At 61.8% G+C, this 89823-nt stretch carries 79 protein-coding genes and 2 tRNA genes; 32 read left to right on the top strand and 49 right to left on the bottom strand.

Translation table 11 applies throughout. The features are described from left to right. On the top strand, nucleotides 1–1347 hold a 1347-nt coding region (gene lpdA, locus ACOJSJ_RS10710), incomplete at its 5' end, for a dihydrolipoyl dehydrogenase (RefSeq protein WP_420144962.1). Beyond that, a complete protein-coding gene (locus ACOJSJ_RS10705; RefSeq protein ID WP_420144961.1) occupies nucleotides 1325–1960 on the top strand; it encodes a phosphatase PAP2 family protein in 636 nt (211 codons plus the stop codon). The genes lpdA and ACOJSJ_RS10705, both read left to right, overlap by 23 nt. Here ACOJSJ_RS10705 and ACOJSJ_RS10700 read toward each other — a convergent pair. From ACOJSJ_RS10700 to ACOJSJ_RS10650, 11 genes are all read right to left on the bottom strand, one after another. After that, nucleotides 1940–3382 (bottom strand): DUF2142 domain-containing protein, encoded by a 1443-nt coding sequence (locus ACOJSJ_RS10700; protein ID WP_420144960.1) that lies wholly within the window; start codon nucleotides 3380–3382, stop codon nucleotides 1940–1942. The genes ACOJSJ_RS10705 and ACOJSJ_RS10700 overlap by 21 nt on opposite strands. A 262-nt stretch (nucleotides 3383–3644) precedes the next feature. After that, entirely contained in the window at nucleotides 3645–4586 is a 942-nt protein-coding gene (locus ACOJSJ_RS10695; protein ID WP_420144959.1) for a hemolysin family protein, read from the bottom strand. A 52-nt stretch (nucleotides 4587–4638) separates the two neighbouring features. After that, nucleotides 4639–5148, bottom strand: coding sequence for an rRNA maturation RNase YbeY (gene ybeY / locus ACOJSJ_RS10690; RefSeq protein WP_420144958.1), 510 nt, complete (start codon nucleotides 5146–5148; stop codon nucleotides 4639–4641). A 90-nt stretch (nucleotides 5149–5238) separates the two neighbouring features. Then, a complete protein-coding gene (locus ACOJSJ_RS10685) occupies nucleotides 5239–6243 on the bottom strand; it encodes a PhoH family protein (protein WP_420144957.1) in 1005 nt (334 codons plus the stop codon). 101 nt (nucleotides 6244–6344) lie between these two features. Continuing rightward, nucleotides 6345–7694 (bottom strand): tRNA (N6-isopentenyl adenosine(37)-C2)-methylthiotransferase MiaB, encoded by a 1350-nt coding sequence (gene miaB / locus ACOJSJ_RS10680; protein WP_420144956.1) that lies wholly within the window; start codon nucleotides 7692–7694, stop codon nucleotides 6345–6347. A gap of 8 nt (nucleotides 7695–7702) precedes the next feature. Continuing rightward, entirely contained in the window at nucleotides 7703–8461 is a 759-nt protein-coding gene (locus ACOJSJ_RS10675; protein WP_420144955.1) for a lysophospholipid acyltransferase family protein, read from the bottom strand. A gap of 4 nt (nucleotides 8462–8465) precedes the next feature. Continuing rightward, nucleotides 8466–8888, bottom strand: a complete 423-nt coding sequence (locus tag ACOJSJ_RS10670; RefSeq protein ID WP_420144954.1) for a Fur family transcriptional regulator — start codon at nucleotides 8886–8888, stop codon at nucleotides 8466–8468. A gap of 125 nt (nucleotides 8889–9013) precedes the next feature. Beyond that, the gene (locus ACOJSJ_RS10665) at nucleotides 9014–9439 is read right to left on the bottom strand and encodes a MucR family transcriptional regulator (protein WP_420144953.1); all 426 of its coding nucleotides are present in this window, start codon (nucleotides 9437–9439) and stop codon (nucleotides 9014–9016) included. A 113-nt stretch (nucleotides 9440–9552) separates the two neighbouring features. Continuing rightward, nucleotides 9553–10020, bottom strand: coding sequence for a ribosomal protein S18-alanine N-acetyltransferase (gene rimI / locus ACOJSJ_RS10660; RefSeq protein ID WP_420144971.1), 468 nt, complete (start codon nucleotides 10018–10020; stop codon nucleotides 9553–9555). Nucleotides 10021–10028: 8 nt separating this feature from the next. Further along, entirely contained in the window at nucleotides 10029–10655 is a 627-nt protein-coding gene (gene tsaB / locus ACOJSJ_RS10655) for a tRNA (adenosine(37)-N6)-threonylcarbamoyltransferase complex dimerization subunit type 1 TsaB (RefSeq protein WP_420144952.1), read from the bottom strand. A gap of 97 nt (nucleotides 10656–10752) precedes the next feature. After that, nucleotides 10753–11328 carry a NifU family protein gene (locus tag ACOJSJ_RS10650; protein WP_420144951.1) on the bottom strand — a complete coding sequence of 192 codons (576 nt, stop codon included), beginning with the start codon at nucleotides 11326–11328 and terminating at the stop codon, nucleotides 10753–10755. 98 nt (nucleotides 11329–11426) lie between these two features. Between ACOJSJ_RS10650 and ACOJSJ_RS10645 the strand changes: the two genes are divergently transcribed. Together ACOJSJ_RS10645 and ACOJSJ_RS10640 are read left to right on the top strand one after the other, a co-directional pair. Continuing rightward, nucleotides 11427–11897 carry a pyridoxamine 5'-phosphate oxidase family protein gene (locus ACOJSJ_RS10645; RefSeq protein ID WP_420144970.1) on the top strand — a complete coding sequence of 157 codons (471 nt, stop codon included), beginning with the start codon at nucleotides 11427–11429 and terminating at the stop codon, nucleotides 11895–11897. Between the two features lie 287 nt (nucleotides 11898–12184). Then, nucleotides 12185–13567 carry a DEAD/DEAH box helicase gene (locus ACOJSJ_RS10640; protein ID WP_420144969.1) on the top strand — a complete coding sequence of 461 codons (1383 nt, stop codon included), beginning with the start codon at nucleotides 12185–12187 and terminating at the stop codon, nucleotides 13565–13567. Nucleotides 13568–13636: 69 nt separating this feature from the next. Here the strand turns inward: ACOJSJ_RS10640 and ACOJSJ_RS10635 are convergent, their stop codons facing one another. Beyond that, nucleotides 13637–13765 carry a hypothetical protein gene (locus ACOJSJ_RS10635; RefSeq protein ID WP_420144950.1) on the bottom strand — a complete coding sequence of 43 codons (129 nt, stop codon included), beginning with the start codon at nucleotides 13763–13765 and terminating at the stop codon, nucleotides 13637–13639. A gap of 30 nt (nucleotides 13766–13795) precedes the next feature. Between ACOJSJ_RS10635 and ACOJSJ_RS10630 the strand changes: the two genes are divergently transcribed. Beyond that, a complete protein-coding gene (locus tag ACOJSJ_RS10630; protein ID WP_420144949.1) occupies nucleotides 13796–16699 on the top strand; it encodes a M16 family metallopeptidase in 2904 nt (967 codons plus the stop codon). Nucleotides 16700–16735: 36 nt separating this feature from the next. Here ACOJSJ_RS10630 and ACOJSJ_RS10625 read toward each other — a convergent pair whose 3' ends face one another. Both ACOJSJ_RS10625 and ACOJSJ_RS10620 read right to left on the bottom strand, forming a co-directional pair. Next, nucleotides 16736–16885 (bottom strand): hypothetical protein, encoded by a 150-nt coding sequence (locus ACOJSJ_RS10625; protein WP_420144948.1) that lies wholly within the window; start codon nucleotides 16883–16885, stop codon nucleotides 16736–16738. A gap of 309 nt (nucleotides 16886–17194) precedes the next feature. After that, nucleotides 17195–17782: a TetR/AcrR family transcriptional regulator gene (locus ACOJSJ_RS10620; RefSeq protein ID WP_420144947.1), complete on the bottom strand. Its 588-nt coding sequence runs from the start codon at nucleotides 17780–17782 to the stop codon at nucleotides 17195–17197. Between the two features lie 121 nt (nucleotides 17783–17903). Here ACOJSJ_RS10620 and ACOJSJ_RS10615 point away from each other — a divergent pair, with 121 nt between their 5' ends. The 4 genes from ACOJSJ_RS10615 to ACOJSJ_RS10600 all read left to right on the top strand — a co-directional run bounded on the left by ACOJSJ_RS10615 (nucleotide 17904) and on the right by ACOJSJ_RS10600 (nucleotide 24293). Next, nucleotides 17904–19124 carry an efflux RND transporter periplasmic adaptor subunit gene (locus tag ACOJSJ_RS10615; RefSeq protein WP_420144946.1) on the top strand — a complete coding sequence of 407 codons (1221 nt, stop codon included), beginning with the start codon at nucleotides 17904–17906 and terminating at the stop codon, nucleotides 19122–19124. Between the two features lie 3 nt (nucleotides 19125–19127). Beyond that, nucleotides 19128–22304, top strand: a complete 3177-nt coding sequence (locus ACOJSJ_RS10610) for an efflux RND transporter permease subunit (protein WP_420144945.1) — start codon at nucleotides 19128–19130, stop codon at nucleotides 22302–22304. 2 nt (nucleotides 22305–22306) lie between these two features. Next, on the top strand, nucleotides 22307–23722 hold the full coding sequence (locus ACOJSJ_RS10605) for an efflux transporter outer membrane subunit (RefSeq protein WP_420144944.1): 1416 nt from the start codon (nucleotides 22307–22309) through the stop codon (nucleotides 23720–23722). A gap of 76 nt (nucleotides 23723–23798) precedes the next feature. Then, on the top strand, nucleotides 23799–24293 hold the full coding sequence (locus tag ACOJSJ_RS10600; protein WP_420144943.1) for a methylated-DNA--[protein]-cysteine S-methyltransferase: 495 nt from the start codon (nucleotides 23799–23801) through the stop codon (nucleotides 24291–24293). Nucleotides 24294–24368: 75 nt separating this feature from the next. Here ACOJSJ_RS10600 and ACOJSJ_RS10595 read toward each other — a convergent pair whose 3' ends face one another. The 6 genes from ACOJSJ_RS10595 to ACOJSJ_RS10570 all read right to left on the bottom strand — a co-directional run bounded on the left by ACOJSJ_RS10595 (nucleotide 24369) and on the right by ACOJSJ_RS10570 (nucleotide 34421). Continuing rightward, on the bottom strand, nucleotides 24369–25343 hold the full coding sequence (locus ACOJSJ_RS10595; RefSeq protein ID WP_420144942.1) for a 2OG-Fe(II) oxygenase: 975 nt from the start codon (nucleotides 25341–25343) through the stop codon (nucleotides 24369–24371). Between the two features lie 68 nt (nucleotides 25344–25411). Then, the gene (locus tag ACOJSJ_RS10590) at nucleotides 25412–28501 is read right to left on the bottom strand and encodes a TonB-dependent receptor domain-containing protein (RefSeq protein WP_420144968.1); all 3090 of its coding nucleotides are present in this window, start codon (nucleotides 28499–28501) and stop codon (nucleotides 25412–25414) included. A gap of 707 nt (nucleotides 28502–29208) precedes the next feature. Next, nucleotides 29209–31581, bottom strand: coding sequence for a TonB-dependent receptor (locus ACOJSJ_RS10585; RefSeq protein WP_420144941.1), 2373 nt, complete (start codon nucleotides 31579–31581; stop codon nucleotides 29209–29211). A 24-nt stretch (nucleotides 31582–31605) separates the two neighbouring features. Beyond that, nucleotides 31606–32592 carry a FecR family protein gene (locus ACOJSJ_RS10580; protein ID WP_420144940.1) on the bottom strand — a complete coding sequence of 329 codons (987 nt, stop codon included), beginning with the start codon at nucleotides 32590–32592 and terminating at the stop codon, nucleotides 31606–31608. Nucleotides 32593–32631: 39 nt separating this feature from the next. Beyond that, on the bottom strand, nucleotides 32632–33165 hold the full coding sequence (locus ACOJSJ_RS10575; protein ID WP_420144939.1) for an RNA polymerase sigma factor: 534 nt from the start codon (nucleotides 33163–33165) through the stop codon (nucleotides 32632–32634). 104 nt (nucleotides 33166–33269) lie between these two features. After that, nucleotides 33270–34421, bottom strand: a complete 1152-nt coding sequence (locus ACOJSJ_RS10570) for a TIGR03032 family protein (RefSeq protein ID WP_420144938.1) — start codon at nucleotides 34419–34421, stop codon at nucleotides 33270–33272. A 224-nt stretch (nucleotides 34422–34645) separates the two neighbouring features. Between ACOJSJ_RS10570 and ACOJSJ_RS10565 the strand changes: the two genes are divergently transcribed. Next, nucleotides 34646–39085 (top strand): beta strand repeat-containing protein, encoded by a 4440-nt coding sequence (locus tag ACOJSJ_RS10565; protein ID WP_420144937.1) that lies wholly within the window; start codon nucleotides 34646–34648, stop codon nucleotides 39083–39085. Between the two features lie 450 nt (nucleotides 39086–39535). Here the strand turns inward: ACOJSJ_RS10565 and ACOJSJ_RS10560 are convergent. From ACOJSJ_RS10560 to dapB, 4 genes are all read right to left on the bottom strand, one after another. After that, nucleotides 39536–39612, bottom strand: a tRNA-Arg gene (locus ACOJSJ_RS10560). Between the two features lie 73 nt (nucleotides 39613–39685). Further along, complete coding sequence (locus tag ACOJSJ_RS10555; protein ID WP_420144967.1) at nucleotides 39686–40036, bottom strand: hypothetical protein; 351 nt, start codon at nucleotides 40034–40036, stop codon at nucleotides 39686–39688. A gap of 152 nt (nucleotides 40037–40188) precedes the next feature. Next, the gene (nth, locus tag ACOJSJ_RS10550; protein WP_420144936.1) at nucleotides 40189–40851 is read right to left on the bottom strand and encodes an endonuclease III; all 663 of its coding nucleotides are present in this window, start codon (nucleotides 40849–40851) and stop codon (nucleotides 40189–40191) included. Nucleotides 40852–40856: 5 nt separating this feature from the next. After that, nucleotides 40857–41621, bottom strand: coding sequence for a 4-hydroxy-tetrahydrodipicolinate reductase (gene dapB / locus ACOJSJ_RS10545; protein ID WP_420144935.1), 765 nt, complete (start codon nucleotides 41619–41621; stop codon nucleotides 40857–40859). A gap of 89 nt (nucleotides 41622–41710) precedes the next feature. Here dapB and ACOJSJ_RS10540 point away from each other — a divergent pair, with 89 nt between their 5' ends. From ACOJSJ_RS10540 to ACOJSJ_RS10515, 6 genes are all read left to right on the top strand, one after another. Beyond that, entirely contained in the window at nucleotides 41711–42412 is a 702-nt protein-coding gene (locus ACOJSJ_RS10540; RefSeq protein ID WP_420144934.1) for an NAD-dependent deacylase, read from the top strand. Between the two features lie 75 nt (nucleotides 42413–42487). Further along, nucleotides 42488–43240: a class I SAM-dependent methyltransferase gene (locus ACOJSJ_RS10535; protein ID WP_420144933.1), complete on the top strand. Its 753-nt coding sequence runs from the start codon at nucleotides 42488–42490 to the stop codon at nucleotides 43238–43240. Continuing rightward, entirely contained in the window at nucleotides 43237–44547 is a 1311-nt protein-coding gene (locus ACOJSJ_RS10530; protein ID WP_420144932.1) for a hypothetical protein, read from the top strand. The genes ACOJSJ_RS10535 and ACOJSJ_RS10530 overlap by 4 nt, the downstream gene beginning before the upstream one ends. Beyond that, entirely contained in the window at nucleotides 44544–45689 is a 1146-nt protein-coding gene (locus ACOJSJ_RS10525) for a glycosyltransferase family 4 protein (protein WP_420144931.1), read from the top strand. The genes ACOJSJ_RS10530 and ACOJSJ_RS10525 overlap by 4 nt, the downstream gene beginning before the upstream one ends. After that, nucleotides 45686–46432 carry an FkbM family methyltransferase gene (locus ACOJSJ_RS10520; protein ID WP_420144930.1) on the top strand — a complete coding sequence of 249 codons (747 nt, stop codon included), beginning with the start codon at nucleotides 45686–45688 and terminating at the stop codon, nucleotides 46430–46432. The genes ACOJSJ_RS10525 and ACOJSJ_RS10520 overlap by 4 nt, the downstream gene beginning before the upstream one ends. A 2-nt stretch (nucleotides 46433–46434) precedes the next feature. Beyond that, a complete protein-coding gene (locus ACOJSJ_RS10515) occupies nucleotides 46435–48177 on the top strand; it encodes an MFS transporter (protein WP_420144929.1) in 1743 nt (580 codons plus the stop codon). A gap of 236 nt (nucleotides 48178–48413) precedes the next feature. On the opposite strand, the gene ACOJSJ_RS10510 is transcribed toward ACOJSJ_RS10515, so the two are convergent. The 3 genes from ACOJSJ_RS10510 to ACOJSJ_RS10500 all read right to left on the bottom strand — a co-directional run bounded on the left by ACOJSJ_RS10510 (nucleotide 48414) and on the right by ACOJSJ_RS10500 (nucleotide 50358). Continuing rightward, the gene (locus tag ACOJSJ_RS10510) at nucleotides 48414–49439 is read right to left on the bottom strand and encodes a FecR family protein (protein ID WP_420144966.1); all 1026 of its coding nucleotides are present in this window, start codon (nucleotides 49437–49439) and stop codon (nucleotides 48414–48416) included. Then, on the bottom strand, nucleotides 49357–49962 hold the full coding sequence (locus ACOJSJ_RS10505; protein WP_420144928.1) for a sigma-70 family RNA polymerase sigma factor: 606 nt from the start codon (nucleotides 49960–49962) through the stop codon (nucleotides 49357–49359). The genes ACOJSJ_RS10510 and ACOJSJ_RS10505 overlap by 83 nt, the downstream gene beginning before the upstream one ends. A gap of 198 nt (nucleotides 49963–50160) precedes the next feature. Then, nucleotides 50161–50358 carry a hypothetical protein gene (locus ACOJSJ_RS10500; protein WP_420144927.1) on the bottom strand — a complete coding sequence of 66 codons (198 nt, stop codon included), beginning with the start codon at nucleotides 50356–50358 and terminating at the stop codon, nucleotides 50161–50163. 125 nt (nucleotides 50359–50483) lie between these two features. On the opposite strand from ACOJSJ_RS10500, the gene ACOJSJ_RS10495 reads away from it, so the two are divergent. The 4 genes from ACOJSJ_RS10495 (at nucleotide 50484) to clpP (ending at nucleotide 54096) form a co-directional block, all read left to right on the top strand. Then, nucleotides 50484–50568, top strand: a tRNA-Leu gene (locus ACOJSJ_RS10495). 58 nt (nucleotides 50569–50626) lie between these two features. Then, the gene (gene tig / locus ACOJSJ_RS10490; protein WP_420144926.1) at nucleotides 50627–52231 is read left to right on the top strand and encodes a trigger factor; all 1605 of its coding nucleotides are present in this window, start codon (nucleotides 50627–50629) and stop codon (nucleotides 52229–52231) included. A gap of 171 nt (nucleotides 52232–52402) precedes the next feature. Then, nucleotides 52403–53380 (top strand): glycosyltransferase family 2 protein, encoded by a 978-nt coding sequence (locus ACOJSJ_RS10485; protein WP_420144965.1) that lies wholly within the window; start codon nucleotides 52403–52405, stop codon nucleotides 53378–53380. A gap of 80 nt (nucleotides 53381–53460) precedes the next feature. Next, nucleotides 53461–54096, top strand: coding sequence for an ATP-dependent Clp endopeptidase proteolytic subunit ClpP (gene clpP / locus ACOJSJ_RS10480; RefSeq protein WP_420144925.1), 636 nt, complete (start codon nucleotides 53461–53463; stop codon nucleotides 54094–54096). Nucleotides 54097–54182: 86 nt separating this feature from the next. Here clpP and ACOJSJ_RS10475 read toward each other — a convergent pair whose 3' ends face one another. Beyond that, a complete protein-coding gene (locus ACOJSJ_RS10475; RefSeq protein ID WP_420144924.1) occupies nucleotides 54183–55361 on the bottom strand; it encodes an acyltransferase family protein in 1179 nt (392 codons plus the stop codon). Nucleotides 55362–55619: 258 nt separating this feature from the next. Here ACOJSJ_RS10475 and clpX point away from each other — a divergent pair, with 258 nt between their 5' ends. Both clpX and ACOJSJ_RS10465 read left to right on the top strand, forming a co-directional pair. Beyond that, the gene (gene clpX / locus ACOJSJ_RS10470) at nucleotides 55620–56888 is read left to right on the top strand and encodes an ATP-dependent Clp protease ATP-binding subunit ClpX (protein ID WP_420144923.1); all 1269 of its coding nucleotides are present in this window, start codon (nucleotides 55620–55622) and stop codon (nucleotides 56886–56888) included. A 370-nt stretch (nucleotides 56889–57258) separates the two neighbouring features. After that, a complete protein-coding gene (locus tag ACOJSJ_RS10465) occupies nucleotides 57259–59823 on the top strand; it encodes a TonB-dependent receptor (RefSeq protein WP_420144922.1) in 2565 nt (854 codons plus the stop codon). Nucleotides 59824–60092: 269 nt separating this feature from the next. On the opposite strand, the gene mtgA is transcribed toward ACOJSJ_RS10465, so the two are convergent. Together mtgA and ACOJSJ_RS10455 are read right to left on the bottom strand one after the other, a co-directional pair. Next, the gene (gene mtgA, locus ACOJSJ_RS10460; protein WP_420144921.1) at nucleotides 60093–60791 is read right to left on the bottom strand and encodes a monofunctional biosynthetic peptidoglycan transglycosylase; all 699 of its coding nucleotides are present in this window, start codon (nucleotides 60789–60791) and stop codon (nucleotides 60093–60095) included. A gap of 32 nt (nucleotides 60792–60823) precedes the next feature. Beyond that, entirely contained in the window at nucleotides 60824–62116 is a 1293-nt protein-coding gene (locus tag ACOJSJ_RS10455; RefSeq protein ID WP_420144920.1) for an MFS transporter, read from the bottom strand. Nucleotides 62117–62205: 89 nt separating this feature from the next. Between ACOJSJ_RS10455 and ACOJSJ_RS10450 the strand changes: the two genes are divergently transcribed. Both ACOJSJ_RS10450 and ACOJSJ_RS10445 read left to right on the top strand, forming a co-directional pair. Then, nucleotides 62206–62769: a TetR/AcrR family transcriptional regulator gene (locus ACOJSJ_RS10450; RefSeq protein ID WP_420144919.1), complete on the top strand. Its 564-nt coding sequence runs from the start codon at nucleotides 62206–62208 to the stop codon at nucleotides 62767–62769. After that, nucleotides 62766–63254 (top strand): GNAT family N-acetyltransferase, encoded by a 489-nt coding sequence (locus tag ACOJSJ_RS10445; RefSeq protein ID WP_420144918.1) that lies wholly within the window; start codon nucleotides 62766–62768, stop codon nucleotides 63252–63254. The genes ACOJSJ_RS10450 and ACOJSJ_RS10445 overlap by 4 nt, the downstream gene beginning before the upstream one ends. Nucleotides 63255–63307: 53 nt before the next feature. On the opposite strand, the gene rpoH is transcribed toward ACOJSJ_RS10445, so the two are convergent. Beyond that, the gene (gene rpoH / locus ACOJSJ_RS10440) at nucleotides 63308–64213 is read right to left on the bottom strand and encodes an RNA polymerase sigma factor RpoH (RefSeq protein ID WP_420144917.1); all 906 of its coding nucleotides are present in this window, start codon (nucleotides 64211–64213) and stop codon (nucleotides 63308–63310) included. Between the two features lie 75 nt (nucleotides 64214–64288). Then, nucleotides 64289–65242 carry an RluA family pseudouridine synthase gene (locus tag ACOJSJ_RS10435; protein ID WP_420144916.1) on the bottom strand — a complete coding sequence of 318 codons (954 nt, stop codon included), beginning with the start codon at nucleotides 65240–65242 and terminating at the stop codon, nucleotides 64289–64291. A 17-nt stretch (nucleotides 65243–65259) separates the two neighbouring features. Between ACOJSJ_RS10435 and ACOJSJ_RS10430 the strand changes: the two genes are divergently transcribed. Beyond that, nucleotides 65260–65661 carry a Mov34/MPN/PAD-1 family protein gene (locus ACOJSJ_RS10430; RefSeq protein WP_420144915.1) on the top strand — a complete coding sequence of 134 codons (402 nt, stop codon included), beginning with the start codon at nucleotides 65260–65262 and terminating at the stop codon, nucleotides 65659–65661. Between the two features lie 97 nt (nucleotides 65662–65758). Further along, a complete protein-coding gene (locus tag ACOJSJ_RS10425) occupies nucleotides 65759–66412 on the top strand; it encodes a histidine phosphotransferase family protein (RefSeq protein ID WP_420144914.1) in 654 nt (217 codons plus the stop codon). Here ACOJSJ_RS10425 and ACOJSJ_RS10420 read toward each other — a convergent pair. The 5 genes from ACOJSJ_RS10420 to map form a co-directional block, all read right to left on the bottom strand. Then, entirely contained in the window at nucleotides 66393–66836 is a 444-nt protein-coding gene (locus tag ACOJSJ_RS10420) for a DUF4269 domain-containing protein (RefSeq protein WP_420144913.1), read from the bottom strand. The genes ACOJSJ_RS10425 and ACOJSJ_RS10420 overlap by 20 nt on opposite strands. A 74-nt stretch (nucleotides 66837–66910) precedes the next feature. Further along, on the bottom strand, nucleotides 66911–67960 hold the full coding sequence (locus ACOJSJ_RS10415; RefSeq protein WP_420144912.1) for an NAD(P)H-dependent flavin oxidoreductase: 1050 nt from the start codon (nucleotides 67958–67960) through the stop codon (nucleotides 66911–66913). Nucleotides 67961–68050: 90 nt separating this feature from the next. Then, nucleotides 68051–69463, bottom strand: coding sequence for a type I glutamate--ammonia ligase (gene glnA / locus ACOJSJ_RS10410; protein ID WP_420144911.1), 1413 nt, complete (start codon nucleotides 69461–69463; stop codon nucleotides 68051–68053). An 89-nt stretch (nucleotides 69464–69552) separates the two neighbouring features. Continuing rightward, nucleotides 69553–69891 (bottom strand): P-II family nitrogen regulator, encoded by a 339-nt coding sequence (locus ACOJSJ_RS10405; RefSeq protein WP_420144910.1) that lies wholly within the window; start codon nucleotides 69889–69891, stop codon nucleotides 69553–69555. 250 nt (nucleotides 69892–70141) lie between these two features. Then, complete coding sequence (gene map, locus ACOJSJ_RS10400) at nucleotides 70142–70972, bottom strand: type I methionyl aminopeptidase (protein WP_420144909.1); 831 nt, start codon at nucleotides 70970–70972, stop codon at nucleotides 70142–70144. Between the two features lie 80 nt (nucleotides 70973–71052). On the opposite strand from map, the gene ACOJSJ_RS10395 reads away from it, so the two are divergent. After that, on the top strand, nucleotides 71053–71814 hold the full coding sequence (locus ACOJSJ_RS10395) for a competence/damage-inducible protein A (protein WP_420144908.1): 762 nt from the start codon (nucleotides 71053–71055) through the stop codon (nucleotides 71812–71814). A 6-nt stretch (nucleotides 71815–71820) separates the two neighbouring features. Here the strand turns inward: ACOJSJ_RS10395 and ACOJSJ_RS10390 are convergent, their stop codons facing one another. After that, a complete protein-coding gene (locus tag ACOJSJ_RS10390; RefSeq protein WP_420144907.1) occupies nucleotides 71821–72204 on the bottom strand; it encodes a c-type cytochrome in 384 nt (127 codons plus the stop codon). Between the two features lie 213 nt (nucleotides 72205–72417). On the opposite strand from ACOJSJ_RS10390, the gene ACOJSJ_RS10385 reads away from it, so the two are divergent. Next, a complete protein-coding gene (locus ACOJSJ_RS10385; protein WP_420144906.1) occupies nucleotides 72418–73170 on the top strand; it encodes a sulfite exporter TauE/SafE family protein in 753 nt (250 codons plus the stop codon). Between the two features lie 45 nt (nucleotides 73171–73215). Here the strand turns inward: ACOJSJ_RS10385 and purC are convergent, their stop codons facing one another. The 6 genes from purC to otsB all read right to left on the bottom strand — a co-directional run bounded on the left by purC (nucleotide 73216) and on the right by otsB (nucleotide 79676). Next, complete coding sequence (gene purC / locus ACOJSJ_RS10380; protein ID WP_420144905.1) at nucleotides 73216–73998, bottom strand: phosphoribosylaminoimidazolesuccinocarboxamide synthase; 783 nt, start codon at nucleotides 73996–73998, stop codon at nucleotides 73216–73218. 128 nt (nucleotides 73999–74126) lie between these two features. Continuing rightward, entirely contained in the window at nucleotides 74127–75401 is a 1275-nt protein-coding gene (locus ACOJSJ_RS10375; RefSeq protein WP_420144904.1) for an aminotransferase class V-fold PLP-dependent enzyme, read from the bottom strand. 74 nt (nucleotides 75402–75475) lie between these two features. After that, nucleotides 75476–75643: a hypothetical protein gene (locus tag ACOJSJ_RS10370; RefSeq protein ID WP_420144903.1), complete on the bottom strand. Its 168-nt coding sequence runs from the start codon at nucleotides 75641–75643 to the stop codon at nucleotides 75476–75478. Further along, nucleotides 75640–77046, bottom strand: a complete 1407-nt coding sequence (locus tag ACOJSJ_RS10365; RefSeq protein ID WP_420144902.1) for an alpha,alpha-trehalose-phosphate synthase (UDP-forming) — start codon at nucleotides 77044–77046, stop codon at nucleotides 75640–75642. Before ACOJSJ_RS10365 ends, ACOJSJ_RS10370 begins: the two co-directional genes overlap by 4 nt. Beyond that, nucleotides 77043–78821 (bottom strand): glycoside hydrolase family 15 protein, encoded by a 1779-nt coding sequence (locus ACOJSJ_RS10360; protein WP_420144964.1) that lies wholly within the window; start codon nucleotides 78819–78821, stop codon nucleotides 77043–77045. Before ACOJSJ_RS10360 ends, ACOJSJ_RS10365 begins: the two co-directional genes overlap by 4 nt. Nucleotides 78822–78917: 96 nt before the next feature. Then, nucleotides 78918–79676 (bottom strand): trehalose-phosphatase, encoded by a 759-nt coding sequence (gene otsB / locus ACOJSJ_RS10355; RefSeq protein ID WP_420144963.1) that lies wholly within the window; start codon nucleotides 79674–79676, stop codon nucleotides 78918–78920. A 365-nt stretch (nucleotides 79677–80041) separates the two neighbouring features. Here otsB and ACOJSJ_RS10350 point away from each other — a divergent pair, with 365 nt between their 5' ends. From ACOJSJ_RS10350 to ACOJSJ_RS10340, 3 genes are all read left to right on the top strand, one after another. Further along, nucleotides 80042–80962: a LysR substrate-binding domain-containing protein gene (locus ACOJSJ_RS10350; RefSeq protein WP_420144901.1), complete on the top strand. Its 921-nt coding sequence runs from the start codon at nucleotides 80042–80044 to the stop codon at nucleotides 80960–80962. A gap of 74 nt (nucleotides 80963–81036) precedes the next feature. Next, on the top strand, nucleotides 81037–83325 hold the full coding sequence (gene parC, locus ACOJSJ_RS10345; RefSeq protein WP_420144900.1) for a DNA topoisomerase IV subunit A: 2289 nt from the start codon (nucleotides 81037–81039) through the stop codon (nucleotides 83323–83325). Between the two features lie 179 nt (nucleotides 83326–83504). Beyond that, the gene (locus ACOJSJ_RS10340) at nucleotides 83505–85259 is read left to right on the top strand and encodes a putative bifunctional diguanylate cyclase/phosphodiesterase (RefSeq protein WP_420144899.1); all 1755 of its coding nucleotides are present in this window, start codon (nucleotides 83505–83507) and stop codon (nucleotides 85257–85259) included. Here the strand turns inward: ACOJSJ_RS10340 and ACOJSJ_RS10335 are convergent. From ACOJSJ_RS10335 to ACOJSJ_RS10320, 4 genes are read right to left on the bottom strand one after another with little or no spacing between them, the layout of a single operon-like run. Continuing rightward, nucleotides 85223–86434 carry a CCA tRNA nucleotidyltransferase gene (locus tag ACOJSJ_RS10335; protein WP_420144898.1) on the bottom strand — a complete coding sequence of 404 codons (1212 nt, stop codon included), beginning with the start codon at nucleotides 86432–86434 and terminating at the stop codon, nucleotides 85223–85225. The genes ACOJSJ_RS10340 and ACOJSJ_RS10335 overlap by 37 nt on opposite strands. After that, entirely contained in the window at nucleotides 86415–87023 is a 609-nt protein-coding gene (locus ACOJSJ_RS10330; RefSeq protein WP_420144897.1) for a CoA pyrophosphatase, read from the bottom strand. The genes ACOJSJ_RS10335 and ACOJSJ_RS10330 overlap by 20 nt, the downstream gene beginning before the upstream one ends. Continuing rightward, the gene (locus ACOJSJ_RS10325) at nucleotides 87020–87586 is read right to left on the bottom strand and encodes a DUF1285 domain-containing protein (protein WP_420144896.1); all 567 of its coding nucleotides are present in this window, start codon (nucleotides 87584–87586) and stop codon (nucleotides 87020–87022) included. Before ACOJSJ_RS10325 ends, ACOJSJ_RS10330 begins: the two co-directional genes overlap by 4 nt. A 42-nt stretch (nucleotides 87587–87628) precedes the next feature. Next, nucleotides 87629–88165, bottom strand: coding sequence for a GNAT family N-acetyltransferase (locus tag ACOJSJ_RS10320; RefSeq protein WP_420144895.1), 537 nt, complete (start codon nucleotides 88163–88165; stop codon nucleotides 87629–87631). A gap of 121 nt (nucleotides 88166–88286) precedes the next feature. Between ACOJSJ_RS10320 and ACOJSJ_RS10315 the strand changes: the two genes are divergently transcribed. After that, nucleotides 88287–88670, top strand: coding sequence for a dihydroneopterin aldolase (locus ACOJSJ_RS10315; RefSeq protein ID WP_420144894.1), 384 nt, complete (start codon nucleotides 88287–88289; stop codon nucleotides 88668–88670). Between the two features lie 71 nt (nucleotides 88671–88741). Here the strand turns inward: ACOJSJ_RS10315 and ACOJSJ_RS10310 are convergent, their stop codons facing one another. Continuing rightward, nucleotides 88742–89689, bottom strand: coding sequence for an isopenicillin N synthase family dioxygenase (locus ACOJSJ_RS10310; protein WP_420144893.1), 948 nt, complete (start codon nucleotides 89687–89689; stop codon nucleotides 88742–88744). Nucleotides 89690–89823: the final 134 nt, after the last annotated feature.

The raw sequence follows: 89823 nt of genomic DNA, 5'->3' as shown, positions 1-89823 counted from the left end.
TATGTTGCCGCGATCCGCGCCGCGCAGCTGGGTCTGAAGACCGCAATCGTCGAGCGTGAAAATCTGGGCGGCATCTGCCTCAACTGGGGCTGTATCCCGACCAAGGCGCTGCTGCGTTCGGCGGAAATCTTCCACTATATGAGCCACGCCGGCGACTATGGTCTGGCCGCTGAGAAGATCAGCGCCGACATCGCCGCCGTGGTGAAGCGTTCGCGCGGCGTCGCCAAGCAGCTCAATCAGGGGGTCACGCACCTGATGAAGAAGAACAAGATCACCGTCCATATGGGCGATGGCAAGCTGGTCGCGAAAGGCAAGCTGACCGTCACGAAGGACGGCAAGACTGAAGAGCTGACGGCCAAGAACATCATCGTCGCCACCGGCGCACGCGCCCGCGACCTGCCTTTCGCGAAGGCGGACGGCAAGCGGGTATGGACCTATCGCCACGCCATGACCCCGCCGGAAATGCCGAGCAAGCTGCTGGTCATCGGCTCCGGTGCGATCGGCATCGAATTTGCCAGCTTCTATAATGACATGGGCGCGGACGTGACCGTGGTCGAAATGATGGACCGCATTGTCCCGGTCGAGGACAAGGATGTGTCGGCCTTCCTCGAAAAGGCGCTCAAGAAGCAGGGCATGACCATCATGACCGGCGCTGGCGTCGACAAGCTGGAAGTCGGCGCGAACGGCGTGAAGGCCGCGATCAAGGACAAGGACGGCAAGGTCGCGCAGAACGAATATAGCCATGTCATCGTCGCGATCGGCATCGTCCCCAACACCGAAAATATCGGCCTTGAGGAACTGGGCATCAAGACGGAGCGTGGCCACATCGTCACCGACCCGATGTGCAAGACCAGCGTCGATGGCATCTGGGCGATCGGCGACGTGACCGCGCCGCCATGGCTGGCGCACAAGGCAAGCCACGAAGGCGTGATCGCTGCCGAAGCAATTGCGGGCAAGCATCCTCATGCGATGGACCCGCGCAACATTCCGGGCTGCACCTATTGCCACCCGCAGATCGCGAGCGTAGGCCTGACCGAAGCCAAGGCGAAGGAAGCCGGTTACGAGGTGAAGGTCGGCATGTTCCCCTTCATCGGCAACGGCAAAGCGATCGCGCTGGGCGAGGCGGAAGGCTTCACCAAGACGGTGTTCGACGCCAAGACCGGCGAACTGCTGGGCGCGCACATGGTCGGCGCGGAAGTCACGGAAATGATCCAGGGCTATACCATCGGCAAGACGCTGGAAACGACCGAAGCGGAACTGATGCACACCGTCTTCCCGCATCCGACCATTTCGGAATCGATGCATGAAAGCGTGCTCGCCGCCTATGGCCGTGCGCTCCATATCTGATCGGCGCAAAGCTTTGACAAAAGGCGCGGGGGCTTTGGTCCTCGCGCTTTTTTGCATATTGGTGATCGCCCTGATGCAACGGGCGGGGTGGCTGGACGGGCTGAACATCGGCCTGATGCGCCGGGCGGGCGAAGCACGCGATACCGTCATCGGTCAGCATCTGACCCCGGTCATGCGGATCGCATCGGCTCTTGGTGGTACTGCGGGCCGGCTCATCCTGCTGGCCATGTCGCTCGCCGCGCTGCTCCGGGCCGGGCGGCGGCATTGCGCCGCGTGGCTGGCGGCCATGATGGCGGGCGGCACGCTGCTCAACCTTGCGCTCAAGCAGATATTCGCCGCGCCGCGTCCGGACCTGCTGCCGCATCTAGACATCGTCCACACCTACAGCTTCCCCAGCGGCCATGCGGCGGGCAACATGATGTTCTTTGGCGCGCTGGCGATGCTGGTTGCCCGGCGCAGCGCATATCTGGCGGCTGCGGCGATGATCGCGCTGATCGGCGTCAGCCGCGTCTGGCTCGGCGTGCACTGGCCCAGCGACGTCACGGCCGGTTTTGTTGAGGGGCTGGGCTGGCTCGCCTTCTGCCGTATCTGGCTACCAGCGGGGCGAAGGTAGTAGTAGCGCCCGCCCGATGCTGCCATGCGGGGGCATCCCGTCGCTGGTAATGAAACCATGGACCCAGAAACTGTCATAGACGGTCGCAGCGGCGATGAACCCCAGCAGGATCGCGGCGCAGGCGAATATCCGCCGCGTCCCGCGCATCCCACCCGCCGGGGACAGCGCGATCAGCACCACAGGCACCAGCGGCAGGAAATAACGCCCCTGCGTCCCCTGAATATAGTTGGCGCCCAACGGCGTCCCGGTCAGATACATCGCCGTTTCGATCAAAAGCGCCACGCCCGCTGCAATGGCCAGCCACCAGAGCCGCTGCGCCATGCCAAAGCGCGCGCCATTGCCGCTCGCCACGCCAGCCGCCAGCATCAGCATCGCCAGCGGATAGGCGATCAGCGGCAGCAATATCGCGTTCCATCCGAAACGCCCGACAATCTGTAAGGCATAGACCGGCGCGCGTTCGGTCACGCTGCTCACCAATATGCGCAAATAGCGGACCGGGTCGTGCAGGATGACGGCCAGTTGCTCGCTCAGCGGTGCGGTCATGACCGACAGGCCGGTATCGCGCGCGCGAATGGAATAGAGCGCCTGACTGCCGCCCGACAGATGCATCCACCCGACAAAGGCGATGGCGCCCAATGCCGTCGCACCCATGATCCAGCCGGGGCGCAGGTCGCGCCGATATTGCTGCCAGCGCAAACCAGCAGCCATCAGCGGCAGATAGACGCCCTTGCACAGCGCCAGCAGCGGCGCGACCATCAGCAGGGCAGCCGATCGCGCCGGGGTGGCCGTCATGAACCCGGTCCTCAGCGCCAACGCCAGACCCAGAAAGCCCAGACCGTTGATGACGGCATCGGGAGAAAGCGACCCTGTCTGATAGGCGAAGGTCGGCAGCAACGCGGTCGCCATCATCGCATGACGGCCAAAGGGCAACAGCCGCAGCGCCGCGATCAGCAGCGCCAGCCCCGTCAGCGCATTGACCAGTCGCCCGACATAGAGACTGTCGATCCATGGCAGTTCGATCATCCGCCCGATGCGAAGCCCCACCGCGCCTGGCGCATACAGGCTGGGCGCGTAGCTGGCGACGTTGGGAAACAGGCCGAAACCCGTTCCAGGGCGGGTGCCATCGGCGGCGGCGCTGGCGGCAATCCCTTCGTGTTCGAACCGACGCAGCGTCGGCGGTATGTCGGTCGGGAAGTCGACCGCATGGATGTGGAGCGCCGCGCGCGGCAATGTCGCCCCGATGGCGTCGCCCTCCTGTTGTGCCAGCACATTGCCCTGCGCCAGCGCCAGCGCCTTCATATAATGCTGATTTTCATCCGGCGCTTGAAAGGGCGGGGTGATGATCGCGAAGAACAACGTGGCGGCGCACACGACTGCCAGCAACAGATTCTCGATCGGAGTCCATGGCGCGGAAAGCTCCATGTCCGCACTATTGCCGCTCTGAAATTTGCTACGCTCGTTTCGCATTGCCCGCCAGATCTGAAGCTCTCATGCAAGAGCATGCTTTATTCCGACGTCGCGTCCGTCCATCGACATGACAATCGGATCATCTTGTCCGTTTGATACCATGTAGATAACGGCCTGACGCGACTGCCCGACCATGATCGTCTGATCGCCGGGCCGCAGTATAGATATGCAGCCTTAATATTTCGCCTGTGTATCTCGAAATTGCCGGAAGGAAGAATTATTCTTCCGTCTCTTCCTGCCGGGCTGGCGGATGCAGGCGCAGGCGCGTGACGCGGCGGCCGTCGCTGGCGACGATTTCCAGCTTCCACCCGCTCTGTTCATGTTCCAATATTTCGCCCGGTTCCGGTACTCGGCCAGCCAGAACGAAGGCGAGGCCGCCCAGTGTGTCGACATCTTCTTCGACGTCGCCCAGCTTTTCGTCGATTTCCTCGGCGACGTCGTCCAATTCGGCGCGGGCATCGGCTTCCCACAGGCCGCCGTCGAGCGGCACCAGCATGGCTTCGGGCGCATCGTCATGCTCGTCCTCGACCTCGCCGACAATTTCCTCGACCAGATCTTCGAATGTCAGCAGTCCTTCGGTGCCCGAATATTCGTCCAGCACGATGGCAAGATGCGTGCGCTTCGCCCGCATTTCGGCGAGCAGGTCCAGCGCCCCCATGCTTTCGGGCACGTATAGCGGCTGACGGATCAGCGGCTCCAACGTCTCCGGCACGGGCGCCTTGCCCGCCAATATGGCGAAGGCGTCGCGAATGTGGATCATTCCCACGATCGTATCGAGATTTTCGCGATAGACCGGAATGCGGCTATGCCCCGCTTCGGCGAACAGTTCGGCCAGATCGGCGAAGCTCGCTTTTTCTTCTATCGCGATGATGTCGGCGCGGGGGACCGCAACGTCATCGACCGTATGTTCGGAAAAATGGAGGAGGTTGCGGACCATCTGGCGCTCGATCGCGGACAGGTCGCCCTTGGCGGGTGGTCCGCCATTCTGGTCCTGTTCGTCCTCATCATATTCGTCGAGCGCTTCTTCCAGTTCCTTGCGGAGACTGGTTTCCTCATTCTCGCCGAACAGAAGCGACTTGATGCCGCTCCATAAGCCGCCTTCGCTGCTACTGTCCGCTTCTTTCGAAGTGGTGCCGTCCTTCGGACTGCCGTCAGCCATGATCCTGTTCAATCCCCTTTTCGGTGCATGGCGACGATGCGCCACGCAAAATTCAAACGCCCTCTCGATCCCCATAGGGATCGGCGAGGCCCATGCTCAGCAGCGCTGCAATCTCCAGCGCTTCCATCGCTTCGGCCTCATTGTCGTCCATATGGTCATATCCAAGCAAATGAAAAGTCCCATGGACGATCAGATGCGTGGCATGATCCGCGACCGATATGCCTTTTTCGGCGGCTTCCGCAGCACAAACTCCTTCGGCCAGCACGATGTCGCCCAACAATACCTCGCCATCGTCGGTATTGGCGGTGACTTCCAGCAGGTCGTCCTGCACCATCGGGAATGACAGGACGTTGGTCGGTTTGTCCTTGTCGCGATAGCTGCGGTTGAGGACATGGACTTCCTCATCCGACGTCAGCTTGACCGCCACTTCGTACAGCGTCTGGTCGCCGATAAAGGAGGCGTATGGGCTGTGCGCGATGGCGGCGGTCACGGCGCGCTGGGACAGAAATTCCCAGTCGGTGCCGGGCCACCCTTCGTCATGCAGGACGGCAACTTCAATCATTCATCTCTCTTTCCGTTCGGTTCGCACCTGTCGATAAGCGGTGCCGGGCAACGCGTCTCGACAGGTTCGATGATGAGCGGGGCGTAAATGTCACGCATCCGGCCCTTCATAGGCCTGGACGATCCGGCCGACCACCGGATGGCGCACCACGTCGCCGATGCCGAACGGCACCATGGCGATGCCTTCGACGCCGTCCAGCCGCGCGACCGCATCGGCCAGCCCCGAAATGCCCGGTTGCGGCAAATCGACCTGTTTGGGGTCACCGCAGATGACCATGCGACTGCCTTCGCCGAAACGGGTCAGGAACATCTTCATCTGGGCGATGGTGGTGTTCTGCGCTTCGTCCAGCACGATGAAGGCGTTGGCGAGCGTGCGCCCGCGCATGAAGGCCAGGGGGGCGATTTCGATTTCGCCGCTCGCTATCCGCCGTTCCACCTGCTCCGCGGGCAGCGTGTCGTGCAGCGCGTCGTAGATCGGCCGCAGATAGGGGTCGACCTTTTCCTTCATGTCGCCGGGCAGGAAGCCCAGCTTTTCGCCCGCTTCCACAGCTGGACGCGACAGGATCAGCCGATCGACGCTGCCGGTGATCAACTGGCTGACCGCCTGCGCCACCGCCAGATAGGTTTTGCCGGTCCCTGCCGGACCCAGCGCAAAGATGATGTCGTTGCGGTTGAGCGCCTCCATATAGGCGACCTGTGTCGCGCTGCGCGGGACGATCGTCTTCTTGCGCGTGCGGATCATCACCTTGGGTGGTTCGGCCACATCGTGACGGATGATGCCGTCCAGCGTGGGTTCGGACGACATGGCGATCACCGCCTCCACCGCGCCCGCATCGATTTCCTGCCCTGCGACGATGCGATTGTAGAGGCCGGTCATCACGTCGCGGGCGCGGGCGGCGGCTTCGGCCTCGCCCTCGATCTGCAACTTGTTGCCGCGCGCGGCGATATAGACGCCCAGTCGATTTTCGATGGCGACCAGATTCTGGTCATATTGGCCGAACAGCGTCGTCAACAGGTGCGGCCGGTCGAACGTCACTTCCAGACGCGCCCGTTCGGCAACATCGGACCGATGGTTCTGATTGGTTTTCTTCGACATTCAGCAGCCTCCCTTGCTCGTCAATTTCTCCGTTCGACCGCTTCGCAGCCGGTGTTGGTGGAGATGGTTTCCCGTAATGACGGGATTGACGAGGCTTTGGTTCAAGCGGCCTTCCTCCTGCTGATTTCGCCGGCCAGGCTGTTCGGGCCGGCGCTGATAATATCGACTTCGACCATGTCGCCGATGTTGAGGTCCGGCGCGGTCACCACCACCGATTGCAGCCAGGGCGACTTGCCGATCAGCTGGCCCGGATAGCGGCCCTTGCGTTCCAGAAGAATGTCGGTGGTGCGGCCCACGGTCGCAATATTGAAATCGGCCTGATGCCGGTTAATCGCCGCCTGCAACCGCGCCAGCCGTTCGTCCATCACCGCCATCGGGATCTGGTGATCCATGTCGGCGGCGGGGGTGCCGGGGCGGGGGCTATATTTGAAGCTATAGCATTGGGCGTAGCGCACCTGTTCCACGATCTTCAGCGTATCTTCGAACTCGGCGTCGGTTTCGCCGGGGAAGCCGACGATGAAGTCGCCTGACAGCGCGATGTCCGGCCGCGCTTCGCGCACCCGTTCGATGATGCGCAGATAGCTGTCGACGCTATGGCTGCGGTTCATGGCCTTGAGAATCCGGTCATTGCCCGATTGCACCGGCAGATGCAGGAAAGGCATCAACTTGTGTTCGTCGCCATGTGCGGCAATCAGGCCGTCGCTCATGTCGTTAGGATGGCTGGTGGTGTAGCGGATGCGTTTCAGGTCCGCGATCTTCGCCAGTTCGCGGGCCAGACCGTCCATGCCCTGCATGCGGCCCTTGCCATCCTCGCCGGTCCAGGCGTTCACATTCTGGCCCAACAGCGTGATTTCGCGCACGCCGCCATCGACCAGCGCCTTGGCTTCGTCGACGATCGCGCTCCAGCTGCGGCTAATTTCCGCGCCGCGGGTATAGGGCACCACGCAATAGGTGCAGAATTTGTCGCACCCTTCCATGATGGTCAGGAAGGCGGTGGGGCGCGCCTGTTTGGTGCGGGCGGGCAGGGCGCCGAATTTCGACGCCAGCGGCATGTCGGTATCCACGGCATCTTCGCCACGCCCTGCCTTGTCGATCAGGTCGGGCAGGCGGTGATAGGCTTGCGGTCCCACCACGATATCGACATTACGCGCGCGGCGCTGGATTTCGCTGCCCTCCGCCTGCGCGACGCAGCCCGCCACCGCGATCATCGGGCGGCTGCCATCTTCGCGCACCATGCGGCCAATGTCGGAATAGACCTTGTCCACCGCCTTTTCGCGAATGTGGCAGGTGTTGAGGATCACCAGATCGGCGTCGGCGCCTTCCGCTGCGGGGGTCATGCCGCGCGTGCCCAGCATCTCGGCCATGCGCTCGCCGTCATAGACGTTCATCTGGCAGCCGAAGGATTTGACGTGGAAAGTCGCTGGAGTCTTGTTGGCGTCGATACGATTCATCGTTCCCGCTATACAGGCGGCAACGCCGAAGCGGAAGGGTTCTGATGCGCGCCGATGCTTTGCGCGATCCGGTCACGGGCCAGCGCGGCGATCACCTTGCGATCGGCGCAACTGGCGGGATCGAAAGGCTCCAGAAATCGCAGGGTTACATATAGTGGCCCTTTGCGACCCATCACCCTTCTGGCGTTGGCGCCTGCGCCCTCGTCGCCATACCAGGCGATGTTGCCGGTCGCGCTGCCATAATCGATATGCACCGGCTGGATCATGACCGAGCGGGGTGGCGGCAACAGCACGGCCAGCAATGACGGCTTGAACGGCAAAAGGCCGCTGCCGTCGCTGGTGGTGCCTTCGGGAAACAGGGCGACGGGCTGATGCCCCATCAATGCGGCGCGCAGCGCATCGATCTGCCCGGACAGGGCGCCACGCCGTTCGCGCGAGACGAACAGCGTATTATTCTGCGCCGCCAGCCGGCCGATGACCGGCCATCCCGCGACGCCATCATGCGAAACGAAGGCGGCACCGGTCGCGCCGCCCAGCGCCAATATGTCGATCCAGCTGACATGATTGGCCAGCAGGAACATGTCGCCGTCGTGCGGGCGACCGTCGATCCTGACTCGCGCGCCGACCGATCGTGCCGCCAGTGCCAGAAACAGGCGTGGCCATGGCGATCGGCGGCGCACGATGCGCCACAATAGATGGGGGATCAGGCAAAGGACCAGGCTTGCGACCAGCGCCGCGATGCGCCGCGCCCGCCGCAGGCCGTCCAAATTATCAGTCCTTGCGGTCGAGGGCGACGCCGTAAAGTTCCATGCGGTGATCGACCAGACGGAAGCCGAGCTTCTCAGCGATCTGCTTCTGCAGCAATTCCAGCTCCGGATCGACAAATTCGATCACATTGCCAGTTTCGACGTCGATCAGATGGTCGTGATGCGATTCCGGTGCCGCTTCATAACGGGCGCGACCATCGCCAAAATCGTGCCGGTCCAGGATGCCGGCTTCTTCGAACAGGCGCACGGTGCGGTACACGGTGGCAATGGAAATGCCCGGATCGATCGCGGCGGAACGGCGATGCAGTTCCTCGACATCGGGATGGTCGGTGGCTTCGCTCAACACCTGTGCGATCACGCGGCGCTGTTCGGTGATCCGCAGCCCTTTTTCGTGACACAGGGCTTCAACATCGATTTTGCGGTTCATGCAGGCTCACTTCAATAATTCGGGCAAATGGTCGGGCGGGAACCTAGCGACTTTTGCCGATACAGGAAAGGGGCGCATCGGCGATGCGCCCCTTATCGATCCGCTTTTGACGAGGCGTATCGCCTTTACTTGGCGCGCGGCGTCCGGCGGCGCTTGGTGCCCAGACCGATTTTCTTCGCAAGGCTGCGGCGCTGTTCGGCATAATTGGGGGCGACCATCGGATAATCGGCGGGCAGGCCCCACTTTGCGCGATAATCTTCCGGCGTCATCTGATAATGGGTCATCAGGTGGCGCTTGAGCATCTTGAGCTTCTTACCGTCTTCCAGACAGATGATGTAATCCGGCTTGATCGACGAACGAACCGAAACGGCAGGCTCAAGCTTGACTTCAGGCGCCGGGGCTGGCTGGCTCAGACCTGCAAGAGCAGCATGAACATTGTGGATCAGCGCAGATACGTCGGACACGGCGACGCTGTTATTCGAAACATGCGCGGCGACGATGTCGGAAGTCAAAGTAATGAGCAGTTCGCTCTGGGCCGATTCGGTTTCCATTTTATCATTTCCTACAAGGCTGTAATGATGTGCGACCCGCCCAAGGATAGGATTTTCAGGAGCGGTACATGGTCGCTAGACCTTGCAGTTGCATTTCGCAATATAAAATTACATCAGGCGAGCATATCGATACGGAAACTCAGCGCATCGTGAAGTTGACCATCATTACCGCGATAGTAACCGGGGCGGCGATGTACATATTCGAAGCCACTCTTCTCGTATAGCTTGACAGCCTTGTTTGTAGAACGAACTTCAAGGTTCATCGAAGTAATGCCACGGCGACGCGCTGTCGTCAGGCTATGACGCAACAGGGTTTCGCCAATGCCGCGTCCGCGCCACAGCGGATCGACGGCGAGCAACAGCAATTCGCATTCATCCAGCACCGAACGTACCAGCGCAAAGCCCAGCGGCGCGGCATCCAGCTGGGCGACCGTCAGCCATGTGCCCGGCATCAGCATGACCCCTGCGAGCTGCGACATGGTCCATGCTTCGCCGAACACTGGGTCGAACGCGCGAACCATCACCTCCATCGCGTCGGCCAGCGCGTTGCGCTCGCCATCTTCGTAAAGGTCGATCTGCATGTTCGGGGTCACGACGCAGCCCGCTCCGCCATGGTTTTGGCATCCGCACCGCGCCCATAAATCGGGCTGGGCGGCAGCGGCGCGACCGTCGCGATCAGCCCATAGTCGGCTGCATCGGGATACAGGCTGACCGCTTGCCCCATGCCGCGCGCGGTGATCAGCGCTTCGGCGCCGGTGCCGTACAGGGTTGCTATGTCGAGCAGTCCCGCCAGTTCCGCAATCGGCGTAGAAGCAATCCCATTGGTCGCAGTCAGGCCATCGGCCGTAAAACACTGCCAGAATAATTCGCCATGGCCGCCGGTAATCGTCACCGCGATGGCGCCGTCGCCATGATTTTTCGCCGCCATGGCCGCGATCAGGGACGGCGCGCTATAGCCATGGATGGGAATATTCCACGCCAGCGCCAAGGCGCGCGCCGCCGCTATGCCGATACGCACGCCGGTGAAGCTGCCCGGCCCGACATCGACTGCAATTGCATCTGCCCGTCCGCCGTCGGGCAGGGCGGCGATAGCGGGCAGCAGGGCCTCGGCATGGCCGCGCCCTACGACTTGATGAAAACGGCCGATCACCTGGCCATCTTCCAATAACGCAACGGACAATGCCTGTGTCGCGGTGTCGATCACCAAAAGACGCAAACGATACTCCCCTCAGGCGTCAGCGCGGCGGCATGGATGCCGTGCGGATTCGCCTAGCGGTTAATCGATACGCCCGCATTTGCCAAATGCCAGCGGGTCAGACCGCGCGGACTTCGGTCACTTCGGGCACATAATGTTTCAGCAATTGCTCGATGCCGTTCTTCAGCGTGGCGCTGGAGGAGGGGCATCCCGAACAGGCGCCCTGCATCTGCAAATAAACGGTGCCTTTGTCGAAACCGCGATAGACGATGTCGCCACCATCATTGGCGACGGCCGGGCGAACGCGGGTTTCGATGAGGTCGCGAATCTGCTCGATGATTTCCGCGTCTTCGGGATCATCGCCAAAGGCGGCGTCGTCTGCCGGAACGCTGATGCCGGTGGCGCTTCCGGGTGCGAACAGCGGCATGTTTGCCGAAAAATGTTCCAGCAGCGTGGCCAGCACGTCGGGCTTCACATCGGACCATTCGGAACCCGGCGCGATCGTCACCGACACGAAATTGCCGCCGAAGAACACGCCGGTCACATCGCCCAGCCCGAACAGGGCGTCGGCCAGCGGCGAAGCCTCGGCTTCTTCCGGCGTGGCGAAATCGCGGGTGCCAGCGCCCATGACTTCACGGCCGGGCAGGAATTTGATGGTCGCCGGATTAGGCGTCAGTTCGGTTTCGATCAGCATGACCCCCATGTGGCGATGGACGCGATCAAGATCAAGCGCTTCGGGAACTTCGGTCGATACCAGTCATTGATCAGTAAAATCCCAATGGAGTGAGGATGATGACCAACGCAGCCGACATCAAAGATCGTTTCTGGGCCGAATTGTCCAGCAGCCCGTTCCTGATGGTGGGGCTAAACGGCCGTCCTGAACATAGCGTCCCCATGACGGCACAGCTTGATCCTGCGGCGAACCATTGTTTCTGGTTTTACACGTCGCGTGACAATCGCCTTGCGTCAGGCGGTCCTGCCATGGCGCAATTTGCGGCCAAGGATCACAATCTTTTTGCCTGTGTCGAAGGTGTTCTGACGCCGGAAACCGACGCGGCGGTCATCGACCGCTACTGGTCGAAGGAAGTGGAGGCCTGGTATCCCGGCGGTCGAAACGATCCCAGCCTGCTGATGCTTCGCTTCGATCTGGGCACGGCTGAAATCTGGCGATCCGACATGTCGCTGAAGGGCGTGTTCAAAATGCTGTTCGGCGGCGATGTCTGCGATGAAATGAAGGGGAAACATGCCGAAGTGGCGCTCTAATCCCTTTCCATCATGAAAGTCCTGCGGCCGCGACTTCCTGTTGCGGCCGCTTGCTTTTTACCTGCATTTGTTCCATATGCGCCGCAGCGCAGCAGACGGCCTTCATGGCTCATCAGCGATTGGCAGCGTGATCGTCCTCACCTCCGAAGGGTGACAGGACCGGCCAATGACAGTCTGCGCTAAGCTTTGAGGCTTCCCTTTTCACGCGGGTCGTTTCGTAACCCGCCTTAGCGCCCTTGCTGCGTTCGCAGCGAAGTCGGCGCATGGCCGACTATGTGAGCAATTCCATGGAATTTACCGACCTCGGACTGTCCGAGCCTATTATCAAGGCCCTGTCCGCCAAGAAATACGCCACTCCCACGCCGATCCAGCAAAAGGCGATCCCTGTCCTGCTGGAGGGCAAGGATCTTTGCGGTATCGCCCAGACCGGCACGGGCAAGACGGCTGCCTTCGCGCTGCCCAGCCTCGATTATTTCGCCCGCAATCCCAAACCGACCCCGATCAAGGGGTGCCGCATGCTGGTCCTGTCGCCGACCCGCGAACTGGCGGCGCAGATCGCACAGAGCTTCCGCGATTATGGCCGCTTCCTGCGCCTGTCGGTCGAAACCGTGTTCGGCGGCGTGCCGATCGGCAAGCAGATCCGCGCCCTGTCCGCAGGTGTCGATATCGTCGTCGCAACGCCGGGCCGTCTGCTCGACCTGATCGATCAGCGCGCCTTCACCATCAAGGACACCGAAATCTTCGTCCTCGACGAAGCGGACCAGATGATGGACATGGGCTTCATCCATCCGTTGAAGCGTGTTGCGAAACTTCTACCCGCCGACCGCCAGAACCTGTTCTTTTCGGCGACCATGCCCAAGGAGATCGAGGCGCTTGCAGGCCAGTTCCTGAACGATCCGGTCAAGGTCAGCGTCGCGCCGCAATCCACCACGGCGGAGCGCGTGCGTCAGCAGGCGACTTTCGTCAATCAGGCGGAAAAGCAGGCGCTGCTGCATATCGTCCTTAAAAATGAGGACATCGACCGCGCGCTCATCTTCACCCGGACCAAGCATGGCGCCGACCGCGTCGTACGTTTCCTGGAAGGCGCGGGCATCGATGCTTTCGCCATTCATGGCAACAAGAGCCAGGGTCAGCGCACCACCGCGCTGCAGGCCTTCCGACAGGGTAAGGTAAAGCTGCTGGTCGCGACGGACATCGCCGCGCGCGGCATCGATGTGTCGGGCGTCAGCCATGTCATCAATTTCGAAATCCCCAACGTGCCAGAACAATATGTGCACCGCATCGGCCGCACGGCGCGCGCGGGCGCGGAAGGCGTGGCGATCAGCTTCGTGGCGGATGACGAGCGGCCTTACCTCAAGGCCATCGAGCGCGCGACCCGCGTGAAGCTGGAGATCGAGCCGCTGCCGGAGAATTTCATGGAAGCGGTCCGTAACCTGCCCAAGCCTGCCGCCCCGCGCAAGGGGCCGAGCCAGACTCCGCAGCAGCAGGCGCGCCGCGCCGAAGGTCAGCGCCGCTATCAGGATGGTCAGAAGGCTCAGCGCGGCGCGCCGGACCGGGCGCACCGCACCGATTCCGAAGGCGGCGAAAAGAAGCCTTTCCGTCGTCGTCGCAAGCCCGGTGGCGTCGGCACACACAAAGGTGCCGTTCAGCGTACCAACGGGCCGCGCTGATAGGAATGAAGGGGCGGTCGACCGGTGCGACCGCCCTTATTCGTCATGGTGGATGCGTTTTTGCGTCCATCACTGCAACAGCCGGGCGATGCGTGACGGATTGAGGCGAAGGCTGTCCTGCTGATGCCGATAGTATATCGGCGTTCCGATCTTTTCACGCTGCATGCGTTTCGCCACCTTCCATTTGTCAGTGGCCATTCAGAAAAATGCCGCTAGGTTCGCCAGCCTATGCGCTTTTCCCCCCGCCGTTCGGCCGCTTCGCTCTCCGTCCTCGCTCTGGTCCTGTCGGGCCAAATCCTGTCGGTATCGCCGCTCGCGGCACAGACCGACGCAGCACCATCCGCCCGGCAAAGCGCCCCCGTGGGGCAGGCGCAGGTGCGCCCATGGCTTTATGAAAACAGCGATGTGCCGGTCGACCCCGCATGGCGTTTCGGCACGCTGCCCAACGGTTTGCGCTATGCGCTCCGCCGCAACGGCGTGCCGCCGGGGCAGGTGTCAATGCGGCTGCGCGTCGATGTCGGTTCGCTGATGGAGCGACCCGATGAACTGGGATATGCCCATTTCATCGAACATTTGTCGATGCGCGGCTCGCGTCACGTGCCCGATGGCGAATCCAAACGTATCTGGCAGCGGCTGGGTGTCAGTTTCGGCAGCGACAGCAACGCCGCGACCACGCCGACCGGCACGACCTATGCGCTCGACCTGCCGCAGGCGACGCCCGCCAGTCTGGGCGAAAGCATGAAGATCATCGCAGGCATGATGACCGATCCCAACATCGTGGACAGCGCGGTCGACGCCGAACGCGCCGTCGTCCTCGCCGAAAAGCGGGAAAGCGACGGGCCACAGATGCGCATGTCCGATGCCAGCCGCCTGCATTTTTTCGCAGGACAGCCGCTGGCCGATCACGCCCCCATCGGTACGGTGGCAACGCTGACAGCCGCCACCGCCGCAAAGGTGGAGGCTTTCCATCAGCGCTGGTATCGTCCTGAAAATACCGTCATCTCGATCGCGGGCGACATCGATCCGGCGGTCGCCGAACAGATGATCAAGGATCATTTCGGCAGCTGGTCTGTGCCGGGGAAGGGTGCTGCGCTGCCGGATTTCGGCGTGCCCGACGCCAAATTGCCCGCAACGCGCGTGGTGGTGGAACCCGGCGTGCCGTTGGGCCTGACGCTGGCGTGGCTGCGGCCCTGGACCCCGCATGCCGACACCATCGTCTATAATCAGGACAAGCTCACCGACATGCTGGCGCTGCAGATCATCAGCCGCCGGCTGGAACAGGCGGCGCGGGCCGGTGGCAGCTTCCTACAGGCCGGGGTCGAGCAACAGGATGTCAGCCGGTCCGTCGACGGCACTTTCATGACGATCATCCCGACGGGCGAGAATTGGGAAAAGGCGCTGAGCGACGTTCGCGCCGTGGTGGAAGACGCGAAGGCCGCGCCGCCCAGCCAGACCGAAATTGACCGCGAATATGCGCAGATGGACACCGCGCTCGCCATCGGCGTCGAAAATGCCGACACCGAAGCGGGCGCGAAGCAGGCGAGCGATCTCGTCAGCGCCGTCGATATTCGTGAAACCACCGTCAGCCCGCAGGCCACAGTCGATATATTCCGCGCCGGCAAGCCCGCGATGACGCCGCAGAAGATTCTGGAATCCACCCGCCGCCTCTTTTCCGCAGGCGTTTTCCGCGCCCTGATGGTCACCGGAAAGGTGCAGCCGCGCCTTGACGCCAAACTGGCTGCCGCTGTCGCCGCTCCGGTCAAGGCGGCGACAAATGCGCGTCTGGCGGACAAGGCGGTGACGATGGATGACCTGCCAAAACTCGGCGCGCCGGGCACCGTTGTTTCGCGGACGCCGGTCGGCTTGCAGGGTATGGAAAGCATCGCCTTTTCCAACGGCGTAAAGCTGACCCTGTTCGCCAATGATGCCGAAACTGAAAAGGTGCGGATTAATGTCCGCTTCGGCCATGGCCAGCAGGCTTTTTCGCCGACCAAGCCGGTCGCGAGCTGGGCCGCCGATTATGCGCTGGTGGCCAGCGGGATCGACACGCTGGGGCAGGGCCAACTGGACGACCTGACCAATGGCCGCCGCATGGGCATGAATTTCTCGACCGATGACGATGCCTTCGAATTGCAGGCCGTTACCCGCCCGGCCGATTACAAGGATCAGCTGCGTCTCTTTGCGACGAAGCTCGCCTTTCCCGGCTGGGATCCGGCACCGATCGCGCGGGTGAAAACCGGGGCGTCGGTGGCCTATGACGCCATGTCGCGGTCGCCCGATTCGGTGCTTGGGCGCGATCTCAACTGGCTGCTGCATGACAAGGATGTTCGTTTCCGCACCCCCTCGAAAACGGAGATCGCTGCTCTTACGCCAAAGGCGTTCCGCGAAACATGGGAACCCATTTTGGCGTCCGGGCCGATCGAAATCCAGATTTTCGGTCAGGTAAAGCCTGAGGACGCCATTCAGGCCGTCGCCGCGACCTTTGGTGCATTGCCGACCCGTCCCGATGTGCCGGTGCCCGCGATCAACCAGGCGATGCGCTTCCCCGCTCATGTCGAAACGCCGGTCGTTCTGCGGCACAAGGGCGACAAGGAACAGGCGGCGGCCGTCATGGCATGGCCGACGGCGGGTGGTTTCGACCTGCAGAAGGAAGGGCGCCAGCTGGAAATCCTGACCCAGATCTTCAACGATCGCCTGTTCGACAAGCTGCGTTCGACCGAAGGCGCGGCCTATTCGCCCAGCGTTCAGAACAACTGGCCATTTTCCTATGACAGTGGCGGCTATATTCTGGTCACCAGTCAGGTTCGGCCCGATCGCATCCCCTATTTCTACGATGTCGTAAAGGCGACGGCGGCGGACCTTGCCAAAACACCGGTGACCGACGACGAACTGCAACGGGCGGTCGCGCCCATGCGCCAGCTACTGATGCGCGCCAGCACGGGCAACGCCTTCTGGATGAACCAGATGGAAGGGGCGACCCATGACGCTCGCTATGTGCAGGCGATGCAGAATATGTCGCAGGATATGCTGTCCGTAACGCCAGCACAGTTGCAGGCGCTGGCCGCCAAATATCTGATGCCGGGCAAAAGCTGGTCGGCCGTGGTCCTGCCCGAAGGACCAGCGGCCCGCTGATCGGCCGACGGCTGAGGAAATGCCGCAGCCTGCCGATCAGGCGGGCTGCGGCATTTCCATCAATTGTTCGTACAGGCGGACATATTCCAGATGCAGGTCACGGATTGCCGGGTCCGTGGACCGCGCGGCCAGTTCGCGATTCCTCTCCAGCCGCGCCTCGAAATAGGCGTGGTCGAAACGATGCATGTCCATTTATTGCCTCCCGCTATTCTCAACCGTTAAATGATCGGATTGAGCACAAGTTGCGGCATTGCAGCATGGATGGGACCATTATACGATGGGTGGAGCGTCGCAAGCGATGGGTCGGATCTGAACCTCCAACCATGGTCAGGTGATCATGAGGAAAGACAAAACTAACTTTATATACATTAATTTAAATCAAGTTTTTCATATTTGAAAAGGCGATGAGTCGGCGCCCGCATTTTAAGGATGCGGACATTTGCACTGCCAATCCTGATGATTGCAAAGCAGATATATCGCACTTGCGAAAAACGCTTATCGCACGCCGCGCAGCGCCGTGACGATCATCTGCGCCGCGCGCTTGCCTGCTATCGTGGCGGACAGGCTGGGGCGCGATATGCTGCGATGACCCAGCCCGAACAGGCAGGCGAGCAGCATATCCTCAGCCGCATCCAGCGCTTCGCCCGACAGGTCCGGATTGGCGGAGCAGGCGAAATAACGAATATAGATGCGGAATCGTTCGCACATGGCGCCGATCGTGTCCGCGACTTCGCTGTTGCGGAAACTTTCGGCCATGATGTCGAACGACAGCGCTTCATCCTTTTCGTCGATCGTCTGGAGCATCAGTTGCTCGAATGTCTGATCGACGGTCAGTTCGCCTGAATCGAGTCGCGCCTGCAACGCGGCCAGCTTTTCACACCATTCGTCGGCGTCGTCATGGACCAGCGCCTCTATGATGTCTTCCTTGCTTTTGAACAGGCGATAGATCTGCCCGACCGACACCTGCGCCGCCGTCGCCAGTTCTGCCATCGCGGTCTGATGAAAGCCACGGCTATTGAACAAGGCGCGCGCGGCCGCCAAAATCCGTGCCTTTCCATTTTTTTCGTGCTGCGCTGCAACCATATCTACCCCGATGGTGTTTTTTTCCTCTTGAAAACCCATTGCCATGATCATACCTGCCGGGCAAGCGGAATGAACGTTCATTCCAAGTGTTCGATCCCTACAAAAAACGGATGTTCAAGCGATGCAAAAGGGGACAATCATCGGGCTGCTGGCGTGCGCGTCGGCTTTGGCGCTCAGCGCCTGTAGCGAAGAGCAGCCGCCCGCGCCGCCGCCGCCCGCCGTTGGCGTGGTGACGCTGAAGACTGAATCGGCTCCGCTGATGAACGAACTGCCCGGTCGAATCGCGGCGGTCGAAACGGCGGAGGTTCGCCCGCAGATCAGCGGCGTCATCCGTCGCCGCCTGTTCCAGGAGGGCGGCTATGTCCGCGCCGGACAGCTGCTCTACGAAATCGATGATGCGCCCTATCGCGCGGCGCTGGCGCAGGCGCAGGGTTCGCTGGCCCGCGCCAATGCAGCGATCCGTTCCACGGGCCTTCAGGCGCAGCGTTACAAGGATCTGGTCGGCATCAACGCCGTCAGCCGTCAGGAATATGACGATGCCGACGCCGCTGCCCAGCAGGCGCGCGCCGATGTTGCGGCACAGCGTGGCGCGGTGCAGGCGGCGCAGGTGAACCAGAATTTCACCCGCATCCGCGCACCCATTTCCGGTCGTATCAGTCGCTCGCTTTTCACGCCGGGTGCGCTGGTGCAGGCGGGGCAGGCGGATGCGCTGACCACGATCCAGCGTACCGACACCGTTTATGTAGATGTGACCCAGTCGGCCGCGCAGATCATCGACCTGAAGCTGGCGATGAAGAGCGGCGGTATCAGCGAAGCCGATGGCGCCCGCATTCAGCTGGTGCTGCCCAACGGCAGCGCCTATCCGATCGAAGGTCGCCTGCAATTTTCCGAAGTCACCGTCGATCCGACATCGGGCGCGGTGACGTTGCGCGCAACCTTCCCCAATCCGGACGGCCTGTTGCTGCCGGGCATGTATGTGCGCGCCAAGCTGGTCGAAGGGCAGCGGACACAGGCTATCCTGGCTCCGCAGCAGGGGATCAGCCGCGATGCGCGTGGCCGCGCGACTGCCATGGTCGTGGGCAAGGATAACAAGGTCGAAATGCGCCAGGTCACCGTGGACCGCGCCATTGGCGACAAGTGGATCGTGACGGACGGGCTGAAGCCCGGCGACAGGCTGATCGTCGAAGGACTGGTGAACCTGCGCCCCGGCACGGTGGTAAAACCCGGCGCCCCGCAACAGGTGACGGCGCGTGAAGGCGGGCCGCAAGGCGGCGGTCAGCAGGCTGGCGGTGGCGCCGCCCCCGCTGGCGCGCAGGCAGCGCCCAAGGGCGAGGCGCACTAAGCCATGGCCCGCTATTTTATCGACCGGCCCATCTTCGCATGGGTCATCGCCATCGTCATCATGTTGGGCGGTCTGCTCGCGATGCGGACGCTGCCGGTTGCGCAGTTCCCCGAAATCGCGCCGCCCGCGGTGACGATCCAGACCAGCTATCCCGGCGCGAACGCACAGACGCTGGAAAGCACGACCACGCAGATCATCGAGCAACAGCTTAAGGGCATCGATAATCTGCGCTATTTCTCGTCCACCAGCGACGGGTCGGGCAACCTCAACATCACCCTCACCTTCGAACAGGGGACCGACCCCGACATCGCGCAGGTGCAGGTCCAGAACAAATTGTCGCAGGCGACGCCGCTGCTGCCGCAGGAAGTGCAGCAACAGGGGCTTCGCGTCGGCAAATCGACCTCCAGCTTCCTGCTGATCATGGCGGTCTATGCCGATGACGGCATTCACGATCAGGAAGATGCGAGCGACTTTATCGCGTCCAGCCTGCAGGATCCGCTCAGCCGCGTGACCGGCGTGGGCGATACCCAGCTGTTCGGTTCGCAATATGCGATGCGCATCTGGCTCGACCCGTACAAGATGGCTAATCTGGGCGTCACCACCGGCGATGTGAAATCGGCGATCGTGGCCCAGAATGCGCAGGTTTCCGCCGGTCAGATCGGCGGCTCGCCATCGCCCAAGGGGCAGGCGCTGAATGCCACCGTGACGGCGCAGTCGCGTCTGCGCACGCCTGAAGAATTCAGGAATATCCGCCTGCGCAGCAATGCCGATGGTTCGGTCGTGCTGATGTCCGACGTGGCAAAGGTGGAACTGGGCGCTGAAACATATGGTTTCGGCGTGAAGTTCAATGGCCATCCGGCATCGGGCTTTGGCGTCAAGCTGGCGCCGGGCGCGAACGCGCTCGACACGGTGGAAGCGGTCAAGAACCGCGTCGATGAACTGTCGAAGAATTTCCCCAGCTGGGTGAAATATGACTTCCCGGTCGATAACTCGACTTTTGTGAAGCTGTCGGTCGAACAGGTCATCCATACCCTAGTCGAAGCGGTGCTGCTCGTCTTCGTCGTGATGTTCCTGTTCCTTCAGAACTGGCGCGCGACGTTGATCCCGACCATCGCGGTTCCCGTCGTTCTGCTGGGGACGCTCGCGATCCTCAGTGCTGCGGGCTTCACCATCAACACGCTGACATTGTTCGGCATGGTGTTGGCCATCGGCCTGCTGGTCGACGACGCAATCGTCGTTGTCGAAAATGTCGAACGCCTGATCCAGGACGAAGGTCTGGAGCCGAAGGAAGCCGCCAAACGGTCGATGGATGAAATCAGCGGCGCGCTGATCGGCATCGGTCTGGTGCTGTCGGCGGTGTTCCTGCCCATGGCCTTCTTCGGCGGGTCGACCGGCGTCATCTTCCGGCAATTCTCGATCACGATCGTGTCGTCCATGATCCTGTCGGTGATGGTCGCGCTGATCCTGACGCCGGCGCTTTGCGCCACCATCCTGAAACCGGCATCGCACGGTCATGGCTGGAACGGACCCATCGGGTCGATCTTCGGTCGCTTCTTCGACTGGTTCAACCGCATGTTCGACAAGGGCGTGGTGCGTTACGGACGTGGCGTCGAAAAGGTCGAACATCGCTGGGGCCGCACCATGTTGCTCTACGGCCTGATCGTCGTCGGCATGGCGTTCATCTTCATGCGCCTGCCCAGCGGCTTCCTGCCCGATGAAGATCAGGGCATCATCATCAGTCAGGTGTCGCTGCCCGCGGGCACCGCACAGGAAGAAACCGAGCGTGCGCTGGCCCGGATGCGCGACCATTTTCTGGTCGATGAAAAGGCGAATGTGTCCGCCGTCTTCACCGTCGCCGGTTTCGGCTTCGTGGGACAGGGGCAGAATGTCGGTATCGTTTTTGCCCGCATGAAGGATTGGGAACACCGCAACGGCGCCGATAACAAGGTGCCCGCGATCGCCCTGCGCGCCAACATGGCGTTCCAGAGGATTTCGTCGGGCATGGCTTTCGCCTTCGTCCCGCCCGCCGTTCAGGAACTGGGCAACGCATCGGGTTTCGACTTCCAGCTGCTGGATCAGGCCAATCTTGGTCATGAAAAGCTGCTGGCGGCCCGTAATCAGCTGCTCGGCATGGCGATGGGGGACAAGCGTCTGGCGCAGGTCCGTCCCAATGGTCTGGAAGATACGCCGCAGCTGAAACTCAATGTCGATCAATCCGCTGCCGGTGCGCTCGGCATTGCGCAGGCGGATGTGAATGACACGATCAGCACCTATCTGGGCGGTTCCTACGTCAACGACTTCATCGACCGCGACCGCGTGAAGCGCGTGTTCGTTCAGGGCGATGCGCCGTTCCGGGCCTCCCCCGATGCGATCAATGCCTTCCATGTGCGCGGCAGCACCGGCACCATGGCTCCTTTGTCTGCCTTTGCGACGACGGAGTGGGTGCAGGGACCGGCGCGTCTGGAACGCTATAACGGCGTGCCGTCCATGAACATTCAGGGTGCACCCGCACCCGGCGTGGCCAGCGGTACGGCGATGAAGGCGATGGAGGAATTTGCCGCAAAGCTGCCCGCAGGTGTGGGCTTCGCATGGAACGGCATTTCCTATGAAGAACAGACATCGGGTGGTCAGGCCCCCTATGTCTATGCGCTGTCGATGCTGATCGTGTTCCTGTGCCTTGCGGCTCTCTATGAAAGCTGGTCGGTGCCGATTGCGGTCATGCTGGTTGTGCCGCTGGGCGTGCTGGGCGCGGTCATCGCCGCGACGCTGGCGGGGCTCAACAACGACATCTATCTTCAGGTCGGCCTGATCACCACCATCGGTGTGTCGGCCAAGAACGCGATCCTGATCGTGGAATTTGCCGAAGAAAAGATGCGTGAAGGCCTGCCCCCGGCACAGGCGGCGCTGGAAGCGGGCAAGCTGCGTTTGCGGCCGATCCTGATGACCAGCTTCGCCTTCGTCTTCGGCGTGCTGCCGCTGGCGCTGTCCACCGGCGCGGGTGCGGGCGGTCAGAATGCGATCGGCTGGGCGGTGGTCGGCGGGATGCTGTCGGCGACGGTGCTGGCGATCTTCTTCGTCCCCGTCTTCTTCACCGTCGTGAAGCGGCTGTTCCGCGAACATAAGAACCATGAAGATGCAGCAGGCGATACGGCAACCCCGCACGCGTCGCAGGAGGCTTGAAGATGAAGCGCAATATGAAAGCGCTCGGTGCCGTCACCCTTTCGCTGGCGCTGGCCGCCTGCGACATGGCGCCCAAATATGTGCGGCCGGACCTTCCGGTTCCGGCCGACACGCCGCAGGGACCGGCCTATGCCGCCGATCAGGGGGCAGGGGCCATCGTCCCCGCGGACACCGCATGGCGCGATTTCTTCACCGATGCGCGCCTTGCACGGGTGATCGAAACCGCGCTGGCCAATAACCGCGATCTGCGCATCGCGGTGGCCAATGTCGAACAGGCGCGGGCGCAATATCGCGTCCAGCGTGCCGATCTGCTGCCCACCGTGGGCGCGACCGGCACGGCGACCTATAGCGAGCAGCCGCTGGTCCAGTTCGGTCAGCCCCAGCGCCTGAACACCGACATCTATCAGGCGCAGGTCGGCATTTCGGCATGGGAAATCGATTTGTTCGGCCGGGTTCGCAACCTGACGAAGGCGGCGCAGGAACAATATTTCGCCAGCGTCGAAACCCGCAACGCGGCGCAGACCGCGTTGATCGCCGAAACCGCTAATGCCTGGCTCACCATGGCGGCGGATCAGGAACGGCTGCGCATCGCGCGCGATCTGGAACAGGCATTCGGCAAGACGCTGGACCTGACGAAGGCCCGCTTTGCCAAGGGTATCGCGTCGGAACTGGAAGTGCGTCAGGCGCAGACCACCTATGACGGCGCCCGTTCGGATATAGCCGCCGCGACGACCCTTGTCGCGCAGGACCAGAATGCGCTGAATCTGCTGGCCGGAACGACCGTGCCTGCCGCGGATCTGCCGAATGCTGCGGCGGACAAGGACGCGATGCTCGACAATCTGCCCGCGAATATCTCGTCAGACATTCTGTTGCGCCGTCCTGACATTGCCTCGGCGGAACATCAGTTGCTCGCCGCCAATGCCAATATCGGCGCGGCGCGTGCGGCCTTCTTCCCCAATGTCTCGTTGACGGCGGCGCTGGGTACGGTCAGCCTTGGCCTGTCGGGCCTGTTCAAGTCGGGCAGCGATACATGGTCGGTGGCGCCCAGCGCCACATTGCCGATCTTCGACTTCGGACGGAACAAGAATAATCTGCGTTATGCCCGCGCGACTTATGATGCGATGCTCGCAACCTATGAAAAGAGCGTGCAGACCGGATTCCGCGAAGTTGCCGATGCGCTGGCCCGTCGCGGGACCATGTCGCAGCAGATCGAAGCCCAGACATCGCAGCGCGATTCCGCCCGCGTCGCCTATACCCTGTCGGAAGCCCGCTTCCGGTCGGGCATCGACAGCTTTCTGACAACGCTGGATTCGCAGCGGGCGCTCTACACCGCCGAACAGGGCCTCGTTGCAACCCGTCTCGTCCGCTCTACCAATATGGTGGAAATCTACCGGGCGATGGGCGGCGGCCTGAAATAATGGTTTGAACGCAAGCCGGGGGAAGCCCCGACCGAAAAACTCCGCTACGCACTCATCCTGCGTAGCGGAGTTTTTCATGTCCCTTGTCGAAACATCCTTCCCATCCCCGGTTGGCGACCTGACGCTGGTCGCCAGCGATGCCGGACTGGTGGCTGTGTTATGGGAAGATGACGACCCCGACCGCGTCCGATTGACCATGCGGGACAAGCGACCCGACCACCCGATGCTGGTGCAGGCGGCGGAGCAGTTGAACGCCTATTTCGCTGGAAACCTGCGCCGGTTCACGGTGCCGCTCGACTTTCGCGGCACCGATTTTCAGCGTCAGGTGTGGGCGGCGCTGCTCACCATCCCTTTCGGCGAAACGCGCAGCTATGGCGATATTGCCCGCATGATCGGCAGCCCGACCGCCAGCCGCGCTGTCGGTGCCGCCAACGGCCGCAACCCCATATCGATCATCGCGCCCTGCCACCGGGTGGTCGGCGCCAACGGTGCGCTCACCGGATTTGCGGGCGGGGTAGAGGTAAAGCGCTGGCTGCTCGATTTCGAACGGGGGCAACCCGGTCTGCTGTGACGGCGTGATACATCAGGCGCTGACCGGTTCGCATGTCTGACGTGCGAAATGATCCGATAAATTTCCGTTGTGTTATTAACTCGCCGACGCCCACGGATCATGATCTTGCGTCCGTATCCACCGCGTACACAGCCATTTTTGTCCGGCCGTGACCGGGGCGCCCAGATGCGTCGCCAGCGGGGCAGGGCGTCCCTGCGGATCGATGTTCCTGAACAGCAGGGCGTCGCCCTTGCGTCCCTTCACCGACACATTCAGGTACGGGAACACCGTCTCCCCGCCCATATAGCCTTCGTTCAGATAGATCAGCATCGTCCATGACCGCTGATTTTGAACATGGGGAAGGCAGTCATGATGCTGCCGATATTGCTGGCCCACGCCATAGCGCAATGTCGTAAGCGGCTCCCCGCATGCTGTCTGTGTGCCGCTTGCGGCGGCAATGCGACGGTTGATCGCCTGAATGACCAGATTCTCGCGCGCTGGTCCGAATATGCCGCCGTCCGATGTGCGGATGGGGTGCGGAACGGCACGGCCGGTGCGCGGGTCGATGACCATCGCCGGTTCCATCATCGGCGCGCCCTGCGTGATGACATGATGGCATTCGTCAGCGGACAGGAAATTGCGGAACAGCCGGACGTCCCATTGCGCGGTCACCGGCTGTCCCGACGGCGCCATCGCGGGGTATCCATCCCGATCGAGGGCCATGCGATCGATCAGTGCCAGCTGATCCTGCGCAACGGGATCGGTCTGCGCCGCGATGTTCAGCAGGTCGATCGCACCCGGCCAGTCGACCGGAGCGCCGCTGCCGTTGGCGGTCAATGCGATTTCCATCAATGCCGCATCGACATGCCCGATGCCCACGGCCCGATGCAACAGGTCGCGGGCGCGGGGCAGGTCACGCGCCACGCCATATCCCGCCAGATGCCAGGTCGCGAGACAGAATAGCGCATCCACATCGTCACGGCCCGCCCCCTGTTCCAGATGGGCGACCGCCTGCATGGTCTGGCCGGACGCGGCCAGTTGCTGGGCATGGGGAACGATGGTGGAGGTCATGGCCAAGCAGAAAACGAAAAAGGCCGGAAGTCAATCCGGCCCTTTCCCTTTTGAATTGCGGCGTGCGATCAGAATTTCGCGACGGCGCCGATATAACCGTAACGGCCACGGACATCATAGATACCCGAACCCGCACCAACGCCGGTCAGGCCGAAGGGCGGTGCACGGTTGCCGATATTGTCCACGCCGAGATACAGGTTGAACTTGTCCGTCACGTCGAAGCCGAAGCGCACGTCGTGATAGAAAACGTCCGGATACTTCTTGAGCGAAGCATAGTCGGCATTCTGCGGCGGCAGGCCATTGACCGAATTATAGTCCTCAAAGGTATTGAGGTACATCTTGTCGATCCAGCGCATCTGATAACCGATGGTCAGCTTGCCAATCTTCACGTCGCCGTTGAAGTTCACCTGGTTCTTGGGATCGCCCAGTTCTTCCAGAATCTGGTTGCGGAAGCTGGGATCTGCGGGGTTGAGATATTCGTTCCGCTTGATCATCCGGGTATAGATCGTCTTGAATCCGGCCGAACCCCAGCTGAATTCGCGGCGATAGTTCAGTTCGGCGTTGACACCCTGCGCTGTCAGCTTCGCATAGTTGAGCGTGGTCTGCTGAAGCGAACCCTGAAGCACCTGATAGGGGGCTTCACCAGCCGGACCTTCGGTGGCGCCGTTACGCGTGAACAGGCCGCAGAAGGGGTTGTTGAGGTCGGGCGCGTCATAGCAGGCGTTCAGGATCTGCTGTGCCGAAGGCGCGGTGATGACGTCGTCGACCTTGATGTTGAAATAGTCGACCGACAACGACAGGCCCGGGATCCAGCGCGGCGTGATCACGCCACCCAAAGTCCAGCTGGTGCTGGTTTCTTCGCGCAGATTGGGGTTGCCGCCGGACACCAGTTCGATGGACGAGGTGTAGACGAAGTCATAGTTCGTCGGGACGCCTGCTGCACGGCAGTTTGCCGCACGGAAGGACGAACCAGTGCCGATGTTGCGCAGCGAGCAGGGGTCGTTCGGCGCAGGCGCGAAATTCTGGCTCTGTTCCGAATAGAGGTCGACCACGTTGGGTGCGCGGATCGCCTTGTTATAGGTGCCGCGGAAACGGATGTCCTGCACCGGCGCCCAGGTCAGTTCCGTGCCCCAGGTGTAGACGGTGCCCGTCGCGCCCTTGTAATCGGACACGCGGCCCGATGCGTTGGCGGTCAGTTCCTTGAAGAAGGGAACGTCGCGCAGCAACGGCACGCTGATTTCACCGAACAGCTCCTTCACTTCGAACGCAGGCGCGCGGAAGGTCGGGATGGCGTTGTAGAAGGCGTAGCCCTGCTGGGTCAGTTCATCCAGGTCGTAATAGACCTTTTCACGACGATATTCGCCGCCGATCGAGAAGCCGACGGGACCGCCGGGCAGTTCGAACCACTGGCTGGAATCACCGGCGACGAAGCCCGAAGCGACGAACTGCTTGATCTTGCCGGTGGCGACGGTGTCCATAAGGACATAGTCGCGCGCTGCCTGCGATACCGATCCCTGACCAAAGGGATTGATCGGAACGCACGCGGCGATGTCGGCGGCCAGAATGGCGGCATCCGCGCCATAATCGACCGTACCGGCGGGGTTCAGCTTCGAACGGCAGACGATGTTGCCGGCCGCGTCGCGGGTGGTGTCGATGCCCAGCAGGTAACGCTGGACGTTCACGTTGCCGCGCACGATGTTCTTTTCACGATGTTCGCCATAGTTGGCGGACAGTTCATAGTTCCAGTCATCGTTGAAGTCGCCGCGAACGCCGACCACGGCGCGATATGTTTCACGACGGATTTCTTCGTCGCGAATGCCGAAATCGACCCAATTGCGGCGCAGGTTGAAGCGGTACGTGCCTGCGTTGATCTGCGCGCGCTGCGTTGCCAGCTGTGCGGCGGTCAGGGCGGCGCCGGTATTGGCGTTGACCGTGGTCGCCAGCAGTTGCTGCGTCAGGACCGAGCGGGCCTGCGCCGACAGATAGGGGTTGTCGAGGCGGATGCGTTCACGGCCGCCCGGATCGCCCAGCGTTGTGCCCTGCGAGAAGAAGGGGCCGCTCTGCGAACCGAACGCATCGGCGCGCACATATTTGGCTTCCCAGAAGGGAACGAAGGACGGGCTGAACTCATAATGGCCCATCAGGTTGACCGAAATGCGTTCCAGATTCGGGCTGAGCGCCAGCAGCTTGCCTTCACGGCTGTTGGTGCCGTTGCCACCGACATAGTTGCCGTTCGGGCCAAGGCCGATGCGCGTGCCGGTCTGCGGCACCAGCGTGCCGTCGGGCTGGAACAGCATGTTACAGACGAAGGCTGCACCAGCGGTGTCACGACCGCATGCGGCATTACCCGCGCTCTGGAAGATGCCGGTCTGGCCGCCCAGCGAGATGGTCGCCGAACGCACGTCGCGGTAGAACTGGCGATCGAACACGCCGTCCGAACCGTTGGCCGTGCCTGCCGGGTCGGTATCGACCACGATGAACGCGTCGTTCTGGCGCATGGTGGGACGGTTGGAGCCGTAGAAATCGTCCGACTGGGCATATTCGACGTTGATCGCGATGTTGCCCCGACCGTCGGCGAAATTCTTGCCTGCCAGCACCGACGCATAACGGTTGCCCGCATCGCCATATTTGCTGAGGCCGTTCTGGCCACGGACCTGAACGCCGTCATAATCCTGCTTCAGGACGAAGTTGACGACGCCGGCGATCGCGTCCGAACCGTAAACGGACGACGCACCGCCCGTAACGACATCGACGCGTTCGATCAGGTCGGTCGGGAAAGTGTTGGTGTCAGGCGACACGCCGTTGGACAGAACGTCCGAACCCACATGACGACGACCGTTGACCAGCACCAGCGTGCGCTGCGTGCCCAGGCCATAAAGGTCGAGCAGGTTCAGGCCGCGCGTCCCCAGAAAGCGCGTCGAGTTCTGCTGACTGAAGGTGCTGCGCAGCTGCGGCAGTTCGTTCAGCGTATCGCCGACCGAAAGCGCGCCGGTTTCGAAAAACTGTTCGCCAGAAATGGTGGTGATCGGCGCGTTGCCGTCCAGATTCGGACGACGGATGCGCGATCCGGTCACGACGATGGACGACGGCGCTTCCGATGCTTCTGCGTCGCGATCGGCTGCAGTCTGTTGCGGTGCGGCGCTGCTCCCCTGCGCCATGGCTCCGGCGGAAAAGGCAAAGCTGCCTGCCAGGGCGGTAAACGCCATCAGATGTGTTTTCAAAAGATTAAGCCCCTGTTCAGAATCGCGCGGACCCTTAATTCGCGCTTCTGGGTCGAAGGGTGAACCATTACAGACGTAAAACAAGAGGCTTTGTAATATACTTGTCGCGTGTTGAAATTTTTGTGAAACATGTGTTCTGCCTGCAACAGCGGCGGGCACAGCAAAAATATCTTACGGGTCGCGCAAATATGTCGTGGGAAGTGTCTGATTACTGAGGAAATATGTAAAATTTCGGACGCGGCCGGCTAGCCTTTTCCCTTAAAGGGCAGGGGGCTGTTTTGAAAATTACGGAAAGCAGTCACAGCCTGGAATCGAAAAACGAAACCTTGAAGTGCGAGCCAAGGGATTGGCGTGGCTTCATCTGATAAGCGCTGGAGCTATTGAGCGCCGTTTTCGCTTCTCTCAGCATGGCCTTATCGGAAATTATCGCATGCCCGGCCATAATGATCGGCGAACGAGCCTGCCGAATTAATCCGGGCGGCGCCTCAAGAGGCCTTTCGCATCGCGCTGCTGTGCAGCATTGCGGTGTGATTCCAGGATCGGTTGCTTGATATGGCGCAAAGTCCATCGGTCGGCTGCGGGCAATTTACAAATCCGCCTTGTTTGTTGCGGTCGAAGAAGGGAGGGAACTATCCTGACCATGGTCAGGGCGCGCGTACCAGTAGAGCAAGGCGAACCGAGCCGGGCCTTAACGGCGTTCCCTGAACGCCGCTGGAAAGCGAGAATGGGGTGCCCAGCGCGAACATGTTCCCCCGCGTGTCGAGCAGGTTGGACATTTCCAGAGACAGGGTAGTCCTGCCGATCTCCCACCCCAGGCTGCCCGAAAAATAGGTATAGTCGCCTTGCTGGAACTGAAGTCGCGGGCCGATACCGAGCATCGATCGACCTACCGAATGCCCGCGTAATTCCGCGCGAATCGCGCTTGCCGACGACACACGGCCCTCATAGGCGAGCGACAGGATTGCGCCGTGCCGTGCGACATTGGGTAGGTGCGAAACAAAGGCGTCTTCGAATTCCGGGAGGTTCGCAACCAGCCTTGTGCTGGCGATGAAACCACCCGCGACGGCGGTGACGCCCCGGACTGGTGACAGGCTGAATTTCAGCGTCGCAGTACGTACTACGCCATCGCCAAGATTGGCGGTGTGGGGAAGCCCCAGCGCGTCCACCGTATCCGCCTGGATATTATGCCATTTGGTACGCGCCAGCGAGCCTTCGATTCCCATGCCTGTGCTGTCGTCGGGCTGTTTGATCCTGAAGCCGACTTCGGCCGTCCGAACCGTATCTGGTTCGAATTTCTCGACCGCGCCACCAACCGTGAAGCCGCCGGGACGGTAGCTGCCAGCATAACGTGCATAGAGTGTCGCTCGACGAACCGGAGTCCAGGCCAGCGCGATGGTTGGCGTTGAGAGGGATTGCCGACGGGTCGGTGTGACGGGCGGCGCATCGGGCGCTGGCTTGGCAAGGACACCGATGGCCGATCCATGCATGTCGATACGCGATGCCCTGCCGCCTGCGCTGAGCGTCAGTGTGTCGCGCGGGTGCCATCGCACTTCGCCGAAAAGAGTCGATTCGCTGACCTTGGCATCGAGCGTTCCCAGATTTGATGGTTGCTCAACAGGACCGAGCATTCGTTCCTGCCGGGAAATGGACCGTAGCGCCGCGATCCCGACCACAGCTTCCCATCTGGGTCCGAATTGTCTTGTAAGGCGGGTTTCATTGGACAGCAGCCTGATATGGTCAAACTGACGATAGGCCTCCGGAATCTCTTCAACCTGCGTCGCATCGAAGATCTGGGCGAGGCGCTGGTCCACAATACCCCAGCTGGATTGCAGATGCGCGGTCCCTATTGGCCCGGAGAAGGACGCCGTCAACGCCCGATAGAAATGATGCGACGGTTGCGGGAGGGACGAAGCGCGCACAAGTCGTCTCAGTGCGCGCTCTTCATATTGCGCATCCATATTGCGCACATCCTGGGCAACCCCGGCAAGATCCATCGACCATTTGTCGCCAAGCGGCATGCGGATCGATAGCCTTGCCCCTGCAATCTCGCCGGCGTTAATATTGCTACGATGCCGTTTCACATCGTCGATATAGCCACCGGCCCGTTCGCGATATCCCAGAAACCGGATCGCCGAACGGTCGCTCAATGGAAGATTGGCAATCAACCCGGTATCCGAACCCATCGCCCCATGATCAGTCGCGGTGATGCCACCCCAGAGTGTCGTGGATTGTTGCCTTGTATCGGGCGCATTGGGTATGATCCGCAACACGCCGCCCAGCGACCCGGCGCCATAAAGCGACCCCTGTGGCCCCTCGAATATTTCGACGCGCGCAATGTCGTAGAGCCTGAGGTCGGGATCGGGGGAAGCATAGACGAGTCGCTGGTCGCCCAGATACTGACCGACCAGCGAGGGACTGGCCCCTGAAAAACTGCTGTCGGAAATGCCGCGAAGGAACAACTTGTTCCTGCCGGATCCAAGGCGGGTCGATAACAGGGTCGGATGCAGCGCCGCGATTGCCAAGGTTCCGTGGTCGCCGATCGCATGATCGATCGCGCTGCCGTCAAGGATGGTGACGCTCGCCGGATAACCGGTAATTGGCGCGTTGAGCTTGCTTCCTGTCACCAAAATTTCTTCCGCTTCGCGTGGCGGAACGGGAAGCAGCGCTTTCCGAATTGGGGGGGGCGGCGATGGCGCGGCGCGCGATATTTCAATGCGCCAGATGCGGGGAGCGACACGACGGGCAATCAGGCCGGTCCGGGCAAGTACGGCATCGATGGCCTTCTCCTCCGGCAGGTCGATACGCAGGCGCCCGGTTCGCCGACGAAGCAGATCGGGCTGATCGGTGCCAAAGCTCGCGCCAGTCTGGTTCGCGATCATTCGCAGAGCGGTAGAAACGGTTCCGGGCGACAGGTCGAGATGCACGTTCCGGCTTGATTGCGCCTTGGCGGACGGCGCCCCAATGGCCGCCGGTGCCAACGCCGTCAGCACAACCGCCTGCCAGAGATGGGCGCGCAACCGAATGGGGGCGTGCGGCACGTCCTAGCGTCGTATCCCGTCCGGGCGGGGTGCGAATGTCCACCCGTCATTGTCGCGATGCGCAACGATCCCGATCACCGCCTCCAGCCGCGCGATCACCGCTTCCGGCGATCCGTTCAGATTGACCGATCCGGCGAAGTGCCGGTCCGTCAGGCCCGGCGACAGGCGAGTGCGCAAGCCAATGCGGCGGTTAACATCGTTGAGGAGGCGGCCGACCGTCACATCGTCGTAGGTGAGCGTTCCTCTCTGCCAGGATGAAACATCCTGCGGCAGCAGTGTGGAGGGGCCGCCGGGCGCGCCACCTTCCGGTACGATGCTGCGCTCGCCAGCATGCAGTTCGACCTCGCGTCCTGCCGCGCGGATCATTACGGCTCCTTCGCCCACCGCGATGACCGTGCCGCTGTCCGTGCGGTCGATGTCGAAACGGGTGCCTAGATCGATGACCTCGACAGCGCCGGCCCTGACCACGAAAGGATGCCGCGCATCATGGTGAACCTGAAAGCTCGCCTGACCGCGGCTCAAGGCAAGCGCTCGGGCCTGATCGGATGCAAAGCGCACTTCGCTGCCGCCGTTCAGCGTGACGCTGCTGTGATCGTCCAGCATGATGGTCCGCACTTCACCCGCTCTGGTCGCGACGATCCGTGTTGGCGCAGGCGCAGGCTGGAGGAGCCAGGTCGCGCTGAAAGCAAGACTGCCCAGCCCGGCGGCGATCCCCAGCGGGACCCAATATTTCCGGGCCGGGATCGTCCGCCTTTCGGTAATTGCAGCGCGGTTGCCCCGAACAGGCGTGCGGTGTTCACGCGACGGGGGCGATGCGATGGTTCCCGCAGCTGCATGGGCGTCGCTGGCGGCGCGATCGAACAGCACTGCGTTGACAGGGTCCGCTGCAAGCCATCGTTCGAGTGCGGCCCAGTCGCTGAAGTCCGGCGCGTCGGCGCGGACCGCCCAGTCGACGGCCTGCGCCTCGGCATCTGACAATCGTTTGTTCATCCTCGGCATCTCCTTGCGCCGCTGACGCCACGGATCGCTTCAAACCATATCACTATTGTCTCTCAATCGGGCGAGCGCCGCGTAGCTGCGACGTAGATCCTTTTCCACAGTACTGATGCTGATCCCCATTTCATCGGCAATGCGTCGCTGTTCGATGCCATCGACGCGGTACAGGGTGAATATGCGCATCGCGCGGCTGCTTACCGAAGCCAGCGCCTGTTCGACCAGCCGAAGACGCTCCCGAGCCAGCAGCGCGCGCTCCGCAATCGGGGCCTCGACCGCCTCGGTGATGCCTTGGACAAAGCTCCAGTCCCAGTCGCGATCCCGGCCTCTGGAAGCACCGCGCCGCATGTCCAGCACAAGCCGATGGGCCATGCGGTAGAGATAGGAGAGGGGCATATCGACCACCGTATCGACATGCTGCACCTTGATCCACAGCTCCTGCATCAGATCTTCAGCGCCATCGCTCCCGCAACGTATCGCCAGGAATCGGGCGAGCGCGTTCCGATTCAGCATGAACGAAGTGACCAGTTCGCTCTGTTGTTCGCCCGCCACCCTCAGCTCGCCAGTCATATGCGGCGCTGTCCTGCTGCGTCCGTGGTGTTGCGGCACAGCGAATCTTTTGCCCGCCGCTGCCTCAACTACGGTACCCAGGCGGCGCGCCCGGACCCTGCCGCTCACGCGGCCTGGGCGAGGGACGCGCCGTGCAGAATCCCGGCATCGAAGCAGATCGTCCCGCGAAATTCCTGCGTATCGGGACCGACTGCCATCGGGCAGGTAACGCCGGGCATTGCGGTCACGTCGAACAGTTCGGTGATATGCCCCTCCAGCCTGATCCACTCCACCAGATTTCCGGTGGAAAGCTCGACGATCAGAATGCCGCACCAGGCTTCTGCATCGCGGGCCGCCAGCTCGGCATCGAGAGAGAGATGCTTGAAGGTGCCGTCCCGCGGCTTGGAGACGGTGACGATGGCATGGCCATCATGGATCGTCATGCCGCGCAGGAAGCCGGGGCAGAAAGCGATATCGCGCTTTTCGCCGGTTTGTGGATCGACTTCGATGATCTGCCCGCGACCGCTATCCAGCGCGTAGAGGCGACCATCCGCCACGCGCGGGGAATGGGGCATCGACAGTTGATCGGTCACGATCCTGCCGGTCTCGACTTCGATAATCACGCCGCCTTCATGGCGTCGCTCACGCCAGCCGGTGAGTATATCCGAACGGCTGACGGCAGTGACGTAGGCGGGCCGACCATTGGCCATCGCCATGCCGTTCAGGTGGCAGCGATCCTCCGGTGCCAGCTTCGAAATGAAGCCGGGTTTCCAGATCGGTTTGAAACTGTAGGTGAGATCGAGCGTGCACAGGCAGCTATATTTGGTGTTGACGAAGACGACGCGACCCTCGGCGTCCACGCCGACTTCGTGGATGTCGACATCGCCCGTGGTCTGGGCATTGCGCGGCACCAGAACAACGTCGAACACGTCATTGGCCCGCTCATGGGGGCGCAACATGTTTTCCAGACGCCAAACCTGGCAGAGCGACCCAAGATAGAGCCGCCCATTGGCCCAGGACAGGCCCATGGCGCGATTGAAATTCTGCTGGTTGAAGGACACGCTGCCGTTTGGCTGCCTGCCGACCAGAAAAAGTTGCCCGGTCTGATAGGACGTAAAGGCCAGGCTGGTGCGATGCGCGACGAGCCAGTCGCTCAACCCCCTCGACACGCTGATTTGCGACGTCTCCGGCGCGGGCGCCGGTCGGGTCGCATCAGGGGCGGCCGCGGCTCCGGTGCTTGTGGACGATTTGCTTTCTGCTGCGTTTCCCTTGGCCATCTTCGCTTCCCCAAAGCGCGCGGGCGCCCCGCGCGCCCGCATTGTCCTTTTCAGAAAGACGCCGTCATCGTCCTGTAACCTTTCGCCCAAGGCGGCTTGCGCGAAATTATTTTTTAAAAGCGATTTTCGGCGTTCTGAGGCCCCCGAAGCGCAAGGGTGGCCGAAAGGCTCGGCGTCACAGGTCTGTAACCTGACGCCCCCCGGCGTCCATGCTGGAGATACCGATGCCTGTTCTGGTCCATGCTGTTGCTCCTCAGACCAAAGCCATTCGCCCTTCCACGCGCAGCCTGTGGGGAGTCAGTCTCGGCGCCCTGGTGACGCTGCTCGCCAGTACGCCCGCCCTCGCGCAGGCTGATCAGCAATGCGGGCCGGTGACGGCGGGTACCGTCCAGTGTGCGCCCGATGACAATGCCTATCCGACCGGCGTGCATTATGATCTCACGGTGCTGCCGCCGCAGGACCTTACCGTCGTCGTTCCGCCGGAAACGGTAATCTCGACGGTCGATGACCAGGCCACAGGGATCGACGTTTCGACCGGTGGTGGCGCGATCATCGTTTCGGCCGCCGGATCGACGGTGCAGACGGCGGGGTGGCGCAGCCTTGGCGTGGATGCGGTAACGGGCGGCGGCGACATCACCGTCGACGCAGGCACGGTGATGACTACGGGCTATTCCGCTACTGGTATCAACGCCGATACGGGCCGGGGCGGTGACATCCGCATTACCGCCGATCAGGTAAGCACCAGCGGCGAGACTTCCGTAGGCATTCGCGCGACCACGCCCGATGGCGACATTTCGATCCATAGCGGGATCGTGTCGACCTATGGCTTTGGTTCGGACGCGATCTATGCGGCGAGCAGCAATGGCAACACGACGATCAATGTCGGGGCGGTCTATACATGGGGCGAGTCCGCGCGCGGGATCGTGGCCTATTCATCAGGTACGACCACGGTGCATGCTGAAACCGTAGGCTCGTGGGGAGGAGGATATGGCACCGAGGCCGATGCGACGGCCATAACGGCAGTCGGTACGGCGGTCGATGTCGCGATCTCCGGAACCGTCCGCACAAATGGCGACTATGCCACTGGTATCCTCGCGCGCAGCAACATGGTCTACAGCGACCCAACGGTCGTGCCGACGATCAGCGTATCCGCTGGCCTGGTTTCGACCACCGGCGCCTTCTCGGACGGCATCGTCGCGCTCAATTATGCGGAAGGCGGCCTTACCCATGTAGATGTGGGAAGCGTCTATACGCGCGGTGCGGCGTCCTTCGGCGTCTATGCGGGCAGCATGGGGGACGTCTGGGTAAATACGGGTGATGTCACTACGCTCGGCGCCGGTTCCCAGGGTGTGCACGCCGTAAGTCTTGGGGGGAACATCGACGTCACTACCGGGAATGTTTCGACCAACGGCCAGGGCGCGCATGGCGTATATGCGATCAACTATAGTCAGGGCGCGGTCACCGTCACTACCGGCGATGTGAAGACACGCCGGGACTATGCGATCGGCATCGGCGCGCTCTCGCTCGGCGACGTTTCGGTCGATACCCGTTCGGTGCAGGTCAGCGGCTATGGCAGTCAGGGCGTGGTGGCCTATAGCGTCTTCGGTTCGGTGGACGTTAAAGCGGGTACGGTATCAACATCGGGTGGCAAGGGCACGGGCATCGGGGCCTATGCATTTGCCGAGGGGCAGAGCGCACATATTTCCGTCGGATCGGTGGATACGCGCGGCGACAATGCGGTTGGCGCTCTCGCGCTTTCGGCGGGCGGTGCTGCGAGCATAGAGGTCACCGGCACGGTTTCCACAGCTGGCGAACATAGCGACGCCATTGCCGCACAGGGCGCCCTGCTAGAAGGTGGCGAGGCTGTCAGCATCAAGGCAGGCACGGTGATCACCACCGGCAATGGCGCGCGCGCTATTTCGGCAAGGGCCTCGATCGGCGATATCTCTATCACGGTCGACAAGGTGATGACCAGCGGCGACCTGGGCGGCGGCCGCCACTCGACCTGGGCGGAAGGCATTCTCGCCAGTACGGGCGAAGGCTCGATCCGGGTTGAGGCGGGTAGCGTGGATACCACGGGCCGCGGCGGCGCCGGCATCGATTTGGAGGCTGACTTCGGCGACATCGATCTTAAAGTCGACACCATCACCACCGCTGGTGCGCATGCGCCGGCTATCATAACGGCGACCTTTGACGGGGCGACGAATATCGATGCCGGGTCGATCATCACCACCGGCGAAGAGACGGAGGGCATCATCGCGCGCGCCTTCGTGCAGAATCCCTATTCGCAGGTCGATCGCAGCGTCACGATCAAGGCAAACTCCATCACGACCACTGGCATGCATGGCGATGCGATCTATGCATTGGGTGCCGATGCAATCACCGTCGATGCCGGCACGATTATCACGTCCGGAGAAGGATCGCGCGGCGTTTATGCCGTCAGTGCCTATGACGATGTTCATGTCATCGTTGACAGCCTCAAGACCAGCGGCGCCAGTGCCACCGGCATCGCGGCGCTCGCTCCCTTTGCCAATGTCAGCGTCGAAGCCGGCAGCGTGGAGACGCACGGCGATCAGGCCGGAGCGATCCACGCAGGCGGCCTGAATGCGACGGTAGCGGCGCAGAACGTCACCGTGGCTGGCCAAGGCTCGCGGGCGATCGACATGCTGGCTGCCGGGGGCAACGCATCCCTCAAGGTCGGCACGATCACCGGAACGGGTGCTGAGACGATCGGCGCCATGGTAACCAGCTATGAAGGCGACACCACCATTACCGTCGATCGCATCGCGCTGACCGGCGCCGATAGTGTCGGCATTGTCGCCCGCGCGATCGACGGCAATGCCACGATCTCCACCGGCGCGATCAGCACCACCGGGACGGCGATCGACGCCACCACCAGCGGCGACATGTCGCTCACCATCCGCGGCGCCACCAAGTCGCAGGGCAACGCGATCATCGCCAGCGGCAACAATGTCGGCGTGACGATCGCCGCCGGTGGCAGCGTTTCCGGCGTCAACGGCATCGTCGTCAGCGCGGCGACCTATGTGCCGCCGGTAGAGCCGGGCGAAGGTGAGGGCGAGGAAACCCCGCTCCGCGCCGCAGCCGATGCTGTGCATCACTTCACGCTCAACAATGCAGGCCTGCTTGAAGGGGGCAGCGGCTACGCCCTGCGCGTCGATGCCGGTACCGCGACGATCAACAACGCCGGTACAATCCGAGGACGGCTGCTGCTCGGTGAGGGCGATGACCTGATGACCAACACCGGCACCTTCCTCGCCACGGCGGACAGCAATTTCGGTGCGGGCAATGATCGCTTCGTCAATCAGGGCGTGGTTCGCATTGGTGCGGCCGGTACGCCTGCATCGAACGTGACCTTCATCGGTCTGGAGCGTTTCGAAAATGCCGGTATGATCGATCTGTCGAACGGTCATGCCGGCGACATCTTCACCCTTCCGGGCGACTATGTCGGCGCGAACGGCGCGCGGGTCGCGCTCGATGTCGGCAGCGGCACGGCAGACCGGTTCGTCATCGCTGGCGCGGCGACCGGCTCAACCGCGATCGTCCTTGCCGATGTCGGCAATGCCAATGCGGTGCTGACCGGTCGGACGCCGGTTGCCCTCATTCAGGCTGGCACCGGCTCCTCGGCCAATGCCTTCACTCTGGCGAACAGCGACATCGGCCTGGTCCATTATGGGCTGAACTTCGACGCCGCCACTGGCAGGTTCCTGCTGTCCAACGCGGCCGGCGCCCCGGTCTATCGCCTCGCCAAGCTCAACGAGACGCTGGCCAACGCCTGGAGCCGCGGCAGCGATACGCTCGCCACGCATCTTGCCGGCATCCGTGATGGCGGCGCGGCACAGTCCGGCGCACTCTGGGGTACGTTCGGCGGCGGGTCGGAACGTATCCGCCAGACCCGTTCGATCAACGGCAGCGCGCTTGCGGTCGGCTATCGGCAGGACGAGGTGGAAGCGCGGCTCGGCTACGACTTTGGCGGCGGTGAAGGCCGCCTGGCGTTCGGCATCACCGGTGGCTATATCAACTCGAAGGTCAATTTCTCCGGCAGCGCAGCACGCAGCACCGTCGATAGTTTCGATTTCGGGGGCTATGGGCATCTGTCGAGCGGTCGTTTCTTCGCCAACGGATCGGTCAATATCGCCTTTCATGCGCTCAAGGTCGCCGATCGGCTGCTGGACTATAGCGACAATCTGTCCGGCCGCAGCGTCGGCGCCCAGGCAGAGGCAGGTGTCCGCTTCGGGGGCGGTGCCTTCTTCGTCGAGCCTTCGGCCCGGCTGTCCTGGTCGCACACCAGCCTCGATGATGTCGCGGCGCTCAACCAGAAGGTATCGCTCGACAGTCTGAACAGCGTGCGTGGCACCTTCGGCGCGCGTCTGGGCGGGACGACGCATATCGGGGCTACGCAGACGACCTTTTATGGTGGCGTCCACTATGTCCATGAATTCGCCGGAACCGGCGGGGCGACCCTGTTCAGCAGCACGGCCAGCGATACGATCGCCGGTGTTGCGCTACCCGATCAGGTGCGTGCATCGCTCGGCGCCAATATCGGTGGCGATGGCCCGGTATCGGGCTTTGTCCAGGCCGATGGGGCGTTCGGCTCCGGCCGACACGGGGCTGGCGGCCGCATCGGCATCCGCTTCGGCTTCTAAAAGCGACCTGACTTTCGGGTCGCGGCAATATTCCGCCGCGGCCCGCCAACCCAGAAATGTTGTGCTCAAGCATTGAACGGGTCGACATGTGACAAGCTCATGCGAAGCCAGCGGCCGCAACTATCGACGAGATAAGTCGGCGATCTAATCGGCGCTGCCCGGAATGCGCGAACGGCGGCGCGGTCATATCGTCAACGCCATCTCCATGGGCAGATTCATCTCCGTGCCCGGCATCAGCTTCTATTGCTCAAAAAGAGGGCGTCACCGTTCCAGATCGGTGGACAACTCGACCATTCAGATAGCTGCCCGGCCGAGCTTCACGAGCACCATCATACAGGCCTTCAGGACGAAGGGCTGGACGCTTTCAACCGCCGAAACCGACGGTAGCATATACCTATCGCACATGTTTCTGGCGATGGCCGAAAAACAGCCGGCTAAGTGATTGATAAATGGCGCACCCAAGAGGATTCGAACCTCTGGCCTTTGCCTTCGGAGGGCAACGCTCTATCCAGCTGAGCTATGGGTGCGTGACGTTGGTCAGGAGGCGCGGGTAGCAAAGTCCTTCGCACTGCGCCAGCGTCAAAATCGCTTCGATCAATCTTATTTTGCCGCTTTTTCCATCGGCTGGAATGACCCAAGGCCGCAACTGGCCCCCGGTTGCAGGCCGGGGCCGTTGTTCCACAACACCGTGATCAGATCGACAGAACAGATTTGCGACATGCTGGTGCGGTATGAAAATCGCTTTTCAAAACCCAGCGTGGGGCAGGCCATCGGCAATATGTTGCGATAGACCTTGCCGCCATTCATCAGGAAATCGATGGTGCGGTCGTCGCGCACATCGGTTGATCGGATGGACCGGATCTGCACGCAATCCACCGGCTTGCCCTTGGCGACATAGGGATCGGGCGCGCTCTTCGCCATCACGGGCGCGGTGGTAGCGGCCATGATCATGCATAGCGGCAAAGCGATGGGGCTGTTGGAAAACGGGCGGGCGAACATGACTTATCTCCTATCCCCCATCGAATCGACGGCATGGAACGTCATTAACCGTCAGCTTCTAACCCATTCATGCTGAACGGCGCGAAAATGAAGCGGCGCCCGGTTCAGGCCGCTTTGGACGCTGCCGCCTTGGGCGCGGCCGTCTTGGGCTTGAACCGGCACAGATCGCTCACGATACAGCGCCAGCATTCGGGCTTGCGCGCCTTGCAGACATAGCGCCCATGCAGGATCAGCCAGTGATGCGCATCGCGGCGGAATGGCCCCGGCACATGTTTTTCCAGCTTCTGTTCGACGGCCAGCACCGTCTTCCCCGGCGCCAGCCCGGTGCGGTTGCCGACACGGAAAATATGCGTGTCGACTGCGAAGGTTTCCTGCCCGAACGCGGTATTCACCACGACATTGGCGGTCTTGCGCCCGACGCCGGGCAGGGTGGTCAGCGTGTCGCGGTCCTGCGGCACTTCGCCCCCGAAATCGCGCACCAATATTTCGGACAGGCCGATGACATTTTTCGCCTTGGTATTGAACAGGCCGATCGTCTTGATGTGCTGCTTCAGACCGTCTTCGCCCAGATCGACCATCTGTTGCGGCGTATGGACTTCACGGAACAGCGCGCGCGTCGCCTTGTTGACGCCGACATCGGTCGCCTGCGCGGAAAGGGTGACGGCCACCAGCAATTGATAGGGATTGCCATATTCCAGTTCCGTCACCGGCGCTGGATTGGCTTCGGCCAGACGGCTGAAGAAATCGAATATTCGGGCCTTGTTCATTGGCGTTACAGGCCCAGCACGCACTTCATGTCATAACGTCCGGCCGGTTGCCCGACCAGCCAGCGCGACGCCTTCACCGCCCCGCGTGCAAAGATGGTGCGGTTTTCGGCGCGGTGACCGATCTCGATTCGCTCGCCTTCGGTCGCGAATATCACCTGATGGTCGCCCGCAACCGATCCGCCGCGCAGCGCTGCAAAGCCGATGGCGCCCGGCGTCCGCGCGCCGGTAATGCCGTCGCGCCCACGCTCGCTATGATCGGCAAGGGCGATGCCGCGCCCGCGCGCCGCCGCTTCGCCCAGCAACAGGGCGGTGCCCGACGGTGCGTCCACCTTGTGCCGATGATGCATTTCGACAATCTCTATGTCCCATTCCTCGCCCAGGCCCGCCGCGGCCTTTTCCACCAGCGCCGCCAGCAGGTTGACGCCCAGCGAGGTATTGCCGGTCTGGAGCACCGGGATCATCGCCGCAGCCTCGTCGATCAGCGCATGATGCACCGGTTCAAGGCCGGTGGTGCCGATGACGATCGGCTTTCTGGCGGCGATGCAGGCATCCAGATGCGCGCTCAGCGCTCCCGGCACGGAAAAATCGATCATCACATCGCTCGCCTGCGCCAGCGCCAGCGGGTCGGCCGTCATGGCGATGCCGGGGGCGATGTCGCCCGAAGGATTGCGATCGGTCCCGCCCGAAATGCCGATGCCGCCATCGATCGCTACCTGCGCAATGGCGCGCCCCATGCGGCCAGCGGCCCCGAAAATGCCGATCGTCGTCATATCATGTCGCCCATATGTCTCGTTCGATCGGCCGATGCCAGAGCGGAACGGCTTTGTCATCCCTTGGCGCCGCGACTAGAAGGAACCTCATGGCGCACGACATCCATAATATCGTCATCCTCACTGGCGCGGGCATTTCCGCCGAATCCGGCCTTGCCACCTTTCGCGGTCCCGATGGCCTGTGGGAAGGACATCGGGTGGAGGATGTCTGTACCCCTGAAGCGCTGGCTCGCGACGCGGCGCTGGTCCACCGTTTTTATGACGAGCGCCGGGCAAGGCTGGCGGAAGTTCAGCCGAACGATGCGCACCACGCGCTTGCCGCGCTGGACGCGCAATGGCCGGGGCAGTTGCTGATCGTTACGCAGAATGTCGATGATCTCCACGAACGGGCGGGTGCGAAACGGCTGATCCACATGCATGGCGAACTCAAGTCCGCGCTGTGTGCCGCCTGTGGCCGGGCTGCCGCATGGGCGGACCCGCTGCCGCCCGGCAGCCGCTGTGAGGGATGTGGCCAGCCCCGCCTGCGCCCGGACATCGTCTTTTTTGGTGAAATGCCCTATCGGATGGATCATATCGACGATGCCATTCAGGATGCGGACCTGTTCGTTTCGATCGGCACTTCGGGCGCGGTCTATCCTGCCGCAGGTTTCGTGCAGATTGCCCGCCATGCCGGCGCCCGCACGCTGGAACTCAATCTCGATCCGTCGGCGGGCAGCATCTATTTCGAGGAAAGCCGCCTTGGCCCTGCCAGCCTGCTGGTCCTTCAACTGGTACGGGAGTTGCTGGGGTAAATAGGGAAAGCCTCTCGCAATGTCCGCCGCTTATAGTATAGCGCGGCCTTTCCCTGTCGCGTCGCGGAGCATTGCGTGATTACTGTCCAGCGGGTGGCCAAGGCCGCCGGCAAACATCTGACCAGAACAGCGCTGACATTGCGCAAGGCGCTGGGCGCGCGCAAATTGCGCAGCTGTCCGGCCTGCGCCGCGCCGGTCGTGGGCTTTTTCCGTTATGGCGACAATGGCGAATGGGGATGCCCGGAATGTGGCGCCTCGCCCCGCGAACGGTTGATGAACTGGCTGATCCAGCAGGGGCGGCTGACCGTCCCGACCAGCGGCGCGATCCTTCATATGGCACCCAATGAAGGGAGCCTCGTCCGCCGCTTTTCCGCCGCCGCCGACTATATACCGGCTGACCTTGACCCGTCGCGCTACACGGTCGCCAACATGCGTCGCGTCGATCTGATGGAACTGGCCGATGCTGATCGTTACGACCTCTTCTATGCCAGCCATGTGATGGAGCATGTGCCCGATGACATGGCGGTATTGCGCAACATCCATCGCGCCTTGAAACCGGGCGGCGAAGCCTGGCTGATCGTCCCGTTATGGGACAAGCCGACCGAGGATGGCAGTTTTGACATCCCGCCGCGTGAGCGCGAACGGCGCTTTGGCCAGTGGGATCATGTGCGCCAATATGGTCTGGACTTCGCCGATCGCATCCGCGCGGCGGGGTTCGATCTGGAGGAAATCGACGCCGCTGCGATCGACGATGACACACGCCATTTCCATGCGCTGGACGATCGTTTGTTCCGCGCCCGCAAACCCGGCGGAGACACCGCAGGGTGAGCCGCCTTGCGCGGCTGGAAGGGTCGGCCCGCTTCCTCGCGCTGGTGAAGCTCGCCAATGTCGGTCTGGTCCTGATATGGGGCTTTGCCGTCACCTTCGTCTTCGTGCGCATCCTGCCGATGGCGGAATTCCAGGCGTTTCTGCTGCTGGTGGCGTTCGGCAATTTCACCATATCGGCCGAATTTGGCCTGACCAGCATCATCTATGCCCGGTTGCGTCGCCACTGGCTGGCGCGCGCCGGGGGGACTGATGCGCCCGATGATGGCGGATTCCGGCTGGAGGAAATGGGAATACTCTTCTTGTTTCTGGGGCTGCTGATCGCGGCTGCGACGCTGATCCTGCTGGTTGGGCTGGCCTCTGGCTGGCTGACGACGCGCCTGCCGCTGCTTTTCCTGCTCTTCTTCCTGTCCGCCTGCCTCAACCTGCCTGCCTTGCTGGCAAAGCGGGCGCTGGCGGCGGTCGATGGCAATTTCCTGTGGGAAGGGCTGGATTGCGCCCGCCGCGTGGTTACCATCGGCCTGCTGCTGGCGATGCTGGCCGGGCTGGACCCGCGCCTGTCTCTGGCCCTGCAACTGGCGGTCAGCATCGCGGTCATCGGCTATGCCATCGCCCATGTGCACCGCCGCCTTGGCATGACCCGGCGTCACTGGCTCGCCTTCCGTGCTGGCGGTGGTCATGTCCGTGCGCATTATCTGCGTGACATCGGGGCGTCGGCCGCCTTCACCGTGTCGGACATCATCGCCTATAACGCGCCTTATTTCACCATAGCCGCCGCCACCGGCGATGCCCGGCCAATGCTGCTGTTCGACTTCTTCTTCAAAATGTCCCGCGCCCTGTCGATGCTGGTCCGTGCGATGGTGGAGGCCGCCTTGCCCCGCATCACGCGCGCCTATCATGCGGGCGACACCGCGCGCCTGCGCCAGTTGATGGGCCGTGCGCTCGGCGCTGCCCTGCTGTTCGCGCTGGGCCTGTCGGCGATGCTGCTGACGGCGGGGGGCTGGCTGTTCGCTATCCTGTTCGACGGCCGCGCTGCGATAGACCGCGCCGACATTGCGATCATGATCCTCGCGCTCGCGGCGCTGACCCTGCTCAGCGTATCGGTCTATGTGCAGACGGCGCTTGGCCGTTTCGGCGAATTGCTGTTGCGCTCGCTGCCCTTCCTCGCCGGTTCGCTGGCCAGCGCACCGCTGGCGCTGCTGCTCTGGCCTGACCGGTTCGACCTTGCCTTTCTCGGCCTCTACGCGCTGACGCTGCTGGGCGTTGCGATCCTCCACCTTCTGTCCCTGCGAAAGCTGCTGCGCGCATGAAAGTCGCCATGGTCGACCCCTCGCTCTTCACCGGGCGCTATGACGACAGCCTGTGCGCGGCACTGGCCGGGGAGGGCGCGGACGTCACGCTGCTGGGTCGCCCGACGCGCGCCACCGATGCGATCATGCCGCATGGCTATGCCTACAGTCCTCATTTCTTCCGCCATAGCGAAGCGCTGCGCGCCCGCATTGGCGAAGGCCGCGCCTTTCGCATCGCAAAGGCGGCCGAATATGGCATCGCCTGCGCATGGGGCGACATCGCGCCGCTGCAACGCGCCGACATCGCCCATATCCAGTGGCTGCCGCTGGCTCCGGCCGACCGACTGATGCTCACCCGGCTGAAGGGGCGCACGGCGCTGGTCCATACCGTCCATAATGCCGATGCCTATCATGCCGATGCGGGTGTGCAGGGCCGGGGCTATCGCGCGCTGCTCGACCTGTTCGATGCGCTGATCGTCCATGGCGATACCACGCGCGCGGCGCTGACGGGGCAGGGGATCGATCCCGCGCGAATCCATGTAACGCCGCATCCGCCCATGCGCCTTGCCGCCGCCACCGCCGCCGACCTTGCCGCGATCCCGGCGGCCACCATGCCGCGCATCCTGTTCTTCGGCACCATCCGCCCCTACAAGGGCGTCGACCTGCTGATCGACGCCTGCCTGGCATTGTGGCGCGCGGGCCATAGGTTCGAACTGGTGCTGGCGGGCAAGCCCTTCATGGATGTTGCATCCCTGATCGATGCCGTGGCGCAGGCGGGCTTCGCCGACCGGCTGATCACCGATTTCGGCTTCCTCACCGAACCCCGGCTCGACGCGCATATGGCCCGTGCCGACATGATCGTCTTCCCCTATCGCCATATCGATTCGAGCGGCGCTTTCCTTTCCGCGCTTCACCATGGCAAAGCGATGGTAACGTCGGACGCGGGGATGTTTGGACAATTGCCCGATGGCGTAGCGGTCAGGGCGCCGGCCGGAAATGCAACGGCACTGTCCCAAGCCCTCTTGCCGCTGATCGAAAGCGCGGCCATCAGGCAGAGCCATGGGGCGCAGGCGCGCGCCTATGGACAGGAAATGGGGAATTGGAAGGATATGGCCGTGGCGACCATGGGCATCTATAAAAGCGTAATGGCTGGCCGCGCATGAACCGCTATCGCCGTGAACTGTCCGACCGTGCCCTTGCCCTGCGCCTCGCGGTAACCGGGCGTATTCATCAATATCCGGAAATCCAGGCGCTTAAGCGCTTCCTGTCGGCCTTTGCCGTCGATTGCCTGTTCGATGTCGGCGCCAATCGCGGCCAATATGCCACCATGGTGCGCAAGGATGCGGGTTTCAAAGGGCTGATCCTGTCGTTCGAACCCAATCCGGACGTGTTTGCCCAGCTGCAACGCGCGGCGACGTCGGACCGTAACTGGCATGTGTTCAACATGGCCCTGTCCGATTTCGACGGCACGGCCAGCTTCAACATCATGGCCGCCGATCAGTTCAGTTCGCTCAAAAAACCATCGGGTGCGCAGGACGCGATTTTCGCCGACCGCAACAAGGTGACGAAGACGGTGGAGATGCAATGCCGCCGCCTCGACGGCCTGCTTCCCGAACTGGTGGCGCAACATGGCTTCAACCGGCCCTTCCTGAAAATGGATACCCAAGGTCATGACCTGTCGGTCTGCGAAGGCGCGGGCGCCGTCATGGCGGACATGCTCGGCGTCCAGACCGAACTGGGTGTCCGCCCCATTTATGAAGGGGGCACCGGCTATCGCACAATGATCGACTGGCTGGACGCACGCGGCTTCGCGCCTTCGGCCTTCTTTGCCAATAACAAGGGGCATTTCCCGCTGCTGGTCGAAATGGACGGCATTTTCGTCAACCGGACATTGGTGGAGGCCTGACCATGGTTGGCGCCCCCGGTTTCGTCAGCGCCCGTCGGCTGTTCCTGGCCGGTGCCATCGCGCTGGCGCTGTGGCTGGGCGCGACATTCCTGTGGCATGTCACCTATCGTCAGGGCGTCAGTCTGGCGGTCATCCTGTTGCTCGATCAGGATTTTCCCGCGTTGCTGGGGTCGCTCGCGCTGCTGGCGCTGGCGGCACCATGGGCGGAGGGGAAGGGGCTGGCGCTGCCCCGGCCGACCGCGCGGATCATCGTGCCGCTGATCGTCCTGCTGGGCCTTGCCGCATGGGCGGGCCATTATGCCCTGTTTCAGGATTATGCGATCAGCCGCGATGAAGAAGTCGCGCGTTTCGCCGCCGCCTACATGCGCGAAGGGCTGTTCGCCCGCCCGATTCCGGTCGAATGGGAACCCTATCGCCGGGCGATCATGCCCGAATTTTTCTCGCCATTTGGCGCTGCGGATTACTGGACGGCGGCCTATCTACCGGTGAACAGCGCCATTCAGGCGCTGTTCTGGCAAATGGGCGATCCCAATCTTGCCGGGCCTGCCCTGCTGATGATGGGCCTGTTCGCGCTATGGCGCGTCGCGCTGCACCTCATGCCCGACCGGCCGGACGCGGTCTGGGTGACGATGCTGCTGGGCTTTTCGTCCAGCCAGCTTTGGGTCACGGCGATGACGCCCTATGCCATGACGGGCCATTTCGCGCTCAATATGGTGTGGCTGGCGCTGGTGCTGCGCGGCGGGCTGATCGGCCATCTGTGCGCGGGCGTCGTCGCGCTGCTCGCGGCGGGGCTGCATCAATGGCATTTCCCGCCCATTTTCATCGCGCCCTTCATCCTGTGGATGCTGCTGGCGCGGCGATGGACGGTCGCGGCCTTCCACGCGCTGACGATAATCGCCATCGTCATCATCTGGGCAAAGATCTGGCCGGGCTTCCTGCTCCATTCGCTGGGTGCGCCGACCGACGTACGTCCCTCCGCGGGCGTTGCGGACAAGGTCGGCAGCCTGTTCGAACGGCTGGGTGATCGCTGGCAGCCGCTGGTGAACCTCACCCGCTATGTCGCCTGGAACAATATCCTGATGGTGCCGCTGGCGACGCTGGGCATTGCGGCGATCCGCTGGCGTCCGATGATTCGCGGGCAGGAAATCGCGCTGCCGCTGGCGCTCGGTTGCCTTGCCGGGTGTCTGCTTGCTCTGGCACAGGGCTATGGCTGGGGGTTCCGCTATGCCCACGGCTTCATCGGTCCCTTCTGCCTGCTTGCGGGACTGGGATGGGCGCGCTTCCGGCCGCACGGCGCGCTGCGCCCGCTGCTGATCGGCGTGGTCATCACGCTGTGCGCCAGCGCCTTCCTCGTCTGGCGCACGCATATATTCGTCGCGCCCTATGCCGCCAGCCATCGCCTGATCGATTCGAGCGAGGCCGACGTCGTGCTGGTCGACCCGCGCGGGGGACTCTACGTCACCGATCTGGTGCGCGGCCGCAACGGTGTGCCGGGCAAGCCCATGGTCATGAACCTTGGCATGCTGACGCTCGATCAGGTCGATAAGCTGTGCGAATCCTATGTGGTCGAACTGTTCGACCGTGTGGAGTTTCGCCCGCTCGGTGTCCCGCTGGCGCGCTGGAACCTTGGGCGGATGGATGCGCTGCGTGCGCATATGAAGGAAGCGGGCTGCGATCGTCCGGTCCAGCCACCGCTCCCCGACAATTTCGAAGACGCCTTCAACGCCGCCGACAACGCGATTTAAAGCATCCTGACGTCGGCCAACAGCGTGCGACCGAACTGGAAAACGCCTTCTGATCAACGCATGGCTAAAGCCATTGGGCCTTAAATAAACATCCGTTCAGGCTGAGCCTAAGAAGTAAGGCCCCTTTCGATTGCCTGCCAAGGTTCAAGGCAGGCGCGTTACTGCCCTGAAATCACTCATGGCAGTCTTCGAAAATCTCAGGTGGAACGGACATTTTAAAGGCGCGACGCCCTCAATTACCCCGCAGTCATATTCTCGGCCGCTGGCGCATCGTCGCGATAGAGCAGCATGACCGATCCATCCTCGCCCTTCACCGCGCGGATGGGCAGGCTCATTTGTAGCGCGGACAGAAATTCCTGGCTGTCGCTGGTCCGGAACCGCCCGCCGATGCGCAGCGCCGACACGCGCGTATCGCCGATCAGGATCGGCGCCTTGCGATAGCGGTTGAACTCGCCCGCCGCCTGATCGATCGTTTCGCCGTCCAGTTCGACCATCTGTTCGCGCCAGGCGGTGCGCTGGTCGATCAGTTTCGCGCCCAGATTGGTCAGCGCGATGGTGCGCGGCTGGATCACGGCGCCCACGCCGGCGGGGACTTTCTGTCCGGCGCTGCCGCCCGACCGCACTGTCACCGTGCCCTGCGTCACCGTCAGTTCGATGATCGATGGGCGCATCCGCACGTTGAACGCGGTGCCAACGGCGCGGATGACCGCAGACCGCGCTTCCACGTCGAACGGCCGCTTCGTGTCATGGGCGACATCGAAGGACGCCTCGCCTTTGAGGATGCGGACCTTGCGTCCGTTGGCGGTGAAGCGGACTTCCGCCTCGCTATCGCTGTTGAGGTGCAGGATGGACCCATCGTCCAGCGCGATGTCGCGATATTCGCCGATTTCGGTCTGGTATCGGTCGATGCCGCTGAATGTCCGCACGGTCACGATCGCGGCGACCAGAAAGAATATCAGCGCAATCCCTGCCGCGATCATGATGTTGCGCGACAGGCGGCGCTGCTGTTCCTCGCTCACGATCTGCGCCATCGGAGGCAGGGTGATGTCGGCCGCGGCGCTTTTCAGCCGCTCGGCGGCTTCCCACGCGGCTTCGGCGCGGGCAAAGGCGACGGCATGGCTCGGATCGCTTTCGATCCAGACGCAAATCTCGTTTTCGGTCTGTTCGCTGGGGTCGCGGTTAAGCCGGGCTAGCAGGCATGCGGCTTGCGCCTCTATCGCGTCCCTGTCTGCGCTGTTCGACCCTGGTCCCGACGCCTGCACGCTCGAAGTCCGTTTCCTCACGTTCTGCCCAGGCCCGCATAACTATCGCGATGGCTTTGGCCAGATGTTTTTCAACGGTAGAAACGGACAAGGACATTTCGTCCGCTATTTCCAGCATCGATTTTTCGTGAATGCGACGAAGGATGAAGACGCGGCGGCACTGGGGGGGCAGCGACTCGACGATGGTTTCGACCTGACGCAGCGCTTCGCGGGCGTGCAGCTGGGCCTCGATATTATTTTCGCCGCCCAGCAATTCCAGATCGGCGATGGTTTCGAAACTGACCACCTTGTTACGGCGGGCGGTGTCGATGACGAGGTTGCGGGCGATAGTGAAGAGATAGGCGCGACCGGTGGTCACATTTTCCCAATTATCCGTGGCATAGGCGCGGGCCATGACCTCTGCGACCATATCTTCCAGTTCATGGGTGGACGGTAAAATCCGGCGCAGGCGGCCGCGAAGGGCGGCTTCCTGAGGCAGGATGACCGTTTTGAACCATTCCAGTTTAGCGCGAACCCGTTGCACGATGACCCCCTTATTTGTCAGCCGCGCCTCTCCCGTTTCTTTATTTTGTAACAGTCAATCATGGATGCAGGGGGCTGTCCAGCCGTCGAAGGCCGCTTTCCTACCCGATCGGGTAAAAAAGTTCCGGTGATGGTAAAATAATTGTGGATATGTTGCCACGGGCGCACAGTTATGTCGGTCAACACCTCCCTGAACGCATCAAACGGATGGCGGCGGCAATTCCACAGGGGCAGAATCGGGCTGGTCGTAATCGGGGCTGACCGGGCTGATCTCGTCGGGCTGCCGTATTGGGCTTTCATCGGGCGTGGCTGGCGGCGGCATCTCGTCGGGGGATTGCGGCTCGATCGTGTCGGGGGCCGGGATCGCGTCGGGGTCTGTATCGGGGCGGGTGGCCATGTCCTTGTCTCTCCTTTGTAACCTCCTGTCCCTACGTTTGGGCGACTGCGACGGTTCCGGGGCGGATTCCATATCCCTTGCCTCTTTCCGCGCTTTTCTCTATGCCGCGCCGACCGGCGACCGATGCGGGCGTGGCGAAACTGGTAGACGCGCCAGATTTAGGTTCTGGTATCGCAAGATGTGGGGGTTCGAGTCCCTTCGCCCGCACCAGACGCCGCCTGCGGCGACGCCACCGAAATTCAGCTGAAGAAAGCGTTTGAGAGAAGAGATGCAGACTGTCGAGACGTTGAACGAGGGCCTGAAGCGCGCCTACACCGTAACCATCACGTCGAAGGACATCGACGCCCGAGTGGACAAGGAAGTCAAGGCGATCGCACCGCAGGTGCGCATGCCCGGCTTCCGCGCTGGCAAGGTGCCTGCGAACCTCGTGAAGAAGATGCACGGTGAATCGCTTCAGCGCGACGCCCTGAACAACAGCATTCAGGAAAGCATCCAGAAGCTGATCGCCGACCAGAAGCTGCGCCCCGCGATGCAGCCGTCGGTCGAGCTGGACGAAGGCTTCGAATTCGGCAAGGACGCTGAAATCAAAGTGGCTCTGGAAGTGCTGCCCGAAATCGCAGCCCCCAGCATCGATGGCCTGAAGCTGGAACGTCTGACCGTCGAAGTCGCTGACGCGCAGGTCGATGAAGCCGCCGGTCGCATCGCGACGCAGCAGGGCGCGCTCGAAGAACATGCCGCCAGCCACAAGGCGAAGGACGGCGACACGCTCAAGATCGATTTCGTCGGCAAGATCGACGGCGAAGCATTCGAAGGCGGTTCGGCCGAAGGCGTGAACCTCAAGATCGGCGCAGGCCAGTTCATCCCCGGCTTCGAAGAACAGCTGACGGGCGTGAAGAAGGGCGAAGAAAAGACGATCACCGTCACCTTCCCCGAAGATTATGGCGCGGCGCACCTGGCGGGCAAGGAAGCGACCTTCGACATCACCGTTCAGGCGATCCTGAACGCCGACAAGCCCAAGGTTGACGAAGAATTCGCCAAGTCGCTGGGTCTGGAAGGTCTGGACAAGCTCAAGGAGCTGCTGAAGGGCCAGATCGAACAGGAACATAACGGCCTGACCCGCACCTATATGAAGCGCAAGCTGCTCGATCAGCTGGCCGCTTCGCATGATTTCGACGTGCCGCCCAGCATGGTGGAAGCCGAATTCGGTCAGATCTGGCAGCAGCTTCAGCATGAAGCCACCCATGAGGAAGATCCGGCCGCCGCGATCGCCGAAATGGAAGCGGAAAAGGACGATTATCGCGCCATCGCGGTGCGTCGCGTTCGCCTCGGCCTGCTCCTCTCGGAAATCGGCCAGGCTAATGGCGTTGTCGTGTCCGATCAGGAAATGAACCGCCTGATCATGCAGGCTGCGCAGCAGTATGGCCCGCAGGACCGCGAACGCTTCGTCCAGTATGTCCGTCAGGATCCGATGGCCGCCGCTCAGCTGCGCGCGCCGCTTTATGAAGACAAGGTCGTCGACTTCCTGTTCGAAAAGGCGGAAGTCACCGACCGTGCCGTCAGCCGCGACGAGCTGGAAGCCGCGATCGAAGCCGAAGATGGCGATCTGAAGCCGCACGTCCACGGCCCCGGCTGCGGTCATGACCATGATCATGACGAAAAGCCCAAGGCCAAGAAGGCTGCGCCCAAGAAGAAGGCTGCCGAAGCCGCTGAAGACGCCCCGGCCGAAGCCGCTGCTGAAGAAGCGCCGGTGAAGAAGGCTGCGCCCAAGAAGGCCGCCGTCAAGAAGGACGAAGCCGTCGCAGAAGACGCCGCTGCCGAGGAAAAGCCCAAGAAGAAGGCTGCTCCCAAGAAGGCCGCTGCCAAGGCTGAATAAGCCTTTTCTTGCAGCTATGATGAGCGCCCGGCTTCCCTGTGAAGCGCGGGCGCTTTTCATTTTTGCCAGCCTTTCCTTTCGGAAATCGGCGTGGCAGATGAAATATTAAGGATGATGCGCCATGCCGTTCGCATGATGGGGCAGGGCATGTTGGTGCAGAGCGTGGGGGCGATGAAGGAATTTCCGTCAGTGAACAGTGAAACGGCCACCGTGACTCCGCGCGTCGCGGTGATCCTGCCCTGCTATAATGAGGCTGGCGCGATCGTGCAGACGGTGGAGGATTTCCGCCGCGCGCTGCCCGCCGCCGACATCTATGTCTTCGACAATAACAGCACCGATGGTAGCCGCGATCTGGCGGCCGGGGCGGGGGCCATCGTCCGCCGGGTGAACCAGCAGGGCAAGGGCCATGTGGTGCGCCGCATGTTTGCCGACGTCGACGCCGACATCTACATCATGGCCGATGGCGACGCGACCTATGAAGCCGCCGCCGCCCCCAGGATGGTCGCTGCCATGCTGGAGGATAATCTGGACATGGTCGTGGGCGCGCGCAGGTCGGAAGTGGAGGAAGCCTATCGGCGCGGCCACCGCTTCGGCAACTGGGCGCTGACCAGCCTGCTCAAGCAATTGTTCGGACGCAGCTTCACGGACATTTTGTCGGGCTACCGGGTCTTTTCCCGTCGCTTCGTCAAGAGCTTCCCGGTCCTGTCGGCGGGGTTTGAGATCGAAACCGAAATCAGCGTCCACGCGCTCGAACTCGCCATGCCGGTATCCGAAGTCATGACCGCCTATGGCGCGCGCCCCGAAGGATCGGTCAGCAAACTCAGCACCTATCGTGATGGCTGGCGCATATTGCGTACGATCATCACGCTCTACCGCATCGAACGGCCGATCCTGTTCTTCGGCATCATTGCGGCCCTTCTTGCTGCGCTTGCCATCGGCCTTGCGGCGCCGCTCATCCTCACCTATCTGGAAACCGGCCTCGTCCCGCGTTTTCCGACCGCGATACTGGTGACCGGCGTGATGATCCTCGCCACCCTGTCCGCCATGTGCGGCCTCATCCTCGACACGGTGGTGCGTGGCCGACGGGAAGTGCGCCGCCTTGCCTATCTCGCCTTTCGCGCGCCGTCCGACTACGCGCGCCGCGACTGAACCTTACCTTCCCCCTTGAACCATCCGCTTTTTGTGCCGATGTAGGGGGCCGGGCAAAAGCACCTGACTGAAAGAGCAAAATGACCGACATCATGCATGATCCCTTGGCCGCGCTGGTCCCCATCGTCATCGAACAGTCGAACCGCGGCGAACGCAGCTTCGACATCTATTCGCGCCTGCTGCGGGAACGGATCATCTTCGTCACCGGCCAGGTGGAAGATCATATGGCTTCGCTGATCGTCGCCCAGCTGCTGTTCCTCGAATCGGAAAATCCGAAGAAGGACATCTGGATGTACATCAACTCGCCGGGCGGCGTCGTGACGGCGGGCATGGCGATCCACGATACGATGAGATATATCCGGCCTCAGGTCGGCACCGTGTGCATCGGTCAGGCCGCCTCGATGGGCAGCTTCCTGCTGGCTGCGGGTGAACCGGGTAAGCGCATCGCGCTCTCCAACGCCCGCATCATGGTGCATCAGCCGTCGGGCGGGGCACAGGGCATGGCGTCGGATATCGAGATCCAGGCCAAGGAAATCCTGCGCATCCGTCGTCGCCTGAACGACCTCTATGTGAAATATACCGGCCAGTCGCTGGAAGCGGTGGAAAAGGCGATGGACCGCGACACCTTCCTCGAAGCGGATGAGGCCAAGGCCTTCGGTCTGGTCGATGAAGTGTTCGATCGCCGCCCGGTTGCCGCTGAGGCGTCCGAAGCATAATTCGCCATTCGCTGTGATGCGGATATGATGCAAAAAAAAGCCCGGATCGTTGCCATCGATCTGGGCTTTCTTGTTGGTCAGGAACTTTACGCCGGATTTCCTTCAGGCGCAAAGTTCCGATCCTGATCCTGATCTCGAACCGGGGGAGCGGCGGTCTTTCGCCCGATCAGCAATGTCCTCAATAGCCTGAGCAGCGGCGCTTCCACCAGCAGATAGGCGATCACGCAAGCCGCTATCGTAGCCACCAATATCCCCAGATACAGCGGCACATGCGGAATGCTGGTCAACAGAACAACTTTCTTGAGCAGTTTCAGCATCATACTCGCGACACTTTCGTGCGCCAGATATAGGATGTAGGACGCGTCGCCGATCAGGCTGAGGAAGGGCAGGGTCAGCACCATGCCATGCTTCTCCATTGCCGCGGCGCCTGCGACGATCAGCATGAAAGCCGTCGAGTAGGCGATCTGAATAAAGGGCGGTGCCATCACGCCCGGCGCCAGCATCAACGTCCGTTCCCAACCATATGTGACCGGTATCGCAATCAGGCCGGCCACCAATATCCACCCGCCGATGCTGCGCGACGGTGCCTTCTGCATGATGCCGAACGCCGCTATGCCCAGAAAGAAGTTGATGTTGTTCGGCGCGACGAAGGTAGACCAGAAAAGCGAATCGCCGGTCGCGCCAAAAAAGTTGACGCCCAGGATGATGGCCAGCCACGCCCCCATCAACCCTATGCCCACGCGTAGATGGACGATGACGCACAGGAAGAAGGCGTAAAACAAAACCTCATGATACAGCGTCCATGCCGGCCCGATCGGCGCGCGAAAATCATTGAAGTGAATGAGGGATAGGGTCGAAGCGAAGTCGAGGGGATGAGTTGGGAAGGATTTCACTCCGCCCACAGCCAGCGTCCCGGCCAGCGCCACGATCGTGACCAGCCAGTAGATGGGATAGAGCCGGATGAACCGTTTCAGCACATAATTGCCTGCCCGTTCGGGGCGACGGATGTCGCGCCGATGAGCCAGGAGGATAATGAACCCGCTTAGAACAAAGAAGAAATTGACGCCAAGCCAGCCATGGCTGGTATAGTCTCTCAATATTGGCGGCATTCCCACTCGGGGTTCGTGAAACATGACCGACAGGTGAAAGGCCAGGACCGCCATAGCCGCCAGCGCACGGCCGGCCTGAAGTGATCCAAGCATGGTTTCTCCACCGAATCTATTTGTAGAATTGCTACGCATCATGTGTGCCGGCAGAAACAACACAAGACGTTTTTCACGCCTTGAAAGGCTGAACCTGCCCTATGATATGACAGAATGACTGTAGCTAAGCGGTGCATCGGTCGGATTTTTGCTCCGGATCATCCCAAAAATGAGCCGGGGCTAACCGATTATTGACCGGATGTGCTGGACAATGACCCCTTGTGATTCCTGTCGTCACGGGTTTAGGATGGTAGAACAGGATCGGCCTTGCGTTGTTCGTCAGCATTGTGATGAAGGGCGGAAGGCAGGAAAGAAGGCAAAATGACGAAACTAACGGGTTCCGATTCAAAAAGCACACTTTACTGCTCCTTCTGCGGCAAGTCGCAGCATGAAGTGCGCAAGCTGATCGCAGGACCGACCGTGTTCATCTGCGACGAATGCGTGGAACTGTGCAACGACATCATTCGCGAAGAGACCAAGGGCGGTCTCGTCGGGAAGAAGGATGGCGGTGTGCCGACCCCGCAGGAAATCTGTGATGTCCTCGACGATTATGTGATCGGGCAAAAACGCGCCAAGCGCGTTCTGTCGGTCGCTGTCCACAATCACTATAAGCGTCTGAACCACGGTTCGAAGCCGGGCGAGGTCGAACTGGCGAAGTCGAACATCCTGCTCGTCGGTCCCACCGGTTGCGGCAAGACGCTGCTGGCGCAGACGCTGGCGAAGACGTTCGACGTGCCCTTCACCATGGCCGATGCGACCACGCTGACCGAAGCGGGTTATGTGGGCGAGGATGTGGAAAACATCATCCTCAAACTGCTTCAGGCGTCCGACTATAATGTCGAAAAGGCACAGCGCGGCATCGTCTATATCGACGAAATCGACAAGATCAGCCGCAAGGCCGAAAACCCGTCCATCACCCGCGACGTGTCGGGTGAAGGCGTGCAGCAGGCGCTGCTCAAACTGATGGAAGGCACCACCGCCAGCGTCCCGCCGCAGGGCGGTCGCAAGCATCCGCAGCAGGAATTCCTTCAGGTCGACACGACCAACATCCTGTTCATCTGCGGCGGCGCCTTCGCGGGTCTGGAAAAGATCATCGGCGATCGTCTGGAAGCCAAGTCGATCGGTTTCGGCGCCCATGTCGCTGCGCCCGAAGAACGCAAGACCGGCGAACTGCTGCGTCAGAGCGAGCCGGAAGATCTGCTGAAGTTCGGCCTCATCCCCGAATTTGTCGGCCGTCTGCCCGTCATCGCGACGCTGGAAGATCTGGATGTCGCCGCTTTGGTCAAGATCCTGGTCGAGCCGAAGAACGCGCTGGTGAAGCAATATGGCAAGCTGTTCGATATGGAAAATGTCGAACTCAGCTTCACCGACGACGCGCTGACCGCCATCGCGAAGAAGGCGATCGAGCGGAAAACCGGCGCCCGCGGCCTGCGCTCGATCCTCGAATCGATCCTGCTCGACACGATGTTCGACCTGCCCTCGATGGAGGGTGTGGGCGAAGTCGTGGTGGACAAGGATGTCGTGGCCGGGACCAAGGAGCCGATTCGCGTATTCAGCGAAAAAGAAAAACGGGCGGAAGACGCCGCCTGATTTTCAGGCCATTTTACCCGTATGAAATAAAGGGCCGGCGTTGCGACGTCGGCCCTTTTTCGTTACGCCCGTGTGCGCTGCACAAAAATTCCTGCTGCGTTGCAAAATTGCACCACCGTTAAATTGCTGGCGTGAAGCGGCAATTTGTCATCAAACTTCAATAAGTTACGCCCAGATGCGGGGCGCCCGAAAACATGCGTGAATGGGGCGGGGGAGGATTGTGACAATCCTGTGCGCACATTGTAACAAAAATGCAATCGACGCATCACAGGGGCGTCGTCAGAGGCCGCCAGGAGCGGCGCCGGCTTGAAAGAGCAGACAGCTTTAGGGGCGCGTGGGTGCGCCACTCTTGAAAAGGGACAAGGGTCTAATGAAACAGTTTTTGATGGGCAGCGCCGCGATTCTCGCCGTCGCTGTGCCGACCGCCGCGTTCGCGCAGTCGACCGGTTCGCAGGATTTCGAAGACACCATCATCGTTACCGGCGCCAAGGGCAATGACGGTATCGGTGGCGTCGTCCTGCCTGACGTAACCAAGGCCAAGGGCGTCCTGACCCAGGAAATCATCGCGAAGCAGGGTTCTGGCAACACCATCCTGAACGCGATCAACCTGATCCCCGGCGTCAGCTTCCAGAATAACGATCCTTATGGTTCGGCCGGTGGTACGCTCAACATCCGCGGCTTCGGTCCGGACCGCGTCTCGCTGACCTTCGACGGCATGCCGCTGAACGACACCGGCAACTACGCCATCTATTCCAACCAGCAGCTCGACCCCGAACTGATCGAGGAAGTCAACGTCAACCTGGGTTCGACCGACGTCGACAGCCCGACGGCGGCGGCTTCGGGCGGCACCGTCAACTATCGTTCGATGAATGGTTCGGACGATTTCAAGGTCACCATGGTCGGCGCGGCCGGTGAATATGACTTCTTCCGCCTGTTCGGCCTCGTTGAAACCGGCGTGTTCACGCCTTTCGGTACAAAGGCATGGTTCTCGGCTTCGACGACCCGCAACAACGTGCCCTTCAATGGCTTTGGTCAGATCGACAAGCAGCAGTACAACGGCAAGATCTATCAGCCGATCGGCAGCAACGGCGACTTCGTGTCGGTGGCCGGTCACTGGAACGCCAACCGCAACAACTTCTTCGGTTCGCTGCCGCTGCGCGTTGACACCACCCAGTCGCCGACCAACAACGCTCCGCGCGTTGCTGGCTCCGCGTCGGGCAACCGCTTCCCGATCACGAAGGACGAGCGTTTCTACACGCTGACGCCTTGCACCGTCGCTGCCGCCCGTCCGGGCGTGGCCGATGCCGCCAACAGCTGCGGCACGCTGTTCGACTATCGCTACAATCCGTCGAACACCGGCAACATCCGCATCAATTCGAAGTTCACGCTGGCTGACGGCCTCGTCCTGACGGTCGACCCCAGCTATCAGTATGTGAAGGCGAACGGCGGCGGCACTGCGACCGCGAACGAAGGCCGTTTCGACCTGAACCCCGGCGCGGGCACGCAGCTTTCGACCGGCTATTTCGGCAGCACGCCCTATTTCGGTCGTGACCTGAATGGCGACGGCGACACGCTCGACACCGTCACCGTCCTGGCGCCTAGCCAGACCCAGACGCACCGTTTTGCGGTTATCTCGTCGCTGCGCTATGACATCAACGAAGATCATCGCGTTCGCTTCGCCTACACGTTCGACCATGGTCGCCACCGTCAGACCGGCGAAGTCGGCCTTGTCGGTCAGACCGGTCAGGCTCTGGACGTGTTCCCGGTCGACGCCCCGCTGACCGACGTCAACGGCGCGATCCTGCAAAAGCGCGATCGTCTGTCCTATGCGATCCTGAACCAGTTCTCGGCGGAATATCTGGGCAAGTTCCTGAACGAATCGCTGACCGTTCAGGCGGGCGTCCGTGCGCCGTTCTTCAAGCGCAAGCTGGAAAATAACTGCTTCACCAGCGCAGCCAGTGGCACGACCCAGTGCTTCGGCACGGATGGCACCATTCCGGCCAACACCGGTACGCTGAACCCCAGCTGGGCCGCTCCGCAGAAGCGCACCTACAAATATGACAAGATCCTGCCCAGCGTCGGCCTGAACTACAAGATCACGCCGGAAACCAGCGTGTTCTGGAACTATTCGAAGGGTCTTTCGGTGCCCGGCACCGACTCGCTCTATAATGCCTTCTTCTTCGCTCGCGGTTCGGACGGTGCCAATCCGGCGCCTGAAACCACCGACAGCTTTGACCTCGGCGCTCGCTACGCGACGAACGGTTTCCAGACCCAGCTGTCGCTGTGGTACACCAATTACGAAAACCGTCTGGCTTCGTCCTATGATCCGGTCGAAAATGTCAGCGTCTATCGTAACCTGGGCAAGGTCGAAAAGTACGGCATCGACGGCAGCATCAGCTATACGCCGATCGAATATTTCACCGTGTACGCCTTTGGTTCGTACCTGAAGTCGAAAATCAAGGACGATCTGGCGATCGGCACCGTCAACGGCCAGACCGTTTACGCCCCGACTGCTGGCAAGCGTGAATCGGGCGCCCCGGTCTACATGCTGGGCGGTCGCGCTGAAGTGAATTACGAAGGCGTGACGCTGGGTGTTCAGGCCAAGCGTACCGGCAAGCGTTATGTGTACGACACCAACCTGCCGACCTACCGCAATGCCACCGGCGCCCTGACGCCGCAGCAGATTTACGGTGCGGCCGCTCCGTCGTACACGCTGGTCGATCTGGACGCGCGTTTCTCGCTCGCCCGCTTCGGCGCCGAAGGCACCTTCTTCCAGCTGAACGTCAGCAACCTGTTCGACAAATTCTATGTCGGCGGTTTCGGTGGCAACCTCAGCCAGTCGTTCACGCCTGCCACCGGCATCTACGGTTCGCCCGGCTTCGTGCAGATCGGCTCGCCGCGCGCCGTGTCGGGTTCGCTGCACGTCAGCTTCTGATCCTCACCGATCAGAGACAAACAGAAAAGGGCGGGGAGCAATCCCCGCCCTTTTTCATTGCGGGCTTGCGGCTGCACAATGGGGGCTAACTGTCCTACCCATGGCGGCATCGTTATGATCGTGGCGCGGCTTTCCGATAGGATCAGGCTCGCGTAACTTTATGTCCGATTAAGCGGGAAATGTGCGAAGTTAAGCGCGACCCGGATCGCTGACCACGCCCTCGATCAGGGGGCAAGCATGATCCGTAATGGCAGTCGAAACGGGCTGGCTTACCGCAGGCAGCTGTCCAGACCGTCGCGCTGGATCGTGCCGATCCGCGCCGCGATCGTATTGCCGTAACGCCGCGTAAAGCCGCCGGGCGCGACAGCCGCGCGCTTCTTGGGCAGGGGCAGGACCGCGGCGATCCGGGCCGCTTCCGCCTTGCTCAGCTTACCCGCGCCATGATGGAAGTAACGGATCGCGCCTGCCTGCACGCCATAGGTGCCGATCCCGGTTTCCGCGACGTTCAGATACACTTCCATGATCCGCCGCTTGCCCCAGATCGCCTCGATCAGGACGGTGAACCATGCCTCCATCCCCTTGCGGACAAAGCCGCCGCCCTGCCACAGGAACACATTCTTGGCGGTCTGCTGGCTGATGGTCGACCCGCCGCGAATGCGCCCGCCGCTCGCATTATGGATCGCCGCCTTGGCGATGGCGTCGACATCGAAACCATGGTGGGTGCAAAATTTCCCGTCCTCCGCCGCGATCGCCGCGCGCGACATGTCCGGATCGATCTCGTCCAGCGACGTCCAGTCCTTGGTAATGCCGTTGGGATCGAACAGCATCGTCAGCGTCACCGGCGGTGGCACGAAACGATAGATGCACACCATCAGCAAGGACAGGGCAATAAAGGCCAGCACGACCTTGACCAGGATCATGATCCAGCGGGAACGGCGACGGGACAGGGCGGGGGAAGCTGCTTTCATGCCGCTGTGGTAGCGCGGCGGCCTTGTCCCTATCAAGCGGTCGCGAACGTTCCGCCGCGACGATCGCGATTGATCAGCAGCACCATCGCCGCGCCGATCAGGCACAATATGCCCGCGCCGACGAAAGCAGGCATATAGCTTTGCCATGCCGTGCGGGACAGGCCGCCGCCCAGCGCCGCGCTGGCCGCGCCCAGCTGATGCCCGGCGAAAATCCAGCCGAAGACGATATTGGCCCGCTCCGTCCCGAATCGCTGGGCCGTCAGCTTTACCGTAGGGGGCACCGTCGCCACCCAGTCCAGCCCGTAAAAGGCCGCAAATACGGTCAGGCTATAAAGCGAAAAGTCGCTGAACGGCAAATAGAGCAGCGACAGGCCACGCAAACCATAATACCAGAACAGCAGCCAGCGATTGTCGAAACGGTCGGACAGCCATCCCGATGCCAGCGTCCCGCCGAAATCGAACAGTCCCATCATCGCTAGCATCGACGCCGCGCCGACCGCCGCCAGCCCATAATCGCCGCACAGGGCAATGAAATGGGTCTGGACCAGGCCGTTGGTGCTGGCCCCGCAGATGTAGAAGGACAGGAACAATATCCAGAAAGTCGGCACCTTCGACACATCGCGCAGCACGACCAGCGGCGTCATCAACAAGGCGCCAAGGCTGGCGGGTTGAGCGGGGGTGGGCTGGATCTGACCCTCGCCATAGGGCGCCAGCCCCAGGTCGGAAGGGCGATCCCGCATCAGTAACGTAACGATGATGCCCGCCACCACGATTCCGCCGCACACCAGCATCATGGCGATCCGCCACCCATGATTTTCGGTCAGGCTCGCCAGCAACGGCAGGAAGGCCAGTTGCCCGGTCGCGGTGCTGGCCGACAGCAGCCCCATCACCAGTCCGCGTCGCCGGCTGAACCACCGGGTCGCGACCGTCGCGCCCAGCACCATCGCAGTCAGCCCGGTGCCGATGCCGATGACCACGCCCCACAACAGCACCAGTTGCCACAGGCTGTTCATGCTGAGCGACAGCAGCAGCCCGACGATGACGATCGACAGTGAAATCAGCATCATCCGCCGCACGCCGAACCGGTTCATGAACGCGGCGGCAAATGGCCCCATGCCGCCGAAAAGCAGGAACCGGATGGCCAGCGCGCCGCTGATGTCGGCCGCGCTCCATCCAAATTCCTTCTGCAATGGCACGATGAACACGCCCGGCGCGCCAACCGCGCCTGCGACCACCAGCATGGTCAGGAATGTCGTGGCCAGCACGGCCCAGCCATAATGGACGTTGCGCGCAGACAGACGGCTTGCAAGAGCGGTCGACAACATCGCCATCCCCCTAAAAGGTCGTAATCGGACTGGCGTTAAATGATGAATGTCATATATAAGGTCAAGAGGCCATTTGAGGGACGAAGGATATGAAGGTCAGCCGTGATCAGGCTGCACGCAATCGCGAAAAGGTGGTCGATACCGCGTCGCGCCTGTTCCGGGCGCGGGGGGTGGAAGGTGTCGGCATCGGCGAATTGATGCGCGAATGCGGGCTGACCCATGGCGGCTTTTACAACCAGTTCGAATCCAAGGATGCTCTGGCGGCGGAGGCCTGCGCTGCGTCCTTCGCCAACAGCGCCCGGCGATGGCGGATGGTCGCCGATCAGGCGGACGGTGGGGGCGCTGCGTCGGCTATCGCGGCAGACTATCTCAGCGCACGCAACCGGGATGCGCCCGAAAGCGGATGCGCACTGATCGGCCTTGGTCCCGATGCGGCTCGCCGCGGTGGGGATCTGGCCATCGCCTTCCGCGAAGGTTTCGAAACGCTGGCGGCAATTCTTCAACAATCGCAGCCGGATATGGAGCGGCAGGCGGTGTTGGCGCGCATGGCGCAAATGGTCGGCGCGATGATGCTGGCGCGCGGGGTCGCTGACATGGCCCTAGCGGAAGAAATCATGGCTGCATCCCGCGATATGCTGGGCGCCATGGCATGACGGAATGGCGTTCGATGACGGCGGACGATCTGCCGGCGGTCAAGGCAATCTCCGATCAGGTTCATGGCGCCTATACCGAAGGGCGGGATATTTATGCCGAACGCCGTCGCATCTACCCGTCCGGATGCTTTGTTCTGGAAGGGCGAGGGGCCATGTTGGGCTATATGATCAGCCATCCCTGGCAGGGCGACGATCCGCCAGCGCTTGATGAATTGATCGACGCTGTCCCGGAAGGCGCGGATCGTTTCTATCTTCATGATCTCGCCCTTTTGCCGGCGGCCAGAGGGACTGGCGCCGCATCGGCCGCGATCGACATCGCCATGCGTCGTGCAAGGGCAGAGGGGTTCGACCGTCTGACCCTGACCGCCGTCAACGGTGCGGAGGGTTTCTGGCTGAAGCGGGGATTCAGGCCATGTTCGCCTCATGGTTCGGCTTATGGCGACGGCACCCTGTCCATGGAATGCCTGATATGGGACGCGCCATAAAAAAAGCCCCGGATCGCTCCGGGGCTTTTTCATTCCGTTTCCGCCAAGGCGGATCAGGTCAGCGCAAAGCGGGGCATCTTGCCGCCAGCAATGCGCATCATTGCCTTTTGCAGCTTTTCGAATGCCCGAACCTCGATCTGGCGGACGCGCTCGCGCGACACGCCATAAACCTGGCTCAGTTCTTCCAGCGTCTTCGGCTCTTCGGCCAGACGACGTTCCGCCAGAATATGCTTCTCGCGATCGTTGAGGTCGGTCATCGCCTCTACCAGCATGTCATGCCGCTGGGTCCGTTCCTGTTCCTCTGCGACGCGCTCGTCCTGAAGCGGATCTTCATCCTGCAACCAGTCTTGCCACTGACCTTCGCCATCTTCGCGCATCGGGACGTTCAGCGATGTGTCGCCACCCATCGCCATGCGGCGGTTCATGGACACGACATCCTGTTCGCTGACGCCCAGATCGGTTGCGATCTTGGTCACATCTTCGGGGCGCAGGTCGCCATCCTCGAACGCTTCGATATTATTCTTCATCCGGCGCAGGTTGAAGAACAGCTTCTTCTGCGACGCGGTGGTGCCCATTTTGACCAGCGACCAGCTGCGCAGGATGAATTCCTGGATCGATGCGCGGATCCACCACATGGCATAGGTCGCTAGACGGAAACCACGGTCGGCCTCGAACTTCTTCACGCCCTGCATCAGGCCGATATTCCCCTCGGAAATCAGCTCGCTGACGGGCAGGCCATATCCGCGATAGCCCATGGCGATCTTGGCGACCAGCCGCAGGTGCGACGTCACCAGCTGCGCCGCAGCTTCAGGATCCTGATGCTGCTCATAACGCTTGGCGAGCATATATTCCTGCTCAGGCGTCAGCAGCGGATATTTACGAATTTCCGACAGATAGCGGTTGAGGCTGGCTTCACCGCCCAGCGCCGGCACCGCAGGGACATTGCTCTTGTTGGCCATGTCACTTCACCTTTCCCTTTCATGCGGGGGTGGACCCAGACGAGGCATCCTATACCACCGCAAACTTGTCGAACATTATACGTGGAGCTGGCTTAACAGTTCCTGCATGTCGTTCGGCAACACACTTTGAAACATCAACCGTTGGCTCGTTACCGGATGTATGAACCCCAGGCTTTTGGCGTGCAATGCCTGCCTATTGAAACCCAGCGTTTCCAGTATTGATTTGAAACCTTTTCTTTCTCTACCGTAAACCGGATCACCAATCAAGGGGTGACCGATATGATGCATATGCACACGCACCTGATGCGTCCTGCCGGTTTCCAGCCGACATTCGACCAACGCCGCGCCATGCAATCGCTCCACCGTTCGATAATGGGTTACGGCATGCTTACCGCGTCCTTCCCGATGAACGGCCATTTTCTTTCGATCAGTGTCGGATCTGCCGATCCATGTATCGACCGTAGCTGCGCCCGGCGCCGGTACGCCATAGACAATGGCCGCATATAGCCGGTTGATGCTGTGATCCTTGAATTGCCGCGCCAACCCTTCGTGCGCCTTGTCGGACTTGGCGACGACCAGCAGGCCGGACGTATCCTTGTCGATCCGGTGGACGATGCCCGGCCGGGCGACGCCGCCGATGCCGGATAATTGCCCGTCGCAATGGTGCAGCAGCGCATTGACCAGCGTACCGTCCAGATTGCCCGCCGCCGGATGGACGACAAGTCCCGCAGGCTTGTCCACCACGATCAGGTCGGCATCTTCATGCACGATGTTGAGAGGAATATCCTGCGCTACCGTATCAAGCGGTACAGGCGCGGGCAGGGTGATGATGTAGCGTTGGCCCGCCGAAACCTTCGCTGACGCGCCGATTTTTGCGACAGGTTCGGCCGACACCTGCCCGTCGCCGATCAGGCCTTTGATCCGTTCGCGCGACAGGTCGGGCAAAAGGTCCGCAAGCGCGCGATCGAGGCGCAAACTGTCCTGCGCATCGCCGATAATGACTTCGATGATGGAAACCCCCGGACCCATTGGTTAGGGATGTAGGAATGCGGGTGGAAATTTCAAGAACGTTGTTGGAACAAATCGTGGCCCTGGCGGCGGCGGATGCCAATGAAGTATGCGGACTGTTGTTGGGCACATCCGACCGCATCGAAGCGATCATGCCCGCCGCCAATATCGCGACTGATCCTGCCCGTCATTTCGAACTGGATCCCGCTATCCTGATCGCGGCGCATCGTGCCGCCCGCACCGGTGGCCCGGCCATCATCGGTCATTATCATTCTCATCCATCGGGTGTCGCTGCGCCGTCCATCACCGATGCGGCCTGCGCGACCTCGGACGGAAGCCTGTGGCTGATCGTCGCGGGGCATGACGCGACTTTATGGCGTACCGGGCCGGATACGGCGGTTAACGTCCATTTCACCAAAATTCATCTCGACAGTCGGTGAAGGAAAGGCGGCAAGCCGGGCTTGCATCGGCGGTCCGCGCGGCGCATTAGCCACAAAAGACCTTCCATTTTTCTCATTTTCGGCGACCCATATCCGCATGACCCATCCGATCGACAGCATCGAATTTGCCAGCTTACTCTGCTCGCGCCTCTGCCATGACCTGCTCAGTCCGGTCGGCGCGCTCAATAACGGGCTGGAACTGATGGCGGATGAAACCGATCCGGAAATGCGTCAGCGCTGTCTGGACCTGTTGGGCGACAGCGCGCGTACATCCGCCAACAAGCTGAAATTCTTCCGTCTGGCCTTCGGCTCGGCGGGCGGCTTCGGCGATGCGGTTCCGCCGCATGAGGCCCGCGTCGCGATTGAGGGCATGTTCGCCACAGCGGGCCGGGTAAAGATCGGCTGGCTGGTCGAGGAACAGATGCTCGACAAGCTGGCCGCCAAGATTCTCCTCAATCTGGCGCTGATCGCTGGCGATGCGCTGGTGCGTGGCGGTCAGTTGGACATCGGCGCGGAAAAACGCCCCGGCGTGACGGAAATCGTCGTGCGCGGGGAGGGGCCGAAGGTCGTGCTCGACCCCGATCTGCGCAGCGCGCTGGCGGGCACCCTGCCGATCGAAGGGCTGGCGTCGCGTACGGCTGCTGCCTGGATGATCCGTCAGATGGTGATGGAATGTGGCGGTGAAATCGCGCTGTCGCCACCGGGTGAGCCGGTCCTGTTGTTCGGCGCGTCTATCCCCGACAGGCGTTGATACGCGCCAGCAAGACGTCGTCGCTGTCCTGCTCAAGGTCGAGCAAGGCGGCATAGGGATCGCCCGGCAGCGCCAATATGGTGGCAAAGGCAGGCTCGGTCTTCAGGCCTGCCCGACGCTGCGTCATGACGGCGGCGCGAAGGTTGGGGCCGCCCAACGCCAACAGCCGCCGTTCGATCGCAAAATGTCGCCATCCATTTTGCTGCGCGACAGGCAGGTTCTGGCCGAAACTCTCGAATGGCCAGCCTTGATCGTCGAAACGAACGATGACGGCATTCAGCTCGGGACGCCGGATAATTTCGAAACGATCGCGGTTTCCACATGCCTGCCGCACATGCGCTGAAAAGGTATCGCTATCGTAAACCGCGCATAGGATGGCGATGTCGCTGCAAGGCAGGTCGATGCCAAGCGGCGGCGTTCCCACGACATGGGGATCATAAGCCGCAAGTCACACCATGACGCCGCAATGCGTCAGCGCATCTTCCTAGGAGGCGCGGGTCACGCAGCGTGCAACTCTTCGATCAGCCGTCGCATCAATTCCGCTGTTGGCATGGTACGGGCATGGGGCGCACCTTTGCCAGCCCATTGCGCGCCATAGCCACCTTCACCGGCAGCCTTCGCGGCCTGATTGAGGGCTTTGCCGGCGTCATAGGCGATGGGATAGTCAGGCGGTGCCCTATCCACGCGGTCGCCCCATATCGTGAAAGCGTTGGCCAGGCAGCGGGCAGGGCGTCCGGATATGGCGCGCGTCAGCACTGTATCATGGGCGGCGGAACTGAACAGCGCCGCGCGATAGGCATCGTCCGCGCTGCTTTCGGGGCAGGCGATAAAGGCCGTGCCCAATTGCGCGGCGGCGGCTCCTATATCCAGCGATGCCCTGATGCGGCGGCCGTCCATGATCCCGCCAGCGGCGATCACCGGCAGTCCGGATTTCGCGACCAGCAGGCGGGTCAGCGTCGCCATGTCCAACGCCTCGTCCGGGGCATCGGGATCGAACATGCCCCGATGGCCACCTGCCTCTATGCCTTGTGCGACCACAGCATCGATCCCGGCATGCTTCGCGGTCAACGCCTCATCCAGATTGGTGGCCGTGGCGATCAGCATGCATCCAGCGCCTTTCAATGCCGTGATCCGATCCACGTCCGGCAATCCGAAATGGAAACTGACGACGGACGGCCGCGTCTCGACCAGCATCGCCAACATCGCGTCATCCTGCGCAAAGCTGCCGTAGATTTCGCGCAAGGCCTTAGGCGGCTTGGCGCCATAGCGCGTGAAAAGCGGCGCTAACGCATCGATCCAGCGTCTTTCGACCTCTGGCTGTTGCCGGGCAGGCGCATGCACGAACAGGTTGACGTTGAATGGCCGGTCCGTCTGTGCCCGTACCGCGTCGATCATGGCGCGCGCGCCATCTGTGTTCGTCGCGCCCACGCCGATGGAGCCAAGGCCGCCCGCTTCGCTCACTGCCGCCGCCATTTCGGGCGTGGATATGCCGGCCATTGGCGCCTGTATGATCGGATAGGCCATGCCCAGCATGTTGAGCAACGTCATGACGCCAATATGGCGCGCCCGCCGGAAAGGAAAAGGCCCGGCCGCATCGCTGCGACCGGGCCTTCCCGGAAATTCGATCCTGAAAGGAGATCAGGAGCTGTAATACATGTCGAATTCGACCGGCGACGGCGCCATTTCCCAGCGATACACTTCGGGCCACTTCAGTTCGATATAGGCATCGATCTGATCCTTGGTGAAGACGTCGCCCTTCAGCAGGAATTCGTAATCGGCTTCCAGGCTGTTGAGCGCTTCACGCAGCGAACCGCAGACCGTGGGAACCTGGCTCAGTTCTTCGGGCGGCAGATCGTACAGATTCTTGTCCATCGCGGCGCCCGGATGGATCTTGTTTTCGATGCCGTCGAGGCCCGCCATCAGCAGCGCCGAATAGCAGAGATAGGGGTTCGCCATCGCGTCAGGGAAGCGGAATTCCACGCGCTTGGCCTTGGCGCCCGCACCGTAGGGAATACGGCAGGAGGCCGAACGGTTGCGCGCCGAATAGGCCAGCAGAACCGGTGCTTCAAAACCGGGCACCAGACGCTTGTAGCTGTTGGTGGTCGGGTTGGTGAAGGCGTTCAGCGCCTTGGCATGCTTGATGACGCCGCCAATGAAATACAGGCAGGTTTCCGACAGGCCAGCATAGCCGTCGCCCGCGAAGAGCGGCTTGCCACCTTCCCAGATCGACATGTGGGTGTGCATGCCAGAACCGTTATCCTGCGCGATGGGCTTGGGCATGAAGGTCGCGGTCTTGCCATAAGCCTGCGCCACCATCTGAACCACATACTTATAGATCTGCATGCGGTCGGCGGTCTGCACCAGCGTACCGAAGGTCAGGCCCAGTTCGTGCTGCGCAGCGGCGACTTCATGGTGATGCTTGTCGCACGGCAGGCCCATTTCGAGCATGGTGCTGACCATTTCGGCGCGGATGTCGGTGCACGGGTCGACCGGCGCGACGGGGAAATAGCCGCCCTTGGCGCGCGGACGGTGGCCAAGGTTGCCGCCTTCATATTCCTTGCCGGTGTTGGTCGGCAGTTCGATGTCATCGATCTTGTAATAGCTCTGCGAATAGTCGTTTTCGAAACGCACATCGTCGAACATGAAGAATTCGGCTTCCGGGCCGACATAGACGGTGTCGCCGAAACCGGCCGACTTGACGAAGGCTTCTGCGCGCTTCGCGGTCGAGCGCGGGTCACGGGCATAAAGTTCGCCGGTGTCGGGTTCCACGATGTCGCAGAATAGGATCAGCATCGGCGTGGCGCTGAACGGATCGACATAGACGGCGTCCAGATCGGGCTTCAGGATCATGTCCGATTCGTTGATCGCCTTCCAGCCTTCGATCGACGAACCGTCGAACATCAGGCCCTGCGTCAGCTCATCTTCGCCCAGCACGCTCGACACCATGGTCAGGTGCTGCCACTTGCCCTTGGGATCGGTGAAGCGGACATCGACCCATTCGATCTCCTTTTCCTCGATCATCTTCAGGATGTCTTTTGGCGTGTTGGCCATGTGCACTTGCCCTTCTCTCAAAAATACCCCCCCGAAGGGGCTGTAATAAAAGCCTTGCCCACCGAAAGCTGGCGGGTGCGCGCGAAAATTCAGATGGCGTCGTTGTCGCGTTCGCCGGTGCGGATGCGGACCGCGCCCTCGATCGAGGAAATGAAGATCTTGCCGTCGCCGATGCGACCGGTCTGCGCAGCGGAACTGATCGCCTCGACAACACGCTCGGCCAGCGCGTCGTCCACCACGACTTCCAGCTTCACCTTGGGCAGGAAATCGACGACATATTCAGCGCCACGATAGAGTTCGGTATGGCCTTTCTGGCGGCCAAAGCCCTTCGCTTCGGTGACGGTGATGCCGGAAACGCCCACTTCGTGCAGAGCTTCCTTCACCTCGTCCAGCTTGAACGGCTTGATGATCGCTTCGATCTTTTTCATCACTCGTAACCCCAACCCATGACGCACGCTTTGAAAAATGCGGGCGCGACCCGCATTCCTCTTTCCCTTGGCGGAAACGATCGTCATGCCCCCCGTAAGGCAGGCGCCGTCCCCGTTAACAATCAATTACCGTGCCAATTGCCGAATCGCTAGGACATGCTTTCGGCGATGCAGCAATCTTTGTCCATATTGCCCGGTTTTCAGGCAATATCATGACGCAATGCCTAAAAAATAGGCATGTTTGAGACGGTCAGAGGCCGTAAGGCGGGCAATCGAACCCGGTCGGGCTTTTCGTGAAAATCTCGCACCCGTTTTCGGTGATGCCGATGCTATGTTCGAACTGTGCGGACAGGGTACGGTCGCGGGTAACCGCCGTCCAGCCATCGTCCAACATCTTCACGCCGGGCTTGCCGATATTGATCATCGGCTCGATGGTGAAGAACATGCCGGGGCGCAGCTCCGGGCCAGTGCCGGGGCGGCCGACATGCACGACTTCCGGGCTGTCATGGAATACCTGGCCCAGGCCATGGCCGCAAAAATCGCGCACCACGCCATAACGATGCTTTTCCGCATGGCGCTGAATCACATAACCGATGTCGCCGAGGTGATTGCCCGGTTTCGCCTGTTCGATGCCCAGCATCAGACATTCATAGGTGACTTCGACCAGTCGCCGCGCCTTGATGGCGGCGTCGCCTACAATGAACATGCGGCTGGTGTCGCCATGCCAGCCATCGACCAGCGGCGTGACGTCGATGTTCAGGATGTCGCCATCCTTCAGCCGATAATCGCCAGGAATGCCGTGACAGATGACGTTGTTCAGCGAAATGCAGCAACTATGCGTATAGCCGCGATAGCCCAGCGTGGCCGGGACGCCGCCGCCATCCAGCGTCATGCGCCGCACGATGTCGTCCAGTTCGCCGGTGCTCACGCCCGGCACGACATGGGGCACCAGCGCGTCGAGGATTTCGGCGGCAAGGCGGCCCGCCTTGCGCATGCCGGCAAAGCCCGATTCATCATAGAGTTTGATCGCGGTAGAGCGGGAAATCGGCGCGTCGGCCGTCATCGTCATATATTCGGTCATGACCCATTTATAGGCGCAGATAACGGATAATGCGAGGGGGCGGCTAGGCATGGCAGGCGGCGCAGGCTATGGGCATATCCATGGCCGATCCGACCCGCATATGGACCGCTGCGCTGATAGTCATCGGCGATGAAATCCTGTCCGGCCGAACGCAGGACCGGAATATTGCTCAGGTCGCCACATGGTTGGGCGTTCAGGGCATTCGCCTGCGCGAAGTACGCGTGGTGGCCGATGATGAGGCGGCGATCGTGGAGGCCGTCAACATATTGCGAGCGCGCAATGATTATTTGTTCACGACCGGTGGCATTGGCCCTACGCATGACGACATTACCGTCGATGCGATTGCCAAGGCGCTGGGTGTCGGTGTGGAGGTTCATGAAGGCGCGCGCGCGCTGCTGACCGACTATTATGCGACCCGTGGCGGACTGACGGATGCACGGCTGCGCATGGCGCGAGTGCCCGCTGGCGCGGACCTGATCGAAAATCGCATGTCCGGGGCGCCGGGCATCCGCCACGGCAATATCTTCATCATGGCAGGTGTGCCGTCGATTACGGCAGGCATGCTGGACAGCCTGACCGGAACATTGGAAGGCGGTTTGCCGCTATTGTCCGAAACGATCGGATGCTGGGTCGGTGAAAGCGAAATCGCCGATCTGCTGGCATCGATGGAGCGGTCCCATGAAGGCTGTCAGATCGGCAGCTATCCCTTTTTCCGGGAAGGGCGGACCGGCGCCAATTTCGTTATCCGCGCAACCGATCCGGTGGTGCTGAACGCCTGCACCGCAGACCTCACCGCCGCGCTGGAGCGCGGCGGCTGGGCCGTGACGGCGGGCGGTATCTGACTTCCGTTACTTAGCTTCGGCCTTCAGATAGGCGATCAGGTTGGCGCGATCGGTGGCATTGGGAATCCCGGCAAAAGCCATGCGGTTACCGGGCACCAGCGCGCCTGGCTTGGTAATGAATGCGTCCAGGCTTTTGGCGTCCCATTTGATCTTGGCCTTCTGCATGGCAGGCGAATAGGTGAAGCCTGTCGTCGTGCCGGACGTACGACCGAAGATGCCGGACAGCGACGGACCCATTTTCTTCACGCCGGGCTTCACATCGTGACACAGGGCGCAGCGGGCAAAGACGCCTTTCCCTTTGACCGGGTCCCCGGCCTGCGCCAAGGCAGGCGTGGCCGTCGCACAAAGCAGGGTCAATGCAAATAGTCTGGGTACCGACGCGAAGGACATGGATTATCTTCCCTAATTGGCTGTTGTGGCTAGGCTCTGGCCTCTGTGCCGTCCATTGTCTGTAAAGCTTCATGGCTGAATAGCACTTTAAGCATTGGACCTCCATCTGTAGGGTTTGTACCGTGGGACGCCACCCCCTTTTCCATGCTTGCTTGACGGATGAACATGCTGTTCCGTCTGCCGGTCGCCCACTAGAAGCATCAGTGCCGATCCATGACGCCTGACATTGTTTTCATCGCCTGCGCGGTCGCTGCCGTGATCGTTTCCGGTCTGACGAAGGGCGGCTTTGCCGGTGTCGGCGCGCTCGCCATGCCGATCATGGCGTTGGGGATCGATCCGGTGCGTGGGGCCGCGATATTGCTGCCTATCCTCATCCTTCAGGATGTCGTGAGCGTCTGGGCTTTCCGTAAAAGCTGGGACGGGCGCATCCTGCTGGTCATGCTGCCCGGCATGGCAGTCGGCGTCGTGCTCGGCTATCTGTTCGCGGCGAAGGTTTCGGAAACTTCGGTGCTGGGCGTATTGGGCCTGATTTCCGTGCTGTTCGGCCTGCAAAGATTGTGGGTGGAGCGGGGCCGGGCGGTCATATTGCCATCCACATCTCCCGGCTGGGTCGGATTCCTGTTCGGCATCGGCAGCGGCTTCACCAGCCAGATCGCCCATGCCGGGTCTCCGCCATTTCAGATGTGGGTTCTGCCAAAGCGCCTGCCGCGCGATATGCTGGTCGGAACGACGGCCATCGCCTTTGCCGCGACGAACTGGATGAAACTGCCTGCCTATCTGGCGCTGGGCCAGTTGACGCGCGCCAATCTGACGGCGACGGCGATGCTGGTGCCGGTTGCGATTGGCGCCACATTTGCGGGCGTCGCACTGGTCCGGCGGGTCGATGCGGCGCGTTTCTACACGCTCATCTATATATTGATGATATTGCTTGGCCTAAAACTGCTGGCCGACACGCTGATGGCTTGATGCATGGCAAAAGGGCCGGTCTTTCAACCGGCCCTTTTCCTGTCATCAATCCTTTTCGCGCTTCTTGCGATGCGTGTCGAGGTCGAGGACCGTGGTGTCGAGGCCATCGGGCAGCAGGCCAAGGCGGCGCGCCACTTCCTGATAGGCTTCCACTTCGCCGCCAAGGTCGCGGCGGAACCGGTCCTTGTCCAGCTTTTCGTTGGTCGCCATGTCCCACAGGCGGCAACCGTCCGGGCTGATTTCGTCGGCCAGGATGATGCGGCTGAAATCGCCGTCATACAGGCGACCGAATTCCAGCTTGAAGTCGATCAGGCGGATGCCGATGCCCGCGAACAGGCCGCACATGAAATCATTGATGCGGATCGCCATGTCGGCGATGTCGTGCATTTCTTCCTGCGTGGCCCAGCCGAAGCAGGCGATATGCTCTTCGGAGATCAGCGGGTCGCCCAGCGCATCGTCTTTGTAGCAATATTCGATCAGCGTGCGGGGCAGCTGCGTGCCTTCCTCGATCCCCAGCTTCTTGCTGAGCGAACCGGCGGCGACGTTGCGCACGACGACTTCGATCGGCACGATTTCGACCTGACGGACCAGCTGTTCGCGCATGTTGAGGCGACGAATGAAATGGGTCGGCACGCCGATCTGGCCGAGCAGGGTGAAGATATGCTCGGAAATCCGGTTGTTCAGCACGCCCTTGCCGGAAATCGTGCCTTTTTTCTGCGCGTTGAAGGCGGTGGCGTCATCCTTGAAATATTGGATGATGGTGCCCGGTTCGGGGCCTTCATAAAGGATCTTTGCCTTGCCTTCGTAGATCTGGCGGCGACGGGCCATGCGCGTTCCTGTCTTTTTATCACAAAAACAATGCGCCCCGGCAAACGCGAATCGGAAAGGATCAGCGGGTGCCGGGGCTGTTCAACGCGGCCCATAGAGCAATATGGGCAGGGGTGCAATTGGTCGGTCTATATGCCTTTCATCTTGCGATATGCGTCGAACAGGCCAAGGAAGCGGTCGATGTCCGCCCGGCTCAGGAAATAGGGGGTGGCAAGGCGCAGCTTGCTGGGATTGCCACCGCGAATGCGCACCTTGTGATTTTTCCACAGCCAGTCCTGCAATTCCATGCGCTGCACTGGCGCTATGTTGACGGTTGCGATGGCCCCGCGCAGCGTCGGATCAGGCGATGTCCAGCTTTGCGCACCGCGCTTCATCATTTCCGCGTGGATATAGTCGGCGAGCATCCGGTGCCGTCTTTCGATCCGATCCATGCCGATGGCGTTGGCCAGATCGATCGCCGCATTCAGCCCCATCAGCGTCGGGATGCACGACGACCCGATCTGCATATAGCGGTCCGCCATCCGGGTCGGGTCGTCATAGCCGCCGGTCGCGATCGTGTTCCACACGCGGTCCATCACATCCCGGTCGCGCAGATACAGAAAACCTGTGCCCTTGGTCGCGAACAGCCATTTATGCATCGATCCGGTGTAAAGATCGCATCCCATGTCGTTCAGATCGAACCCGATCATGCCGGGCGCATGGGCGCCGTCGAACGCCGATATGATCCCCTTTGACCGGGCCAGCGCCGCGATGTCCTTTGCGGGCAATATGACCCCGGTCGATGTGCTGATGTGACTGACGAAGATGATCCGCGTCCTTGGGGTGATCGCGTCGTTGATGCGGTTCAGTATTTCGGCCGCGTCTTTCGGCGGCTTGGGCATGGCGAATTTTCTGACCGCGACGCCATAGCGCCGCGAACGCATAATCCATGGCATCTCGCCCGATCCATGCTCTTCATCGCTGATCAGCACTTCATCGCCCGGCTTCATGTCGAACCCATTAGCGATATAGTTGTTCGCTTCCGTACAATTGCGCAGGATCGCCATCTGTTCGACCCGCGCGCCCATGAAGTCGGCGAAAGGCTTGCGATAGGCCTCCCACGCGCCATAGCCCCAGATCGGATAATCTTCCGATCCTTCCTGCGTCATCTGTTCGGTCTGTTCGAACCCGTCGAAAATGGCCTTCAGGACGGGACGGGGCGACGACCCGACCGTGCCGACATTCAGGTTGACCACATCGGCGGGGATCAGAAATTGCGCGCGAAGGGCCTGCCAATAGGCATCCTCGTCCCGGCCATAGAGGTCGGCGGCGGGCAGGGGCACGCTCCTGAGCGCCTGCGCACTGATCGGCTGGGCCAGGGAAGCGACGGCGGCGCCTCCCAGAAAATTGCGTCGGTCGAACATGGGCGCCTTTCCGGGGCGTCATGCCCCTCCAGAATGTGCCCCATGTTCAACGATTTTCCAGCGCAAATCCGCGCCTACAGCACATCCCCGAACATGAACCAGATCATGGCGCACCATGCGACCAGCCCGATTACGCCCAGAATAGCGCCGGACCGGTCGCGAACGGCATCCCATAACGTGCGTGGTTCATCATCATCGTCATGCATGATCATGGGCGTAGCGGCGGATGCCGCCACACTCAACCGGTCGTTTCTTCGACCACGGCAGGCGCGTCGTTGCGCCCCACCGCCATCAGTCGCCCGGTGAAGCATTGCCGCCACCAGCTGATGTCCTGCTGCTCCACGCTATCCATCATGGCGCGCCAGCGCCGCTTGCGTTCGTCCAGCGGCATGGCGAGCGCGCGCAATATCGCGTCGGACATTTCTTCGGGGCTATATGGATTGATCAGCAGCGCGTCCTTCAACTGCATGGCCGCACCGGCGAAACGCGACAGGATCAGCACGCCCGGATCTTCCGGGTCTTGCGCCGCCACATATTCCTTCGCGACCAGGTTCATCCCGTCGCGCAGCGGCGTCACCAGCCCGATTTTCGCGCTGCGATAAATGCCGGCTAGCTTGTCGCGGGGATAGCCCTGATTGACGTAGCGGATGGGGGTCCAGTCGACATCGCTATATTCGCCGTTCATCCGCCCGGCGATGGAATCCAGCGTGGCGCGGATCTGCTGATAGCTTTCCACTTCCCCCCGCGAAGGCGGCGCGATCTGCGTCAGGACGACCTTGCGATGCTGTTCGGGATGGTCCTTCAGGAACCGGCCATAACCGTTGAACCGCTCCTCCAGACCCTTGCTGTAATCCAGCCGGTCGACGCCCACGATCATCGTGCGATCCTGTAACGACGCGCGGACCAGTTCGCCCATTTCGTCGGCCGCCTTGCTGACGGCGGCGTCCCGGAAATCCTGTGCGTTGATGCCGATGGGGCAGGCGACGGCCTGAATGGTCCGGTCGCCCACGGTGACATAGTCGCCATCGACCGTGCCGCCCATTTCCCGTTCCACATAATGGCGGAAGGATTCCAGCCATTCTTCAGTGTGGAAACCCACCACGTCATAGGCGAACAGGGTGCTGACCAGCTTGCTGTGGTGGGGCAGCGACACCAGCAGGCGCGTGGGTGGCCATGGGATATGCAGGAAAAATCCCATGCGGTTCTGCAACCCCCGGTCGCGCAGCATCTGGCCCAGCGGGATCATGTGATAGTCATGGACCCAAATGATGTCTTCCGGTTCGATCAGCGGGCTGGCGGTATCCGCAAACCGCTGGTTGACACGGTTATATCCGCCCTCGAAATCGCGGGCATATTCGGCCAGATCGATGCGGAAATGGAATAGCGGCCATAAGGTCTTGTTGGCGTAGCCATTGTAATATTCGTCGACATCCTGTTCTTCCAGATCTATCGTGGCGGTCTTTACGCCCTCATCTTCTGCAAAGCCGATATGGCCGGTAAAATGGTCGGTGACGCCACCTGACCAGCCCACCCATATGCCCCGACTTTCGCGCAATGCCTGCGACAGCGCAACGGCAAGGCCGCCCTGGTTGCCGGTCTTGCTGGGGCGACTGACCCGGTTGGAAATGACGATCAGGCGGCTCATCGCATGGCGCTCCACGGTTTGCTCAGCAAGACGGCGCAGTTGATGATGCCGACCAATGAGTAGGTCTGGGGATAATTCCCCCACAATTCCCCCGTCGCGGGGTCGATGTCTTCGGACTGCAGCCCTGCGGCGGTCCGCCGGGACAGCATTTCTTCGAACAGGCTGCGCGCTTCTTCGGTGCGGCCGGTGCGATGCAGCGCCTCGATCAGCCAGAATGTGCATACGTTGAATGCCGTCACCGGCTCACCGAAATCGTCTGGCGCGCTGTACCGAAGCATGTCGTTGCCGCGCCGCAGATCGGCCTCCAGCGCCGCCAGTGTCCCAATGAATTTCGGGTCGTCTGCCGTCAGAAAGCGCAGGTCCAGCAACTGCAGCAACGACGCATCACGCGCGTCATCCTCGAAATTCGCGGAAATTGCCTGACTATCCTCGCGCCATGCGGATTCGATGATGCGCGTTCGCATCGTTTCGGCACGATTTTCCCAATGCGCCGCGCGCAATGGCAGGTCCATCGCCTTGGCGGCGTGGGCCAGCCGGTCGCACGCCGCCCAGCACATGACCGCGCTATAGCTGTGAACATGGGCGCGGGTCCGCAATTCCCACAGGCCCGCGTCGGGCTGATCATAAACGGCCCATGCACGCTCGCCCACCGCCTCCAGCGCTTCGAAATCGGCATGACCGGCCATGCGAAGCAGTCGCTGGTCGATAAAGCCCTGCACCGAAGACAGCACGATCTGGCCATAGGCGTCATGCTGTATCTGCTCATAGGCGGCATTGCCGACCCGGACCGGCCCCATGCCGCGATAGCCCCGCAGCTGTTCGGCCTCCCATTCGATCAGCGTCGCATTGCCGCGCACGTCATAAAGCGGCTGGATATGACCGCCCTTAGCGCCGTCCACGATGTTACGCAGATAGACGAGGTAGGTTTCCAGCACGTCCAGCGCGCCCAGCCGGTTCAGCGCCTCGACCGTATAATAGGCGTCCCGCACCCAGCAGTAACGATAGTCCCAGTTGCGTCCGCTGTCGGCATGTTCGGGGATGGAAGTGGTCAGCGCCGCGACAATCGCGCCGGTTTCTTCATGCTGGCACAGTTTCAGCGTGATGGCCGATCGGATGACCGCTTCCTGCCATTCGGCGGGAATGGCGAGGCCGCGCACCCAAAGCTGCCATTCGTTGACGGTGTCGTCCAGCATGCGTTCGATGGCGGGGCGCAGGGCATCGGAAAAGCCCTCGTCCGGTCCCATGAAGAAATGCGCATCCTGCTCCAGCCGGAACCAGCTTTCCTGCGCGATCAGGCCGATCGGCGCATTTGTAGAAATGCGCATGGCCATGTAGGACAGGACCATGCGGATATGGTTGGACCCGTAATTGACCGGAACCTTATCCGCGCCCCAGCCTGTGGTAGGGCGCAATTTCACACGAATGCGGGGTGATCCGCCGACCGGTCGCACAATGCGAATGAACGCGACGGGTCGGTACATCCTTCCCTTGTGCCGGTGACGTGGGCAGAAATCGATAATCTCTATCGCATTGCCCTGCGCGTCGCTCTGCCGCGTAACCAGGATCGGGGTGTTACGGATATAATGTTGTTCGACCGCGACGCAGTTTTCGAGTTCGATGGCCCAAAATCCGCGCGCCTGTGGATCATCCCAGCCCTTGTCTCCCAACAATGCTGAAAAGACCGGATCGCCATCCACGCGGGGGACGCAGGCCCATATCATGCGCCCCATGCGATCGATCAGCGCAGACGCCTGACAATTGCCGATGGGCCACAGGTCGAGCGTTCGCTCGGTGCCGGCCAGGATGGATTCGCTGGATTGTTGGATCGGTCTGCCCCCATTTTATGGTCAAGACGAAGGCTCCGGGGAAATCTATCCGGCGGCGCCTTCCGCCAGATAATGCCTGACGGCGGCAACCTGTTCCAAAAAGAATGACGCTTTTGTCGGGCGTGGCGTTCCGACCAATATGCCAGCGCCACCCAGTTCGACGGCGACGGCAAAGCCTTCCTCGTCCGTTACATCGTCACCGACAAAGACGGGAATGCCGCCCGCCATGGGCTGCGTCTGCATCAGTTTCGCAACGGCGCTGCCCTTGTCCGCGCCGCCGGGGCGCAGTTCATACAGCATCTTGCCATGCTGCAACGCTAATCCGTGATCCTGCGCCAGCGTGGCGGCCAGCTCTCCCGCTGCGTCGGTCCAAATTGGCGCGCCGCGGAAATGCAGTCCGACGCTGATCGACTTGCGCTCTACGAGCAGGCCCGGCTTGCCGTTGGCAAACGTCTGGAACGCCGCCTCCACCGCATCGATGGCGGGCAGGCGCGATGGCGCATGCACCGCTTCGCCGGGGGCTGCAAATTCCAGCCCATGGGTTCCCGACAGCAGGAAATCGCCAAAGCCCAGTGCCCGCAAGGTTGCCACCGAACGGCCACTGACGATCGCCAGTCGCCCGTTCAGCCGCGTCCGCAATTGCGTGAGCGTGGCCAGCAGGTTTTCATCGACCGCAACATCATCCGGCGTGTCGGCCAGCGGCACCAGCGTTCCGTCGAAATCCAGAAACAGTGCGGCGCCGTTCAGCAGGGCGACGGGAGGAGCAGGCAGGGCGGATTGGGGGAGGGGGGCAGTTTGAGGCACGGACACAAAGTGGCGTGCTCTCCGGAAACCGCAACCCCTCAATTCACGCAATGCCGCCAATCCATCGTCGCTGCTCTTCAGGGTCGGCAACCATGCTCATCATGCCATGGCGCCGACCATTGCACATGATGCAGCACGCAAAATGCCTGCATGATCCGGACCAACAGCTGGTCTATGGCCATGTTCATTGCCTCGCGGCCGCCATTGTTTAGCCGGTCGTCATATTCGTCACGCATGATGCCGTCCTTTCCTTCGGGCAGGAGGCGGACGGGATCGGTGTCCGCGTGGCTGCAATGCCCGATCGACCGGCCAACCGCCAACAAAAGGCTGGACGCCGTAAATAAGCTGAACTTATCATATGGTCGATGTCTAATCTTCCGCCCCTGTCCGCCATTCGCGTCTTCGAAGCGGCCGCTCGTCGTGAAAATTTCACGGCTGCAGCGCAGGAACTGGGCATGACGCAGGCGGCCGTGAGTTATCAGGTGAAATTATTGGAAGAGCGGCTGGGCCTCAGCCTGTTTCAGCGGGTCGGCCGCAAAGTAGCGCTGACGGAAAAGGGGCGGGCGCTCGCGCCGATCCTGACCCGCGCCTTCGACCTGATGCGCAACGGGTTCGCGGTCCTGACGCAGGATAATTCGGCGGTTCTGACCATCAGTTGCACCAACAGCTTCGCGCATTTGTGGCTGGCGCCGAAGATCGGCGCGTTCCAGATGCGCCATCCCGATCTGGCGGTGCGCATCCAGGCGGACGATGCCGTGGTCGATCTGGCCCGCGATGGCATCGATCTGGCCATTCGCGGTGGGAAGGGGGACTGGCCGGGGCTGGAGGCGACATTGTTGACCCATAATCGCCTTGTGCCGATGTGCAGCCCTATATGGATCGATCGTCACGGACATATCGCCGATGCGGATGCGCTGCATGCTTCGCCGCGCCTGTCGCCCGATGACATGTGGTGGCATGAATGGTTTGCGGCCATGGGGGTACAGGCTGATCCCGCCGATGGCCCGCCCGGCATCGCGCTCGACAGTCAGGTGATGGAAGGCCGCACCGCTATCGCGGGGCAGGGCATCGCCATTCTCAATCATTTCCTCTGGAAGGCGGAGGTCGAGGCTGGCCTGCTGGTCGAAGCCGTCCCCTCCTATGTCCGTGAAATCGCCAGCTACTGGATCGTCTATCCGCCCCACGCCCGCAACACGCCGAAGATCAAGGCGTTTCGCGACTGGATCAGCGCAGAATTTGCGACCGCGATCGCGGCTGACCCCGATGGCCGCTATTTTCCGAAATAGACCTGTGTGAGCTTCGTTATCCCCCATGAGCGAATCCGTTTCCGTTTCCTCCCCGTGCTGCTATCCGATCTGCGATGACTGATTTCCGCGACCCGTTCGACGCCATCAAGGAACACCCGTTCGACGATGCGCTCCAGCAGCGCTATCTCGTCTATGCCTTATCCACCATCACGGCGCGATCGCTGCCGGATCTGCGCGACGGATTGAAACCGGTCCATCGCCGTCTGCTCTGGGCGATGCGGCTGCTGCGGATGGAGCCGGGTGGCGCAAATCCCGACGTGCTCGTCGCCAATCCGGCCCGCAACACCACCGCCTACAAAAAATGCGCCCGCGTCGTCGGCGACGTCATCGGTAAATATCACCCGCATGGCGACGCGTCCGTCTATGACGCGATGGTCCGCCTGGCGCAGGATTTTTCGTTACGTACGCCTCTGGTCGACGGGCAGGGGAATTTCGGCAATATCGACGGCGATAATGCGGCGGCGATGCGCTATACCGAAGCGCGCCTGACACAGGCCGCCGCCGATCTGATGGCGGGGCTGGACGAGGGTACGGTCGATTTCCGCCCCACCTATAATGGCGAAGATGAAGAGCCAGAGGTTTTTCCCGGCCTGTTCCCCAATCTGCTCGCCAACGGCGCCAGCGGCATTGCGGTCGGCATGGCGACCAGCATCCCGCCCCATAATGTCACGGAGCTGATCGATGCGGCTGGGCTGCTGATCGATGATCCGGATACTGATCATGCCGCGCTGATGCAGGTGGTGCGCGGTCCGGACTTTCCGACCGGCGGCGTGTTGGTGGACAGTCCGTCGATCATATCCGAAGCCTATGTCACCGGCCGGGGCGCGTTCCGCACCCGTGCGCGCTGGCATAAGGAGGAGGGCGGTCGCGGCACATGGGTCGCCGTCGTCACCCAAATCCCCTATCAGGTTCAGAAATCCAAGCTGATCGAACAGATCGCTGCGCTGATCAACGACAAGAAACTGCCGATCCTTGCCGACGTGCGCGATGAATCCGACGCGGAAATCCGCATCGTCATCGAACCGCGCGCCCGCACGGTGGACGAACTGGTGCTGATGGACAGCCTGTTCCGTCTGACGGACCTCGAAAATCGCTTTCCGCTCAATCTGAACGTGCTGGATTCGACTCGAACCCCCCGCGTTCTGGGCCTCAAGCCCCTGCTGATCGAATGGCTGAGGCATCAGATCGATGTGCTGGTCCGCCGCGCCCAGCATCGGCTGGACAAGATCGCCAATCGCCTCGAACTGCTCGACGGCTATATCATCGCCTATCTCAACCTTGACCGGGTGATCGAGATCATTCGGACTGAGGATGAGCCGAAGGAGGTCATGATGGCCGAATTCAGCCTGACCGATCGTCAGGCTGAAGCGATCCTCAACATGCGGCTGCGCAGCCTGCGCAAGCTGGAGGAAATGGAACTGCGCCGCGAGCATGATGAATTGCTCAAGGAAAAGGACGAACTGGAAAAGCTGGTCGAAAGCCCGGCCCGCCAGCGTACTCGGCTTAAGCGGGATCTTGCGGCCCTGCGTAAGCGCTATGGCCCCGAAACCGACCTTGGTCGCCGCCGCACGCTCGTGGAGGAGGCCGCTCCGGCCCGCGAAATTCCGCTGGAGGCGATGATCGAGCGAGAGCCGATCACCGTGATACTGTCCGAGCGCGGCTGGATCAGGGCGATGAGCGGCCACCGCGACCTTGCCGCCGCCGACACGCTCAAATTCAAGGAAGGCGACGGCCCGCAATTCGCCTTCCATGCCTATACCACCGACAAGCTGTTGATGGCGACATCCACCGGGCGCGTTTATACGCTCGCATCGGACAAATTGCCGGGCGGACGCGGCTTTGGCGATCCGGTGCGATCGCTCGTCGATATGGATAACGAAGGCATGATCGTCGCCTTCATGCCCGCGCGGGTTGGCACGGACCTTCTGCTGGCTTCTTCCGACGGACGCGGCTTCATTGCTGCGACGGCGGACCTGATGGCCGAAACGCGCAAGGGCAAGCAGGTTGTTAACGTTCGTACCGGCGCCACTCTCAGCGTCGTCCACGCTATCGCGGCGGACGCGGACAGCATCGCCGTCATCGGCGAGAACCGCAAACTTCTTGTCTTTTCACTAACCGAAATGCCCAAAATGGCGCGCGGCCAGGGCGTTCAGCTGCAACGCTATCGCGATGGGGGCCTGTCCGACGCGATCGCCTTCAAACTGGCGGACGGCCTCAGCTGGACGATGGGCGGTGAAACGGGCCGTACGCGTACCGAAAGCGACATGATGCCATGGAAAGTGGCGCGTGGTGCGGCCGGGCGGATGCCGCCAACGGGCTTTCCGCGCGACAATCGCTTTTAAAGCATCCTGAGATCAGCTGAACCTGTAGACAACGGAAAAGCAAAGGCAAATGGGGCATGATCCGGTTCGATGCCGCCGGATCATGCCCTGGCGTCGGATAATTCGCCATTCGTCTGATTTCCGCCATATCGGCGATTAACGTTTCCCGAAAATTTACTCCTTCTGGATACAGCGGGGGCATGGAATCGACGTCGGTGCGTAATTTGCCGGCCACTCAGGCCAGCGGCACCCCTGTGACAGGGGACGATGACTCGCATCTGGACCAGTCGATCGCCATGACGGACTGGCTGGCTGCGTTGCCCCAGATCGCGGCGATTTTCTCTTTTGAAAATGGCGATCTAAAGCTGGTTTGCGGCAATGAATCCTATCTTGCCGCGTTCCTGCTCATGACCGAGCGCAGCAAAGCGCCATCCCGCGTGGTCAGCGAGTGGCGTGAACGGATGATCGATTTCATCCAGTCCGGGCGCGATTCGGATAATTTCGAGCTGCGCCGTGAAGGAAAGCTGGGGCCGGAATATTTCATGTGCACTGCCGGCCGACTGGTCGGGCAGCAGGATAAGCCGGCGCAATATCTCTTCACCGCGACCGATCGTACCGGCGAACGGACGATCGAGAAAAATCTGCGCCGTGAATTGTTGTCGGATGGCTTGACGGCCTTGCCCAACCGCACCGGTTTCGGTGAGGAAATCGATGATCGGCTGGCCAATGCCACGTGGCCGGAAAATGCCCAGTTCGGCATTATCGCCATCGACCTCAGCCGGTTCAGCCGCGTGAACGAATCGCTTGGCCCGATGGCGGGTGACGAGCTGCTCATCACGGTTGCCAAGCGGTTGAAATCCAGCCTGCGTCAGGGTGACGTGCTAGCGCGGATTGGCGGTAATGATTTTGCCGTATTTGCTCGCCTTAACAATGGCTTGTCTGACGCTCTTCATATCGTGCAGCGGATCAAGGAAGCGCTGAGTTCACCAATCCGTCTCAGCGATCTGCAGATCCGCGTCGATTGTGCGATCGGCTGTGCGCTGTCGATCAATCTGGACGATGATCCCGACGACGTCGTGCGCAAGGCGCAGGCCGCGGTGAAGATCGCCAAGCGGACCGGAAAGGTCGAAATCTACCGCAATGGCGTGCTCAAGGAAGCGCAGCGTCGCTTCTCGATCGAAAGCCGCCTGCGCGATGCCTTGGCGCAGGGGGGGCTGACGCTCGCCTTTCAACCTTTGATCCACCTTCAAACCGGCGAGATTACCGGGTTCGAAGCGCTGGCGCGCTGGAGCGACGAGGAACTCGGCGTGGTCCCGCCGGTCGAATTCATCGCGGTGGCGGAGGAAAGCGGCCTCATCACGCCGCTCGGACGCTGGGCGGCTTATGAAGCGGCGCAGGCACTGTCGCGCTGGGACGTGAAATTCGGCCAGCCGCTGCCTGTCGGCGTCAACGTCAACCTCTCACCCATTCAGATGGCGCGCGATGATGTCGCCTCCATGTTTGAAGAGGCGCTGCGCTATTCCGGCGTGGCGGGCAATCGGCTGACCGCTGAATTGACCGAAAGCGCGATTGTCGCCGATCCGGACAAGGCGCGCAAATTGCTGGTTGCGCTCAAAGGGCTTCAGATGCCGATCGCTATGGATGATTTCGGCACCGGCTTTTCGAACCTCGCCAGCCTTCACAGCCTGCCGATCGACATATTGAAGATCGACCGCAGCTTCGTATCCAACATGCTGGAAGATCGCGACAAGGCGATCATCGTGCGCACCATCCTGTCACTCGCTGAATCGTTGAACCTGAAGGTCACGGCCGAAGGGATCGAGACGCAGGAACTGGCCCATGCCCTGCAACAAATGGGTTGCTGGCAGGGGCAGGGCTATCATTTCGCCCGCCCGATGAGCGAAAATGATGCGTTCGATTACTGGCGTGCGCGCTGGAACTTCGAAACGATCTGATCCGCGATAGCGCCGACCCGTTCAGCATCGGGGAAATCTTCCGCAACCCATCGACGCTGCACCGCCTGCAGGGCTTTTGCCACATCCGGCCCGGCTGGCAGGCCACGCGCAATCAACGCGCCGCCGCCGATGGGCAGCACAGGCGGGGTCCAGCCCTCCAGCAAGTCCAGCGCGGACAGCGACTGATCCTGTGCCAGCAACAGCCGATCGATGGCCCCTTCCAGACCAACCCGATAGGCAAGAGCGCGCGGCGTTTCCGCTTCGGGCGCAGGCTCCAGCGCAACGATCAAACGCTTGCGCGCCTTGTTGGACAGTTTCAGCCGCGCGCCGACATTGTCGGCCAGCGTCGGGTCGTGGGGCAACAATGCGGCCAGACGCCGCAGCGCAGCCCCCGTCAGGCCAGCTTGTGCTTCCCGCCTGATCAGCGCCTCGACGCGCACAACCCCCGCCATATCCACTTCCGGCAGCACCGGCTGCAATATGCCGCCTTCCACCATCAGCGTCAGCGCATGGACAGGGACCGCCACGACCAGCAATTTCAGCAATTCGTCGGCAATGCGTTCCCGCGACAAGGCCATCAGGCTGTTGGCCGCGGCGACGCAGGCATCATAGGCGCAACTGTCCAACTCGTTGTCACCATAACGCGCCAGAAAACGGAAATAGCGCAGGATACGCAGATGATCCTCCGCGATCCGCGCCGACGCATCGCCGATGAAGCGTAGTCGCCGCGCATCCAGATCCGCGATCCCGCCAAAATAATCGCTGATCTCCCCGGTCAGCGGATCGGCGTATAGCGCGTTGATCGTAAAATCGCGCCGCGCCGCGTCGTCGCGCCAGTTCTCGGTATAGGCTATTGTCGCGCGGCGGCCGTCGGTGCTGACGTCCTGGCGCAAGGTGGTGATCTCAACCGGACCGTCCGCCAGCACGGCGGTTATGGTGCCATGGTCTATACCCGTGGGCACCGCCTTGATCCCGGCGGCGTTCAGCCGGTCGAGCACGTCGTGAGGCACTATCGTCGTGGCGATGTCGACATCATTGACGGGCAGGCCCAGCAATCCGTCGCGCACGGCGCCGCCAACGAAACGGGCCTTGCCATCGGTCACGTCCAGCGCCTTCAGCAGCCCATCCATGCCCGGACGATGGCGCCATTCAGCCTCAGGCGGCAGGACGGTCATGACCCAACCTCCGCGACAGATTGACCAGAATAGCGGCGGTGATGCCCCAGATACGCCGTCCCTCCCATATGATCTCGTAATAATGCCGCGTCGCCCCGGCAAATTCGAACGCCCGCCGCGCCCGATTGGCCGGGTTGAGAGCGTAGGCCAGCGGCAGTTCGAACCAGTCTGCCACTTCGCCTTCCTGCGCCTGCAATGGCAGGTCCGGCGGTATCACGCCCAACACCGGTACAATGTCGAATCCGGTAAACGTACTATATCGGTCGGATGTGCCCACGATCTGCACCTCATCGGGCGACAGGGCGATTTCCTCCTGCGCCTCACGCAGGGCGCCGGCGATCTCGTCGGCGTCGCCAGCATCCACGCGCCCGCCGGGAAAGGCGATCTGCCCCGCATGTTTGCGCAAAGTCGTCGCGCGCTCCGTCAGGATCAGGCCGGGTTCCGGGCGATCGGTAATTGCCACCAGCACGGCAGCGGGGGCCAGCATGATGTCGCCCTCGATCCGCGGATCGCGCCTGTCGACCAGCGTGACGTCGTTTCGTTTATGCCCTTCGTCCAGTGCGGCGCGTAACCGCTGCGCCAGCGTCATGCGCCGCCATCCAGTGGAAAGAATGCGCCATCGCTCCACAGGCCGATCCGGTCGCCATCTTCGTCCAAGGCGATGTTCATCATCTCATAATAGACGCTGCGCCCCACCAGCGCTTCCAGCCCGCCGCGCACATGCAGATAGGGATGCGGCCCATCGGGCGTTTCGCGTACCGTCAGCTCATGCTCAGGCCCGGCCGTCACTATGTCGCCGCTGTTCAATCGAAAGACGAGGGTGCGTTCCCGTCCTTCACCCTCCGTCTTCAACTCTACGGCAACGAACGGCGCATCATCGACTGCGATGTCCAGTTTTTCGACCGGGGTCACCAATATATGGCTACCATCGGGTTCGCGTCGCAGGATGGTCGAAAACAGGCGCACCATCGTTTCCCGTCCGATCGGCGATCCCTGATGATACCATGTGCCGTCGCGAGCGATCCGCATTTCGCTGTCACCGCAATGATCGGGGTTCCAGCTCTCAACCGGGGGCAGCCGTTTTTCGGCGGCCAGCCGCGCTATATCGGCCAGCGAAAGGGTGGACAGGTCGGGCAGAGGCTCCATCGGCATGGGGCGGAGATAGGCGTCCGATGCCCGAAGGCAAAGAGATAATCAGGCGGTAACGGCAATTCGCGGGCTGAGCATGCCCGTGCCGCCGATTTCGCTGCCATCGACCGACAGTCCCAGCAGACGGCGCGGCTCGAACGGGCCGGGGGCATTCCACCCGCTGGTGCCTTGCGCGGAAAAGCCCCAGAACCGCTCATAATATTCCGGGTCGCCGATCATCATCAGCGGCTCGCACCGCAGCGCGCGCGCGGCGGCGACGACCGCATCCATCATCGCGCGGCCATGGCCGCCAAACTGATGCGTGGGCGCAACCGCGACCGGACCCACCATGATCAGCGGGATCTGGCTGCCATCGGTCAGCGTCAGTGCCACGGGCCAGCTTTGCAGCGTACCGATCAGGGTGCCGTCGGCATCGATTGTGGCAAGGGATAATTCGGGCAGCCACGGCATCCCGTCCCGTATGCGATAGGCGGTGCGGCCATGCCGGTCCGTACCGAAAGCCGCGTCGAGCAGCCGCTCGATCGCGATTTCGGACTGACTGTTGAGGGGCACTATGTCTGACACGTCTTGCCGATCCGCCATCAATGGCGCATGGGGCAGCGCCGGAAGCGGGGCTTTAGCGTCCGCTTCGTAAAATGAAAGACTAAATAGGTTTCCGTCCGCGCCATCCTATATGGCAAGGTCCGACCATATGTGGCGAGCTATGCACACGGTATTTGACGATTTTCTGACGCTGGAGGTCAACGATCTGCACGTCGATGTTTTGACCGGCATCTATTCGGAGGAGACGCATCTCCCCCAACCGCTGCGCATTTCGATCCGTGCGCGGCTGCGAATCGCCGATCATTACGACCCTGAAACGCCGCTTACCCAGTCCAAAAACTATATGGACCTGAAACATGCGGCGTCCACGGCCCTGCCCGAAGGCGTCCATTTCACCCTGATAGAAGCGGTGGCCGATCATATCATGGACACCATCTTTCTTCAGGATGACAAGGTCAGCCATGTCGAGGTGAAGATCGTGAAGCTGGCCCTGTCAGAACGTGGCGAGGAAATCGGCATCACGCTGGGCCGCGGCCGCAAGTAAATTTGCGAACGGCCTTCGTTCCGGGCGTATTCGGGATATGCCTCCCGATACGCGCGGAACGAACGATCCTGTCACCCCTTCTTGATCAGCCCGATTTCGATCAGCCGTTCGGTCAGATAATCATGCGCGCTGATCGGCGCTTCCCGGCGGGGATTGTCGTCGGTCACGCACTGGGACAGGGCGTCGATCATGAAATCGGGGCGCAGGTGCAGGAAGAAAGGCATGGAATAGCGCGAATGGCCGCGCCGTTCCGGCGGCGGATTGACGACGCGATGGCTGGTCGACGGCAGCACATGGTTGGTCAACCGTTGCAGCATGTCACCGACATTGATCGCGAGCGCACCTGGCGGCGGCACGACAGGCAGCCAGTTGCCGTCGCGATCCTTTAGCTCCAGCCCGCCTTCTTCCGCGCCCAGCAACAGGGTGATGAGGTTGATGTCTTCATGCGCCCCCGCGCGGATGCCCGGCGCCTGCGGCGATACCGGCGGGTAATGGAGCAGACGCAGGATCGAATTGCCATTTTCGACCGGTCCGTCAAACCAGCGTTCGGGCAGTCCCAGATATAGCGCAATCGCCGACAGCAGTTCCGCACCGACCCGGTCGAACTCCGCATAAAGTTTCGCGAAGATCGGCTCAAACTCCGGCATTTCGTCCGGCCACATATTGGGCGGCATGGTTTCGGTCAGTGGGTCGCCTTCGGGCAGGTCGCGGCCGACATGCCAGAATTCCTTCAGGTCGTTCTCGCTCGCGCCCTTTGCGATTTCGGTGCCGAACGCGGTATAACCGCGCTGGCCGCCGTTCGACTTGGCATTGTAACGCTGCTTCACCGCTTCGGGCAATTCGAAAAAGCGACGCGCCAACGCCCAGCCATCGTCGACCAGCATCTGGTCCATTCCATGGTCCTTCACCATGGCAAAGCCGAACCGCTGAAAGGATTGCCCAAATGCCGTGGCGAAATCCGCCTTGCTCATTTCCGCCATGGACAGGACAGGCACCTGATCCAGTACCGTTTGCGACACGATCAATCTCCAAATTCATTATCGGGCGCGCCTTCGCGCCCCGTCATGGGCCGCCATATGGGGCGACCCGTCCATGAGGCCATCCTTGATCGCGCCAGAGCGCTGTTGCAAGAAGGCAAAATGAACTATTGGCT

The organism is Sphingobium sp., assembly GCF_048594625.1.
Classification (GTDB): Bacteria; Pseudomonadota; Alphaproteobacteria; order Sphingomonadales; family Sphingomonadaceae; genus Sphingobium.
This window is presented reverse-complemented; position numbering and strand designations above follow the sequence as displayed.

Excerpts from the sequence above, each read along its gene's own strand:
- ACOJSJ_RS10705 (WP_420144961.1), top strand. The coding sequence starts at position 1,325 with ATGGCCGTGCGCTCCATATCTGATCGGCGCAAAGCTTTGACAAAAGGC.
- ACOJSJ_RS10700 (WP_420144960.1), bottom strand. The coding sequence starts at position 3,382 with ATGGAGCTTTCCGCGCCATGGACTCCGATCGAGAATCTGTTGCTGGCA.
- ACOJSJ_RS10695 (WP_420144959.1), bottom strand. The coding sequence starts at position 4,586 with ATGGCTGACGGCAGTCCGAAGGACGGCACCACTTCGAAAGAAGCGGAC.
- ybeY (WP_420144958.1), bottom strand. The coding sequence starts at position 5,148 with ATGATTGAAGTTGCCGTCCTGCATGACGAAGGGTGGCCCGGCACCGAC.
- ACOJSJ_RS10685 (WP_420144957.1), bottom strand. The coding sequence starts at position 6,243 with ATGTCGAAGAAAACCAATCAGAACCATCGGTCCGATGTTGCCGAACGG.
- miaB (WP_420144956.1), bottom strand. The coding sequence starts at position 7,694 with ATGAATCGTATCGACGCCAACAAGACTCCAGCGACTTTCCACGTCAAA.
- ACOJSJ_RS10670 (WP_420144954.1), bottom strand. The coding sequence starts at position 8,888 with ATGAACCGCAAAATCGATGTTGAAGCCCTGTGTCACGAAAAAGGGCTG.
- ACOJSJ_RS10665 (WP_420144953.1), bottom strand. The coding sequence starts at position 9,439 with ATGGAAACCGAATCGGCCCAGAGCGAACTGCTCATTACTTTGACTTCC.
- rimI (WP_420144971.1), bottom strand. The coding sequence starts at position 10,020 with ATGCAGATCGACCTTTACGAAGATGGCGAGCGCAACGCGCTGGCCGAC.
- ACOJSJ_RS10650 (WP_420144951.1), bottom strand. The coding sequence starts at position 11,328 with ATGCTGATCGAAACCGAACTGACGCCTAATCCGGCGACCATCAAATTC.
- ACOJSJ_RS10645 (WP_420144970.1), top strand. The coding sequence starts at position 11,427 with ATGACCAACGCAGCCGACATCAAAGATCGTTTCTGGGCCGAATTGTCC.
- ACOJSJ_RS10640 (WP_420144969.1), top strand. The coding sequence starts at position 12,185 with ATGGAATTTACCGACCTCGGACTGTCCGAGCCTATTATCAAGGCCCTG.
- ACOJSJ_RS10635 (WP_420144950.1), bottom strand. The coding sequence starts at position 13,765 with ATGGCCACTGACAAATGGAAGGTGGCGAAACGCATGCAGCGTGAAAAG.
- ACOJSJ_RS10630 (WP_420144949.1), top strand. The coding sequence starts at position 13,796 with ATGCGCTTTTCCCCCCGCCGTTCGGCCGCTTCGCTCTCCGTCCTCGCT.
- ACOJSJ_RS10625 (WP_420144948.1), bottom strand. The coding sequence starts at position 16,885 with ATGCATCGTTTCGACCACGCCTATTTCGAGGCGCGGCTGGAGAGGAAT.
- ACOJSJ_RS10620 (WP_420144947.1), bottom strand. The coding sequence starts at position 17,782 with ATGGTTGCAGCGCAGCACGAAAAAAATGGAAAGGCACGGATTTTGGCG.
- ACOJSJ_RS10615 (WP_420144946.1), top strand. The coding sequence starts at position 17,904 with ATGCAAAAGGGGACAATCATCGGGCTGCTGGCGTGCGCGTCGGCTTTG.
- ACOJSJ_RS10610 (WP_420144945.1), top strand. The coding sequence starts at position 19,128 with ATGGCCCGCTATTTTATCGACCGGCCCATCTTCGCATGGGTCATCGCC.
- ACOJSJ_RS10605 (WP_420144944.1), top strand. The coding sequence starts at position 22,307 with ATGAAGCGCAATATGAAAGCGCTCGGTGCCGTCACCCTTTCGCTGGCG.
- ACOJSJ_RS10600 (WP_420144943.1), top strand. The coding sequence starts at position 23,799 with ATGTCCCTTGTCGAAACATCCTTCCCATCCCCGGTTGGCGACCTGACG.
- ACOJSJ_RS10595 (WP_420144942.1), bottom strand. The coding sequence starts at position 25,343 with ATGACCTCCACCATCGTTCCCCATGCCCAGCAACTGGCCGCGTCCGGC.
- ACOJSJ_RS10590 (WP_420144968.1), bottom strand. The coding sequence starts at position 28,501 with ATGGCGCAGGGGAGCAGCGCCGCACCGCAACAGACTGCAGCCGATCGC.
- ACOJSJ_RS10580 (WP_420144940.1), bottom strand. The coding sequence starts at position 32,592 with ATGAACAAACGATTGTCAGATGCCGAGGCGCAGGCCGTCGACTGGGCG.
- ACOJSJ_RS10575 (WP_420144939.1), bottom strand. The coding sequence starts at position 33,165 with ATGACTGGCGAGCTGAGGGTGGCGGGCGAACAACAGAGCGAACTGGTC.
- ACOJSJ_RS10570 (WP_420144938.1), bottom strand. The coding sequence starts at position 34,421 with ATGGCCAAGGGAAACGCAGCAGAAAGCAAATCGTCCACAAGCACCGGA.
- ACOJSJ_RS10565 (WP_420144937.1), top strand. The coding sequence starts at position 34,646 with ATGCCTGTTCTGGTCCATGCTGTTGCTCCTCAGACCAAAGCCATTCGC.
- ACOJSJ_RS10555 (WP_420144967.1), bottom strand. The coding sequence starts at position 40,036 with ATGATCATGGCCGCTACCACCGCGCCCGTGATGGCGAAGAGCGCGCCC.
- nth (WP_420144936.1), bottom strand. The coding sequence starts at position 40,851 with ATGAACAAGGCCCGAATATTCGATTTCTTCAGCCGTCTGGCCGAAGCC.
- dapB (WP_420144935.1), bottom strand. The coding sequence starts at position 41,621 with ATGACGACGATCGGCATTTTCGGGGCCGCTGGCCGCATGGGGCGCGCC.
- ACOJSJ_RS10540 (WP_420144934.1), top strand. The coding sequence starts at position 41,711 with ATGGCGCACGACATCCATAATATCGTCATCCTCACTGGCGCGGGCATT.
- ACOJSJ_RS10525 (WP_420144931.1), top strand. The coding sequence starts at position 44,544 with ATGAAAGTCGCCATGGTCGACCCCTCGCTCTTCACCGGGCGCTATGAC.
- ACOJSJ_RS10520 (WP_420144930.1), top strand. The coding sequence starts at position 45,686 with ATGAACCGCTATCGCCGTGAACTGTCCGACCGTGCCCTTGCCCTGCGC.
- ACOJSJ_RS10515 (WP_420144929.1), top strand. The coding sequence starts at position 46,435 with ATGGTTGGCGCCCCCGGTTTCGTCAGCGCCCGTCGGCTGTTCCTGGCC.
- ACOJSJ_RS10500 (WP_420144927.1), bottom strand. The coding sequence starts at position 50,358 with ATGGCCACCCGCCCCGATACAGACCCCGACGCGATCCCGGCCCCCGAC.
- tig (WP_420144926.1), top strand. The coding sequence starts at position 50,627 with ATGCAGACTGTCGAGACGTTGAACGAGGGCCTGAAGCGCGCCTACACC.
- ACOJSJ_RS10485 (WP_420144965.1), top strand. The coding sequence starts at position 52,403 with ATGAAGGAATTTCCGTCAGTGAACAGTGAAACGGCCACCGTGACTCCG.
- clpP (WP_420144925.1), top strand. The coding sequence starts at position 53,461 with ATGACCGACATCATGCATGATCCCTTGGCCGCGCTGGTCCCCATCGTC.
- clpX (WP_420144923.1), top strand. The coding sequence starts at position 55,620 with ATGACGAAACTAACGGGTTCCGATTCAAAAAGCACACTTTACTGCTCC.
- ACOJSJ_RS10465 (WP_420144922.1), top strand. The coding sequence starts at position 57,259 with ATGAAACAGTTTTTGATGGGCAGCGCCGCGATTCTCGCCGTCGCTGTG.
- mtgA (WP_420144921.1), bottom strand. The coding sequence starts at position 60,791 with ATGAAAGCAGCTTCCCCCGCCCTGTCCCGTCGCCGTTCCCGCTGGATC.
- ACOJSJ_RS10455 (WP_420144920.1), bottom strand. The coding sequence starts at position 62,116 with ATGTTGTCGACCGCTCTTGCAAGCCGTCTGTCTGCGCGCAACGTCCAT.
- ACOJSJ_RS10450 (WP_420144919.1), top strand. The coding sequence starts at position 62,206 with ATGAAGGTCAGCCGTGATCAGGCTGCACGCAATCGCGAAAAGGTGGTC.
- ACOJSJ_RS10445 (WP_420144918.1), top strand. The coding sequence starts at position 62,766 with ATGACGGAATGGCGTTCGATGACGGCGGACGATCTGCCGGCGGTCAAG.
- rpoH (WP_420144917.1), bottom strand. The coding sequence starts at position 64,213 with ATGGCCAACAAGAGCAATGTCCCTGCGGTGCCGGCGCTGGGCGGTGAA.
- ACOJSJ_RS10435 (WP_420144916.1), bottom strand. The coding sequence starts at position 65,242 with ATGGGTCCGGGGGTTTCCATCATCGAAGTCATTATCGGCGATGCGCAG.
- ACOJSJ_RS10430 (WP_420144915.1), top strand. The coding sequence starts at position 65,260 with ATGCGGGTGGAAATTTCAAGAACGTTGTTGGAACAAATCGTGGCCCTG.
- ACOJSJ_RS10425 (WP_420144914.1), top strand. The coding sequence starts at position 65,759 with ATGACCCATCCGATCGACAGCATCGAATTTGCCAGCTTACTCTGCTCG.
- ACOJSJ_RS10415 (WP_420144912.1), bottom strand. The coding sequence starts at position 67,960 with ATGACGTTGCTCAACATGCTGGGCATGGCCTATCCGATCATACAGGCG.
- glnA (WP_420144911.1), bottom strand. The coding sequence starts at position 69,463 with ATGGCCAACACGCCAAAAGACATCCTGAAGATGATCGAGGAAAAGGAG.
- ACOJSJ_RS10405 (WP_420144910.1), bottom strand. The coding sequence starts at position 69,891 with ATGAAAAAGATCGAAGCGATCATCAAGCCGTTCAAGCTGGACGAGGTG.
- map (WP_420144909.1), bottom strand. The coding sequence starts at position 70,972 with ATGACCGAATATATGACGATGACGGCCGACGCGCCGATTTCCCGCTCT.
- ACOJSJ_RS10395 (WP_420144908.1), top strand. The coding sequence starts at position 71,053 with ATGGCCGATCCGACCCGCATATGGACCGCTGCGCTGATAGTCATCGGC.
- ACOJSJ_RS10390 (WP_420144907.1), bottom strand. The coding sequence starts at position 72,204 with ATGTCCTTCGCGTCGGTACCCAGACTATTTGCATTGACCCTGCTTTGT.
- ACOJSJ_RS10385 (WP_420144906.1), top strand. The coding sequence starts at position 72,418 with ATGACGCCTGACATTGTTTTCATCGCCTGCGCGGTCGCTGCCGTGATC.
- purC (WP_420144905.1), bottom strand. The coding sequence starts at position 73,998 with ATGGCCCGTCGCCGCCAGATCTACGAAGGCAAGGCAAAGATCCTTTAT.
- ACOJSJ_RS10375 (WP_420144904.1), bottom strand. The coding sequence starts at position 75,401 with ATGTTCGACCGACGCAATTTTCTGGGAGGCGCCGCCGTCGCTTCCCTG.
- ACOJSJ_RS10365 (WP_420144902.1), bottom strand. The coding sequence starts at position 77,046 with ATGAGCCGCCTGATCGTCATTTCCAACCGGGTCAGTCGCCCCAGCAAG.
- ACOJSJ_RS10350 (WP_420144901.1), top strand. The coding sequence starts at position 80,042 with ATGTCTAATCTTCCGCCCCTGTCCGCCATTCGCGTCTTCGAAGCGGCC.
- parC (WP_420144900.1), top strand. The coding sequence starts at position 81,037 with ATGACTGATTTCCGCGACCCGTTCGACGCCATCAAGGAACACCCGTTC.
- ACOJSJ_RS10340 (WP_420144899.1), top strand. The coding sequence starts at position 83,505 with ATGGAATCGACGTCGGTGCGTAATTTGCCGGCCACTCAGGCCAGCGGC.
- ACOJSJ_RS10335 (WP_420144898.1), bottom strand. The coding sequence starts at position 86,434 with ATGACCGTCCTGCCGCCTGAGGCTGAATGGCGCCATCGTCCGGGCATG.
- ACOJSJ_RS10330 (WP_420144897.1), bottom strand. The coding sequence starts at position 87,023 with ATGACGCTGGCGCAGCGGTTACGCGCCGCACTGGACGAAGGGCATAAA.
- ACOJSJ_RS10325 (WP_420144896.1), bottom strand. The coding sequence starts at position 87,586 with ATGCCGATGGAGCCTCTGCCCGACCTGTCCACCCTTTCGCTGGCCGAT.
- ACOJSJ_RS10320 (WP_420144895.1), bottom strand. The coding sequence starts at position 88,165 with ATGGCGGATCGGCAAGACGTGTCAGACATAGTGCCCCTCAACAGTCAG.
- ACOJSJ_RS10315 (WP_420144894.1), top strand. The coding sequence starts at position 88,287 with ATGCACACGGTATTTGACGATTTTCTGACGCTGGAGGTCAACGATCTG.